The organism is Rhizobium sp. WSM1328, from assembly GCF_057653715.1.
The window spans coordinates 1847246-1962588 of record NZ_CM172788.1 but is presented as its reverse complement, the minus strand read 5'-3'; the positions used below and the strand labels follow the sequence as shown (position 1 = coordinate 1962588).

96 protein-coding genes and 3 pseudogenes (2 of these 99 running past the window's edge) are annotated in these 115343 nt (G+C 61.1%); 44 read left to right on the top strand and 55 right to left on the bottom strand.

Annotation, left to right across the window (positions count from 1 at the left end):
- Positions 1 to 589: the 3' portion of a LysR family transcriptional regulator gene (locus AC2444_RS10040; RefSeq protein WP_012757483.1), read on the top strand. Its footprint begins 320 nt before the window's first position; only the last 589 of its 909 coding nucleotides appear in the window; its start codon lies off the left edge, out of view; the stop codon is at positions 587 to 589.
- On the opposite strand, the gene AC2444_RS10035 is transcribed toward AC2444_RS10040, so the two are convergent.
- Complete coding sequence (locus AC2444_RS10035; protein ID WP_012757482.1) at positions 578 to 1525, bottom strand: alpha/beta fold hydrolase; 948 nt, start codon at positions 1523 to 1525, stop codon at positions 578 to 580. The two genes, AC2444_RS10040 and AC2444_RS10035, sit on opposite strands and share 12 nt — an antisense overlap.
- 303 nt (positions 1526 to 1828) lie before the next feature.
- Here AC2444_RS10035 and AC2444_RS10030 point away from each other — a divergent pair, with 303 nt between their 5' ends.
- The 7 genes and pseudogenes from AC2444_RS10030 to AC2444_RS10000 form a co-directional block, all read left to right on the top strand.
- Entirely contained in the window at positions 1829 to 2272 is a 444-nt protein-coding gene (locus AC2444_RS10030; RefSeq protein ID WP_012757481.1) for a VOC family protein, read from the top strand.
- Between the two features lie 70 nt (positions 2273 to 2342).
- Positions 2343 to 3649 (top strand): annotated as a pseudogene (locus tag AC2444_RS10025) (epoxide hydrolase family protein).
- 139 nt (positions 3650 to 3788) lie between these two features.
- Positions 3789 to 5939 (top strand): mechanosensitive ion channel family protein, encoded by a 2151-nt coding sequence (locus AC2444_RS10020; protein ID WP_012757480.1) that lies wholly within the window; start codon positions 3789 to 3791, stop codon positions 5937 to 5939.
- Positions 5940 to 6257: 318 nt separating this feature from the next.
- The gene (locus tag AC2444_RS10015) at positions 6258 to 11819 is read left to right on the top strand and encodes a DUF3320 domain-containing protein (RefSeq protein WP_012757479.1); all 5562 of its coding nucleotides are present in this window, start codon (positions 6258 to 6260) and stop codon (positions 11817 to 11819) included.
- Positions 11820 to 12122: 303 nt separating this feature from the next.
- On the top strand, positions 12123 to 13496 hold the full coding sequence (locus tag AC2444_RS10010) for an ISNCY family transposase (protein ID WP_487762904.1): 1374 nt from the start codon (positions 12123 to 12125) through the stop codon (positions 13494 to 13496).
- 296 nt (positions 13497 to 13792) lie between these two features.
- A complete protein-coding gene (locus tag AC2444_RS10005) occupies positions 13793 to 15166 on the top strand; it encodes an ISNCY family transposase (protein WP_012757477.1) in 1374 nt (457 codons plus the stop codon).
- 290 nt (positions 15167 to 15456) lie between these two features.
- Positions 15457 to 15525: pseudogene (locus tag AC2444_RS10000) on the top strand (integrase catalytic region); the annotation flags it as partial.
- Between the two features lie 68 nt (positions 15526 to 15593).
- Here the strand turns inward: AC2444_RS10000 and AC2444_RS09995 are convergent.
- From AC2444_RS09995 to AC2444_RS09985, 3 genes are all read right to left on the bottom strand, one after another.
- Entirely contained in the window at positions 15594 to 16619 is a 1026-nt protein-coding gene (locus AC2444_RS09995; RefSeq protein ID WP_012757476.1) for an ABC transporter permease, read from the bottom strand.
- Positions 16620 to 16660: 41 nt separating this feature from the next.
- Positions 16661 to 18202 (bottom strand): sugar ABC transporter ATP-binding protein, encoded by a 1542-nt coding sequence (locus AC2444_RS09990; RefSeq protein ID WP_012757475.1) that lies wholly within the window; start codon positions 18200 to 18202, stop codon positions 16661 to 16663.
- Between the two features lie 81 nt (positions 18203 to 18283).
- Positions 18284 to 19246 (bottom strand): sugar-binding protein, encoded by a 963-nt coding sequence (locus tag AC2444_RS09985; protein ID WP_012757474.1) that lies wholly within the window; start codon positions 19244 to 19246, stop codon positions 18284 to 18286.
- 347 nt (positions 19247 to 19593) lie between these two features.
- On the opposite strand from AC2444_RS09985, the gene AC2444_RS09980 reads away from it, so the two are divergent.
- From AC2444_RS09980 to AC2444_RS09955, 6 genes are all read left to right on the top strand, one after another.
- Positions 19594 to 20688, top strand: coding sequence for a LacI family DNA-binding transcriptional regulator (locus AC2444_RS09980; protein ID WP_041935526.1), 1095 nt, complete (start codon positions 19594 to 19596; stop codon positions 20686 to 20688).
- A 319-nt stretch (positions 20689 to 21007) separates the two neighbouring features.
- The gene (gene ilvB, locus AC2444_RS09975) at positions 21008 to 22714 is read left to right on the top strand and encodes a biosynthetic-type acetolactate synthase large subunit (RefSeq protein ID WP_012757472.1); all 1707 of its coding nucleotides are present in this window, start codon (positions 21008 to 21010) and stop codon (positions 22712 to 22714) included.
- Between the two features lie 204 nt (positions 22715 to 22918).
- Positions 22919 to 26161: an adenylate/guanylate cyclase domain-containing protein gene (locus AC2444_RS09970; protein WP_012757471.1), complete on the top strand. Its 3243-nt coding sequence runs from the start codon at positions 22919 to 22921 to the stop codon at positions 26159 to 26161.
- 74 nt (positions 26162 to 26235) lie between these two features.
- The gene (locus AC2444_RS09965) at positions 26236 to 26916 is read left to right on the top strand and encodes a peroxiredoxin-like family protein (RefSeq protein WP_012757470.1); all 681 of its coding nucleotides are present in this window, start codon (positions 26236 to 26238) and stop codon (positions 26914 to 26916) included.
- A gap of 166 nt (positions 26917 to 27082) precedes the next feature.
- Complete coding sequence (locus AC2444_RS09960; protein ID WP_026157352.1) at positions 27083 to 27424, top strand: hypothetical protein; 342 nt, start codon at positions 27083 to 27085, stop codon at positions 27422 to 27424.
- 174 nt (positions 27425 to 27598) lie between these two features.
- Positions 27599 to 28132 (top strand): YidB family protein, encoded by a 534-nt coding sequence (locus AC2444_RS09955; protein ID WP_012757468.1) that lies wholly within the window; start codon positions 27599 to 27601, stop codon positions 28130 to 28132.
- A 25-nt stretch (positions 28133 to 28157) separates the two neighbouring features.
- Here the strand turns inward: AC2444_RS09955 and AC2444_RS09950 are convergent, their stop codons facing one another.
- Complete coding sequence (locus AC2444_RS09950; RefSeq protein WP_012757467.1) at positions 28158 to 29666, bottom strand: winged helix-turn-helix domain-containing tetratricopeptide repeat protein; 1509 nt, start codon at positions 29664 to 29666, stop codon at positions 28158 to 28160.
- A 158-nt stretch (positions 29667 to 29824) separates the two neighbouring features.
- Here AC2444_RS09950 and plsY point away from each other — a divergent pair, with 158 nt between their 5' ends.
- Positions 29825 to 30484, top strand: a complete 660-nt coding sequence (plsY, locus tag AC2444_RS09945) for a glycerol-3-phosphate 1-O-acyltransferase PlsY (protein WP_012757466.1) — start codon at positions 29825 to 29827, stop codon at positions 30482 to 30484.
- A gap of 154 nt (positions 30485 to 30638) precedes the next feature.
- Here plsY and AC2444_RS09940 read toward each other — a convergent pair whose 3' ends face one another.
- Positions 30639 to 31550: an agmatinase gene (locus AC2444_RS09940; RefSeq protein ID WP_012757465.1), complete on the bottom strand. Its 912-nt coding sequence runs from the start codon at positions 31548 to 31550 to the stop codon at positions 30639 to 30641.
- 186 nt (positions 31551 to 31736) lie between these two features.
- On the opposite strand from AC2444_RS09940, the gene AC2444_RS09935 reads away from it, so the two are divergent.
- The 3 genes from AC2444_RS09935 (at position 31737) to AC2444_RS09925 (ending at position 34242) form a co-directional block, all read left to right on the top strand.
- On the top strand, positions 31737 to 32957 hold the full coding sequence (locus AC2444_RS09935; RefSeq protein WP_050786622.1) for an MFS transporter: 1221 nt from the start codon (positions 31737 to 31739) through the stop codon (positions 32955 to 32957).
- Between the two features lie 116 nt (positions 32958 to 33073).
- The gene (locus tag AC2444_RS09930; RefSeq protein WP_012757463.1) at positions 33074 to 33562 is read left to right on the top strand and encodes a MarR family winged helix-turn-helix transcriptional regulator; all 489 of its coding nucleotides are present in this window, start codon (positions 33074 to 33076) and stop codon (positions 33560 to 33562) included.
- Positions 33562 to 34242 (top strand): GNAT family N-acetyltransferase, encoded by a 681-nt coding sequence (locus AC2444_RS09925; protein WP_041935655.1) that lies wholly within the window; start codon positions 33562 to 33564, stop codon positions 34240 to 34242. The genes AC2444_RS09930 and AC2444_RS09925 overlap by 1 nt, the downstream gene beginning before the upstream one ends.
- A gap of 13 nt (positions 34243 to 34255) precedes the next feature.
- Here the strand turns inward: AC2444_RS09925 and AC2444_RS09920 are convergent, their stop codons facing one another.
- Positions 34256 to 37102 (bottom strand): M16 family metallopeptidase, encoded by a 2847-nt coding sequence (locus AC2444_RS09920; protein ID WP_012757461.1) that lies wholly within the window; start codon positions 37100 to 37102, stop codon positions 34256 to 34258.
- A gap of 477 nt (positions 37103 to 37579) precedes the next feature.
- Entirely contained in the window at positions 37580 to 37975 is a 396-nt protein-coding gene (locus AC2444_RS09915) for a hypothetical protein (RefSeq protein WP_012757459.1), read from the bottom strand.
- Positions 37976 to 38130: 155 nt separating this feature from the next.
- Between AC2444_RS09915 and AC2444_RS09910 the strand changes: the two genes are divergently transcribed.
- Both AC2444_RS09910 and AC2444_RS09905 read left to right on the top strand, forming a co-directional pair.
- A complete protein-coding gene (locus AC2444_RS09910) occupies positions 38131 to 38433 on the top strand; it encodes a hypothetical protein (RefSeq protein ID WP_128449084.1) in 303 nt (100 codons plus the stop codon).
- Positions 38434 to 38577: 144 nt separating this feature from the next.
- Positions 38578 to 38766, top strand: coding sequence for a hypothetical protein (locus AC2444_RS09905; protein WP_012757457.1), 189 nt, complete (start codon positions 38578 to 38580; stop codon positions 38764 to 38766).
- A gap of 68 nt (positions 38767 to 38834) precedes the next feature.
- Here AC2444_RS09905 and AC2444_RS09900 read toward each other — a convergent pair whose 3' ends face one another.
- Positions 38835 to 39527 carry an early set domain-containing protein gene (locus AC2444_RS09900; protein WP_012757456.1) on the bottom strand — a complete coding sequence of 231 codons (693 nt, stop codon included), beginning with the start codon at positions 39525 to 39527 and terminating at the stop codon, positions 38835 to 38837.
- Positions 39528 to 39783: 256 nt separating this feature from the next.
- On the opposite strand from AC2444_RS09900, the gene AC2444_RS09895 reads away from it, so the two are divergent.
- The 6 genes from AC2444_RS09895 (at position 39784) to AC2444_RS09870 (ending at position 45614) form a co-directional block, all read left to right on the top strand.
- Positions 39784 to 41649: a calcium-binding protein gene (locus AC2444_RS09895; RefSeq protein WP_012757455.1), complete on the top strand. Its 1866-nt coding sequence runs from the start codon at positions 39784 to 39786 to the stop codon at positions 41647 to 41649.
- Between the two features lie 131 nt (positions 41650 to 41780).
- On the top strand, positions 41781 to 42083 hold the full coding sequence (locus tag AC2444_RS09890; protein WP_012757454.1) for a hypothetical protein: 303 nt from the start codon (positions 41781 to 41783) through the stop codon (positions 42081 to 42083).
- 41 nt (positions 42084 to 42124) lie between these two features.
- Positions 42125 to 42631: a winged helix-turn-helix transcriptional regulator gene (locus AC2444_RS09885; RefSeq protein WP_012757453.1), complete on the top strand. Its 507-nt coding sequence runs from the start codon at positions 42125 to 42127 to the stop codon at positions 42629 to 42631.
- Positions 42632 to 42644: 13 nt separating this feature from the next.
- Positions 42645 to 43910, top strand: a complete 1266-nt coding sequence (gene fabF, locus AC2444_RS09880) for a beta-ketoacyl-ACP synthase II (RefSeq protein WP_012757452.1) — start codon at positions 42645 to 42647, stop codon at positions 43908 to 43910.
- Between the two features lie 80 nt (positions 43911 to 43990).
- Positions 43991 to 44419: a DUF4864 domain-containing protein gene (locus AC2444_RS09875; protein ID WP_012757451.1), complete on the top strand. Its 429-nt coding sequence runs from the start codon at positions 43991 to 43993 to the stop codon at positions 44417 to 44419.
- 109 nt (positions 44420 to 44528) lie between these two features.
- Positions 44529 to 45614 (top strand): acyltransferase family protein, encoded by a 1086-nt coding sequence (locus tag AC2444_RS09870; protein ID WP_041935524.1) that lies wholly within the window; start codon positions 44529 to 44531, stop codon positions 45612 to 45614.
- A 2-nt stretch (positions 45615 to 45616) separates the two neighbouring features.
- On the opposite strand, the gene tgt is transcribed toward AC2444_RS09870, so the two are convergent.
- The 5 genes from tgt to coaD form a co-directional block, all read right to left on the bottom strand.
- Positions 45617 to 46747 carry a tRNA guanosine(34) transglycosylase Tgt gene (tgt, locus tag AC2444_RS09865; RefSeq protein WP_017994066.1) on the bottom strand — a complete coding sequence of 377 codons (1131 nt, stop codon included), beginning with the start codon at positions 46745 to 46747 and terminating at the stop codon, positions 45617 to 45619.
- Entirely contained in the window at positions 46744 to 47829 is a 1086-nt protein-coding gene (gene queA / locus AC2444_RS09860) for a tRNA preQ1(34) S-adenosylmethionine ribosyltransferase-isomerase QueA (RefSeq protein ID WP_012757448.1), read from the bottom strand. Before queA ends, tgt begins: the two co-directional genes overlap by 4 nt.
- A 74-nt stretch (positions 47830 to 47903) precedes the next feature.
- Positions 47904 to 48413, bottom strand: coding sequence for a peptidylprolyl isomerase (locus tag AC2444_RS09855; protein WP_003559389.1), 510 nt, complete (start codon positions 48411 to 48413; stop codon positions 47904 to 47906).
- A 29-nt stretch (positions 48414 to 48442) separates the two neighbouring features.
- Positions 48443 to 49015 (bottom strand): peptidylprolyl isomerase, encoded by a 573-nt coding sequence (locus tag AC2444_RS09850; RefSeq protein WP_012757447.1) that lies wholly within the window; start codon positions 49013 to 49015, stop codon positions 48443 to 48445.
- Between the two features lie 42 nt (positions 49016 to 49057).
- On the bottom strand, positions 49058 to 49552 hold the full coding sequence (gene coaD / locus AC2444_RS09845; RefSeq protein WP_012757446.1) for a pantetheine-phosphate adenylyltransferase: 495 nt from the start codon (positions 49550 to 49552) through the stop codon (positions 49058 to 49060).
- 137 nt (positions 49553 to 49689) lie between these two features.
- On the opposite strand from coaD, the pseudogene AC2444_RS09840 reads away from it, so the two are divergent.
- From AC2444_RS09840 to AC2444_RS09830, 3 genes and pseudogenes are all read left to right on the top strand, one after another.
- Positions 49690 to 49976: pseudogene (locus AC2444_RS09840) on the top strand (hypothetical protein).
- 123 nt (positions 49977 to 50099) lie between these two features.
- Positions 50100 to 50255, top strand: a complete 156-nt coding sequence (locus tag AC2444_RS09835; RefSeq protein ID WP_003539654.1) for a hypothetical protein — start codon at positions 50100 to 50102, stop codon at positions 50253 to 50255.
- A gap of 36 nt (positions 50256 to 50291) precedes the next feature.
- Entirely contained in the window at positions 50292 to 50426 is a 135-nt protein-coding gene (locus AC2444_RS09830; protein ID WP_260298902.1) for a hypothetical protein, read from the top strand.
- Positions 50427 to 50591: 165 nt separating this feature from the next.
- On the opposite strand, the gene gyrA is transcribed toward AC2444_RS09830, so the two are convergent.
- On the bottom strand, positions 50592 to 53429 hold the full coding sequence (gyrA, locus tag AC2444_RS09825) for a DNA gyrase subunit A (protein ID WP_012757443.1): 2838 nt from the start codon (positions 53427 to 53429) through the stop codon (positions 50592 to 50594).
- Positions 53430 to 53665: 236 nt separating this feature from the next.
- Between gyrA and AC2444_RS09820 the strand changes: the two genes are divergently transcribed.
- Positions 53666 to 54313, top strand: coding sequence for a MarC family protein (locus tag AC2444_RS09820; protein WP_012757442.1), 648 nt, complete (start codon positions 53666 to 53668; stop codon positions 54311 to 54313).
- Positions 54314 to 54335: 22 nt separating this feature from the next.
- Here AC2444_RS09820 and AC2444_RS09815 read toward each other — a convergent pair whose 3' ends face one another.
- On the bottom strand, positions 54336 to 54701 hold the full coding sequence (locus tag AC2444_RS09815; protein ID WP_017994061.1) for a hypothetical protein: 366 nt from the start codon (positions 54699 to 54701) through the stop codon (positions 54336 to 54338).
- A 308-nt stretch (positions 54702 to 55009) separates the two neighbouring features.
- Positions 55010 to 55519 (bottom strand): single-stranded DNA-binding protein, encoded by a 510-nt coding sequence (locus AC2444_RS09810; RefSeq protein WP_012757440.1) that lies wholly within the window; start codon positions 55517 to 55519, stop codon positions 55010 to 55012.
- Positions 55520 to 55803: 284 nt separating this feature from the next.
- Here AC2444_RS09810 and uvrA point away from each other — a divergent pair, with 284 nt between their 5' ends.
- The 3 genes from uvrA to AC2444_RS09795 are packed head-to-tail and all read left to right on the top strand — an operon-like array spanning position 55804 to position 60014.
- Positions 55804 to 58725 (top strand): excinuclease ABC subunit UvrA, encoded by a 2922-nt coding sequence (uvrA, locus tag AC2444_RS09805; RefSeq protein ID WP_012757439.1) that lies wholly within the window; start codon positions 55804 to 55806, stop codon positions 58723 to 58725.
- A complete protein-coding gene (locus AC2444_RS09800) occupies positions 58722 to 59183 on the top strand; it encodes a GNAT family N-acetyltransferase (RefSeq protein ID WP_012757438.1) in 462 nt (153 codons plus the stop codon). Before uvrA ends, AC2444_RS09800 begins: the two co-directional genes overlap by 4 nt.
- A 24-nt stretch (positions 59184 to 59207) precedes the next feature.
- Positions 59208 to 60014, top strand: coding sequence for a DUF72 domain-containing protein (locus AC2444_RS09795; protein WP_012757437.1), 807 nt, complete (start codon positions 59208 to 59210; stop codon positions 60012 to 60014).
- Positions 60015 to 60044: 30 nt separating this feature from the next.
- Here the strand turns inward: AC2444_RS09795 and AC2444_RS09790 are convergent, their stop codons facing one another.
- Both AC2444_RS09790 and AC2444_RS09785 read right to left on the bottom strand, forming a co-directional pair.
- Positions 60045 to 61061, bottom strand: coding sequence for a DUF808 domain-containing protein (locus AC2444_RS09790; protein WP_012757436.1), 1017 nt, complete (start codon positions 61059 to 61061; stop codon positions 60045 to 60047).
- A 351-nt stretch (positions 61062 to 61412) separates the two neighbouring features.
- Positions 61413 to 62885: a bifunctional ADP-dependent NAD(P)H-hydrate dehydratase/NAD(P)H-hydrate epimerase gene (locus AC2444_RS09785; RefSeq protein WP_012757435.1), complete on the bottom strand. Its 1473-nt coding sequence runs from the start codon at positions 62883 to 62885 to the stop codon at positions 61413 to 61415.
- Positions 62886 to 63228: 343 nt separating this feature from the next.
- Here AC2444_RS09785 and AC2444_RS09780 point away from each other — a divergent pair, with 343 nt between their 5' ends.
- From AC2444_RS09780 to hspQ, 3 genes are all read left to right on the top strand, one after another.
- Positions 63229 to 63567: a P-II family nitrogen regulator gene (locus AC2444_RS09780; RefSeq protein ID WP_003579240.1), complete on the top strand. Its 339-nt coding sequence runs from the start codon at positions 63229 to 63231 to the stop codon at positions 63565 to 63567.
- 78 nt (positions 63568 to 63645) lie between these two features.
- Positions 63646 to 65055: a type I glutamate--ammonia ligase gene (glnA, locus tag AC2444_RS09775; RefSeq protein WP_012757434.1), complete on the top strand. Its 1410-nt coding sequence runs from the start codon at positions 63646 to 63648 to the stop codon at positions 65053 to 65055.
- 161 nt (positions 65056 to 65216) lie between these two features.
- A complete protein-coding gene (gene hspQ, locus AC2444_RS09770) occupies positions 65217 to 65546 on the top strand; it encodes a heat shock protein HspQ (RefSeq protein WP_003539613.1) in 330 nt (109 codons plus the stop codon).
- 114 nt (positions 65547 to 65660) lie between these two features.
- On the opposite strand, the gene AC2444_RS09765 is transcribed toward hspQ, so the two are convergent.
- A complete protein-coding gene (locus tag AC2444_RS09765; protein WP_017994059.1) occupies positions 65661 to 66323 on the bottom strand; it encodes an invasion associated locus B family protein in 663 nt (220 codons plus the stop codon).
- A 285-nt stretch (positions 66324 to 66608) separates the two neighbouring features.
- Here AC2444_RS09765 and AC2444_RS09760 point away from each other — a divergent pair, with 285 nt between their 5' ends.
- A complete protein-coding gene (locus AC2444_RS09760) occupies positions 66609 to 68414 on the top strand; it encodes an extracellular solute-binding protein (RefSeq protein WP_012757432.1) in 1806 nt (601 codons plus the stop codon).
- Positions 68415 to 68482: 68 nt separating this feature from the next.
- Positions 68483 to 69154 (top strand): DsbA family oxidoreductase, encoded by a 672-nt coding sequence (locus AC2444_RS09755; RefSeq protein WP_012757431.1) that lies wholly within the window; start codon positions 68483 to 68485, stop codon positions 69152 to 69154.
- A gap of 17 nt (positions 69155 to 69171) precedes the next feature.
- Here AC2444_RS09755 and AC2444_RS09750 read toward each other — a convergent pair whose 3' ends face one another.
- The 3 genes from AC2444_RS09750 to AC2444_RS09740 all read right to left on the bottom strand — a co-directional run bounded on the left by AC2444_RS09750 (position 69172) and on the right by AC2444_RS09740 (position 73506).
- A complete protein-coding gene (locus AC2444_RS09750; RefSeq protein ID WP_012757430.1) occupies positions 69172 to 69639 on the bottom strand; it encodes an OsmC family protein in 468 nt (155 codons plus the stop codon).
- 64 nt (positions 69640 to 69703) lie between these two features.
- On the bottom strand, positions 69704 to 73204 hold the full coding sequence (mfd, locus tag AC2444_RS09745) for a transcription-repair coupling factor (protein WP_012757429.1): 3501 nt from the start codon (positions 73202 to 73204) through the stop codon (positions 69704 to 69706).
- Positions 73201 to 73506: an FAD assembly factor SdhE gene (locus AC2444_RS09740; RefSeq protein ID WP_012757428.1), complete on the bottom strand. Its 306-nt coding sequence runs from the start codon at positions 73504 to 73506 to the stop codon at positions 73201 to 73203. Before AC2444_RS09740 ends, mfd begins: the two co-directional genes overlap by 4 nt.
- Before the next feature lie 91 nt (positions 73507 to 73597).
- Here AC2444_RS09740 and recG point away from each other — a divergent pair, with 91 nt between their 5' ends.
- On the top strand, positions 73598 to 75703 hold the full coding sequence (recG, locus tag AC2444_RS09735; RefSeq protein ID WP_012757427.1) for an ATP-dependent DNA helicase RecG: 2106 nt from the start codon (positions 73598 to 73600) through the stop codon (positions 75701 to 75703).
- An 81-nt stretch (positions 75704 to 75784) separates the two neighbouring features.
- Here recG and AC2444_RS09730 read toward each other — a convergent pair whose 3' ends face one another.
- From AC2444_RS09730 to pcsA, 14 genes are all read right to left on the bottom strand, one after another.
- Positions 75785 to 76492 carry a DUF502 domain-containing protein gene (locus tag AC2444_RS09730; RefSeq protein WP_012757426.1) on the bottom strand — a complete coding sequence of 236 codons (708 nt, stop codon included), beginning with the start codon at positions 76490 to 76492 and terminating at the stop codon, positions 75785 to 75787.
- A gap of 135 nt (positions 76493 to 76627) precedes the next feature.
- A complete protein-coding gene (gene glmS, locus AC2444_RS09725; protein WP_012757425.1) occupies positions 76628 to 78454 on the bottom strand; it encodes a glutamine--fructose-6-phosphate transaminase (isomerizing) in 1827 nt (608 codons plus the stop codon).
- A gap of 109 nt (positions 78455 to 78563) precedes the next feature.
- Entirely contained in the window at positions 78564 to 79925 is a 1362-nt protein-coding gene (gene glmU / locus AC2444_RS09720) for a bifunctional UDP-N-acetylglucosamine diphosphorylase/glucosamine-1-phosphate N-acetyltransferase GlmU (protein WP_012757424.1), read from the bottom strand.
- Positions 79926 to 80090: 165 nt separating this feature from the next.
- A complete protein-coding gene (locus AC2444_RS09715) occupies positions 80091 to 80876 on the bottom strand; it encodes a FadR/GntR family transcriptional regulator (protein WP_012757423.1) in 786 nt (261 codons plus the stop codon).
- Between the two features lie 16 nt (positions 80877 to 80892).
- Positions 80893 to 81861, bottom strand: a complete 969-nt coding sequence (yjfF, locus tag AC2444_RS09710; RefSeq protein WP_012757422.1) for a galactofuranose ABC transporter, permease protein YjfF — start codon at positions 81859 to 81861, stop codon at positions 80893 to 80895.
- Complete coding sequence (locus tag AC2444_RS09705) at positions 81858 to 82871, bottom strand: ABC transporter permease (RefSeq protein WP_012757421.1); 1014 nt, start codon at positions 82869 to 82871, stop codon at positions 81858 to 81860. Before AC2444_RS09705 ends, yjfF begins: the two co-directional genes overlap by 4 nt.
- On the bottom strand, positions 82868 to 84391 hold the full coding sequence (ytfR, locus tag AC2444_RS09700; protein ID WP_012757420.1) for a galactofuranose ABC transporter, ATP-binding protein YtfR: 1524 nt from the start codon (positions 84389 to 84391) through the stop codon (positions 82868 to 82870). Before ytfR ends, AC2444_RS09705 begins: the two co-directional genes overlap by 4 nt.
- A gap of 230 nt (positions 84392 to 84621) precedes the next feature.
- Positions 84622 to 85584: a galactofuranose ABC transporter, galactofuranose-binding protein YtfQ gene (ytfQ, locus tag AC2444_RS09695; protein WP_003559333.1), complete on the bottom strand. Its 963-nt coding sequence runs from the start codon at positions 85582 to 85584 to the stop codon at positions 84622 to 84624.
- Between the two features lie 143 nt (positions 85585 to 85727).
- Positions 85728 to 86804 (bottom strand): BMP family ABC transporter substrate-binding protein, encoded by a 1077-nt coding sequence (locus AC2444_RS09690; RefSeq protein WP_003559331.1) that lies wholly within the window; start codon positions 86802 to 86804, stop codon positions 85728 to 85730.
- 54 nt (positions 86805 to 86858) lie between these two features.
- Positions 86859 to 87779 (bottom strand): ABC transporter permease, encoded by a 921-nt coding sequence (locus AC2444_RS09685; RefSeq protein ID WP_012757419.1) that lies wholly within the window; start codon positions 87777 to 87779, stop codon positions 86859 to 86861.
- A complete protein-coding gene (locus AC2444_RS09680; RefSeq protein WP_012757418.1) occupies positions 87776 to 88861 on the bottom strand; it encodes an ABC transporter permease in 1086 nt (361 codons plus the stop codon). The genes AC2444_RS09685 and AC2444_RS09680 overlap by 4 nt, the downstream gene beginning before the upstream one ends.
- On the bottom strand, positions 88851 to 90419 hold the full coding sequence (locus AC2444_RS09675) for an ABC transporter ATP-binding protein (protein WP_012757417.1): 1569 nt from the start codon (positions 90417 to 90419) through the stop codon (positions 88851 to 88853). The genes AC2444_RS09680 and AC2444_RS09675 overlap by 11 nt, the downstream gene beginning before the upstream one ends.
- A gap of 39 nt (positions 90420 to 90458) precedes the next feature.
- Entirely contained in the window at positions 90459 to 91439 is a 981-nt protein-coding gene (locus tag AC2444_RS09670; RefSeq protein WP_012757416.1) for a quinone oxidoreductase family protein, read from the bottom strand.
- 10 nt (positions 91440 to 91449) lie between these two features.
- A complete protein-coding gene (gene pcsA, locus AC2444_RS09665; RefSeq protein WP_012757415.1) occupies positions 91450 to 92178 on the bottom strand; it encodes a phosphatidylcholine synthase in 729 nt (242 codons plus the stop codon).
- A 356-nt stretch (positions 92179 to 92534) separates the two neighbouring features.
- Here pcsA and AC2444_RS09660 point away from each other — a divergent pair, with 356 nt between their 5' ends.
- A complete protein-coding gene (locus AC2444_RS09660) occupies positions 92535 to 93347 on the top strand; it encodes a ferredoxin--NADP reductase (RefSeq protein WP_012757414.1) in 813 nt (270 codons plus the stop codon).
- 49 nt (positions 93348 to 93396) lie between these two features.
- Here the strand turns inward: AC2444_RS09660 and AC2444_RS09655 are convergent, their stop codons facing one another.
- The 13 genes from AC2444_RS09655 to AC2444_RS09595 all read right to left on the bottom strand — a co-directional run bounded on the left by AC2444_RS09655 (position 93397) and on the right by AC2444_RS09595 (position 106163).
- Entirely contained in the window at positions 93397 to 94011 is a 615-nt protein-coding gene (locus AC2444_RS09655) for a GntR family transcriptional regulator (protein WP_012757413.1), read from the bottom strand.
- Positions 94012 to 94233: 222 nt separating this feature from the next.
- Complete coding sequence (locus tag AC2444_RS09650; protein WP_012757412.1) at positions 94234 to 94593, bottom strand: VOC family protein; 360 nt, start codon at positions 94591 to 94593, stop codon at positions 94234 to 94236.
- A gap of 73 nt (positions 94594 to 94666) precedes the next feature.
- Positions 94667 to 95869 (bottom strand): ABC transporter permease, encoded by a 1203-nt coding sequence (locus AC2444_RS09645; protein ID WP_012757411.1) that lies wholly within the window; start codon positions 95867 to 95869, stop codon positions 94667 to 94669.
- Positions 95859 to 96575: an ABC transporter ATP-binding protein gene (locus tag AC2444_RS09640; RefSeq protein WP_012757410.1), complete on the bottom strand. Its 717-nt coding sequence runs from the start codon at positions 96573 to 96575 to the stop codon at positions 95859 to 95861. The genes AC2444_RS09645 and AC2444_RS09640 overlap by 11 nt, the downstream gene beginning before the upstream one ends.
- 12 nt (positions 96576 to 96587) lie before the next feature.
- Positions 96588 to 97880 carry an efflux RND transporter periplasmic adaptor subunit gene (locus tag AC2444_RS09635; protein WP_012757409.1) on the bottom strand — a complete coding sequence of 431 codons (1293 nt, stop codon included), beginning with the start codon at positions 97878 to 97880 and terminating at the stop codon, positions 96588 to 96590.
- Between the two features lie 162 nt (positions 97881 to 98042).
- Entirely contained in the window at positions 98043 to 98417 is a 375-nt protein-coding gene (locus AC2444_RS09630; RefSeq protein ID WP_012757408.1) for a GFA family protein, read from the bottom strand.
- A gap of 8 nt (positions 98418 to 98425) precedes the next feature.
- Entirely contained in the window at positions 98426 to 98635 is a 210-nt protein-coding gene (locus AC2444_RS09625) for a hypothetical protein (protein ID WP_012757407.1), read from the bottom strand.
- A gap of 32 nt (positions 98636 to 98667) precedes the next feature.
- Complete coding sequence (locus AC2444_RS09620) at positions 98668 to 98826, bottom strand: hypothetical protein (protein WP_164902751.1); 159 nt, start codon at positions 98824 to 98826, stop codon at positions 98668 to 98670.
- 284 nt (positions 98827 to 99110) lie between these two features.
- Positions 99111 to 100190, bottom strand: a complete 1080-nt coding sequence (locus AC2444_RS09615; protein ID WP_012757405.1) for an ABC transporter ATP-binding protein — start codon at positions 100188 to 100190, stop codon at positions 99111 to 99113.
- A 31-nt stretch (positions 100191 to 100221) separates the two neighbouring features.
- On the bottom strand, positions 100222 to 101271 hold the full coding sequence (locus tag AC2444_RS09610) for a carbohydrate ABC transporter permease (RefSeq protein ID WP_128449082.1): 1050 nt from the start codon (positions 101269 to 101271) through the stop codon (positions 100222 to 100224).
- Positions 101268 to 102305 (bottom strand): carbohydrate ABC transporter permease, encoded by a 1038-nt coding sequence (locus AC2444_RS09605; RefSeq protein ID WP_128449079.1) that lies wholly within the window; start codon positions 102303 to 102305, stop codon positions 101268 to 101270. Before AC2444_RS09605 ends, AC2444_RS09610 begins: the two co-directional genes overlap by 4 nt.
- Before the next feature lie 11 nt (positions 102306 to 102316).
- Positions 102317 to 103576, bottom strand: coding sequence for an ABC transporter substrate-binding protein (locus AC2444_RS09600; protein WP_012757402.1), 1260 nt, complete (start codon positions 103574 to 103576; stop codon positions 102317 to 102319).
- A gap of 64 nt (positions 103577 to 103640) precedes the next feature.
- The gene (locus AC2444_RS09595; RefSeq protein WP_012757401.1) at positions 103641 to 106163 is read right to left on the bottom strand and encodes a hypothetical protein; all 2523 of its coding nucleotides are present in this window, start codon (positions 106161 to 106163) and stop codon (positions 103641 to 103643) included.
- 244 nt (positions 106164 to 106407) lie between these two features.
- Here AC2444_RS09595 and AC2444_RS09590 point away from each other — a divergent pair, with 244 nt between their 5' ends.
- The gene (locus AC2444_RS09590; RefSeq protein ID WP_012757400.1) at positions 106408 to 107460 is read left to right on the top strand and encodes a LacI family DNA-binding transcriptional regulator; all 1053 of its coding nucleotides are present in this window, start codon (positions 106408 to 106410) and stop codon (positions 107458 to 107460) included.
- Positions 107461 to 107482: 22 nt separating this feature from the next.
- Here AC2444_RS09590 and AC2444_RS09585 read toward each other — a convergent pair whose 3' ends face one another.
- Genes AC2444_RS09585 through AC2444_RS09565 form a run of 5 tightly spaced genes read right to left on the bottom strand, consistent with a single transcriptional unit; the run spans position 107483 to position 112598 of the window.
- Complete coding sequence (locus AC2444_RS09585) at positions 107483 to 108226, bottom strand: ABC transporter ATP-binding protein (RefSeq protein WP_012757399.1); 744 nt, start codon at positions 108224 to 108226, stop codon at positions 107483 to 107485.
- Positions 108223 to 109068, bottom strand: coding sequence for an ABC transporter ATP-binding protein (locus AC2444_RS09580; RefSeq protein WP_012757398.1), 846 nt, complete (start codon positions 109066 to 109068; stop codon positions 108223 to 108225). The genes AC2444_RS09585 and AC2444_RS09580 overlap by 4 nt, the downstream gene beginning before the upstream one ends.
- Positions 109055 to 109957, bottom strand: a complete 903-nt coding sequence (locus AC2444_RS09575; RefSeq protein ID WP_003539529.1) for an ABC transporter permease — start codon at positions 109955 to 109957, stop codon at positions 109055 to 109057. The genes AC2444_RS09580 and AC2444_RS09575 overlap by 14 nt, the downstream gene beginning before the upstream one ends.
- Positions 109954 to 110982 carry an ABC transporter permease gene (locus AC2444_RS09570; protein WP_003559265.1) on the bottom strand — a complete coding sequence of 343 codons (1029 nt, stop codon included), beginning with the start codon at positions 110980 to 110982 and terminating at the stop codon, positions 109954 to 109956. Before AC2444_RS09570 ends, AC2444_RS09575 begins: the two co-directional genes overlap by 4 nt.
- 20 nt (positions 110983 to 111002) lie before the next feature.
- Positions 111003 to 112598: an ABC transporter substrate-binding protein gene (locus AC2444_RS09565; RefSeq protein WP_003559263.1), complete on the bottom strand. Its 1596-nt coding sequence runs from the start codon at positions 112596 to 112598 to the stop codon at positions 111003 to 111005.
- A 134-nt stretch (positions 112599 to 112732) separates the two neighbouring features.
- Between AC2444_RS09565 and AC2444_RS09560 the strand changes: the two genes are divergently transcribed.
- From AC2444_RS09560 to kdgD, 3 genes are all read left to right on the top strand, one after another.
- Positions 112733 to 113443 (top strand): FadR/GntR family transcriptional regulator, encoded by a 711-nt coding sequence (locus tag AC2444_RS09560; RefSeq protein ID WP_012757397.1) that lies wholly within the window; start codon positions 112733 to 112735, stop codon positions 113441 to 113443.
- 67 nt (positions 113444 to 113510) lie between these two features.
- Positions 113511 to 114485, top strand: coding sequence for a mannonate dehydratase (locus AC2444_RS09555; protein WP_012757396.1), 975 nt, complete (start codon positions 113511 to 113513; stop codon positions 114483 to 114485).
- 32 nt (positions 114486 to 114517) lie between these two features.
- Positions 114518 to 115343, top strand: partial view of a 5-dehydro-4-deoxyglucarate dehydratase gene (kdgD, locus tag AC2444_RS09550; RefSeq protein WP_041935523.1) — the 5' portion only. The gene runs 101 nt beyond the window's last position; the window shows 826 of its 927 coding nt (coding positions 1-826); its start codon is at positions 114518 to 114520; its stop codon lies beyond the right edge, outside the window.

The window sequence follows — 115343 nt, the reverse complement described above, 5'->3', positions numbered from 1 at the left end:
CCTGCCCGTTGCGCTGAGCTTTATGGACAAATATCCCGAGGTATCGCTGAACCTTCTGTCGCTCGACCGCACGGTCGATCTCGTGTCCGAGCAGGTGGATATCGCGATCCGTCTCGGCGAGCTCGCCGACAGCGCCCTCCATGCCGTCAAGATTGGTGAATTCCGCCTACTGACCTGCGCGAGCCCCGCCTATCTCCAGCGGCATGGCACACCCGAGCGTCCCGGCGATCTCATCGATCGAGACGGGATCATCTTCAACAAGCGAACATTCTTCTGGACGTTTGATGTCGACGGCACGCCGATGGAGGCGGTGCCCCGCAACCGGCTGGAGGTGAATACCGCGGCGAACTGTGTTGCGGCGGCCGTCGGCGGGGCGGGGATTGCGCGGCTATTCGACTATCAGGTTCCTGACGAGCTGGCGTCCGGCACGCTCGTTCCCATCCTCAGCGATTTCGACGGCCCACCCAAACCCATTCATATCGCCTACGCGCGCCAGGGGCTTCTCGCGTTGAAGGTACGGGCTTTCGTCGACTGGGCATTGCCACGACTGCGGAAAGTCAGCAAAAATAATCGAACATTATCTGAATGATGTACGGATTTCTTCAACCGTTTGTTTCGAAGTCTGAAGATGCGGAAAGTGGCCGATGCCTGGCAGGACGTCGAGTTGTGCACCGATCTTGCCAGCGAACTCGATGCCCATCTCGCTGCTGATATAGATGTCCTTCTCGCCCCAGATCACCTTCACGGGCGTCTTCAGCCGGGTGAGGTTGGCCTCGAGATAGTGCTGATCGCGGGTGAAATTCGCGTAGTAATGAGCGAAGGCATCCGCTGAAGTCATCCCGTCAAGGCTCCACGAACGGGTCATGTCCTGCTGGATGTCGATCGGCAGATCGAATTGTTCAGCGGGTGAGAGGCCGCGCCTGTGCACGTTCTCGAGGATCTCGTCGCTCGTCGTGTTCATGTAGGCACGGGTCGGCGAAGCGGTCGGCTCGGCTTTGAGGTTCTGCAGGTTCTCCCACATGTATTGCGGCCGATCGAACGGCGCGAAGTCTCCGACGATGATCTGCCTGGCGATCGTCGGCTCGTCGAGAGCAAGCAGCAGGACGGGCAGGGCACCGATGTCAGTCGCGTAGATCAAGAGGTTCGACCGATCGATGCCTGCCCGTTCGATATAGGCCTTCAACACCTGGGCGTACGCCCTCGGCGCATAGGAAAACCGTCCCGAAGCCGGGCGCGACGACTGCCCGTAGCCCGGCCAATCGAAGGCATGGACGTCGTAGTCGAGAGCAAGCGTTGTCGCGATGTCCTTCCACACCGTCAGTGTTTCCGGAAATCCATGCAGGAAAAGCACGGTACCTTTTGGAGAGGCGGTGCGGACAACCATCCTCCTCAGCGTCAGGATCTCATTGATCTCGATGAAGCCGACGGCGTCGCGCGCGGCTTGCGTAAAAGCGAAGGCTTCAGGCGTGTGGGAAGACGGAGTTGTCGCGACTGAGGCAGCATTTACGGTTTTGTCCCTAGACATAGGATGTCCTTTCTGAACGACGATCAGCCAAAGCCCAAAGAGCCGGCTGTCTCCACAAATAATTGGGCACGGCGTCAGCTCGCGGTAGCCGGAGAAAGCGAGAGGAACCCTCTCGACGGCGGCAGCGCTGCAACCCGCTGCCCAAGGCTGACATCTGAACGAGAGGGTGCCTCTCACTTTCCCGAGGTGCCGGCCGGCCGTCGACCCGCCCAAATATTCACCAGCCGCCGATTTGAGACAGCTCGTTGGCGTTTGCGTGCGGAAGGCAGAGCGTCGGCCGCGACAATATAAGGAAGAACTGATATGAACGACATTACCCAAAGCAGACAGCTGGCAGCCGACCCCGACAAGGTCCGCAGCCTCCCTGGCCACGCCACTGTCGGCACGAATGATCTGGATGCCGCGTCGGTATTCTACGACAGACTTCTGGCCGTGTTCGGGATCGGACGAGTCCTCGTCCAGCCTAACCGAGCCATCTACTACGGTCATCGCACGCTCGAATTCGGCATCATCAAGCCGTTCGATGGCCGCCCTGCCACCGTCGGCAACGGTGGAATGGTTGCTTTCGAAGCTCCGTCCCGTTCAAAGGTCGACGAAGCCCATGCAACGGCATTGGCAGGGGGCGGCTCGGACGAAGGGGCTCCTGGTCCGCGTGGCGAGAACGGTGCGGGTCCTTACTGCGCATATTTTCGCGATCCGGAAGGCAACAAGTTTCTGATCTTTCGTTCCGGCGCCGACGCTGCCTGACGTTTTCGGCATTGAAGCGGGGCAGGGCCATCGTTTTCCCCTCCTCGATATCACGAAAGGACACGGCATCATGGCAATGCTGAACGTTTTGAAACACCGCGACGTATCGCGCCGCTCGCTGCTGTCAGGCTTTGCCGCGGCCGGCATAACCGCTGTTCTCCTTCCGCGCGCGTCCGACGCCGCTGATGTCGTTGTCGCGTCCGAGGAGATCCGACCGTTCAAGGTTGATGTCTCCGAGGCGGCGCTTACAGACCTCAGGCGGCGTCTTGCCGCGACCCGGTGGCCCGACGGCGAAACCGTCATGGATCGCTCGCAGGGGGTGCAGCCCGACAGGCTGAAGGAACTGGTGCGCTGCTGGCAGTCGTCCTACGACTGGCGGAAGGCGGAGAGCAGATTGAACACATTTCCGCAGTTTCTCACCACTGTCGACGGACTGGACATCCATTTCATCCATGTCCGTTCCCGTCATGAAAACGCGCTGCCGCTGATCATGACCCACGGTTGGCCAGGTTCGGTCTTCGAGCTGCTTAATGTCATCGGGCCGCTCACGGATCCGACGGCGCATGGCGGCACGGCTGAGGATGCCTTCCATCTGGTGATCCCTTCGATTCCAGGATTCGGCTTCTCCGGCAAACCACCAGCAACAGGTTGGAACCCCCAGCGGATAGCGGCTGCCTGGGACGTGCTGATGAAGCGACTGAACTATGACCGCTATGTCTCGCAAGGCGGCGACTGGGGCGCGATCATCAGCGACGCCTTGGGTCGCCAGGCGCCGGATGGGCTGCTCGCAATCCACGTCAACAGGGTCGAACGCGCCACGACGTTTCCAGCGGACGCAGCGCAGGCTCTCAAAAATGACGGCCAGCTCCCGATAGCTTGTCTCAGGATGAGAAGGTCGTCTTCGACGAGGCTCGGGACTTCCTCAACAACGGCTTCGGCTACGCAGCGATCATGAGCACACGGCCGGAGACGATCGGTTACGGCATTTCGGATTCTCCAGTCGGCCTCGCCGCCTGGCTTTACGACAAGATCGCCGACTGGGTGTATACACGCGGCGATCCCGAACAGGCTCTTGGCGAGGATGCGATCCTCGACAACATCACGCTGTACTGGCTGACGAATACCGGCCCCTCCAGCGGTCGGATCTATTGGGAAAACGTCATGTCGGGCGCCAAGCTTACGGCCGTCAAAGTCCCGGTCGCCGTCACAGTGTTCCCCGGCGAGGTCTACAAGCCGCCAAGGCATTGGCTGTCGAAAGCCTATCCGACGCTCATCTACTACAATCGCGCTTCCAAGGGTGGTCACTTTGCCGCCTGGGAGGAGCCAGAACTCTTCAGTCAGGAGATCAGGGAGGCCTTCAGAAGCTTGCGGTCTTAAAGCCGTCCGGCCCTTGGTTCGCAGTCTGCGTCCGCCAGACGGGTTCGTCGATTGACGTTGGTCGTGCAACGCTTCACAAAGTCCGAAGTTTCGACCAACCCAGCAAAAGCGACGACACCGTCGCGGGGACCACGGCTATATGCGCATCAACGACGACCGTCATCCCCGCCGAGGAGTGTGCGCATTCCTGACGGTGGTATTTTCAACGCTTCTGCTGGCGAGTGCAAACCCCGCATCGGCGGCTGAGCCGACCAATTCCTCGGCGCCGATCCGGGTTATTATCGAATTGCCGAATGATGATTCCGGACGAGCGCTGGTTAATCGGATCGTTCCGGGCAATCAGGAACCGGCGCAGCCGGTAGCAGTCTCGCAAGAGGCGGCACCGACGTCGATTGCAACGTCACTACAGGATTTGCGCCAGAGGTTGCTCACACTCGTCGGTGCCGTTCCGACCCTTCCCGGGCAGATCCAGTCGGCGATCCGGGTCTTCCAAACGGATGATCGTATCGAACCGGTCGGCCTGATCTTGGCGGTCATACTCTTCGTCGCAGGCGGGTTCGTTGCGCAGCGCCTTGCCTGGTGGTCAGGGCGAGGGCTGCTCCATTTCGTGCTGAACGCGCCTGCCGACACAGTCCGGCAGCGGATCAGGCTCCACGCCGCCCGGCTTTCAATGGGTCTTCTGGCGTTGGTCGGTTACCTGATCGGAAGTCTCGGCGCGTTTATCCTCTTTCCATGGCCTGCCGTGTTTCGCGATATCGCCCTCATCCTGCTATCAGCGGCGCTCATGGTGCGCCTTGGCGTGCTCGTGGGCCGTATTGTCATCGCACCAGGCGCCCGCCTGCCGCATATGCGGCTTCTGACGTTGGTCACCTCACTTGCCTGGTTCTGGTACTACTGGCTCCTCGGAATCGTCGCTGTGCTGGCGGCTGGCTGGGCCGCTATTGAAGTGATCGGGACGATCGGGGCTTCACCCATCTTGGTCGACCTCTTTACCGCAGCATGGCTCGGTGTCGTTTCAATCGCTCTGATCGTTATGATCTGGCTGCGGCACTTTCGTTCCGACGGGCCGCCGGTGAGCCGGCTGGTCTGTGTCGGCTTCAGCGCGAGCATCATAGTATCGTGGCTGTTATGGGTGTCCGGGCTCCACGGGGCATTCTGGACGGTGGTCATCATTACGCTTCTGCCTCTTACCGTTGCGGTGGCTCGTGATATCATTCGGCGCATTATTCAATCCGGGGAGGGGCAGGCGGTCGAGGATCCGGCCATCGTCGGATGGTCTGTTGTCATCATGCAAACGCTGCGGAACGGCCTCATCGTGGTCGCCGCGCTGCTCATTGCCCGCGCGTGGAATGTCAATCTCAGTGATCTCGCCGCAGCCGAAACGGTGACCACGCGTTTGATCCGCGCAGGAATCCGCATCGTTATCGTGCTGCTGGTGACCGACGTTATCTGGAAGCTCGCAAGCACGTTGATCGACAGTCAGATGGCGGTGGCGTCGCGAAGCGTGCAGGCGGGGCATCAGGAGGGACCCGACGCACGCCGGCGTCAGCGGTTGAATACCCTCCTTCCCATTCTTCGCAATGTGCTGTTTCTGGCGATCGGCGCTGTCGGCTTCCTGATGATCCTGGATGCCGTTGGCATTCAGATCGGACCGCTGCTGGCGGGCGCCGGGGTCGTCGGCATAGCCGTCGGCTTCGGTGCCCAAACACTCGTCAAGGACATCATCTCCGGCGTCTTTTATCTGTTCGACGATGCCTTTCGCATCGGCGAATACATCCAGGCGGCGAAATATAAGGGGACGGTCGAAGGTTTCTCGCTGCGATCGATCCGCTTGCGCCATCACCGCGGCCCGGTCACCATCGTTCCCTTCGGCGAACTCGGCGCGGTGCAAAACCTCAGCCGTGACTGGGTCATCGACATCATTACGCTCACCCTGAACTATGACAGCGACCTCGAGGAGGTCCGCAAGACCATCAAGCGCATCGGCGTTGAGCTTCTGGAGGATGCCGAACTCGGGCCTAACATCATCGAGCCCTTGAAAATGCAAGGGATCGAGCAGATGGCCGATTATGGTGTGCAGATACGGCTGAAGTTTATGACCAAACCCGGCGAACAGTTCGGCGTTCGCCGAAAGGCCCTTGCCATGCTCAAGAAGACATTCGCGGAAAAAGGCATCCAGTTTGCAACGCCGACCGTTCATGTTTCCGGCGGTCCCGCCGATGCAGCGGCAACCGCCGCCGCCTCGGAGCTGCAAAGACCATCGAAAGTCATCTCGACACTTGAGGAATAGCCGCGGCGAGCCCCACGTGCTTGCTTTCCATCAAATCCCGTCAAAGCAACACATAGGTCTGGTCTCAAACTTCCGAGAGCGGCCTCCTGGCGGCTCGCCGCATCAGCGGTTCCGCCCATACTGCGCGCCGCCAGCGCCAGCAGGGAGCGTCCGGGAGTCCATTCCAATGTCGTTCGCCGCCCGAACATTGCTGCCAACCGGCGGCACCGGCCGCACGAATCGCTCTCCGGGAAGAGCCAACTGACCTAACATGACTACACGTCCTGCTAGACTGATTGATCGATTTACTGCATCTAAAGGTTAGCAGGGAGCGAGAATATGATCGACATGGCAGACGGCGCATCTGAGCAGAATGAAACGTCCATCTTTCAAAGTAATCTGTCCGTAGAAGCCAAGATCGAAAAGGCCAGAACCGAACTACTTGACCTTTCTGCGCGCAACCGCCTTTTGAACGTTCCCCGCTTTTCGAAAAGTGCGAAAACCATCGACGTTGTCGACGAGAAGTCGTCCGAAGTGTTTCGGATCCTTGTGACCGATGGAAGGACCATGACTTTCCTGGCGGGGGCGAAGGGGCGGGAATCCAAGGATGACGGCGACGGTGACGAACTGATCGAACTCGCGCTCCCGGACGATGATGAGCGCGACGGCGACGGTCGGCTTGTCCGTCATGGCGACACCAAGCTCCAGACCCGCATGACGCCAAATGCTCTCCAGAAGCGTCTGCTGGACCTTTACTTCGATGCCCGGACATTAGAGGAAGAGCAGGGGGTGAATATCCTGTTCCTCGGGCTGGGCACTCTGAAGTGGATCGATCCCAACAATGCGGAGAACGTCCGCTACGCACCGCTCATCCTCGTGCCGGTGTCGTTGGAGCGTGGCAGCGCAGCCGAGCGCTTCAAGCTTCGAGCGCGCCAGGAGGACCTCGCTTCAAACCTCTCCCTCGAGGCCTTTCTCGACCGTGTCCATCAGATCTCAATGCCGGCGTTCGAGGCGAGCGACGACTTCACATTCGAGGACTACGCCGCGAAGGTGGCGGCGTGCATCTCGATGAAGCCAAACTGGTCCGTCCAACCCGACGACATCGTGCTCGGTTTCTTCAGCTTCGCCAAATTCCTCATGTACAGAGACCTTGATCCCACGCTCTGGCCTAAGGATGCCAAGTTCACCGAGCTGCCACTCATCATCGGTTTGGTTTCCGATGGCTTCGAGGGCGGCGAACAGCTGCTTGGCGAGGACGTCAAGATCGACGAGCACATTTCGCCTTCCGAGATGACGCATATCGTCGATGCCGACAGTTCGCAGACGGCCGCGATCCACGAAGTCAGGCGAGGGAGGGACCTCGTCATTCAAGGCCCGCCGGGCACGGGAAAATCCCAGACAATCGCCAACATTATCGCGTCGGCGGTCGCCGACGGCAAGACGGTGCTGTTCGTAGCCGAAAAGATGGCGGCGCTCGAGGTCGTGAAACGACGCCTTGACCAGGCGAGCGTCGGTGAAGCCTGCCTCGAACTCCATAGTAACAAGGCGAACAAGCGCGCCGTCCTCGCAGAGCTGCAGCATACTTGGGAGCTCGGCACGCCCAAAGGGGAATCCGGCAGTGCGCTCGACCAGCGCCTCACGGACGCACGCGATTTACTTAACGCCCATCCGGCACGCATTCACCGCGTGTATCAACCCTACTCGCTTTCCCCGTTCCAAGTCATGGGACACCTTGCAAGGCTGCGTCGCGAGGGCATGGCTCCATCGGATATCGATCTGCCGGTTGCTGCGGACTGGACGCCGGAGGTGCGCGAGCGGGCGAAGGCGCTGCTGACGGAACTTGCTGAACGCATCGAGGACATCGGCCTGCCAAAGCACCATCCGTGGTACGGCGTCGGGCTTACCGGAGTTACCCCGCTCGATCTTGAACGTCTGACGACGAGATTGAAAACGGCGGCCACGGAACTGGCTGAATTGCGCAGCCAGATGGATGACGTATCGCAGACGCTCGAACTATCATCGCCTCACTCGCTGGCAAACTTTATGGACATCGCGTCGACCGCGGAAAGGGTCGCCTCGTGTCCTTCGGAGATATCTTCGGAGGCATTGGCAAACGACGCATGGGCGACCGAACTGGATCGGGTACGCGATCTTGTCGTTGGCGGCGCCGAATTCTCGACATACGCGGCCGAAGTCGCGGCCCGCATGACGCCGTCCGCATGGGAATCTGATCCGGAGCCGATTGCCACGCAATTCGTCCGTCTTTCTGCAGACTTCTCACAAAGCGGGTTTGCCACGATCGAACAGCTTGCGTCTGTGCTGCCGCGCTTCCTGGCGGGCGCGGGCGCGTTGCGTACCCTGCTCGGCGTCAATGCTTCTCCGACCTTGGCATCGATTGATCGGCTCATCGTCATCGGACAGCGCGTAGCCGAAGCCCCGGACGCGAGCCCCGACGCCTTCGTTGCCGCCATCTGGGAACGAGGCCTTGACCAGGCCTCCGATCTCGCTGAGGCCGTGGGAGACTTTCGGCGTATTCGTGCCGAGCTTGAAGGCAAGATCTCTGAGCAGGCCTGGGATATCGACCTTATGCAGGTGCGGGCAGCGGTCGCCGTCCATGGCAAGCGTCTCTTCAGGTTCATGAGCGGTGAGTGGCGCAAGGCAAAGGCGCTTCTGCGCAGCGTGATGCCCAACGAGACTTCGCCCGACGAAACTGTTCGAATCCTTGATCTTCTCCAGAAGGGCAAGAGCGCCCGCGCTGCGATCAAGGACGGCGACAGCCTCGGCAGATCTGCTTTCGGAGCGGACTGGCGCGGAGAAAAGTCGGACCCGAAGCCGCTTGAAAACCTCGTACTTTGGATGCGAAGCCTGCGCGGTGTCGGTGTCGAAGCACGGTTGATAGCCGGCCGTCTCTCCGACAGGACGTCGGTAGCGGGCCGTTGTGAGCAGGTGAGGGCGCTGCTGGACGAGTCGCGACGTCTTCTGCTCAGTCTATGGAAGGATCTTGGTGAGAAGGCGTCAGTTTTGTTTTCGGACGCTCCAGGCCCAGATGGCGTCTCGCTTACACAGACATCGCAATTCGCCCGCGAAATCGCCGATGCCCACAAGGTCTTCCTGACGCTGGTCCGCTCTGTTCCGGAAACCAACGCACACCGTCTTGCGCTATTGAAGCTGCTCGCATTGGCGCGCGGCCTGAAATCCACGCTGGAGCGGCTGGACTCCCTCGGCCGGGCTTCCTTCGGTCCGCTTTGGAAGGGGACGGAGTCGGACTGGTCGCTGCTGTCTCGCACGACTGAGTGGATTTCACACAACTCCGACATCCGCCTGCTAAGCTCGCGCGTATCCGACCGCCCCGCGGTGGCTGTGAAAGCTCGCGATGCATTGGCGAGAGGAGCGATCCTTCAACACGATCTCCAAGCTTTGCTCGGCTTCCTGAAGGCGGATGTGTCGATTGTGTTCGGCGCGCACGAAATCGGACAGACGGAGCTTGCGACGGTCGCGCAAAAGCTCGCGAAATGGGTCGAGACCGAGGAGCACCTATCCAAATGGGCCGCCTATCGCGGAAGAGCGGAAGACGCTGCGAACGCCGGCGTCGGTCTTGTTGTTGAACGCCTCGAAGATGGGCGGGTGAAGCCGGATGACGTCGTGCCATATGTGGAGATGGCGATCTACGAAGGGATCCTCAGACATCAGCATTCCGCCGACCCCGAATTATCTCGTTTCGACGGCGAGGTGCACGGGCGACTCGTGAACGAATTCGCGACATTGGACCGGAGCAGAATGGCGCTATCCCGTCTTGAGGTCGTCCGCGCTCACCACAAACGAATTCCTGCCGTCAGTGGGATCGGTCCTGTCGGAGTCCTTAGGGGAGAGATGGCGCGCCGTCGCGGTCACATGCCGATCCGCCAGCTCATGCAGCGCGCGTCCGTAGCGATACAGGCCCTTAAGCCAGTCTTCATGATGAGCCCGCTTTCCATAGCACAGTTCCTGCCGCCCGGTCTTCTGCGGTTCGATCTCCTCGTCATGGACGAAGCCAGTCAAATTCAGCCGGTAGACGCGTTGGGAGCGGTAGCCCGCGCTAAACAGGTGGTCGTGGTTGGGGACGAGCGTCAGTTGCCGCCGACCCGTTTCTTCTCGAAAATGACCTCCAGCACGTCGGATGACGACGACGCCCAGGACGGCGCTCAGGTGTCAGATATTGAAAGTATCCTGGGACTCTTTTCCGCCCGAGGCCTTCCGGAAAAGATGCTCCGATGGCACTACCGAAGCCGCCATCAGTCTCTGATCGCGGTCTCAAACAGCCAGTTCTATGATAACAAGCTCTTCATTGTACCGAGTCCTTATACGGCCGAGGCGGGCATGGGCCTCCGCTTTCAGCATGTGCCTGGCGGCGTCTTCGAGGATGGCGTCAACAAGGTAGAGGCTAAGGTCGTCGCCGAAGCGATCATACGGCATGCGCTTCAATCGCCGAGCCTGTCGCTCGGCGTCGCGGCATTCTCCATCAAGCAGCGTCGAGAGATCCAGGACCAGTTGGAACTGCTGCGACGCCTCAACCCAGAAACCGAGGAGTTCTTCCACTCGCATCCGAGCGAGCCTTTCTTCATCAAGAACCTTGAAAACGTTCAGGGCGACGAGCGCGACGTCATCCTCATTTCCGTCGCCTATGCCAAGGGGCCAAGTGGCGCGCCAATGAGCATGCGCTTCGGGCCGTTGGGAGCCGAGGGAGGCGAACGTCGTCTCAATGTTCTTATCAGCCGCGCGAAGCGGCGCTGCGAGGTATACGCTTCGATCACCGACGAGGACATCGATCTCGAACGTGGAAAAGGCAAAGGCGTCTTCGCATTCAAACTGTTTCTCCATTACGCTCGGACGGGCAGGCTTTCGATGACCCAGCGCACCGACCGTGGGATGGACAGCGTCTTTGAAGAACAGGTCATGGCTGCGCTTAAGGAGAGGGGCTATCAGGTCCATCCGCAGGTTGGAATCGCCGGGTTCTTCATAGATCTGGCGGTGGCCGACGAGCAGATACCGGGCAGATATATTCTGGGGATCGAATGCGACGGCGCCGCATACCATGACTCGCGTTCGGCTCGTGACCGAGACCGGCTTCGACAGGCGGTCCTCGAGGATCATGGCTGGAATATCTATCGCATCTGGAGTGCAGACTGGTTCCAAAGGCCCAAAGCGGAACTTGAACGCCTCGTTGCCGCCATCGAGCGGGCCAAGGCCGACGTCAGGTCGGGAACAGAGGAACACCTGTCGAGGCGAGCGGTACCGGTCGAGGTCGTCACTATCGAACGTGCGGACGTTACAGAGATTGGTCTGCAGCCGGTTATCGTCGACGAAATTTCGAGCGCAACCTTGTATCAGGAGGCCGTGCTGCGACCGAATATCGTAGGCGAACTTCACGAAGCGCCGATCGGCGTGGTGATCGCGCTGGTAAAGCAAACGGTCGGAGCAGAAGGACCAGTGCATCAGGACGAGGTCGTCACCCGCATCAGGTCGGCCTGGGGTCTTCAGCGGGCGGGAAACCGGATCGATGCCCATGTCGGCGCGGCGATCACGATCGCCCAGAATTCTCAGGAGATCGTGCGCGACGGAGAGTTTCTGCTTTGGCCGGACAAGGACATCACGCTCAGAGATCGTAGCGGCGTCACGTCTCTCAGCCTGCGTCGGATCGAAATGCTGCCGCCGATGGAAATTGACGAAGGGCTTATCACAGTCATCAGAACGAGCCTCGGGGCCACCGTAGATCAGGCGGTGAATGCGGTCGCGCGCGGGCTTGGGTTCAAGTCAACGAGTAGTCAGTTAAAGGAACTGGTGGAGTCCCGGATTGTGCTCTTGCAAGAGAAGGGTTCCTTGATCGATTTCGGAGGCATGCTGACTGTTCTCAATCAAACCTGATGTGTGTAATGCCGAATTGGACGCGCAGCCTCAGGCAAGACATCTCGACAATTGTACATCGGGAAATCTCGAATTCATACTCTACCGAAGTCGTAACTTCGCCATCGAACACATTGATATCTAAATCGTAATGCCAATCGGCGATAGCCGCATCTTCGGCGGTCTGAGAGGCTATTTCATTAGGCTGCATGTTCCATAATCTATCTTATGCGATACATGTATGTAGCCGCAAAGTTAAAGTGTCCTGTTTCTGCAAAGTTGGAATGTCACTCTCCCCTTGTTTGATGACCTGGGAGATTGCGGATGGGACTGATTGCGATGAGCGAGCGTGATCTGCAGCGGATCGAGATTCTATCGAAAGTGATCGCCGGCCGGATGACGATGGTGTCGGCGGCACATGTGCTTGATCTGAGTACGCGCCAGGTGCGTCGTCTGCTGGAGCGGATCAACACGGGTGGTGCGGCGTCGATCCGGCACAAAGCGATCGGCCGACCGTCGAACAACCGGATCAGCGACGGTGTTCGGGATTACGCCGTGACGTTGGTTCGCGAACGCTATGCAGACTTCGGACCAACCTTGGCGGCCGAGAAGCTTGCCGAGCGCGATGGGTTGCGGGTGTCGCGTGAGACGTTGCGCAGCTGGATGGTGGATGCGGGCCTGTGGCTCTCGCGCAAGCAGCGGCGGACGTTTCATCAGCCGCGCTTGCGGCGTGAAGCCTATGGCGAGTTGGTGCAGATTGACGGGTCCGAGCATCGCTGGTTCGAGGACCGCGGTGATCCATGCTCGCTGCTGGTGTTCGTCGACGATGCGACGGGCAAGCTGATGCAGTTGCGGTTCGTGCGCTCGGAAAGCGCCTTCAGCTATTTCGAGGCGCTGGCGCTTTACCTGCGCGATCACGGCGCGCCTGTGGCTTTCTACTCCGACAAGCATTCGGTGTTCCGGGTGGCGAAGAAGGAGGCCAAGGGTGGCCAGGGCATGACCCAGTTCGGGCGGGCGCTTTGTGAGCTAAACATCGAGATTCTTTGCGCAAATTCGAGCCAGGCGAAGGGTCGTGTCGAGCGGATGAACCGGACGTTGCAGGATCGACTGGTCAAGGAACTGCGGCTGGCGGGGATTTCCGGCATGGCGGCAGGCAATGCGTTTTTGCCTGGCTTCATGGAAGACTACAATGCCCGCTTTGCGATTGCCCCTGCCCGGTCGGAAGACCTGCATCGGCCACTGAATCTGGCGCCGGACCGGCTCAGCGAGATCCTGTGCAAGCGCGAGCAGCGCTATGTCGGGGCGCAGTTGACGTTCTCGTTCGAGCGCCAGCGGATCATGCTGGAAGAGAGTGATGTGACGCGTGGCCTGGTTGGCCGCTATGTCGAGACCTATGCCTATGCCGATGGCCGGCTGGACGTGCGCTGGAAAGGTCATTCCCTGCCCTACAAGACGTTCGACCAGGACCAGCGGGTGACGCATGCGGCGATCACCGAGAACAAGCGGCTCGGCGATGTCCTGGCCTATATCAAGGAGCGTCAGGAGCAACTGCCGGCGCCCAAGGTCAGGACCAACAGCGAGAAGAATGGCTACACGCCGCGGGGCCGCAAGCCGGGTCGGAAGACGGATTTCATGAACGATCCCGCCGTCATTGCCCGACGGCGACAAGCACTCTCTGACCTCGATGCGGCGGAATGACTGGCTGCTCCAACTGTCAAAGCTAAAGCCGAAGGGAGCATCTCACCCGCCCCCTCCCTTCCCTTGCAACCGGGTCCAGCCGGTCTGGTCGGGGGCTTGCCTCAGCGCAAGTGGACATGCCGAGTGTCGCATTTCTAAATAGCTGAAGACGCGCCCAAAGTGACACTTCTACTTTGCACACAAACGGACATTCCAACTTCCCCGCCACAATGTATGTAGCCGCAAAGTTAAAGTGTCCTGTTTCTGCAAAGTTGGAATGTCACTCTCCCCTTGTTTGATGACCTGGGAGATTGCGGATGGGACTGATTGCGATGAGCGAGCGTGATCTGCAGCGGATCGAGATTCTATCGAATGTGATCGCCGGCCGGATGACGATGGTGTCGGCGGCACATGTGCTTGATCTGAGTACGCGCCAGGTGCGTCGTCTGCTGGAGCGGATCAACACGGGTGGTGCGGCGTCGATCCGGCACAAGGCGATCGGCCGACCGTCGAACAACCGGATCAGCGACGGTGTTCGGGATTACGCCGTGACGTTGGTTCGCGAACGCTATGCAGACTTCGGACCAACCTTGGCGGCCGAGAAGCTTGCCGAGCGCGATGGGTTGCGGGTGTCGCGTGAGACGTTGCGCAGCTGGATGGTGGATGCGGGCCTGTGGCTCTCGCGCAAGCAGCGGCGGACGTTTCATCAGCCGCGCTTGCGGCGTGAAGCCTATGGCGAGTTGGTGCAGATTGACGGGTCCGAGCATCGCTGGTTCGAGGACCGCGGTGATCCATGCTCGCTGCTGGTGTTCGTCGACGATGCGACGGGCAAGCTGATGCAGTTGCGGTTCGTGCGCTCGGAAAGCGCCTTCAGCTATTTCGAGGCGCTGGCGCTTTACCTGCGCGATCACGGCGCGCCTGTGGCTTTCTACTCCGACAAGCATTCGGTGTTCCGGGTGGCGAAGAAGGAGGCCAAGGGTGGCCAGGGCATGACCCAGTTCGGGCGGGCGCTTTGTGAGCTAAACATCGAGATTCTTTGCGCAAATTCGAGCCAGGCGAAGGGTCGTGTCGAGCGGATGAACCGGACGTTGCAGGATCGACTGGTCAAGGAACTGCGGCTGGCGGGGATTTCCGGCATGGCGGCAGGCAATGCGTTTTTGCCTGGCTTCATGGAAGACTACAATGCCCGCTTTGCGATTGCCCCTGCCCGGTCGGAAGACCTGCATCGGCCACTGAATCTGGCGCCGGACCGGCTCAGCGAGATCCTGTGCAAGCGCGAGCAGCGCTATGTCGGGGCGCAGTTGACGTTCTCGTTCGAGCGCCAGCGGATCATGCTGGAAGAGAGTGATGTGACGCGTGGCCTGGTTGGCCGCTATGTCGAGACCTATGCCTATGCCGATGGCCGGCTGGACGTGCGCTGGAAAGGTCATTCCCTGCCCTACAAGACGTTCGACCAGGACCAGCGGGTGACGCATGCGGCGATCACCGAGAACAAGCGGCTCGGCGATGTCCTGGCCTATATCAAGGAGCGTCAGGAGCAACTGCCGGCGCCCAAGGTCAGGACCAACAGCGAGAAGAATGGCTACACGCCGCGGGGCCGCAAGCCGGGTCGGAAGACGGATTTCATGAACGATCCCGCCGTCATTGCCCGACGGCGACAAGCGCTCTCTGACCTCGATGCGGCGGAATGACTGGCTGCTCCAACTGTCAAAGCTAAAGCCGAAGGGAGCATCTCACCCGCCCCCTCCCTTCCCTTGCAACCGGGTCCAGCCGGTCTGGTCGGGGGCTTGCCTTAGCGCAAGTGGACATGCCGAGTGTCGCATTTCTAAATAGCTGAAGACGCGCCCAAAGTGACACTTCTACTTTGCACACAAACGGACATTCCAACTTCCCCGCCACAATGTATGTAGCCGGGGTGGGTTCAAGGATGAAGTGCGACTTGCAATAGATAACAACGGTTTATCCCTGCAAGGAACGAGACATGAAGCGCACCTACTCCCAGATCGATATGGATGAACGCCGCAAGATCGCTCGTTGGCGAATGGCCGGATGCTGCCCTCCTGAAACGGATTGTCTCAACGGGGCAAGATCACGACACGCATGGCCCCATCCACTGACCTAGTCCTGATTGGCAACCACTGGCAAACTGCCTTCGTTCGAAAGACGGGTTTCGGTCTGCCGGGCGGCAAAGACGAGGCGGCGCTTTGCGCGGATCGCGTGCCATTGTTGGTCGATCAGGACGCCGATGAGGATCACGCCACCCATGACAGCGAAATTCAACGACGAGGGAATACCAAGTAGGTTGACGAGATTCTGCAACTCCTGGAGCAGGACCGTCCCCAGCACGACGCCGACGATCGACCCCTCGCCGCCGCGGAGCGAAAAGCCGCCGAGTACGGCAGCGGCAATCGCGTAGAGTTCGTAGAACTGGCCATGGCTCGCCGGCGAGATCGAGCGCGTGTACATGGCGAAATAAATCGCCGAAAGCGCCGTCAGCAGCCCGCAGATGACATAGGCCGACATGATCATGCGGCCGGTACGGATACCGGAATAGCGGGCTGCCTCCTCGTTCTTCCCGATCGCGTAAAGATAACGCCCGAAGACAGAGCGATGCAGCATGATCCACATGACCACGGCAATGATGACGAGTGCGATGAAGGTGTTGGGAACGCCGTAAAACCGTCCGGCGGTCAGGAATTCGAGGTCTGGGAAATTTTGGCCGAAAGCAAAGCCCGCCGTTCCGTCGGCCGTGTAGAAGCGCGCTGCCCCACGATAAATCAGGAGGCCGCAGAGGGTGACGACGAAGGGCTGCAGGTTGAGCCGGGTGATCAGCCAGCCGTGGACGGCGCCTATGACCGCGCCGAGTGCGAGAATGAACGGCAGCGCCAGCATCCATGACATATCCTGGACCGCGATGAAATCGACGAACAGCACACCGAGAAGCGCAACGAGCGAGCCCACGGAAAGCTCGATACCGCCTGTAATGATGACAAAGGCCTGGCCGATCGACAGGATGCCGAACAGGCCGATCAAGTTGGCGGTGTTGGCCAGGTTGATCGGTAGGAGGAAGCGCGGGTTGATGATGGCGACGACGATGCCGACGACGACGATCAAAAGCAGCAGTCCGAGATCTTTTTTGATCATTCGAGATCCATCCCCCGATACTTATTTATGGGCCGCAGCCGCTATTTTACCCTTTTGCCGACAGCAAGCAAAAGGACACTTTCCTGGCTGATTTCGTCCTCTTCCAATATGCCGGCGATCTGGCCCTCGTGCATGACGGCGATGCGGTCGGAAACGCCGATCACCTCTTCCATGTCGCTGGAGATCATCAGGATGGCGACTCCGGCATCGGCAAGCGCTCGCATCAGGCCGTAGATCTCGTTCTTCGCGCCGATATCGATGCCGCGCGTCGGCTCGTCGAAGATCATCACCTTCGGGCTCATCGACAACCATTTGGCAAGCACCACCTTCTGCTGGTTGCCGCCGGACAGAGTGCCGGTTCGCGTCGAAACCGACGGCGCCTTGATACCGAGGCGAACACGCTGCTTTTCGGCCGCTCCCCTCTCCCGCTCGGCAGAAAGCATGAAGCGGTTGGAGAGCTTGGGGAGATCGGCAAGGGTTATGTTCTGGGCGATCGGGAAATCAAGAAGTATGCCGTTGCGCTTGCGATCCTCCGGTACCAGGAAAATGCCACGAGCGACGGCGTCCCGGGCAGACCTGATCGCAATTTGCCGCCCGTCCTGCAGAATGGCTCCGCCGTAGCTCCGGTCGATGCCGAAGAGTACTTTTGCAAGCTCGGTGCGGCCCGACCCAACGAGCCCTGCAAGCCCCATGATTTCTCCATACCGGATTTCCAGATCAACGGGGCGGGCGGGATAGGCCTCGGTGCGCACGCCGCTTGCCTTCAGCGCGACCGAGCCAGCCGAGCGTTGCGGTTTTGCGGTCCGGGCCGCAAGCACCCGGCCGATCATCAGCTTGACCATCTGGTCGTGGCCGATGTCTTTCTTGGCGAGCGTGCCCACAAGCGTGCCGTCGCGCAGGACTATGACCCGGTCTGCGACGCGCTCAACCTCGTGGAGGCGATGCGAGATGAAAATTACGCTGATGCCATCCGCTTTCAACGATTTGATAATGCTCAGGAGCCGCTCGGTTTCGGCCAGCGGCAGGCTGGACGTGGGTTCGTCGAAGATGACGAGCCTGGCGTTGATGGATAGCGCCTTGGCGATTTCCACCATCTGCTGCTCGGCAAGGGAAAGCGATGCCACGGGTGTGTCGGCGGAAAAATGAGCCCCTACCCGCTTCAAGAGCGGCTTCACCATGTCTCGCAGCCGATCGCGATCGACGAGCTTGAAAGGTCCGGCCTTGAGCGGTTCGCGGCCCAGGAAGATATTGGCAGCAACGTCGAGATTTTCAAAGAGATTGAGTTCTTGGTGCACGAAGGCGATGCCGGATGCGATACTCGATTCCACAGTGAGGAAGCGAAGCTCTGTGCCGTCGAGCAGGATCGTGCCTCGGTCGGGTGCGATCACGCCGCCAAGAATCTTCATCAGGGTCGATTTTCCAGCCCCGTTCTCGCCGACGAGGCCAATGACCTCGCCCGGCATGATGTCGATCGACAGGCCCTCAAGCGCAACGACGCCCGGATAGGTCTTGCCAACGCCGGAAAGCGAAAGGAACGGGGTTGCAAGCGGGTCCGGTGACGGGATGTCAGAGCTGTGGTTCATCGCCTGTCCATGGCAACTAATGCTGTGTCGGCACGACACGTCAGTCGCGGCAGCGGCAAGTGCCGCCGCCGCGAAGGAGGGTTATTTTCCAGACATAGCCTTCAGGCTGGCGGCATACTTGTCAACGTCATCCTTGCCGATGATCACCGTCGGGATGATGATCAAGCCGTTGCTGGGAACGCCTGATTTGTCGCCCTTGAGATAGGCCGCCATCAGCTTCATGCCCTGATAGGCCCACTCGAACGGCTGCTGCACGACGGTCGCTGCGATCGTGCCCTCCTTGACGCCGCCGAGCGTGATCGGATCGTCATCAAAGCCGACGACGGTGATCTGGCCGAGTTTGCCGGCGTCGCGCAGCGCCTCATAGATGCGCGGCGTATTGTAGGAGTAGAAGCCGACCATGCAGGTGACGTCCGGGCTGGCCACCAGCGCGTCTTCGACGTTCTTCTTTGCGCGCGTCTGGTCGATATCGTCACCGCGGACATCCGTCAGCTCGATCTTCGTGCCCTTCAGGCCGTCCTTCATGCCCTGGATGCGTTCCTTGGCATTGTCGGCGCCGAGCAGGCCGACGAAGCCGATGCATTTGCCGCCGTCAGGCATCGCCTTTTTGGCGATCTCGGCGGCCTGCATGCCGGCATCGATATTAGACGAGCCGATATAGGCGACGCGGTTGGTCTGCGGCGCGTCACTATCGGTCGTGAAGAGAGCAGTCTGCGAGCCGATCTTGTTCAAGCCGTCCGTCTGGGTCTTGGGATCGACCGCGGAGACCATCACCCCCTTGACGCCGGCACTGACCAAGTCTTCCATAAGCCGTTGCTGAACGGCGACCGATGCCTGCTCAGGATACTTCAGCTCCATCTGGTAGTCTGGCATCTCGCCCTGCGCCTTCTTCACGCCCGCCTCTGCGGCTTTCCAGAAGTCGGATGCGCCATTGACGACAAATGCAAGTGTCGGCTTGTCGGCAGCATGCGATACGGCAATCGGCGCCGCGCTCAGCATCAACCCGGCGAAAAACAAGGCTGCATTGCGTTTCAGCTGTTTCATAATACACCTCCCGAGGGGCCGCAGTTGCACGGGCCCGTTTCCGATTTACGGCCGGCCGGATGCGCCCCCTCCCAGGGCCGTCGCAAAGCGACGAGTGGCATAGGTTCCGATCGCTCCCTGACGGTATACAAGAATTTTAATTAGTAAATAGTATTATCAATGCAGATCGAAACATTTCATCGCCCAGTGGTCAGGGCTGCAATTTCGTACTGGAAGTTGCCAATAACCGCTGGTGTTGAAGCAATTCATGCAATTGCCAACGCTTTCAGATAGATGCTAATACTATTAGCAGAAAACGACAATCAATCACCCTGCCCCATTATCTGAAGCAGAGACAGTTTCCACGAATGCGAAAACCCAAGACCCAAAAGAGGAATAAGCCTGTGCGTGTGACGATGATGGATATCGCCGCCGCAGCTGGCTGCTCGCAGGCGGCCGTCTCCTTCGTCCTCAACGACACGCCCGGCACCCGTATCTCCCAGCAGACGCGCGATCGCGTATGGGAGGCGGCGCGCGAGCTCGGCTACATGGAGAAGACCTACGCGACGAAGGCCTCTTATTCGGGACTGGACAACGTCATCGGCTTCGCCGTCGATCAGCTCGCCACCAGCCCGGAAGCGATCGTTGCGATCGAAGGCGCGCGGCAAGCCTCCTGGAACGCCGGCAATGTCCTTTTGGTAACCCAGACGCTCAGTGATCCCGTCATGGAGCCGAAGGCAATCGAGGCGTTGACGAGCGGAGGCATATCGGCGCTCATTTATATGACGATCTATACCCGCCAGGTAGAGCTTCCCTCCTATGTCTGCGAGCTCAACATCCCGACGGTCCTGCTGAACTGTTATACGGCCGACCATGCCTTTCCCGCCGTGGTGCCGAGCGAGATCGCCGGAGGGCAGAGCTCCACCCGGCACCTGATCACGCACGGACACCACCGCATCGCGACGATCACCGGCGAAATCTGGATGCAGGCTGCGCAGGACCGGCTGACGGGATATCGCCGCGCCCTGGCGACCGCCGATATACCCTTCGATCCTGAATTGGTCATTGAAGGCGACTGGTCGGCCAGTGCCGGCTATGCCTCCACGATGAAACTGCTTGCTCTGAAAGAGCCGCCCACCGCGATCTTCTGCCAGAACGACCGCACTGCCATCGGGTGCTACGAAGCGCTCAAGGATGCAGGGCTTCGCATTCCCCAGGACATGTCGGTGGTGGGTTATGACGACGAAGAAATTTCACGACATCTCGTACCGCCGCTGACGACTTCGGTCCTTCCACATCTTGCCATGGGGCAATGGGCGATCGAACATCTCAACCCGGAAAGTATACCGGGCAAGCGCTATCCAATCGCGAAGCTCGAATGCTCGCTCGTTAAGCGTCATTCCGTCGCCGCGCCGCGGGCCGAGGCGCGGCAGATCCTCGATGGCGCCCATACCTCGTCATAGAACCTGGGTTCGCGCCGGGCCAGATAGGCTGGCGAACGGATCGCCCCTGCCCTTGCCTCGTCACTGGCTACCCTACCGATCTCAAATATTCTCAACTGCAGATACAATCTACGCAGAGACGTCGTTGACGACGTGTAGATTCGGAGGTAGCTCTATCGCCCATGAAAATCGCAATGGTTCTCGTAGTCGTGATATCGCGCATGGGCAGGACGGTCTGATCGTCCGGCAATAGCCACCCATGCGCCGAAAACAGGTCCCTGACGGGGCCTTTTTTTATGCCCCGTCGCAACTATCACCTCACTCACGACGGAACCCAGATATGACCGGCGAGACAGCCAACTCTTCTCTAAACAACCCCTCTGATCGTCGCATGAACGGCGGCGAGATCGTTCTGCAAGCGCTGCGCGACAACGGTGTCGAACACATTTTCGGCTATCCAGGCGCCGCGGTGCTGCCGATCTATGACGAAATCTTCCAACAGGAGGACATCAAACATTTCCTGGTGCGCCATGAGCAAGGCGCCGGACACGCAGCCGAGGGCTATGCCCGCTCGACGGGAAAAGTCGGCGTCATGCTGGTGACATCAGGACCAGGCGTTACAAATGCGGTCACGGCGCTGCAGGATGCCCTTATGGACTCCGTTCCCCTCGTCTGCCTCGCGGGCCAGGTGCCGACAAGTCTGATCGGCACGGACGCTTTTCAGGAATGCGATACGGTCGGCATCACCCGCCCCTGCACAAAGCACAATTTCCTGGTCCAACACATCGACGATCTGGCCAAAACGATCCATCTGGCTTTCCGGATCGCGGCGGCCGGTCGGCCCGGCCCTGTTCTCGTCGACATGCCAAAGGACGTGCTGTTTGCCAGCGGCATCTACGTCTCACCTGACAAGGTAGGTCCGCTGCCGAGCTACCAGCCGGCAATGCAAGGCGATCAGAACGCGATCCGGTCGGCTGTCGCATTGATGGCCGAAGCCCGACGCCCCATCATCTATACCGGCGGCGGCATCATCAACGCCGGACCGGAGGCATCGCGATTGTTGCGCGAGTTCGTCGACCTAACCGGCTTTCCCGTAACGTCCACCATCATGGGGCTTGGAGCCTACCCCGCTACCGGGCCGAACTGGCTGCGGGTCGCCGGACAGGACGGATCGCATGAAGCCAATATGGCAATTGCCGACTGCGACCTGATGATCGCCATCGGCGCGCGGTTTGACGACCTTGCGATCTCGCGCGTGCATGAGTTTTCGCCTCACTCGAAGAAGATCCAGATCGATATCGATGCCTCGTCGATCAACAAACGCGTTCTTGTCGACATCGGCATTCAGGGCGACGCCGCGCATGTGCTGGCGGACATGATCCATGCCTGGCGGTCGCTTTCCACCGTCCCCGACCAGAAGCGGTTGCGGGCGTGGTGGTTGCAGATCGATCATTGGCGAGCCCACCAGTCGTTTTCCTACGAGCGGCTGGACCATGCAATCATGCCGCAACATGCCCTGGAGCGTCTGCATGCGCTGACAAAGCCGCACGACCCCATCATCGCCACGGAGATCGGTCAGCAGATGTGGGTGGCGCAGTTCTTCGGCTTCGACAAACCCAATCGCTGGATTACGTCAGGTGGATTGGGGGCGATGGGCTTCGGTCTTCCTGCCGCGCTGGGCGTGCAGCTCGCAAATCCTGGGCGCCTTGTCATCGACATTGCCGGCGACGCTTCGGTGCAAACGACGATGAAAGAGCTGTCGACGGCGATACAGCATCAAGCGCCGATCAAGATCTTCATCTTGAGCGATGAGCATCCGGGCATGGCGCGAGAATGGGGTCAAGTGCCGGATGGCAGTGGTCGATCGCGCTCCTATTCGGCCTCACTGCCCGATTTCACCAAGCTCGCGGAAGCCTATGGCGCCGTCGGCCTTCGTTGCGAGAGCCCTACCGAACTCGACGCCAGGATCGAGGAGATGATCGACACGGACCGGCCGGTGCTCCTTCACTGCCGGGTCGCGAGGCTCGCCGGCACCGATCGGCAGTAGCGGCCGGTTCGAACACGCCAAAAGCAAGCCGTGCGATGCTGCAGCCCGCAGATCACCGTTCTCAAGCTACCGAAGCTGTCGCCAGATCCGCCACTTGTTTAGTACTTGCGGGCCTGGGGCAGCAGGTTCATGCTTGTCCCCTGTCTGAGGCCTGCTGGTTGCGGCTGAAATAGCCGTACATCGGGGTTTCGTGAGATGCGTCCGATGGAGTGCAGCGGCTGCGGGTTCGATATTCAGAGCGGTTTTGCTTTCTGTCCGCGATGCGGCGCAAGGCAACCGATCACCTGCGCCGCCTGCGGCAATGCTTGTCAGCCCGATTTTGCCTTCTGCCCCAGCTGTGGCGCGTCGATTTCGGGCAAAGTCCAACCCGCATCGAAGCCGAAGATCGAGGCGCTACCTCAATCAGAGGGCGATGCCGACCGGCGGCCGGTGACCGTGCTCTTTGCCGATCTCTGCGGCTTCACGACTCTGAGCGAGCAGATCGACCCTGAAGTCATGCGGGTACTGCAGAACGAATTGTTCGAAGAGATGACCCAGGCGGTCGAGGCTTATGGCGGCTTCGTCGACAAGTTCGTCGGCGATGCGCTGCTGGCGCTGTTCGGCGCGCCGGTCGCTCATGAGGACGATCCGGTCCGGGCGCTCGGGGCCGCACTCGATATGATCGGTCGGGCCACTGAGGTCGGCGAGCGCTGGCACGCCCGCGCCGGCGTGCCGCTCCGCCTGCATATCGGTATCAATAGCGGTCCCGTCGTCACCGGCGGCTTCGGCGCGGTCAGTACAAAATCCTATTCGGTGACCGGCGACACGGTGAACACCGCTCAACGCCTGCAATCCATGGCCGGCGAAAACGATATCCTCGTCGGGCCGCTGACCTATCGCCTCACCCGCCATGCCTTTGCCTTCGACAGTCTTGGCGCGCAGACCTTGCGGGGTAAAAGCGGCAACGTCCTTGTCCACCGGCTGACAGGGCTGTCGGAAGCGCCGCATACGGCGCGCGGGCTCGAAAGTCTCGGCCTTCAGGCACCGATGATCGGACGGGATACGGAAATGTCGCGGTTGCTGACATGCCTCGACCTTGCCTGCGGCGGTGCGGCGCAGCTTGTCCGGCTGATCGGCGAAGCCGGCATCGGCAAGTCTCGGCTGGTCAACGAATTCGTCGCAATCGCCGGCAATGCCGCTCGTTTCCAGGGCCTCGCCATCCGCAAAGCGACCTGCTCTCCGCTCGGCGAACAATCCTATGGCACGCTCGGCGCGGTCGTGCGTAGCGCCTACGGCATCGGCGAGCGGGACGATCTCGACAGGGCGCGGCAACTGCTGGCAACGGGGTTCCGCGCGCTCGATCTGACGCAGGAGGAGGTCGAGGGACTTTTGCCGCTCTTTCTGCATGTCCTCGGTCTCGGCGATCCCGATGGCGCTTTGCGGTACATCGAGCCGGAGCAGTTGCGGCGGCAGATCTTCTATGGCGTCCGCACCGTCTTCGAGCGGCGGCTGGCGCAAGGTCCCCTGCTGCTTGTCATCGAGGATCTGCACTGGGCGGATGCCGCCTCACTGGAAGTGCTTCGCTTCATGATGGACCGGCTGGAGCGCAGCCGGTTGATGCTGCTGGCGGTCTACCGGCCGACATCGCAGACCGACCCACTGGACTCCAATCGTGTCAGCGTCACCGTGCAGCGTCTTGCACCACTGTTTGCGGCCGACGGGCAGAAGCTGCTTGCTGCGTTTTTCGGCGAGGATCAAGGCAAGTTGCCGGTCACGATGCGCAAGCGTATCCTCGACCGCGCCGGCGGCAATCCGCTTTTCATCGAAGAAATCCTTCGGGCGCTGATCGACATGGGCACGTTGCACAATGACGGCCAGCGCTGGCATGTCGCAGCGGAAGACACGGACGTCGATATCCCGGTGAACCTGCAAGCCCTGTTGCTTGCCCGCGTCGATCGTCTGCCGCAGGACATCAGACGGCTGGCGCAAGAGGCGGCGGTGGTCGGCCCGAAGTTCGATACCGCCCTGCTCCGCACCATCGCCACCGACCCAGCCGCCATCGATGCCGCATTGGATCATCTCTGCGATGCCAATATCATCGAGGAATTGCGCGGGCCCGATGCCGGCGGATCGCCGGGATATCGCTTCAGCCAGACACTGATGCACGACGTCATCTACCATAATCTCCTGCTGCAACGGCGCATGGAGCTTCATCAACGCATCGGCCGGGCTCTGGAACGTCAATATGGCGCAGCGCCCGATCGGCCCGAGCACCTGGCGCAGCTCGGCCATCACTTCAGCCTGACCACCGAAAAGGCCAAAGGGGCCACCTATCTGATGGCGGCGGGTGATCTGGCGCGCAAGGCCTACGCCAATGACGATGCAATGCGCCTCTACCGTCAGGCCCTTGCGGCCTTCGCAAACGAGGCGGAGGTGACACCGGAACAACTGGCGCTCTTGGAGCGCCTTGCCGATCTCTGCGGCCCCGCCGGCCTGCGCGACGCCGCCTTGAACCATTATCAGCGGGCGCTTGCGATCCACCGCACCAAAGACGACCCTATTGCCGCAGCGAGGATATTGCGCAAGGTCGGCCGTTTGCATCTCGATGCAGGACGCCGCGATCAAGCGGAGACATATTTGGCCGAAGCCGAAGCGATAATCGCGACAATCGATGCGCCGGTCGAACGTGCACATGTCCTGCAGGAGCGTGGCCATCTGGCCTTCCGCATGGGGGATCAGGCCGCTGCCGCCGAGTGGGCGACGCAGGCACTTCAATGCCTGCAAACGCTGCCGATCGACGGGACGACCGAGGCCGGACGGGAGACAGCGCGAGCGATGGCGGAGGCGCTGAACACCAAGGGTGCGGCCTTTGCGCGGCTAGGACGTCGCCGCGAGGCCGTGCAGGAAGTGGAGCGCAGCCTCTCGGTCGCCGAAAAAGCCGATCTGCAAAGTGCTGCCTGTCGCGCCTATTCCAATCTCGGCGTTCTCTACACGATTGTTGATCCAGCCAACGCCATCAAGATCTGCCGGCGCGGATTGGAGCTTGCGACCCGTATCGGCGATCTCGGCTTCCAGGCGCGGCTTCTCGCCAACCTCGCAGTTGCCTGCTGCACCTTCACCGATCGCTGCGCCGCTGAGGGTGTACCGGCTGCGGAAAAGGCCGTCGAAATCGACCGGGCGCTCGATCAGCGCGACCATCTCTCCGTGCCGCTGATCGTGCTGGGCCAAATTCATCAATGCCACGGGCAGCCAAAGCTAGCTCGTAAGTATTACGAAGAAGCCCTTGAGGTTGCGAAGGAAATTGATGAACCGCAACTGCTCTTTCCGTGCTATGATGGATTGGCGACACTCAGCCTTGAGCATGACGACATGGACGAGGCGGAACGGTATTTCACGCTGGCACAGGATGTGTGCATCCGCCACAACCTCGATCCAGGCACGCTCGTCGTCCTGCCGTTTCTCGACTGACTTGTCCTCGTTGCAGTGATCGCCGGAGATCGATTAGGCAAATCGATTCAAGAAGATAAAGGGAGGAACGAAACATGCAGGAGAACCACGCCGCAAGACCATTGCAGCCGGGAGATCGCGCGCCGAACGTGGTGCTGGATGCGATCACCCGCCAGGGCAAGGTCGCCATCGACGATTTTCGCGGCCAGAAGCCGGTGCTCGTCGGGTTGTTCCGCGGATTGCATTGCCCCTTCTGTCGCCGGCAGATCGCCGCCATGGCTGAACTCACCGATGCCTTGCAGGAGAAAGGCATCGACAGCCTGACCATCGTCAACACGCCGATCGACCGCGCTCGCCTCTATTTCCGCTACCATCCGCTTCCCAATTTGCTGGCGGCCTCGGACCCGGAACGGGTATCGCACAGGGCCTTCGGCCTGCCGAATCTTCAGTTTACCGAAGATGAGAATGAGTGGCCGCGCAAAGTCAGCATGAACATGGTGATGTCGATGCGCATCGACATGCCGGGCGAGCTTCCAGCGCCTATGGACCCGATGGCGGCGTCGGAATTCCTCGACAAGGCGGACGGCTATGAAATCACCGAGGATGACAAGCAGATGATCGCCACCGGCCACGGCCAACTCGTCGGCGAATTCCTGCTCGATCGGGATGGCGTCGTGCGCTGGTGTTTCACGGAAGTCGAGGAGGATGGTCGCCATATGTTCGGCGGTCCCGCCCCTCGGGAAGTGATGTCGGCAGCGTCGAACATGGCTGTTTGAAACGAATGATCTTTAAAGCGCGCCGCATCGAATCGGATTCATGCGACGCGCCTTCGATGAGACGAACGACACGTTCGGCGTCCGCACCGAGCCCTCTTACCTCAAGGAACAAATCTCGCATGGCGATGTTGTCATTACGACAAACATAGGATCATGGGAGGAACTCATGCGGAAATCTCTTCAGTGCGTACTGGTCGGCTTGGCTGCGATAAGCGGCTTGACGATCTCGCCGACGATCGCGGCCGCGCAGGACTTGGAGTTGCGGGTCGGCCCCGGTGGCGTCGGCGTTTACGATCGGAATCGCGATCGTGACCGATATGACGGATATGATCGGCGCGGACCGCGCGGATGCGATCCGGATGATGCTCTCGACATCGCACGCAGCGAAGGACTTCGCAGGGCGCAGATCGTACGCATGTCTCCCCGCAGTATCGTTGTGCAGGGGATGACGCGCCGCGGACCGGAACGAATGACCTTCGCAAACCGGCGAGGCTGCCCGGAAATCTGACTGCGGCGTGAGCAATGAGGTGGGCGGCCGGGCCTTCGAGATTGTCGAAGGAATGCGGCCCGCGCGGCCTTGTTTTCAAACCGGCGGAACCTTTGGCCACTCTGGACATTGCTGCCCATGCAGCGCTCTGCTTGTGGGTCGCGTGCACGTTGGAGCACCATAGGAGGATTCATCATGATGAGCGGTCAATTGAAGGCGCTTCTCGCCGTCCTTGCCGTTGCCGGCTACCAAAACAGAGACAAGATCGGAGAGCTTCTGCGGGGCATCCAGAACCCTCAGCCGGGTGATGAGGGAAACCCGCAGCCCGGCGGGCTAGGCGGCCTTCTTGGCGGACTGGCCGGTTCGGGTGGTCTCGGCGGCCTTCTCGGCGGACTGACATCCGGCAGTATCGTCAGCGGCGGTCTCGGCGATCTGCTGAAGACGTTTCAGCAGAATGGTCATGGTGACACGGCGGAGTCGTGGGTAAAGCCCGGTCCGAATGCGGATATCGATGACGGCCAGCTCGCGGAAGCACTGGGCCCGGATGTTCTGAACGAGATCGCCGCCAATACCGGCCTTTCGCATCAAGAGATTCTGGGGCGACTGAAGCGCGATCTTCCCAAAGCGGTCGACGACCTGACGCCAAACGGAAAACTCCCTACCGCCGAAGAGGATTTTTTGTCTTCCGCGAGCCAATTTACGACCTCCGCGCGGCCCGGCACCATCTAATCTCGGGCCGTCTTTGAGGCCGGCGTCACTCCGGAAGTCCGGCCTTACGGTAGCCGTCGATGAAATGCTTAAGCGTCCGAGCGTCGCGGAATGGCTCGGTCTTCGCCCAGTGGCGGGTTGAAAAATGCGGGTTGGCGACGAGAAACAGTTCGGCTTCGGCGCGCGCCTCGTCGAGCCGGCCGAGTTGAGCAAGGCTTGCCGCCAGGAAACGGCGTGAGCTCGTGCGATAGGTCTCGTCGCTCCGCAGCGTGTCGACAGCGGCTGCGTATTGGCCGGCGGCATATTGCGCCTGTCCGAGCGCCAGATAGTACCAGCTTGCCGGAAACGGGTTCAGCCGGAAAGCCTTGGCGATATGCTCGAGGCCCTCCCCGACCCGCCCGGCTAAAACCGCGATGTCGGATAGTGCCGCAAAGGTGTCGGCCTCGTTCGGGTCGAGTTCGATCGCCTTGGCAAATTCGGCATCCGCCTCGGCAAAGTTGCGCTCATAGGCAAGCAGGTAAGCCAGTATCCAGCGGCAGCCAGCATCGTTGGGATCGATCGCCACCGCCTTGCGCGCCAGTTCCAGAGCAGTCCCGCGTGTGGGTTCCGTCGGTCCGCCGGAATGGACCTCTCCCATCCAGTGGTTCATGGCAAGCCAGCGGTACGCCTCGGCATAATCAGGGTCGAGGGCAATCGCGCGCGTCAGCATCAGATGCGCTTCCCGCGCCGTCTGCGGCGTATCATCCATCAGCCTGCGCGCCCGTACGCAGAGATCGTAAGCCTCTAAATTTTTGGGCCGATTGCGCGATGGCGGTGCGCGCAGCCGCCCGAGCAGCGCTTCGACGATCTTGCCGGTGACCTCGTCCTGAACGGCAAAGATATCGTCGAGGCTGCGATCGAAGCGTTCCGCCCATAGATGATCGCCACTTGCCGCATCGACCAGCTTGGCGTTGACGCGCACGTGCCCTGCTACGCGTCTTGCGCTTCCCTCCACCAGGTAGCGTACGCCGAGCTCCTCGGCGATCTCGCCTACGTCCCTCGCCTTTCCCTTGTAGGCGAAGGCCGAGTTGCGGGCGATGACGAACAGGCCCGGCATTCTGGATAAGTCGGTGATCAGGTCTTCCGTCAGCCCGTCGGCGAAGGATTCCTGCTCGGGATCGTTGCTGATATTGACAAATGGCAGCACTGCTATCGATGGTTTGTCAGGCAGCGGCAAAGCTTTTCGCTTCACGCCGCCAAGCTGGTTGATGGCGCCTATGAAGCGGTAGCCGATGCGCGGAACCGTGGAGATCCATTCACCGCCGTTCGCGGCCGGACCAAGCAGCTTGCGCAGCTGCGCAATCTGGACAGTGAGGTTGCCCTCCTCGACTGATATGCCCGGCCACGCCGCGTCCATCAACTCGGCCTTGCCCAAGATTTCGCCGGGTCGTCCGACAAGCGCTGCAAGCAGCTTGACCCCGCGGTGGCCGACGGCAACGGGATCATCGTTCCGAAGAAGCGTTCCCGCAGCCGGATCAAGCACGAATGGTCCAAAGGCAAAACGCGATCCCTGCATAAGGCGCATCCTAGAGTCATTAAAGCTTGGATGGAACTGTTCGCCCGCTTAGGCCGCGTGGCATCGAGGACGCGATCAGTGTAAATCGTATTCCAATGGCCGATTGCGGTGACGACCAAATAATGACTGCCTGAAAATAGAGCGTCGAGGTGACTCCCATGGTTTTCTGGATGGCGGGTGCAGTTGGATTGACGATCGCCTATCTCCTCGGTTCCACACCCTCGGGCTATCTGGCGGGCAAACTGATCAGGGGCATCGATATCCGGGAGCATGGCTCTAAATCCACCGGGGCAACGAATGTATTGCGAACGCTCGGCAAATGGCCTGCATTTGTGGTGCTTCTGGTCGACGTCTTGAAAGGTGTGGGAGCAGTCGTCTTTGCCCGCTGGTTTTACCCTTGGTTCTCGACAGTCTCATCGGGCACGCCACCGACAGCGCTTGACCTGCAAAGCTTAGAGCCTTGGGCTGTTTGCCTCGCAGGACTTGCCGCGTTGTTGGGGCATGGCCGTTCGGTCTGGCTCAACTTTACGGGAGGCAAGTCGGTTGCTACAGGGCTCGGCGTGTTGCTGGCGATGTCATGGCCCGTAGGTTTGGGCGCTGTGGCGGTTTTCGGCGTTACGTTGGCGGCCTTCCGGATTGTTTCCCTGAGTTCGATACTGGCAGCATTGACGGCCATCGCTCTCGTCTGCGGCTTGGAACAACCGCTGCCCTATCGTCTGCTGGTGATCGCAGGCGGCATTTACGTGATTGCCCGCCATCGCACCAACATTCGGCGGCTACTGGCCGGGACGGAGCCTCGTCTGGGCAAGGTCGCCTAGAGCGGTTCAGCTTTTAATGGAAGCGCAGGGCCGCTCTAGCTTTTTGTTTTTACGCAATTCCGGACGGAAAACCGCTTCGCACTTTTCCTGGAATTGCTTTAGAAGCGAAAACGCACCGCACCATGCACTGGTTGCTGCCAGAGGAAACAGGGTTTCAATCTTGCCGGACGATGGCGCCGACCGCATTGACCAGAAGGCGTGCGGCGGTCAGGGCCGACAGGCCGTCAATGTCGGCAGGAGGATAGAGCTCGACAAGGTCGAATCCTGCGATTCTGGCCCGCCTGCCGAGGCCCGCGATCAGGTCGATCACCTCAGTGTAGGTGAGGCCGCCGGGCGTACGCGCCACCACGCCCGGCATGATGCCGGGATCGAGGCTGTCGCAGTCGAGGGTGACGACGACCCGCGCTCCTTCCGGAATATGCCGGAGAGCTGCTTCGGTCCCCTCGGCATGAATCTCGCGGGCGGTCACGAAGCGGCTGCCGTAGGCCCGCGCCGCTTCAATGTCGGCGAGGCGTGCGCTGCCGACGCTGCGGAGGCCGACCTGGACCATGCCGGCGACATGCGGCATCTCGCTCGCCCGACGCATCGGGCTCGAATAGCCGTGGCGCTCGCCATGCACCTCGTCGCGCCAGTCGATATGGGCGTCGATCTGCAGGATCCAGACCGGCTCGTGGTCCGCAAAGCCAGCGAGGAAGGGAATGGTCACGGAACAATCGCCGCCGAGCAGGATCGGCACTGCGGGCATTGACAGGACCTCGCGCGTCCTCGCCTCGATCCGGGCTCGATTGCCGGCATTGTCATGAAGGATGGTTGGAACGTCGCCAGCGTCAACGCAGCAGACCGGATTGTGGTCAAACAGCGGACCGCCGAGATCGAAATCCCAGTGCTCGACGAGCGCGGCATCATCCTGGCTCGCAGCGCGGATGGCGCCGGCCGCCAAGACATAGCCGCTGCCGTCCTTGCCGGGATAGGTGCTGCCGTGAGCGGCTGCGAAGATCACCGCTCGGGGCAAGCGACCATCGGCGAGGCGATCGGGAAGGCCAAGAAAGGAAGGTGAGGCGGTCATTTACTGATGGTCCTGATGATGTCCGGCTGAAATTGCTGTGGTGAGGACTTTTGAGAATTCGATGCTGACCTGTTTAGTCTGTTTGGACGTTTTTGAGAACTTTTTGGGAAAGCTTAAGTACGACGCTCACCCTATCCTGCAGAATTCGTCCTCTTTCAGGTGAAAGGCCCCCGGCCCTTCAACCCTATGGAGGTTGCTGTGAACGATATTTCCTGCGTGGAGCCGGCGGACGTGTCGGATCGACACTTGCACGGCACGACATCGCCGCGAGTGGATCGGACCCCATGGGCCGCGATGGCGGGCATCATCGCGACCGTCACGGTGTTTGCCGTGGCGCAGGGGCTGACCTATCCGCTGCTCAGCTTCATCCTGGAACGGCAAGGGACGACATCAGGCCTGATCGGCTTGTCGGCGGCGATGACGCCGCTCGGTTTCATCCTATCGGCGCCCTTCATTCCTGCGCTTTCACCGCGCGTGGGTGGGGCGCGGTTGGCGATCCTGTGTTCGATCCTGGCCGCGCTCACTCTAATGACGATTGCCTGGGCGCAGGACGTCTGGGCCTGGATGCCGCTGCGCTTCCTGCTCGGCGTCTTCGCCAATCCGCTTTACGTGATCAGCGAAACCTGGCTGATCTCGATCACGCCGGCGCCACGCCGGGGCCGGATCATGGGTCTCTATTCATCGATCGTTTCGGGCGGCTTCGCCATCGGCCCGCTGTCGCTCTGGCTCACCGGCACGGAGGGTTGGCCGCCCTTCGCGATCGGCATTGCGGCCTTCCTCCTCTGCGGCCTGATCGTGCTTGCGGTCGTCCCACGCCTGCCCGACATGCCTGGTGAAGGCGAGGCAACAACGGTGGGCCGCTTCTTCGCGCTAGCACCACTGCTGTTGTTTGCCGTTTTTACCGCTGCCGCCTTCGAGCAGATCCTGCTTTCCCTCTTCGCGGTCTATGGCGCAGCACTCGGCAGCGCCGAGGAGCGCATCGCTTCGCTCATCACCTGTTTCATCGCCGGCAATGCCGTATTGCAGATTTTACTCGGGCGCTTGGCCGAACGGTTCGGCTCGACGCGGATGATGCTCTTCTGCGTCCTGGCCTGCCTCGCCAGCTGTCTGCTGCTGCCGTCGGCCTTCAATTCGTGGCTCATCTGGCCGCTGCTTTTCGTCTGGGGCGGGGTCTCGTTCGGGATCTACACCCTGTCGCTGATCCTGCTCGGCGAGCGTTTCACCGGCCAGGCCCTGATCGCCGGTAACGCCGCCTTCGCCTTGGTATGGGGCATCGGCGGCATCGTCGGATCGCCCGCGACAGGACTGGCGATGCAACTGATCGGACATCAGGGTCTGCCATTGTCCCTTGTCCTGCTCAACTGTGGGCTGGCGGTGTTGCTGATGGCCAGGAGATGGCGGGGCTGATCGAGGCACTTGCTCGTGCCGCCCTGCCCCGGCTTCGCCTGCCGGCCCTTGGCTCAGAAGAATTGCCATTTTATGTATAACATGTTATATAATTTCCCATACAAATGGAGATCGGCATGGTCGAGGATGTGGTCCGAACGCTCGGGTTTCTATGTATGGGCAGCCGGCTGCGGCGCATCGGAGAAAGGCTGCAGGCCGATACGCAGCAGGTCATCGACGAGGCCGGGCTCAGCATTCAGGCGGGCCAATATCCGTTCCTTGCGGCGATCGACCGGGCCGGACCGCTGACGATCGGCGAGCTTGCGCAGGCGGTGGGCATCACCCAGCCCGGCGCAACGCGCACCACCGGCCAGCTTCTCGAACTCGGTTACGTCGACATGCAACCGGCACCGGACGATCAGCGTCGCAGACTGGTCTCGCTGACCGCCAAGGGACAGGACCTCGTCGATCATTCGAAGAAGGTGATCTGGCCACGCATCGCCGCCGCTGTTGCCGATCTCTGCGGCGATCTCGACGGACCGATCCTCGAACAGCTGGCCGCTATCGAGGACGGGCTTGCGGTGGCACCGCTTGCGCGCCGCAGCCCTGTCAAGGAGGAAACATGATGAAACATATTCTCGACCGGCCGATCTGGAGCGCGCTGGAAACCGCACATGCCGATCTCGCAGAAGGCAATGAGAAGGCACGGCGGTACCCGCCGTCCATCGTCCCCTTTGCGGCGTCCGCCGACGATGCGCCGGAAAGCCTCGACGCCCTGGAGGAGCTGCCAGCGCCGGAGGAGAGCATGATCCTCGTCGAGGCGGGACCGATCGCCATTCCACCGGGCTTAGCCGTCGTCACAGAGGCATCGGTGGTCCAGATGGTTGCCGAGCGGCCTCATGAGCGAATTTCGGATCCTCGCATCCAGCCGCTGACGGAGTCCGATGCCGCCGACATGCTGGCGCTGGCGACACTGACCAAACCCGGGCCGTTCACCCTGCGAGCCCAGAGCCTCGGCAGCTTCTGGGGGATCAGAAGCGAGGGCCGCCTGGTGGCGATGGCCGGGCAGCGGATGCGGCAGACTGGCTTTGCCGAGCTTAGCGGGCTTTGCACCCATGCCGATTTTCAGGGGCGCGGCCTCGGCACCCTGCTCTTCCGTTTCGTCGCCGGCGAAATCGCATCCACCGGCGACACGGCCTATCTGCATGCCTATGCGGCGAATACCTCGGCCATTTCCCTCTACGAAACGCAGGGCTTCGCTGTTCGCTCGGAAATGAACATGCGCGTGGTCAGACGTCGTTCCTGAGCGTGCTCAACACCTATCGTACCACCACCGGCAGCACTTCGAATTTCCAGAATTTTTCCGGGCTCAAATAGGCCGCGGCAAACGCGCGGATATCCCCGGCGGTGACCTTGCCGTAGCCGCTGAGACTATCGCGTATCCGGTCTAAACGACGCGAATCCTCTTGGGCGTGGTGCAGGTATTCGATCCAATACTCGTTGCTCTGCTGCTGATGCTTCAATGTCTCGATGATGGGTCCCCGGGCGCGCGCGAGCTCGTCTTCGGAGACATCATGCGACCGCAGATCATTGGCGGTCTCGTCGACAAGTTCATAGAAGCGCGCAACCTTTGCCGGGTCGGTCTCGACGTAGAAATATGCGTAGCCGTAGCCGGGAACTTCCCTTGAAAGCTCAACATCGCCCTGCAGGGCATAACTTGCTCCTTCTGCAATGCGAAACTGGTCGATCAACCTGTTTTGGAAAATCTGGGTGGCAATATTGGCGGTGAAGGACCGCGGCAGATCGGAGAGCAAATCTCCGATGGAAGCCCCTACGGCGGCGGCGGCATTATCTGCCCTACCGCTATGGGTCTGCAAAACGGGCTTCTCGGTCGTCGCCGGAAAATGCACGTCGTCCCGATCGTTGCTTGACGCCGTCTCCGGGCGCGGCGGCAAAGCGCCAAAGGTTTCAGCCGTCAGGCGGATTGCGTCGTCCACTGTTACGTCGCCGACGATGGTGATGTCGATGGGGCCATTGGAAACCATGGGCCGGAACAGCGCCTCGAATTCGTCTGGCTTGGCGGCGGACAACTGCGCGCGGTCGGGGAAGGTCCAGCGCGGGTCGCCGGAATGCACGAGACCTGCGAAATCGCGGCTGAAAACGCCGCCGGGCGACGCGTTGTACTGATCGAGGCCGCTCAAATAGGCCTGCTGCACGCGCTTGAACGCCTCGGGGCGATAGGCTGGATCGGAGGTGTATGCGCTCATCAGCTGCAACTGCGTCGCAAGATCTTCAGTCCGTGTACGACCGTCGAACCTGAAGGAACTGTCGCCGACCGAGAAGTCGACGCCGACAATGTTGGCGGTCAGCGCTTTCTGTATATCCTGGTAATCCATGGCCTTTACGCCAGACAGCACGACGGCCGGAGATGCCCAGATCGCAGCGGAACGGTCGTGCGGCAGGTCCAGCCGACCGCGGCCGATATCTTCGCGTACCAGCACTTCGTTGGCACGCAGCCTGGTTGGCTTGACGGTAAGCAGAATGCCGTTGGAAAAGCGCACCATGGTCAAGCCGAGATCTTCAACCGCACGGCGTTCGACCACAGCGCCCGGTTCGCCGAAATGGGTGTAAGGCCAGGCGACATCAGTTGCACCTGATGGTGCCGAGACGGCAATGGCATTTGAAGCGTCATAGACTTGCCGAACCGTGTCGGCTCCACCCTCAGGTGATTGGTCCGCCTGTAGCACGACCTGCGGACCGTTGCCGGAGAAAGCACGCTGCAAGGCCCCATTGACCTCGTCCGCCGTGACGCCGTTCGTCATCGTCTCGAACATAGAGAGGTCTTCGGCGGGCGAGGTGAAGACTTGATCGTCATCGACGCTGCGAGCCAGCATGGAAGCAATGTCGGTCGTCATCCGCGTCGCGGCTCCGGCCGCAGCAGCTTGCAGGGCCGAGCGATATTCGCGAATTTCGCGATCGATCTCCGCCTGCGCAACGCCGAACTCCTGGATCCGGCGCTGTTCCTGGTCAATGGCCGTGAGCGCCGCCTGCCATTTGTCCGGCTCGGAGTTCGCCGCGATCAGGACGACATGGGCGGAATCGAGGAGATCCTGGGAGCCGACGTCCGCACTGATGAAAGGGGCATCCGCCTTGCTGGCGATGGCGCTCACCCGACGTTTGAGCACCAGGAAACCGAGATCCTCAATAAGCCCAGCGCGGCGCTTGGCGAAGGTGTCAGGCGCGGCGTCATAGGGACGCGTCCAGGCGATCTGTATGCTGGTCATGCCGCCGGGAACGACGATGACCTCGGCGCTTTCGCCTTTCGTCTCCAGCGCGCCAAGATCCGCTTTTGTCGGCGCCGGACCCACGGCCTTCCAGTCGCCGAAGCGCTGCCGGATTTCGACTTCCATGGCGGCGGGGTCGATATCGCCCACCACTATCAGCGTTGCCCGATCGGGTCGGTAATTGGCCCCGTAATAATCACGGACGAGGTCCACGGGCGCATTGCTGATGATGTCGGCTTTACCTATCGGCGCGCGCATGGTCGCGCGCTGGCCGGCGAGCAGCGAATTCATGATTCCGAGTGACGCGCGATACTGCGGCGTGTCGCGCAGCCGCTCCTCCGACAGGATGACACCGCGTTCGCGATCGAAGGCGCCGGCATCGAGGGTCAGCTCGCTCGCCGTTTCTAGCATCAGCATCAGGCCCGTCGAAATTGTGTCTGCATCGACCTCGGGCAGATCGAGCGCATAGACGGTCTCGTCATAGGAGGTATGGGCATTGGTGTCCGGTCCAAAGGCCAAGCCCTTGCGCTGCAAGATACGGATCATCTCCCCTTCGGCGACATGTGTCGAACCCTTGAAGGCCATGTGCTCAAGAACATGCGCCAGGCCCTGCTGGTCGTCGTTTTCGTCGAGCGAACCGGAGCCAATGCGAAAGCGGATCGCTGCCTGTCCGGGCGGCGTGACATTGCGCATGATCGCAAACCGCATACCGTTGGCGAGCGTGCCAAAATGCACGTCGGACTCGGCTTGCATGTCGCTTTGCGTTTGTGGCCAGGGCACGGACGAGGTGTCCGCATAGGCTGGTAACGCGAAGTTTGCGACAAGGGAGACCGTCGCAAAAAACCACCACGCCGTGGAGCATTCCATTTTTTTGTGAGACATTCTTGTCCAGGTGATGAGAATGAAGAGGGGTAGATGGCGTCAACCTGACTATTCCACAGGTTGCATTCCTCAGCAACTTCCATGTTTATGAATAAATAAGAAGTCGATAACTCTGCCTCGAACACGATGATTTTAGGCCCGGTCGGCCTAAAATCTGAATCCTGTTCTACATTAAATAGTTAGAGCATGATGTCGTCCGAAAACCGCTCACACTTTTCGGCATCATGCTCTGGGTGTCAGACCATTGTCATCGAACCCGCCCAAGGGGATTGCGCCTCGGAGACGTTTTCGATGGCGACATCGGCGCATGGGTCGCGTTCAGGGCAGGATGGCGGCTAGGACGCAGGCCCGTGGTGGTTGGCGTGCTGATCCCGAACATCACCAATCCGGTCTTTGCCTCGTCGCTGCCAAGCATAAGGCTGCCCACGGGAACCGGGGCAGCCTTTACCTGCATTTGGAATTGAGATTGCGTTGCAATCAGTGCCGTGGCGCGTTGGCGGGAATGGACGACACCGTTGCCGAGACAGGATCGCTTGCAGGAAAGCTGTCCTCGAGGCCTTCATCGAGTTCCTCTTCCAGCGCTTGCCTGTCACCGGTCGAACGCGCACTCGGCTCACCGATCAAGCCTTTGCTGCCTTCGTCGAAATTGCCGTTGCTCAAGGCATCGTAGCGGTTGATGCTGCCATCTGCTTCGCTGCCGGCAAAGGCGGTCAGCTGAACCATCATGACCTTGGCGTGGTCGACCGCCGTCGTATCGTCGAGTTCGCCATGGGAGTTGTCGATTTTGACAGAAATCGATTCTCCTCCCTCGCCCAGGAATTCGACGGTGAAGATGTCGCCGGCCTGTGTCACCCGAGTATCGATCAGCTGCATGGGAACCTCCTATATTCATGCACCTCAACGGCGATCCAGGTCCGGAGTTCCACGGCAACGCCATTTCGAGGCAAGGCGACAGGCCCGGGACAATGGGCCAGCTCGGAACAAAAAGCGGCCATGCGAGTTCATTGGCAGTTCAATAGGTCGCATCCATGCCGAAATCGCCGCTGTCGCCTTCCGAGAAACGCTCGTTCTCTATTATTCCCGCAGACCAGAAACTCGCTTTGATATCGAGCTATTCAGAGGCGCTGCGTAAGCTCGCCAGATCGACTGAGGCGGTCGGACGAGCCGATATGCTGCCGAAACTGATCCAGGTGGCGGACGGACTGGACGGTATGGCAACCGCGATTGCCGAGACGCAGGCTGGAACCGAGGTGATGGCGCGCACGGCGCGGCTGATCCGGGCGACCGAGGGGATGCTGGCGTCGATGTCTTCGTCATCAATCGTCCACTAAATGTCACCTTTGCGAGACTGACGGATCGAATGCGGCGGCGCCCTTTGCTCTTAAGCTTTATGGTTAATTTATTAATAATTCGGGGTTTATAAGCGGAACCAGACGACCTTTCCAAATGTTGATGCTGCGCCTGGAGGAACCCCAATGATCCTGAAAATCCTTGCCCCCAAGATCGACGCCGATTGCCATGATACCGGCACCTATCCCGATGGGATCTTTGCCGAAAACCGCATCGATCTTTCCGCTCGCCGCGAAGGGCGCCGGCGCACGCCGCATGAGCGCGACTACGGCAATGACAGGAAAGTCGAGAATCTGCCGCTCGGCTTTGTCTGACCGTTCCGGCCGTGGCACGCGTCACAGCCTGCGAAAGACCAGAACGCCTGATGCCGGCAGCACGGCATTCAACACTCCTTTCGTGGCTCTGATTCTTCCGCCGCCTTGCCCAGAACGCCTCGACGGTAGCACCACCCGCTTCGGGTCGCAGACGACCGAACAGCTTTGCAGGCCACGCTGTCGAAATCGGAAAGTCCGTCGTCGTCGCCGGTTTCAACGCTCCAGAATCCATCAACGGTCCTGCGCATCCCGATGGTTGCGAGCGCTATGGTGCCGTCATCGGCGACATAGCCAACGGCCGGATCGGCGAGCACGAGCAAGACATCCCGGGTGTTCGGCGCCCAGACCGAGAAGCGGATGCAGTCGACACCGTCGCGCCATTCAACGCGGTTCGCCCCCAGGCGGCCGATCCATGTCAGATATAGGTCTGCGGCGCTATCCCCCGCTGGAGATCGAAGGAGCGCTCGCGACGCGTCGAGGTCTCGTCGTCCAGTTCGGCGGCGATCGCCCACAGGTCTGAAATGCCGGGCCGATCGAGTTCGATTCCCCCAGCGAAAATGCGTGCCGATCTCGCCATCGGGAAAGGGCACGCGGGCGACAAAAACATCATAACCATCCTCGTCACGAGAACGCTGCATTGGGTGAGACGCCCAATCGTTCGAGGCTCGGCCTTGCTCGTCCCAACTGCCGCGGAGACGGACATTGTCGAACGCCATCGAGGGCAAGCCGCTGCGAAACCGGAACTGAACATTGACGGTCATCGGATCCTCCAGGCCATGTCGGATTTCGCCAGACTCTGCCTATGGGCCGTCCCACTCGCGCATGATCAGCCGGCCGAACGAAAAAATTCAAGCGCAGATTTCATAATAAATACAATCCGAAACGGGCCACATTCGGAACAATATATCATGGTTAACGAGGCCGCGCCGCACGACCCTCCTCGTGTAAATCGAATTGGCATCAGAAATGGGGATAAAGTCCCATCGCCGATTCCCTCGTAAACTGGGAGAAAAATCTATGGCTCAAGCCGTTAGAATAAACGATATTATTCGTTCCTTTGGAATTGATACGCATATCGACTACACAGATGGAAAATATTCCAACGTCGGAGAAGTTGTTAAAGCACTCGACTATCTTGGCCTTGATACAGTTCGCGATCACGCCCCCAACTCCGCTTCCGATCCCAACGGCCAAACGCATCTCGGCGATGCTGCCGAGGCCGGCGTGCAATTCGTCTTCAGCGCCCAACGGGAAGTCGACCCCGCCACTGTCGCCCAGCGGCTGCATTCCTTCGTGCAGGCCCATCCAGGATCGGTCGTCGGTATCGAAGGTCCGAACGAAGTCAACAACTGGCCAGTCAGCTATCACGGCCTGAGCGGCCAAGCCGCAGCGCTCGCCTATCAGAAGGACCTGTCTGCCGACGTCAACGCCGATCCCTTGCTGAAAAATATCCCCGTTCTCGGCTTTACCGGATATACCGTGGCTTCCGCCTCCGACTACACGACGATCCACACCTATGCGAAGGATGGCGACCAGCCATATTCATGGCTCTCCCGAGAATCCGGCGTGCAGCGCGCTGCCGATCCGGGCAAGCCGCTGGCGATCACCGAGACCGGCTACCACACCTCGCTGACCGCCGACACCAATGGCGGCTGGGAAGGCGTCAGTGAAGCGACGCAGGCAAAGCTCCTGCTCAATACGCTGATGGACGGCGCCGCACTCGGATCAAAACAGACGTTCATCTACGAGCTGCTGGACGCCTATTCCGATCCGCAGGGCACCAATCAGGAAAAGCATTTCGGCCTTTTTCATCTCGACTATTCGGCCAAGCCGGCTGCGACGGCGATCCACAATCTGACCGAAATCCTTGCGGATGACGGCGCCGCGAAGGCAAGCTTCAGCGCGGGGACCCTCAATTATTCGATCGACGGCCTGCCGTCCTCGGCCCGGAGCCTGCTGACGGAAAAATCGGACGGAAGCTACCAGATCATCGTCTGGAACGAGCCCGATATCTGGAGCCAGTCCTCCGACACGGTTATTCAGGCCACGACAACAGCCGTCAAAGTCAATCTCGGGGCCTCGTTTGGCTCCGTTAAGGTCTTCGACCCGGTGACAGGAACGACGGCGATCAAAAGCCTCAGCAACGTGTCGTCGCTGCCGCTCGATGTCGTCGACCATCCCTTGATCATCGAGGTAGCAGGCACCGGCGCCAGCACACCGCCGCCGGCCACCAACCATCTCTATGGCGGCACCGGTAACGACACCTTCACCGTGACCAATGCAAATCAAATCGTCGACGAAAGCCGGGGCGGTGGAACAGATACCGTCAAGGCTTCGATCTCCTTCAGCCTGGCCGATCAGAAGCATACGGTCGGAACGATCGAAAACCTCACTTTGACCGGGACGGGCAATCTCAGCGCGACGGGCAACAATACGGCCAACATTCTCACCGGCAACGACGGAAACAATTCCCTCAACGGCGGGAAAGGAAACGACCGATTGATCGGCGGGCTCGGAAACGACAAGCTGATCGGCAAGGCCGGTGCTGACGTTCTCACCGGCGGCGGCGGCAGCGATTCCTTCGTCTTCGATGTGAAGCCCGACAATACCAGCGTCGACAAGATCCGGGATTTTTCCTCCGCGGCGGGCGACAAGCTGATGCTCGATCATTCGATTTTCGCCGAGCTTAGCCTATCCGGATTTTCGGATGAGAATTTCGTTTTGGGAAGGAAAGCGCTCGAGGCTGATGACAAGCTGATCTACGATCAGGCGAGCGGCATTCTATCCTATGACGCGGATGGAAGCGCGGCGGGCGCGGCCATCCATGTTACGGATCTCGATAATTCCGCAGCACTTCACTTCAAAGACTTCCTGCTTGTCTGACCCGGTCGGCCCGTCGCCTTTCAGGCGGCAGGCCCAAAGCGTCACGGGCGGTCGCATCTCTCCCTCTTGCCGGAGCCTAAATCCCGGCCACATTCTCCGTTGACACTACTCGTGCCGCAACGGAGAAGCCTTTGCCCTGGATCGCCTATATCGCCCATTTCGTCGCCGCGGCATTTTTGACCAACGGCGTCCCACATTTCGTCAACGGCGTCAGCGGCAGGCCGTTCCGGATTCCCTTCGCGCAAGGCGCAAAGCTCGGCTCGCCGACAGCCAATGTCGTCTGGGGATGGGCGAATTTCCTCATCGCCTTCCTGCTCTTTGCCAATGTCGGGCCGCTCTATATCGGCACGCCGGGTGACACGATCTTCGTGGCAGTCGGCATGCTCGTCACAGGCATTGTGCTCGCCCGCATTTTCGAGGGCGACAACAGATAGTAACTTGCATGATGATAGTTACTGCTATAGTGACATCGGCCATGCAAAGGACAAGCTTCAGCGACTTCAAATGCCCGGCGGCACGCGCGCTCGACAGCGTTGGCGACTGGTGGAGCATGCTGATCCTGCGCGACGCCTTCCAGGGGCTTTCGCGCTTCGACGAATTCCAGAAAAGCCTCGGCGTGGCGCCGAACATCCTGACGCGGCGGCTCAAACATCTGACGGAAAAGGGCCTGTTCAAACGGCGGCTCTATCATCATCGCCCTGCCCGCTACGAATATCTGCTGACGGAAAAGGGCCGTGATTTCTTTCCTGTTCTGATGACGCTGTTTTCCTGGGGAAACCGGCACATCCCCGAAGAGGACCTCTCCTTTCTCTTGGGCGATGCCGCTTCCGGCAGAGTGCGCGAGACGATGCTGGTCGATGCGCGCACCGGCGAACAAGTGACCCCCGAAAACACCAGCCTGCTTGCAGGCCCCGCCGCCGACGACGAGGTGCACGAGCGGATCGCCCGCATGCGCGCCTGGTATCTCGGCATCGACGCATAGAAAGGAAAAGGAAATGGATCGCATCGTTGTCACCGGCATGGGACTTGTCTCGCCACTCGGCACCGGCGTCGAACCTGCATGGAAGCGTCTTCTCGACGGCGTTTCCGGGTTGAGGGTGCTGGCGGAGGATATCGTCGGCGAGCTCTCGGCCAAGGTTGGAGGCATCGTTCCCGGTATCGCGGAAGATGCTGAGGCCGGTTTTGATCCCGACCGTTACATCACGCCCAAGGACCAGAAGAAGATGGACCGCTTCATCCACTTCGCCATGGCGGCGACGGAGGAAGCAGTAAAACAGGCAGGCTGGATGCCGACCGACGAAGGCGAGCGCCAGCGCACGGCAACGATCATCGCGTCGGGGGTTGGCGGCTTTCCGGCGATCGCCGAAGCGGTGCGGATTGGCGAAACGCGCGGCGTGCGGCGGCTGTCGCCCTTCACCGTGCCCTCTTTTCTCGTCAACCTCGCCGCCGGCCAGGTCAGCATCCGTTATGGCTTCAAGGGGCCGCTCGGGGCGCCGGTGACGGCCTGCGCGGCCAGCGTCCAGGCAATCGGCGATGCGGCGCGGCTGATCCGCTCCGGTGAAGCGGATGTGGCGATCTGCGGCGGTGCCGAGGCCTGCATCGACAAGGTGAGCCTCGGCGGCTTTGCCGCTGCCCGTGCCCTTTCCACCGGCTTCAACGAGACGCCGGAGTTGGCGTCGCGCCCCTTCGACGTGGCCCGCGACGGTTTCATCATGGGCGAAGGCGCCGGCATCCTGGTCATCGAAACGCTGGAGCATGCACTTGCCCGTGGCGCCACACCGCTTGCCGAACTCGTCGGCTACGGCACGGCGGCGGACGCCTACCACATGACCTCAGGCCCCGAAGACGGCGACGGCGCCCGCCGGGCGATGGAGGCAGCACTCAGGCAAGCGAAGATCCCGGCTTCAGAGGTCAGGCATCTGAACGCGCATGCGACCTCGACACCGGTCGGGGACAGAGGCGAGATCGCGGCGATCGGCACGGTCTTCGGCCGCGACGGCGGCATTGCCGTCAGCGCGACAAAATCGGCGACCGGCCACCTGCTTGGAGCGGCCGGCGGGCTGGAAGCGATCTTCACTATCCTGGCGCTGCGCGACCAGATCGCGCCTCCGACCCGCAACCTCGATGAGGCTGATCCTGATGCCGACGGCATCGATATCGTCGGCAAGACGGCGCGGCCAGTCGTGATGGACTATGCGATCACCAACGGTTTCGGCTTCGGCGGGGTGAATGCCAGTGCCCTGTTCCGCCGCTGGTCGTAAAGTCCGCTTTCCTTGCGCTAGAAATCGCCTACACTTCTACTCTATCGGAGGTCGTTCCCCGATAGAGCCGGAGATCCCCCATGCGCGCCTTCTTCGCAGTTCTCATTCTGTGTGCCGCGTCCGCCCTCTCCCCTGTATCGGCCCGCGCCGAAGATCCGATCGACACGACGCGGACGATGATCGAGGCCCAGATCAAGGCCTTCCTCAAGGACGATGCCGAGACCGCCTATTCCTTCGCCGCTCCCGGCATCCGGGCACTATATCCCGACAAGAACCTGTTCTTCGCCATGGTGAAAAAGAGCTACGAGCCGGTCTATCACCCCGGCAATTACGCCTTCGGACGCAGCCGCTCGATCGACAACGGCGCGCTGATCTATCACGAGGTGCTGATCTCAGGCCGCGACGGCAAGGATTGGACGGCGATCTACCAGATCATCCGCCAACCGGACGGCGGCTACAGGATCAACGGCGTGCAGATCATGCCCGATGCGGACAGCAAGGGCATCTGACGCGCTGTTTCCACTCTTTGGTGGAAACTCAACCGACCGCACGGTTTCGTTGCAATAACAATTTCGAAATCCTCCTGGAGTAACAAAGTGCCAACGGAGGGTTGTTGCGGTGAACGCTGGTAAGCAATTTTTTACAGCTCTTGAGGCGTTGCGAGGAATTGCGGCTATCATGGTCATGTTCCTCCACACGGGTGGTACTCTGGGTCCGATCCCGGCGAATATCAGTTACCTTGCCGTTGACTTCTTCTTTCTGTTGAGCGGCGTCGTTCTTACAAATTCATATGAGAAGCGACTGATAACAGGGCAGATTTCGCCCGCCGGGCTTCTCCTACAGCGTATCATTCGGCTTTATCCTCTTTATCTTCTTTCGCTTCCGATTGGCCTTTTCAGCTATGCACTTAAAAACGGGTTGGACTACTCCACCCTGGCGGACCTTCTGCTGAGGGCAATCCTGTTCATTCCAAGCGCAAGCCAGGAAGGTATCTTTCCCTTCAACGGGCCTAGCTGGTCACTCTTCTTCGAGCTCTGGGCCGGAGTGCTGTTCTCCATGCTTCTGATACGACTGTCATTCAGAAGCTTGCTCGCCATCGCCCTGGCGGCGGCCGGCATCACCATCTATGGGGCATTGGTCGGAGGTAATTTCGATATTGGTCCCGAGGCGGGCGATTTCAGATTTGGCTTTTCAAGAGTGCTGTTCTCGTTCTCGCTCGGAATCTGCCTTTACAGGTTATATGAGGTCCAGAAACCGAATACAGCCAATAACGGCAACGTTATAGGCCTTTTTCTCTGTGCTTGTCTGATCTTCATAACCAACATACCAGCCCGCATATTCTTCGGTTTCCCGTATTTTGATTTTTTAATATGCCTCGTGGTCTTCCCGGCCATTGTCTGGCTTGCGATGCGCACGAGACAGACCGGCCTGGTCGAGCTGGTATTCCGTTGGCTCGGGAGGCTTTCCTATCCGATTTATATCCTGCATAGCCCCATCTTCAGTCTGCTGCAGTCACTGCGGCAAAAGGGCTTTGACCTTCCTGCTTCTCCGGCAGCCGGTATGGTCGTCGTAGTCGGAATTTTCATTGTGGCTGGCATCGCCGCTATTCACTTCGACGAGCCAGTGCGCAAAAAACTTAAAATGATGGTTGTGCCAAACCCGGCGTCCGCAGTTCCTGCGGTAAGCAACGCGGGGGCGGAATAGACTTACACTGGTTCGAGATCGCCCCTCGCCCATTCCTCCTGCGTTTCCGCCATGAAATCGGCGAATCGGCCTTCGGCGATCGCTTTGCGGATGCCCTGCATCAGTTCCTGATAATAGGCGAGGTTGTTCCAGGAGAGGAGCATGCCACCAAGCGCTTCGTTGGAGCGGACGAGATGGTGCAGGTAGGCACGCGAATAATCGCGCGAGGCCGGGCAGTTCGACTGTTCGTCGAGCGGGCGCATATCCTCGGCATGGCGGGCATTGCGGATATTGACCTTGCCGCGGCGGGTAAAAGCCAGACCGTGACGACCGGAACGGGTCGGCATGACGCAGTCAAACATGTCGATGCCGCGCGCGACCGATTTCAGGATATCGTCAGGCGTGCCGACGCCCATGAGGTAACGCGGCTTTTCCAGAGGAAGGACCGGCAGCGTCGTTTCCAGCATCTGCAGCATAACGTCCTGCGGCTCACCGACGGCAAGGCCGCCGATCGCATATCCTTTGAGGTCGAGCTGGCTCAACGCCTCGGCCGAGCGGATGCGCAGTGCCGGGATATCGCCGCCCTGGACGATGCCGAACATCGCCTTGCCGGGCTGCTCGCCGAAGGCGACCCTGCAGCGCTCGGCCCAGCGCAGCGACATTTCCATGGCCCGCTCGATCTCCTTCGGCTCGGCCGGCAGCGCCACGCATTCGTCGAGCTGCATCTGGATGTCGGAGCCGAGCAGCCCCTGGATTTCGATGGAGCGTTCCGGCGACATATGGTGCAGGCTGCCGTCGACATGCGACTTGAACGTAACGCCCTGTTCGTCGAGCTTACGCAGGCCGGACAGCGACATCACCTGGAAGCCGCCGGAATCGGTCAGGATCGGGTGCTCCCAGCGAATGAGCTTATGCAGGCCGCCAAGGCGGGCGACACGCTCGGCCGTCGGGCGCAGCATCAGGTGATAGGTATTGCCGAGGATGATGTCGGCGCCGGTCTCGCGCACCTGGTCGAGATACATCGCCTTGACCGTGCCGACGGTACCAACAGGCATGAAGGCCGGCGTGCGGATCTCGCCGCGCGGCATGGAAATCTGGCCGAGGCGGGCGCCGGCATCGGTCATCTTCAGGGTGAATTTGAAGTTGTCTGTCATTTGTCTTTCCGGAAAAGAAGGCTCGCGTCGCCGTAAGAGTAGAAGCGGTAGCCCGTCGAAATGGCGTGTTTATAAGCCGCGTGCATGGTCTCGAAGCCGGCAAAGGCCGCGACCAACATGAACAGCGTCGAGCGAGGCAGATGAAAATTGGTCATCAGCATGTCAACCGCCTTGAAGCGGTAACCGGGCGTGATGAAGATGCCGGTAGCGCCGGCCCAGGGCATGATCTCTCCGCCTTCCTCGGCCGCGCTCTCGACGAGCCGTAACGAGGTCGTGCCGACACAGACGATGCGCCCGCCTCTTTCCCGCACGGCATTCAGCCGGGCAGCGATCTCGGCGCTGACATAGCCGCTTTCGAGATGCATCTTGTGATCGTCGGTATCGTCGGCCTTGACCGGCAGGAAGGTGCCGGCACCGACATGCAGCGTGACGAAATGGCGTTCGATGCCGGCCTTGTCGAGCGCTTCGAACAGCGCAGGCGTGAAATGCAGGCCGGCGGTGGGGGCGGCAACGGCGCCCTCCTCGCGAGCATAGATCGTCTGGTAATCGGCGCGGTCGCGCTCATCCTCGGGGCGCTTGGCGGCGATATAGGGTGGCAGCGGGATATGGCCGACGGCGGCGATCGCCTCGTCGAGCGCCGGGCCCGAGAGATCAAACAGTAGCGTCACCTCGCCGGCCTCGCCCTTTTCCTCGACGGCGGCATCGAGCGAACCGAGGAAACAGCTTTCGCCGGAATGGCCGAAGGAGATGCGGTCGCCCTGTTTGATCCGCTTGCCCGGCTTGGCAAAGGCCTTCCAGCGGTTGGGGCCGGTGCGCATGTGCAGTGTGGCAGACACCTGCTGGCCGCCGGCGCCGTCGCGATGGCGGATGCCCTCGAGTTGGGCGGGAATGACCTTGGTATCGTTGAAGACCAGCGCATCGCCAGCCCGCAGGAAGGAGGTGAGATCGCCGACGCGATGATCCGACAGGTGGCTTTCCGCATTCGGATCAACGACGAGCAGGCGCGCGCTGTCGCGCGGCTCGGCAGGCCTCAACGCGATGCGTTCATCCGGCAGATCGAAATCGAAAAGGTCTACGCGCATCGGGGCACTTTCAGGCAAAGCGAAACCCGCCCCGCGCAGCTATGCGCAAAGGCGGGTTTCAGCAGAAATCACAATCAGACGTCGGCGGCAACCCGCATGGAGACGATCGAGTCCGGATCGGAAACCGGCTCGCCGCGCTTGATCTTGTCGACGTTGTCCATGCCTTCGATGACCTGGCCCCAGACGGAATACTGCTTGTTCAGCCAGGGCGCGTCGGTGAAGCAGATGAAGAACTGCGAATTGGCCGAGTTCGGGTTCTGCGAACGGGCCATCGAGCAGGTGCCGCGCGTATGCGTGGTCGCGGAGAATTCGGCCTTCAGATCCGGCTTCGAAGAGCCACCCATGCCGGCGCGGCCGGGATTGAAGGTTTCCGAGCCCTTCTTGCCGAATTCGACATCGCCCGTCTGGGCCATGAAATCCTGGATGACGCGGTGGAAGACGACGCCGTCATAGGCCTTCTCGCGAGCGAGTTCCTTGATGCGGGCGACATGTTCCGGGGCGACCTGCGGCAAAAGCTGAATGACAACCTTGCCCTTGGTGGTTTCCAGAATGACGGTGTTTTCGGGATCCTTGATCTCGGCCATTTGCCTTCTCCTCTTGTTTCTCTCGTAACTTACTTCTTGCCCAGGGTGACCTTGATCATCCGGTCTGGGCTTTTGACTTCGCCGTTCTGGCCTTCACCCTTCTTGATCTTGTCGACGTTCTCCATGCCGGAAACAACCTTGCCGACGACGGTGTACTGACCGTTCAGGAAGGAGCCTTCGGCGAACATGATGAAGAACTGCGAATTGGCGGAATTCGGATCCTGCGAGCGGGCCATGCCGACCGTGCCGCGCACGAACGGGGTCTTGGAGAATTCAGCCGGGATATCAGGCATATCCGACGAGCCGGTGCCGGCGAGGCTCGCATCGAAGCCCTTTTCCATGTTGCCGTATTTGACGTCGCCGGTCTGAGCCATGAAGCCGTCAATGACGCGGTGGAAGGCGACGTTGTCATATTCGCCCTTCTTGGCCAGTGCTTCAATCTGGGCGACATGCTTCGGCGCCACCTCAGGCATGAGCTGGATGACGACTGGGCCGTTCTTCAGCTGGATGGTGAGATAGTGATCGGCCGACTGGGCAAAAGCATCCCCCGCGAAGGAGGCGAGATACAACACGCCGGCAAATGCGAGATAAAAGAGTTTCATATGAGCTCCATTGCGGCGGGTTCCGCCTGGTCTTTGCGCTTGCTAGTTTGGGCGCTTGGATGTGAGGGCTTGCAAGACGGCGGCCGGCACGAAAGCGCTGACATCGCCGCCCATGGCGGCGATCTGGCGGACCAATGTGGCGGTAATGGGCCGCGAGGCAGTGCCCGCCGGCAAAAAGATGGTCTGAATATCGGGCGCCATCGTCCGGTTCATGCCGGCCATCTGCATTTCGTAATCGAGATCGGTGCCGTCGCGAAGACCGCGGATCAACAGCGTGGCGCCATGGGTGCGAGCGGCATCGACGACAAGATTGTCGAAGGCGACGACGGCGATGTCGCCGGTCTTGCCGGGCAGCGCCTCGGCCAGCGAACAGCGGATCAGCTCTGCTCTCTCTTCGAAGGAGAAGAGCGGCGCCTTGCCGGGATGGATGCCGATCCCGACGATCACCTTTTCTGCGACGTTGAGCGCCTGGACCAGAACATCCACATGCCCATTGGTGATCGGGTCGAAGGACCCCGGATAGAAAGCTGTCGTCATGTGGCCCGACCGTTGGTTTGACGCCTTTTGTCACGGATGACGCCTTCTCGCAAGTGATTTGCCCAGCTCCGGCCAGAGCGCCGCGCGTCTTTTCGGACACGTAAAAGGCCGTTATGCGCCGGGCGGTTAAACGACGGATGAATGGCCCGTTCAAGACCGTTTCAGATAGGATCTGTTTAACTCCGATCATCAAAGCAGCCGATGCCATTCCGGCATCCGCGCTCCCTGAAAGACCAGATCCATGCTGATCGTGCTTGTTGCACTTGCCGTCGTTTCCTCCCTCGCCGCCGAGATGGCCTATGGCTATTTCGCCGATCGATACGAGATGAGCTGGGTGCGGCCGGAGCTTGCCGAGCACGCGGCGATCGTGCGCATCCAGGTTCGGCTGCGCGAAAAACGAGCTGCGAATCTGAATGCCAGATGAACGAGACATTCAAGGTCGCTTCAGATCGGCATTGGTAAACACCCGATCAACATCCGGCGGAACCATTTACAGACGGATGCGTTCATTCAACCGATACATTAGAGCGGCGCGGAAGGATTAAAAATGCCCGGCAAGATTACGATGATTAACGTGCTCTGGATGGTAATGGTCACGGGCATGCTGACCGCAACTGTCGCTCTCTATGATCAGAAGGTTGATACGTCCAAGGTTTATGGACCCTACGCTTCGGCCCGGACGGCCGTGCTGGGCCAGTACTGAGGGGCGAGAACGCAACTCCCCAGGAAAGGAATGCCTATGTTCACGATCTTGACAATGCTCACCGCCCTTATCAGCGTCATGTTCATCGTGTCTGTGGCCTCGACGATTTCAGCGCTCCGGCGCGAAGGCGAAGAGGTGAAGGCTCTGAATGAAAAACATAGAGCATTCTGACATTCCTCGCTTACTGCCCTCTCCCACCCTTGAGCGGCACCCTTCCGTCGCCAGGGCCATTCAAAGCCGGATGCCACACAGCGTCCGGCTTTTTCTTTGGGCGTGTCCCGAACCATCTCCGATTTGAAAAGAAAAGGGCGGCTCGAAGCCGCCCCGTTCATTTGATCATTCCTCGGCAGGCCCGGCCGGATCGCCATCGGCAATCGGCGCCTCGTCGCCGCCACCTTCGTCGGCAGCACCTTCTTCAGTAGCAGGTGAGCCTTCGGCGATCTCGACAGCCTCTTCCGTCTCGTCCTCCTCCGGCTCGCTGATGCGCTCGACCGAGACGACCTTCTCGTCCTTGGCCGTCGAGAAGATGGTGACGCCCTTGGTGGCGCGGCTGGCGATGCGGATGCCGCCGACCGGCACGCGGATCAGCTGACCGCCATCGGAGACCAGCATGATCTGGTCGCCATCATCGATCGGAAAAGCCGCGACCAGCTCGCCGATCTCGGCTGTTTTCGAGGTGTCGGTAGCGCGGATGCCCTTGCCGCCGCGGCCGGAAATGCGGAAGTCGTAGGACGACGAACGCTTGCCGAAGCCCTTTTCGGAGACGGTGAGCACGAACTGTTCGCGTGCTCTCAGCTCGTCATAGCGGTCGTCGGAGAGCTGTCCCTCCTCGATGACCTCTTCACCGACCAGCGCAATATCCTCTTCATCCACGCCCGTCGCCCGGCGTTCGGTGGCGGAACGCTTGAGATAGGCAGCACGCTCCCACGGCTCGGCATCGACATGACCAACGATCGTCATGGAAATGATGCGGTCGCTATCGCCGAGATTGATGCCACGCACGCCGATCGAGTTGCGGCCGGCAAAGACCCGGACGTCGTCGACGGAGAAGCGGATGCACTGGCCGAGCGCCGTCGTGAGCAGCACGTCGTCATTTTCCGTGCAGGTCTCGACGGAGAGGATTTCGTCGCCCTCCTCCTCCAGCTTCATGGCGATCTTGCCATTGCGGTTGACCTGGACGAAATCCGACAGCTTGTTGCGGCGAACCGTGCCGCGCGTGGTCGAGAACATGACGTCGAGATTGTCCCAGCTCGTCTCGTCTTCGGGCAATGGCAGGATCGTGGTGATGCGCTCGCCGGGTGCGAGCGGCAGCATGTTGATCAGCGCCTTGCCGCGTGAGGTCGGCGTGCCGATCGGCAGGCGCCAGACCTTCTCCTTGTAGACGATACCGCGCGAGGAGAAGAACAGAACCGGCGTATGAGTGTTGACGACGAATAGCCGGCTAACGAAATCCGCGTCGCGGGTGGTCATGCCGGAGCGGCCCTTGCCGCCTCGGCGCTGGGCGCGGTAGGTGGTCAGTGGCACGCGCTTGATATAACCGAGATGCGAGACGGTGACGACCATGTCTTCACGCGCGATCAGGTCCTCGTCGTCCATTTCGAGACCGCCATCGACGATCTCGGTGCGGCGCGGCGTGCCGAACTCGTCGCGGACGGCGAGAAGTTCGTCCTTGACGATGGTCTGGATGCGGACGCGCGAGGAGAGGATATCGAGATAATCCTTGATTTCCTCGCCGATCTTGTTGAGTTCGTCGCCGATTTCGTCGCGGCCAAGCGCGGTCAGGCGGGCAAGGCGCAATTCGAGGATGGCGCGGGCCTGCTCTTCGGAGAGGTTGTAAGTCAGATCCTCGTTGATGCGATGGCGCGGATCGTCGATCAGACGGATCAGGCTTTCGACATCTTCCGCCGGCCAGCGGCGGGTCATCAGTTCTTCGCGAGCCGACTGCGGATCGGGCGCCTGGCGGATGACGCGGATGACCTCGTCGATATTGGCGACGGCGATGGCGAGACCAACCAACACATGGGCGCGATCACGCGCCTTGCGCAGCAGGAATTTCGTTCTCCGGCTAACGACTTCCTCGCGGAACGAGACGAAAGCGCGCAGCATGTCGAGCAGGGTCAGCTGTTCGGGCTTGCCACCGTTCAGCGCCACCATGTTGCAGCCGAAGGACGTCTGCAGCGGCGTATAACGATAGAGCTGGTTGAGGATAACATCGGCGTTGGCATCGCGCTTCAGCTCGACGACAACGCGATACCCCTGGCGGTCGGATTCGTCGCGCAGATCGGAAATGCCTTCGATGCGCTTGTCGCGCACCAGCTCGGCCATCTTCTCGATCATCGTCGCCTTGTTCACCTGGTAGGGAATCTCGGTGATGATGATCTGCTCGCGGTCACCGCGCATCGGCTCGATGGCGGCGACACCGCGCATGATGACGGAGCCGCGGCCGGTCTCATAAGCCGAGCGGATGCCGGCACGGCCGAGGATCTTCGCGCCCGTCGGGAAATCGGGACCGGGAATGATCTGGATCAGTTCCGGCAGCTCGATTGCCGGATCGTCGATCAGCGCGATGCAGCCGTCGATGACTTCGGAGAGATTGTGCGGCGGGATGTTGGTCGCCATGCCGACTGCGATGCCGCCGGCGCCGTTGACGAGCAGGTTCGGGAACTTGGCGGGCACCACGACCGGCTCGGAAAGCGTGCCGTCGTAGTTGTCGCGGAAATCGACGGTTTCCTTGTCGAGATCGTCGAGCAGCGAGTGGGCAGCCTTTTCGAGGCGGCATTCGGTATAACGTTCGGCCGCCGGCGGATCACCATCGACCGAACCGAAATTGCCCTGACCGTCGATCAGCGGCAGACGCAGCGACCAGGGCTGCGCCATGCGGGCGAGCGCATCATAGATCGCGGAATTGCCGTGCGGATGGAATTTACCCATCACGTCACCGGTGACGCGGGCGCATTTGACGTATTTCTTGTTCCAGTCGATGCCGAGTTCGGACATGCCGTAGAGGATGCGCCGGTGCACGGGCTTCAGGCCGTCGCGCACGTCGGGCAGCGCGCGGCTGACGATGACGCTCATGGCGTAATCGAGATACGACCGCTGCATTTCCTCCATGATGGAGATGGGCTCGATGCCTGGCGGGAGCTTCCCGCCGCCGGGGGGTGTTTGCTCAGTCAAAACAGATCACGATCTCTTCTAGAATCACTTGAAGATTTATAGCGGAAAGCCTGTTGCCGCGCCAATTTCACAGCGCGTTTTGAACAGGCTTTTGCGGCTTAAAGAGGGTAAAACATGCAAGTTGCGCGGCCGGACCGGACAAATCCGCCGCGGGCCGCCGCGGGATATTTGCCAAATCGGAATCCCCGCTTCACAATCATAAAAACCACGCACCCATATGGGGTTCCGGAGAGCCGATGGCAAGCGCCGACCAATTGATCAACGCCTTCACGACGCTGCTCGTCACCATCGATCCACCGGGGCTTGCGCCGATCTTTCTGGGCCTGACGACGGGCATGAGCCGAACCGAGCGCAAGCAGGTGGCGCTGCGCGGCTCGGTCATCGCCTTCATCATCCTTGCCGTCTTCGCGCTTTTCGGCGCGGGCGTGCTCGGGGTGCTCGGGATTTCGATCGGCGCCTTCCGCATCGCCGGCGGGCTGCTGCTGTTCTGGATCGCATTCGAGATGGTGTTCGAGAGGCGGCAGGAGCGCAAGGAGAAGGCGACCGAGGCGGCGATCACCAAGGATCATATCGAGAATATCGCCGTCTTCCCGCTCGCCTTGCCGCTGATCGCCGGCCCGGGCGCGATCTCGGCGACGATCCTGCTTGCCGGCACGCTCGCCACCTCGATCGGGAAAGCGCAGCTGATCGGCGTCATTGCCGCCAATCTGCTCCTGACCTTCGTCATGCTGCTCATCGCCGAAAGGCTGGACCGTTTTCTCGGCGTCACCGGCCGGGCGATCCTGACGCGACTCCTCGGCGTCATCCTCGCCGCGCTTGCCGCACAATTCGTCGTCGACGGGGCAAAGTCGGCGTTCAATCTCATCAGCGCGACGCCGCACTGAAAAACCTTGAGCGCCTTTCAATCTAAACTGCGAGAAGTGCGAACGCCTCATTCGGCGTTTCAGGAACCTGCTCCATAGTCAAAGCGCGCACGATAGCTCTCGTCAACTCGCGAAAAATATCTATCGACGAACCTATGTCCGAATGTGCCATTCGATCAAAGGAGAGAATTCCAAAACTAGGTAATGCAGCCTCACCAAGATCCTCTATCCCCTTGAACAGGCCCGGCATGTATTCCGCGGCAAATCCGGTAAGCACTTTGTGGTGACTTGGAGCAAGTGATAGGGACCACCTCTCTCCCTTGGTACGTTCAATCGGGACATTCACCTGCAGACCTTGCGTTTTAGTGGACTTATCCAGGGTAACTGACAGCAGACCATGTACAGTCATGCCTCCAACCGGCCGAGCTATTTCCGCAGCCACGTTCGTCCGATGAGGAGTGCCTTCTCCGCTGGCGAAAACTTTACTCTCCCACAGACGGCATCGAGTTGAATCCATCGACGGCGGTGACTCGTCCAACCAAAGTCGGAGGCGCGTACCGGAAGCTCTATTAAAGATGTGGCAGCTCATTCAGAATTCCCCAAATTCCGGCCGATGTGGTCTGAATCATCTGCCGCGAAATCAAAGAAAAAGAGCATGACGCCATCCAAGGCATCATGCTCTCTCACGTCTCTCACCAAGCCAGGAAAGGCTATCGATCAGAACGGGATATCGTCGTCGAGATCCCGCGAGAAGTTGCCGCCGCCGCCACCGCCGCGGCTCGGCGATGAAGCGGGAGCCGGGGCGCCGTAATCGTCGCCATAATCGTTGCCGCCGGCGCCACTGCCACGGCCGCCGCTCGCGCCGCCGCCTTCACCGCGGCCGTCGAGCATCGTCAGTGTCGAACCGAAACCCTGCAGCACCACTTCCGTGCTGTAGCGATCCTGGCCCTGCTGGTCCTGCCATTTGCGGGTCTGCAGCTGGCCTTCGATATAGAGCTTGGCGCCCTTTTTCACATATTGCTCGACGACCTTGCAGAGGCCCTCGTTGAAGACGACGACAGTGTGCCATTCGGTCTTCTCACGGCGCTCGCCGGAATTGCGATCGCGCCACGTCTCCGAGGTCGCGATACGAAGATTGGCGATCGGCCGGCCATCCTGAGTGCGGCGGATTTCGGGGTCCGCACCGACGTTTCCAATCAGAATTACCTTATTCACACTACCAGCCATACTTCTCACCCTGCCTGCCGCCCTGCCCGGCGGCGTTTAATCGATCGGCGCACCTTAAACCATCACGGACCGCCGATGCGCATGGGCGGCATTTAATCCACATCTTTATCCCATCAGAAAGCCGCATGCACTCATCAGGAATTTTGTTCTTTATTTGTTCTAGTTTATCCGTATGATCCTGTCAACAGAATCGAAAACCTTGAGCCCTTGCGGATATTCAGCCTCGACTCGCCCGTCGGCATCACTAAATAAGGGCTGTTATCCAGAAAACCAAAGCAGAGACGATGAGCGAACTGAAGACGATCTCCATCCGCGGCGCGCGCGAGCATAATCTGAAGAGCATCGATCTCGATCTGCCGCGTAACAAGCTGATCGTCATGACCGGGCTTTCGGGTTCCGGCAAGTCCTCGCTTGCGTTCGACACGATCTATGCCGAGGGCCAGCGGCGTTATGTCGAGAGCCTGTCGGCCTATGCCCGGCAGTTCCTCGAAATGATGCAGAAGCCCGACGTCGACCAGATCGACGGCCTGTCGCCGGCGATCTCGATCGAGCAGAAGACCACCTCGCGCAATCCGCGCTCGACGGTCGGCACCGTCACCGAGATCTACGACTACATGCGCCTGCTCTTTGCCCGCGTCGGCGTTCCCTATTCGCCAGCGACCGGCCTGCCGATCGAGAGCCAGACCGTCAGCCAGATGGTCGACCGCATTCTCGATTTCGGCGAGGGCACCCGTCTTTATATTCTTGCGCCACTCGTGCGCGGGCGCAAAGGCGAGTACAAAAAAGAGCTGGCCGAGCTGATGAAGAAGGGTTTTCAGCGCGTCAAGGTCGACGGCCAGTTCTATGAGATCGCTGAAGCGCCGGTGCTCGACAAGAAATATAAGCACGATATCGACGTGGTGGTCGACCGCATCGTCGTGCGCTCGGATGTCTCGGCGCGGCTGGCCGACAGTCTGGAGACTTGCCTGAAACTCGCCGACGGGCTGGCGGTCGCCGAATTCGCCGACAAGCCGCTGCCGCTGGAAGAGACGTCGGCCGGCGGCTCGGCCAACAAGTCGCTGAACGAGACACATGAGCGCGTGCTGTTTTCGGAAAAATTCGCTTGCCCGGTCTCCGGCTTCACCATTCCCGAGATCGAACCCAGGCTGTTCTCCTTCAACAACCCGTTCGGCGCCTGCCCGACCTGTGACGGCCTCGGCGCCCAGCAGAAGATCGATCCGGATCTGATCGTGCCCGAGCCCGAGCGGACGCTGCGCGACGGGGCGATCGCGCCCTGGGCCAAGTCGACCTCGCCCTATTACAATCAGACGCTGGAAGCGCTCGGCAAACATTACGGCTTCAAGCTCGGCACCCGCTGGAACGATCTCACCGACGAGGCCAAAGACGTCATCCTCAACGGAACCAACGACAAGATCGAATTCCACTACGCCGACGGCGCCCGCTCCTATACGACGCAGAAGAATTTCGAGGGCATCATCACCAATCTCGAGCGCCGCTGGAAGGAGACCGACTCCGCTTGGGCGCGCGAAGATATCGAACGCTTCATGTCGGCGGCCCCCTGCCCTTCCTGCAACGGCTTCCGCCTGAAGCCGGAGGCCTTGGCGGTGAAGATCGACACGCTGCATATCGGCGAAGTGACTGGTATGTCGATCCGTGTTGCCCGCGATTGGTTCGAGACGCTGCCGGCAAGCTTCAACGCCAAGCAGAACGAGATTGCCGTGCGCATCCTCAAGGAAATCCGCGACCGGCTGCGCTTCCTCAATGATGTCGGCCTGGAATATCTCAGCCTGTCGCGCAATTCCGGCACGCTGTCGGGCGGCGAAAGCCAGCGCATCCGGCTTGCCTCGCAGATCGGCTCCGGGCTGACGGGCGTGCTCTATGTGCTCGACGAGCCGTCGATCGGCTTGCATCAGCGTGACAATGCCCGGCTGCTCGACACGCTGAAGCACCTGCGCGACATCGGCAACACCGTCATTGTCGTGGAACATGACGAGGATGCGATCATGACGGCCGACGACGTGGTCGATATCGGCCCGGCGGCCGGCATTCACGGCGGTCAGGTCATTGCCCATGGTACGCCGCAGGACATCATGGACAGTCCGAACTCGCTGACCGGTAAATATCTCTCCGGCGAACTTGGCGTTCCCGTTCCCGACGAGCGCCGCAAGCCGAAGAAGGGCCGCGAGATCAAGGTGGTCGGGGCGCGCGGCAACAATCTGAAGAATGTCACGGCGTCGATCCCGCTCGGCGTGTTCACGGCGGTGACCGGCGTTTCCGGCGGCGGCAAATCCACCTTCCTGATCGAGACGCTTTATAAATCGGCGGCACGCCGCGTCATGGGCGCACGTGAAAACCCGGCCGATCACGATCGCATCGACGGCTTCGAGCATATCGACAAGGTGATCGACATCGACCAGTCGCCGATCGGCCGTACGCCGCGCTCGAACCCGGCGACCTATACCGGCGCCTTCACGCCGATCCGCGACTGGTTCGCCGGCCTGCCGGAGGCAAAGGCGCGCGGCTACCAGCCGGGCCGCTTCTCGTTCAACGTCAAAGGCGGACGCTGCGAGGCCTGCCAGGGCGACGGCGTCATCAAGATCGAGATGCACTTCCTGCCCGATGTCTACGTCACTTGCGATGTCTGCCACGGCAAGCGCTATAACAGAGAGACACTCGATGTCACCTTCAAGCAGAAGTCGATCGCCGAGGTGCTCGACATGACGGTGGAAGAAGGCGTCGATTTCTTTGCGGCGGTGCCTGCGGTGCGCGACAAGCTGCAATCGCTGAAGGATGTCGGCCTCGGTTATATCAAGGTCGGCCAGCAGGCGAATACGCTCTCGGGCGGCGAAGCGCAGCGCGTCAAGCTCGCCAAGGAACTGTCGAAACGCTCGACGGGGCGCACACTCTACATTCTCGATGAACCGACGACCGGCCTGCATTTCCACGACGTCGCCAAGCTGCTCGAAATGCTGCACGAACTGGTCAACCAGGGTAACTCGGTGGTGGTGATCGAGCACAATCTCGAAGTCATCAAGACGGCCGACTGGGTGCTCGATTTCGGCCCCGAAGGCGGCGACGGCGGCGGCGAGATCGTCGCGACCGGCACGCCGGAAGCGATCGTCAAGGAAAAGCGGTCCTATACCGGGCAATTCCTGAAGGAATTGCTGGAGCGGCGGCCAGCGAAGAAGGCGGTTGCGGCGGAATGACGATGAGGACGGCGTCGCCCGATGATCTGGAAACGATCGCGACGCTGACAGCAGCCGCCTATCGGCCCTATAGCGAGCTGTTCGGCGCTCCGCCGATGCCGGTGACGGAGGATTACGCGCCGCGGATCGAACGCGGCGAGGTCTGGCTCTGCGAGATCGACGGGCAGACGGCCGGCCTGGTGGTCGTCGAGCAACATTCCGATCACCTCATGCTGTTCAGCATCGCGGTCTCGCCGGCCTTTCAGGGCGCCGGGCATGGACTGGCAATGCTGCGCTGGCTGGAAGGCAAGGCGCGGGCATGGGCCTTGCCGGAGATCCGGCTCTACACCAATGCGCGGATGGAGCGGAACATCGCGCTCTATAGCGCCTTCGGGTTTCAGGAAACGGGTCGCCGGCCGAACCCTTATCGGCCGGGATGGACGCTCGTCGACATGACGAAAGAGATCAATGCGGCCTGAGCGGCTGCGAATGGGGAGGACGACATGACGAAATCCGGCACTATCCGCACCGGCATCGGCGGCTGGACCTTCGAGCCCTGGCGCGGGCATTTCTTTCCCGAGAGCCTGAAACAGAAGGACGAGCTGAATTATGCCAGCCGCCAGCTGAAGGTCATCGAGGTCAACGGCACCTATTACAGCACGCAGAAGCCTGCGGTCTTTGCCAAATGGGCGGCTGACGTGCCCGACGGCTTCATCTTCTCGCTGAAGGCGACACGTTTCGTCACCAATCGGCGGGTGCTTGCCGAAGCCGGTGAATCGATGGAGCGGTTCCTGTCATCGGGCATCAGCGAACTCGGCGATCATCTCGGGCCGCTGCTCTGGCAGTTCGCGCCGACGAAGAAGTTCGATGCAGAGGATTTCGAAGCCTTCCTGAACTTGCTGCCGGCAAAACAGGAGGGGCTGACACTCCGCCACGTGGTCGAGGTGCGGCACGATTCCTTCAAGGTGCCGGAGTTCGTGGCGCTGCTGGCCAAATACGGCGTGGCGCCTGTTTGCGCCGAACATTTCGAATATCCAATGATCGCCGACGTGACGGCCGATTTCGTCTATGCGCGGCTGCAGAAGGGATCAGACGATATTCCGACCTGCTATCCGGAAAAGGACCTGAAGGCCTGGGCTGACCGGCTGGAGACCTGGGCGGAGGGCAAGGTTCCTGATGACCTGCCGCTGATCGATGGAGATCGCAAGGTGAAGACCGAGCCGCGCGACGTCTTTGCCTTCATGATCCATGAGGGCAAGGTCAATGCGCCGCATGGGGCAATCGCCCTGCAGCAGGCGCTGGCGAAGTAGGCAAGGCTGGCCCGCCGATAACGGCAGGCTTCATTTTTTCTCGTTCGCCAGCGCCTCTTTCCGGCGCGGCAGGAGCGACTTGAGGTGCCGCCATAGCGGCGAAACGGCGTAGCCGGCGACCGGAATTGCAATCAAGCCGGCGACGATCCCGACGATGCCAGCTCCTGCGGCCTCGACGATCCAGCTGAGCACCGATGCCAGAACGGGAACTGCATGCGCCGTCGCCTCACCGGCATCATGGATCAGATGCGCAAGGCCGCCGATGCCATAGGCTTCGAGGCCATGAACGATGATGCCGCCGCCGACCCAGATCATGGCGGCTGTTCCGACAATGCCGAGCACTTTCAGAAAATAAGGCATGCCTGTGACGAGCCCCTTTCCGATCGAACGCAGGAATGCGCCGATCGGAGACGCCGTCCGCACACGCGCCAGCATCAGACCCAGATCATCGGCCTTGACGATAAGCGCCACACCGCCATAGACCAAGACCGTGATGCCCAGCCCAACGACGGCAAGGATGACGGCCTGCGTGAACATGCTGCCTGACGGCACTGCGGCGAGCGTAATCGCCATGATCTCGGCCGACAGAATGAAATCCGTCTTGATTGCGCCGGCAACCTTCTCGTCTTCTATGGATTTGGCATCGAGGCTCGTCGCCTCGAGCGCCGATTCATGGGCGTGGGCCGCGTGCGGCAGCACCAGCCCGTAGACTTTTTCCACACCCTCGTAGCAGAGATAAAGTCCGCCAATCATCAGCAGCGGTGTGATCGCCTGCGGTGCGACAAGGCTCAGGATCAGTGCTGCCGGAAGCAGGATCAGAAGCTTGTTCTTCAGCGAGCCGAGCGCGATCTTGCCGATGATCGGCAATTCGCGTGCTGCCGAAAATCCGGTGACATAGCGGGGTGTGACGGCCGCATCGTCAATGACGACGCCAGCCGCTTTCGCGCCTGCTTTGGCCGCCTGGCCGGCAATATCGTCGAGCGAGGCCGCAGCCACCTTGGCCAATGCCGCGATATCATCAAGAAGGGCGATCAGGCCAATACTCATTCGAGCCTCCGTCGGGAAGACAAACTTACACAGCAAAACGGAAAGCCCGTGAACGAGACGCGGAATCCTCCGCCGGGAAGATGCCACGCAAGGATCGCGGCGACAATGGCCGTTATTCAGCCGGCATCGAGTTCAACCCGCCCTCGATGCTGCTTCTGCGTCAGAGGTGCAGGAGGCCATCAGCGGGCAGATCCGGCAGATGGCTGGATCCGCGGCGTCCGCGCTCCTCAATCCTGGCCCATGCCGAGGCGCAAGCGCATCGGACCGAAAATCGGAATCGATTGTCGGAAAGCACAATGCGATTGAAAGAGCTAGAGCGTCCTTTGTGCGTCCCAAAGGACGCAAGGCGCTCTAAAGGGGCAACACCTCGGCTGCAAGCTCCTCCGCCGTCAGCCCCTTGCCGGCGCGTTGGCCTGCCTCGCCGTGCAGCCAGACGCCGGCGGCCGCGGCCTCGAAGGCCGGCAGGCCCTGGGCCAGCAATCCGCCGATGATGCCGGCAAGCACGTCGCCGGAACCGGCGGTGGCAAGCCAGACGGGAGCGTTGGTATTGATGAGCGCACGGCCGTCTGGCGCGGCGATGACGGTATCGGCGCCTTTGTAGATAATCGCGGCATTGGCGCGGCGGGCGGCGGCCACAGCCTTGTCCACCTTGCCGAGCCTATCGTCGCCGCCGATATCGGGAAAGAGCCGGGCGAATTCGCCCTCGTGCGGCGTCAGCACCAGACGCGGCTCACCCCGGAAAAGATCAAACAGCTGTTGCGGATCGTCCTTGAACGAGGAGATGCCGTCGGCATCGAGCACCAGATGGCGATCGGCAACGACCGAGACGAAGCCGCGCGCCCTGGCGCCGATACCGAAACCGGGGCCGAGGACGAAGGTCTGCAGCCGCTTGTCGGAGAGCCAGTCGCCGAGGTCGGCCTCGTCGTCGATGGCATGCAGCATGACGGCGGTGAGATGCGCAGCATTGGCGGCCATCGCCGCGCGGGGGGCTGCGATGGTCACCAAGCCGGCGCCGGCCTTCAGGCCCGAGATCGCCGACATGCGCGCGGCACCTGTCTTGTGGGCCTCGCCTGAGAAGACGACCAGATGACCGCGCTTGTATTTGTGGGTTTCCAGTTGCTCGGCCGGCAGCACGCGCTTCCAGGCATCCGGCGTGTTCTCGGCGATGACACCGCCTGCCTCAGCGCGGATGATGCGGGCGGGAATACCGATATCGAAGACCTCTAATTCACCGCAAAGCTCCCTACCCGGCATCAGCAGATGACCGGGCTTGCGGGTCATGAAGGTGATGGTGTTGCAGGCCCGGAAGGCGGCACCCAGCACCTTGCCGGTGCGACCATCGAGGCCGGAGGGCAGATCGATGGCGAGCACAGGAATATCGGCCTCGGTGACGCGGCCGATCAGCGCGCGCACATCGGCCGGCACCTCGCGGCCAAGCCCCGCCCCGAACAAGCCATCGACGACGACGTCGCCGGTTTCCGGCCGATAGAGGTCGAGTTCCTGTCCCTTGAGCGCGCAGTTCATGTGGGCACGGGCGGCATCACCTTTCAGCCTCATGGGATCGCCGAGGTGGAAGAGCGCCACCCTCGCCCCGCTTTCCTGCAGATGACGGGCTGCGACATAGGCGTCGCCGCCATTGTTGCCCGGTCCGCAGAGTGCGACGAAACGCAAAGCTCCGGGATAAAGGCGCAGAGCAGCGGCCGCGACCGCGGCACCTGCCCCCTCCATCAGACCGAAGGAGTCGATGCCGGATGCCGCAGCGGCCGCGTCGACCGCGGCCATTTCGGCAGGCGTGAGAAGAAGGTCGGACAGATGTTTGATCATCACCCTATTCAATCAAAAAACGCCTAAAAAACAACCGCCTGAAATACCAAAGAGAAGGACGCAATTTAAGCATTTGCCTATATTTTCATCTCCAGACGATGTGTATTCGCAGTTGCGAAAATACCTGACTTTTTCCGTTTCGGATGTGATTTTGATCGGAGACAATGTTTTTCCACCCGTTCCGCCACCAAAACCACATAGAATTCCCCGCAAACGCGCCTGTTTTGACAGAATCGACGTGTTTTTTCGACAAGATGGATTTCAAACTGGCACGATATCTGCATCATATCCGGCGAGCGGGAAAATTCCTGCCATAACAAGAGAAGCGGAGAGACATTTTCTCATGAAAAAGATCGAAGCGATCATTAAGCCTTTCAAGCTGGACGAAGTGAAGGAAGCCCTTCAGGAAGTTGGCCTGCAGGGTATCACGGTCACGGAAGCCAAGGGTTTCGGCCGTCAGAAGGGCCACACGGAACTCTACCGCGGAGCTGAATACGTCGTCGATTTCCTGCCGAAGGTTAAAGTCGAGGTCGTACTGGCCGACGAGAACGCGGAGGCCGTCATCGATGCGATCCGCAAGGCGGCGCAGACCGGCCGCATCGGCGACGGAAAGATCTTCGTCTCCAACATCGAAGAGGTTATCCGCATCCGCACCGGCGAGACCGGCATCGATGCCATCTGACCACTTTGCCAATCGCGCAAAGTCCGTTACCGTCATCGCCGACCTACACCGTCATCGCAAATCGGAGGAAACTCATTAATGGCGACCGCAAGCGAAATTCTGAAGCAGATCAAGGAGAACGACGTAAAGTTCGTCGATCTGCGTTTCACCGACCCGAAGGGCAAGCTACAGCATGTGACGATGGACGTCGTCTGCGTCGACGAAGACATGTTCGCTGACGGCGTGATGTTCGACGGCTCCTCGATCGGCGGCTGGAAGGCCATCAACGAGTCCGACATGGTGCTGATGCCCGACACCGAAACGGTGCATATGGACCCGTTCTTCGCCCAGTCGACCATGGTCATCGTCTGCGACATCCTCGATCCGGTCTCCGGCGAGGCCTATAACCGCGATCCGCGCGGCACCGCCAAGAAGGCCGAAGCCTATCTCAAGGCATCAGGCATCGGCGATACCATCTTCGTCGGCCCGGAAGCCGAATTCTTCGTCTTCGACGACGTCAAGTACAAGGCCGATCCTTATAACACCGGCTTCAAGCTCGATTCCACCGAATTGCCGTCGAACGACGACACCGACTACGAGACCGGCAACCTCGGCCACCGTCCGCGCGTCAAGGGCGGCTACTTCCCGGTTCCCCCCGTCGACAGCGCCCAGGACATGCGTTCTGAAATGCTGACGGTGCTCTCCGAAATGGGCGTCGTCGTCGAAAAGCATCACCACGAAGTGGCTGCTGCCCAGCACGAACTCGGCATCAAGTTCGATACGCTGGTGCGCAACGCCGACAAGATGCAGATCTACAAATACGTCGTGCACCAGGTGGCCAACGCCTATGGCAAGACAGCGACCTTCATGCCGAAGCCGATCTTCGGCGACAACGGCTCGGGCATGCATGTGCACCAGTCGATCTGGAAGGGCGGCAAGCCGACCTTTGCCGGCGACGAATATGCCGGCCTTTCCGAGAGCTGCCTGTTCTATATCGGCGGCATCATCAAGCACGCCAAGGCGATCAACGCCTTCACCAATCCGTCGACGAATTCCTACAAGCGTCTGGTCCCGGGTTATGAAGCACCGGTACTGCTGGCCTATTCGGCCCGCAACCGCTCGGCTTCCTGCCGCATTCCGTTCGGCACCAACCCGAAGGCAAAGCGCGTCGAAGTCCGCTTCCCGGATCCGACCGCCAACCCCTATCTCGCCTTTGCCGCCATGCTGATGGCCGGCCTCGACGGCATCAAGAACAAGATCCATCCGGGCAAGGCCATGGACAAGGATCTCTACGACCTGCCGCCGAAGGAACTGAAGAAGATCCCGACCGTCTGCGGCAGCTTGCGCGAAGCACTCGAAAGTCTCGACAAGGATCGCAAGTTCCTGACGGCCGGCGGCGTCTTCGACGACGACCAGATCGATGCCTTCATCGAGTTGAAGATGGCTGAGGTGATGCGTTTCGAAATGACGCCGCATCCGGTCGAATACGACATGTACTATTCGGCCTGATCGGGCCCTGAACACAGAAAGTCCCGGCCCGCCGGGGCTTTCGCCTCCCAGGTCACGAACGGCAAATGGCGAGGATATGACGTTCATGTGACGAACGGCGTGCAAAATCTTGATTTGCGCGGCGCCAATCACCAAATTTGGTGATGAAAGGAAGTCGTACCATGAAAGAAAGAGTAGCAAAGTTCAGCATCGGCGAAGTGGTTCGGCACAAGGTTTTTCCGTTTCGCGGCGTCATCTTTGACGTTGATCCGGAGTTCGCGAATACGGAGGAATGGTGGAATTCCATTCCGGCCGAGGTGCGCCCGAGCAGGGACCAGCCCTTCTATCACCTGCTTGCCGAGAATGACGAGAGCGAATATGTCGCTTACGTCTCCGAACAGAACCTGATGAACGACGAAAGCGGCACGCCGCTTCGCAACCCACAGATCTACCAGATCTTCGATCAGGCCCCGTCAGGGCAGTTCAAACCCAAGATGAGCTTCGCCCACTAACTCACTCGTGCCGATCGTTAAATCAAGGCCTCGCTTCTCCCGGCGAGGCCTTTTCATTGCGCAACAAAAAACCCGGCGCGAAGCCGGGTCTCTGTTTCAAAGAAAGCGGCAGGATTACTGCGCCTTGGCTGCCTTCTGGGCATCTTCAAGCTTCTTGCGGGCTTCTTCGGCCTTCTTCTGCATGCTGTCCTGCAGGCTGCGCTGGCTTTCAGCGAGCTTGGATTCGGAAACCGGTTCGCCGTCATAAGCGCCGGTGAAGCCTTCAAGCGAAATCTTGATCGGGTTCGGGGCGCGGCGGAAGTTGATTGAAGTGAAGATCACGTCGCTGCCCTTCTTGAGGCTGGCGATCATCGCGTCGGTCAGCGGAATTTCGGCTGTGCACTTGTCCGGCAGGCAGACGGCGTAGTCGAGCTTCTGGCCCTTGCCGCCGTCGATCTGCATGATGACGCCGGGAGGAACCAGGCGTGCCGTGGGAACCGAGACCTGCAAGAGCTTGCGGTTGATCTTGCCGGAAACCGAGATCAGGCCGACTGCTGTAACAAGCTGGCCGCCATTGGCGAGGATCAGGTTCTGGACAACACAGATGTCGTTGTCTTCCTGCTTGCTGCAGGTCTTGTACCAGCCGAGCTTCGGCGCTCCTGCGGCCTGTGCCGGGGCATCGGCCGGAGCCTGTGCCGCCGCATCCTGTGCGAAGGAGGAGACCGGAGCCGAAGCGCCGAACACCACTGCCAGAACGGACAGTGCTGCCCGCATTTTCTTTTCAGACTTGAACATCATAACGAATTCCGTCTCCTGATATCCGTTCGGAGCAGCGGTTTGCCGCCCCAACCATCGGGTCGTTCGGCACTCCACCTCTTAAAAAAATAAGGCAAATGCATGACCCCTAAACTTCGGGTTCACCTGTTACATCGCAGCGTTCAAGATATCCAGCATTTCTTTGGCAATTTGAGGTGCATTTCGTCGCGATGCCAAAGAAATCGCCGCTCAGTGTTGGAATCGATCGACCCCATGATAATCTCCGCGGTGAATCATGCCCCGTTTTCACGGATCAAGGATTGCCGAATGCTCCGGATTGTCGTCCCTCTCGTCCTCTCGCTGCTGTGCGGCACTGTCGCTGCCGAGCCGCTGCACGGCATCGCGATGCACGGCGAGCCGGCCTTGCCGGCCGACTACAAACACTTCCCTTACGTCAACCCCGACGTGAAAAAGGGCGGCAAGATCACTTACGGCGTCGTCGGCACCTTCGACAGTCTCAACCCGTTCATCCTGAAGAGCATGCGCACGACGGCGCGCGGCATGTGGGATCCGGAATATGGCAATCTCGTCTACGAATCGCTGATGCAGCGCTCCAGGGACGAACCCTTCACGCTTTACGGCCTGCTTGCCGAGACGGTCGAATGGGACGACAACAGGAGCTTCATCCAGTTCAATCTCAATCCGAAGGCGAAATGGGACGACGGCCAGCCGGTGACGCCCGAAGACGTGATGTTCACCTTCGAGCTGATGCGCGACAAAGGCCTCCCGCGCTACGCAACCCCCCTGAAGAAATTCGTCGCCAAGGTGGAAAGGGTCGGCGAGCGTAGCGTGCGCTTGACCTTCACCGACAAAGCTAACCGTGAGACGCCTTTGATCTTCGGCCTTTTCCCGGTGCTGCCCAAACATGCGGTCGATCCCGAAACCTTCGACCGCACAGCGCTGACGCCGCCGGTCGGCTCTGGCCCCTATAAGGTAAAGACGGTGAAGCCCGGCGAGAGCATCACCTATGAGCGCGACCCGAATTACTGGGGCAAGGACATTCCCGCCAAGGTCGGCACGGACAATTACGACCAGATCACCGTCCAGTATTTCCTGCAGGACACGACGCTGTTCGAGGCCTTCAAGAAAGGCGACGTCGACACCTACCCTGACGGCAATCCCGGCCATTGGGCCAATGCCTATGATTTCCCCGCCGTCACCTCGGGGGCTGCAATCAAGGATGCGTTCACGCCTAAACTGCCGAGCGGCATGCTCGGCTTCGTGTTCAACACGCGCCGGCCGATCTTTGCCGATCTCAAGGTGCGCGAGGGCCTGTCGCTGGTGTTCGATTTTGAATGGGCGAACAAGAACCTCTATTCCGGAGCCTACAAGCGTACGCAGAGCTTCTGGCAGAATTCCGAGCTGTCGAGCTTTGGCGTTCCGGCCGATGCGAGGGAACTTGCCCAGCTCGGGCCGATCAAGGACAAGATCGCGCCAGAGATTCTCGACGGCACCTACAAGCTGCCCGTCACCGACGGCTCCGGCCGCGACCGCAATGTACTGAAACAGGCCGTCGCGCTGTTGAAGCAGGGCGGCTATACGATCCAAGGCGGCAAGATGCTTGACGCCTCCGGCCGCCAGCTCGCCTTCGAGATCATGACGCAGAATGCCGACCAGGAGAAACTCGCCGTCGCCTACCAGCGTTCGCTGCAGACGATCGGCATCGCCGCCGCGATCCGTACGGTCGACGATTCGCAGTATCAGAGCCGGACGAACAGCTTCGATTACGACATGATCCTCAAGTCCTACACGTCTTCGCTCTCGCCTGGAACCGAACAGCTCGGCCGCTGGTCTTCGGCTGTGCGCACGCAGGAGGGGACGGACAGCTTTGCAGGCGCCAACGATCCCGATCTCGACACGCTGATCGACCATCTGCTCGGGGCGCGCTCCGCCGAGGATTTCACCGCGGCGGTGCGCTCCTACGACCGGCTGCTGCTTTCCGGCCATTACGTGCTGCCGCTCTATCATATGGACCAACAATGGGTGGCGCGCAGCAAGCGCATCGGCCATCCCGACACGGTGCCGCTCTACGGCTACCAGCTGCCGGTATGGTGGGACGTGAGCGCGCAATAGGAAGCAACCGAACCGCTGCCGGCCGAAATGTCGCCGTGCGGAGATGCATGAGAATAAGGAAGATTATTATGGAGCGTATCACCATCGACGTCGTCTCGGATGTCGTCTGCCCCTGGTGCTATCTCGGCAAGGCGCGCCTGGAGCTCGCCATCGCCGAAGTTCAGGACCAAATCGGCGTCGACATCAACTGGCGGCCGTACCAGCTCAATCCCGACTACCCAAAGGAAGGCGTCGACCAGAAGAAGGCGCTGGCGGAAAAGCTCGGCGGCGAGGAGCGTGTGGCCCAGGCGCACAAGATGCTCACCGATTACGGCCGCGAGGTCGGCGTCTCCTTCAATTTCGAGGCGATCAAGATCGGCCCGAACACGCTCGACGCACATCGGTTGGTCCACTGGGCGATGATCGAAGGCCGCGAGAAGCAGGACAAGGTCGTTGCCGCGCTGTTCAAGGCGAATTTCGAGGAAGGCCACAATGTCGGCGACCATGCGGTGCTGCTCGATATCGCCGAAAAATCAGGCCTAGACCGCTCGGTCATCGCCTCGCTGCTTGCCTCCGATGCCGACCGCGATCTGATCGTCGCCGAAATCAAGGCGGCCCAGGAGATGGGCGTCAACGGCGTGCCCTTCTTCATCTTCGACCAGCAATATGCCGTCAGCGGCGCACAGACGCCCGACGTGTTGGCGAACGCGCTGCGCGACATCGCCAAGGCGAAGGCCGAGGCGCGATCAGGCATGAACTAACGCTGCCGGCTCCAGGTTCAGCCCAGAACCGGAACGCAGCGCACATCGGTCTTCACCGAATTTGCAATGAAGCATTCGCCGTGAGCGCGATCGTGTAGAGCTTCCAGCTCGCTCAGCGAGGGCTGCTTTTCGCCGCTGAAGACGACATGCGGACGGAGGGTCACGACGGTCATGGCAAGGCGGCCTTCGGCATTCTTCTCCATGATGCCCTCGGCGGCATCGGTGTAGCTGTCGACGCAAAAGCGCTGTTTGGCGGCGATCGACAGGAACCAGAGCATGTGGCAGCTGGAGAGCGAGGCGACGAAAGCTTCCTCCGGATCGACGGCATCTTCGGCGGAATAGGGCAGCGGAACGACATGCGAGGAGGAAGATGCCCTCACCTCGGTGCCGCCGTCGAAGGTCCAGCGGTGGACGCGGCTGTAGCGGTTGTCGGTGAAGGTCTCGCCGCTCCGCTGCCAGGCGATCGTTGCGCCGTATTTCGCCATCCTTGTCTCCTTTTTCCACACAATTCCGGATGCAAAACCGAGGTACAGTTTTGCTGGAATTGCTCTATTTCGCAAATTCAGCCAGCTGCGTCATGATGACGGCAGCGCCCTGCAGGCGTTTTTCCGGCGTCGGCAGGTCGCGGGTCAGGAACAGGCTGTGGTCGGGGCGGATCTTCGCCATCGTGCCCTGCTTGCCGATATAACCGACGAGGTTTGCCGGGTTGGGGAATTCCTTGTTGCGGAACTGCACGACGACGCCCTTCGGGCCGGCATCGAGCTTTTCGACATTGGCGGTGCGGCAGAGCGACTTGATGTAGACGATCTTCAGCAGGTGCTGGACTTCGATCGGCATCGGGCCGAAGCGGTCGATCATCTCGGCGCCGAAGCCGTCGATCTCCTTGAGTTCGGTGATTTCGCCGAGACGGCGGTAGAGCGCCATGCGCAGGTGCAGATCAGGCACGTAGCCTTCCGGGATCATCACCGTCGTGCCGACGGAGATCTGCGGTGACCAGCCGGTATCGTGGATCTCGTCGACACCCTTGACCTCGGCGACCGCCTCTTCCAGCATCTGCTGGTAAAGCTCGAAGCCGACCTCCTTGATATGGCCGGACTGCTCCTCGCCGAGCAGATTGCCGGCGCCGCGGATATCGAGATCGTGGCTTGCCAACTGGAAGCCGGCACCGAGCGTATCCAGCGACTGCAGCACCTTGAGGCGGCGTTCGGCGGTGGCCGTCAGCACCTTATTAACAGGCAGGGTGAAGAGCGCAAAAGCGCGCACCTTCGAGCGGCCGACGCGGCCGCGCAGCTGATAGAGCTGGGCAAGGCCGAACATGTCGGCGCGGTGGACGATCAGCGTATTGGCGGTGGGTACGTCGAGGCCGGATTCGACGATGGTGGTCGACAACAGCACGTCGTAACGGCCTTCGTAGAAAGCGTTCATGATGTCTTCGAGTTCGCCGGCCGGCATCTGGCCATGGGCGACGGCGACCTTCAGCTCCGGCAAATCCGACTGCAGGAAGGCATGCACGTCCTCGAGATCGGCAAGCCTTGGGCAGACATAGAAGCTTTGGCCGCCGCGATAATGCTCGCGCATCAGCGTCTCGCGGATGACCAGGCTGTCAAAAGGCGAAATGAAGGTGCGCACCGCCATGCGGTCGACCGGCGGGGTGGTGATCAGCGACAATTCGCGCACACCGGTCATGGCGAGCTGCAGGGTGCGCGGGATCGGCGTTGCCGACAGCGTCAGCACGTGCACGTCGCTTTTCAGCTCCTTCAGCCTCTCCTTGTGCTTGACGCCGAAATGCTGTTCCTCGTCGATGACGAGCAGACCGAGATTGGCGAATTTGATGCCGGCGCCGAGCAGCGCATGGGTGCCGACGACGATATCGGTCTTGCCTTCCGCCACTTCCTTCTTGGTCAGCGCCAGTTCCTTGGCGCCGACGAGGCGCGAGGCCTGCTGGATGCGCACCGGCAGACCACGGAAACGGTCGGAGAAGGTCTTGAAATGCTGGCGGGAAAGCAGTGTCGTCGGCACGACGACGGCGACCTGGGCGCCGTTCATCGCCGCGACGAAGGCAGCGCGCAGCGCCACTTCGGTCTTGCCGAAGCCGACGTCGCCACAGACGAGGCGATCCATCGGCCGGCCGGCACCGAGATCGGAGCGCACGGCTTCGATGGCGTTTTCCTGGTCCTCGGTCTCGTCATAGGGGAAGCGGGCAGCGAATTCGTCGTAAAGGCCTTCCGGCGTCGTCAGCATCGGCGCGTGGCGCGTCAGGCGCTCGGCGGCGATGCGGATCAGCGCATCGGCCATGTCGAGCAGGCGCTTCTTGAGCTTGGCCTTGCGCATCTGCCAGGCGCCGCCACCGAGCTTGTCGAGCTGGGCTTCGGTGCCCTCGCCGCCGTAGCGCGAGAGAAGATCGATGTTTTCGACCGGCAGGAAGAGCTTGGCCTCGTCGGCATATTGCAGTTCGAGGCAGGCATGCGGCGCGCCTGCGGCCTCGATGGTCCTCAGCCCGATGAAGCGGCCGATGCCGTGTTCGGCGTGGACGACGATCGAGCCCTCGTCGAGGCCCGCGACCTCCGAAATGAAATCGGCGGCGCGCTTGCGGCGCTTGGAGCGGCGCACCATACGGTCGCCGAGGATATCCTGCTCGCCGATGACGACGAGATCGCCGGCCTCGAAGCCGGCTTCGAGGCTGAGCACGGCAGCGGCCGCCTCGCCTCTCGCCAGCGAGCCGACATCCTTCAGCGCCTCGATCGGCTTGACCTTTTCGAGGCCGTGCTCGTTCAGCACCTGCAGCAGGCGTTCCAGCGAGCCTTCGGTCCAGGCGGTGACGAGCACTTTCGCGCCGGCGGCGCGGCGGTCGGCGATATGCTTGACGACGACGTCGAAGATGTTGATGCGTTCGGCATCGCCGCCGCCTTCGGCGTTCGAGCGGGCCCAGCGCTGGCCCTGGCGGGCGTCGACATTGACGACCCGCCGCGCCTCGCCCTCATGCTCGTTGAAGGGGCTGATGCGGATCGCGCCGAGCGCATCGAGGGTTTTGACGAAAAGCTTGCTGTCGAGATAGAGCTGGCCCGGCGTCACCGGCTTGTAAGGCGTGCCCTGCGTCATCCCCTTGGACGGCTGGCCGGAGTTCAGGCGGGCGTCGTAATAATCGAAAACGAGCTTGGAGCGCTCTTCGGCTGCTTCACGCACCGTATGGTCGATGACGATCCGGAAGCCGCTCAAATAATCGAAGACGGTATCGAGCTTCTCGTAGAAGAGCGGCAGCCAGTGCTCCATGCCGGGGTAACGGCGGCCTTCGGAGACGGCAAGATAGAGCGCGTCGTCGCGTGTGGTCGCGCCGAAAGCGGAGAGGTAATTCTTGCGGAAACGGCTGATCGTATCGGGCGTCAGCGTCACCTCGCTCATCGGATTGAGATCGAGGGCACGCACCTGCCCGATCGTGCGCTGGCTGGCCGGATCGAAGGAGCGGATGCTCTCCAGCGTATCGCCGAAGAAATCGAGGCGGACCGGCTCTTCGGAACCCGGCACGAAGACATCGAGAATGCCGCCGCGCACCGCATATTCGCCGACTTCGCGAACGGTGGCGACCCGCTCGAAGCCATTGCGCTCCAGGCGGCCGGCGAGATCGTCCATGCGCAGCTGGTTGCCGGGACGGGCCGAAAAGCTCAGGCTTTCGATGACATCCTGCGGCGCCACCTTCTGCAGCATGGCATTGGCGGTGACGAGCACGATTGCCGCATGCGGCTTCTTGCGATGGGCGATGAGGCCACCGAGCGCAGCCAGCCGGCGGGCCGAGGTGTCGGCGCTCGGCGAGACGCGGTCATAGGGCAGACAGTCCCAGGCCGGCAGGGTGAGAACCGGAATGTCGGGGGCGACGAAGCTCAGCATTTGCTCCAGATCGGCCATGCGGTGGCCGTCGGACATGACATAGGCGACCGGCTCTCCCGTTCGGGCGAGCTCGGCGAGCAGCAGCGTTTCAAGACCTGCCGGCACATTGCCGATCGTCAGCGGCTCGGCAATGGCCGCAAGCTTCTTCGCATCGAAACCAGGGATCATTCCGGCGTCCTGAGGGGCTTGTCAAAATCGGGCTTATAGGCGGCAATGCGGGCAAACATCGGTGTCTGGAAACGCTCAGGCACCGGCCATGTTCCCATGATCCAGCGGACGAGATCATTGTCCTCTTCCGCCATGATCGTCTCGAACTCGTCGAGTTCGGCTTCCGACAGTCTGGCAACCTCGGCTTCGGCGAACTGGCCGAAGACCAGATCCATTTCGCGGATGCCGCGATGCCAGCAGCGGAAAAGGATCCGGCGGCGGCGCGGGTCGAGACCGGCACTGGTGAGCGTGACACCTGTCATGGCATACCTTCCTGTTGATGCGCCTCTATAGACCCTGGAAAGCGGCTTGTCAGCCTTGCCAAGGCCGCATTGTTTATCGCATTTTGGCCGCATGCGCCCCGCCATTCTCGATCCTCTGTTTTCCCCTATTTCGGGCCTTCCGGGCGTCGGCCCGAAGATCGCCGACCTGCTGGTCAAGCTGCTCGGGCGCGAGTCGCTGGAGGATTGCCGGGTCATAGACCTGCTCTTCCACGCGCCCTTCTCGCTGATCGACCGGCGCAACCAGCCAGGCATCGCCCGCGCGCCGCAGGGCGCAATCGTGACGATCACGGCGCGCGTCGACCGCCACCAGGTGCCGCCGGGCGGCAAAAGCAATATCCCCTACCGCGTCTTCCTGCATGACGAGACGGGCGAACTGACGCTGGTGTTCTTCCGCGGACAGGCGGCATGGCTGGAGAAGCAGCTGCCTGTTGACGCGGAGGTGACGGTCAGCGGCAAGATCGACTGGTTCAACGGCCGCGCCTCGATGGTGCATCCCGATTATATCGTCAGGGCCGACGAGACGGAGAGCCTGCCGCTGGTCGAGCCGATCTATCCGCTGACGGCGGGGCTCTCGCCGAAGACGCTGCGCAAGATCATCGACGCCGGCCTGCCGCGGTTTCCCGAGCTGCCGGAATGGGATGATCTGGCACTGACGCAGCGAGAGGGCCTGCCATCGATCCGCGACAGTTTCCACATGCTGCACGAGCCGCACGACCCTGGGGATATCGACCCGCAGGCCCCTGCCCGGCGGCGGCTTGCCTATGACGAATTCCTCGCCGGCCAGCTGTCGCTGAGCCTGGTGCGGCAGAGGCTGCGCAAGGTGGCGGGCCAGCCGGTCACTGCGACCGGCGCCATCAGCAGCAAGATCCTGAAGGCGTTGCCCTTCTCGCTGACATCAAGCCAGAACGAGGCGATCGCCGAGGTTTTGAAGGATATGGCCGGCAACGAGCGCATGCTGCGGCTGCTGCAGGGCGATGTCGGTTCCGGCAAGACGCTGGTGGCGCTGATGGCGATGGCGGCGGTGATCGAGAGCGGCGGCCAGGCCGTGCTGATGGCGCCGACGGAAATCCTGGCGCGGCAGCACCACGCAACGATATCGAAATTCGCCGCCTCTGCCGGGCTCGGCATCGAGGTGCTGACCGGGCGCACCAAGGGACGCGAACGGGAAGAAATCCTGGAGCGAATCGCCTCGGGTGCCGCCCAGATCGTCATCGGCACGCATGCGCTGTTTCAGGACAGCGTCGCCTACGCCAATCTGATGCTTGCCGTCGTCGACGAGCAGCACCGTTTCGGCGTGCATCAGCGGCTGCGGCTGACCGCCAAGGGCCTCTCGCCGCATATGCTGGTCATGACGGCGACGCCGATCCCGCGCACGCTGGTGCTCGCCGCCTTCGGCGATATGGACGTCTCCAAGCTCACCGAAAAACCGGCCGGCCGCAAGCCGATCCAGACGATCACCGTGCCGATGGAACGGACCGGCGAAATCGTCGGCCGGCTGCAAAGCGCGATCACTGAGGGCAAGAAGGCCTACTGGATCTGCCCGCTGGTGGAGGAGTCCGAGGAGCTCGACCTGATGTCGGCCGAAGAGCGGCATGCGACGCTGGTCTCAGCACTTGGTCCGGGCATCGGCCTCATCCACGGTCGCATGAGCGGGCCGGAGAAGGACGCGGCGATGATGGCGTTCAAGAACGGCGAGACCCGGCTGCTCGTCGCCACCACCGTCGTCGAGGTCGGTGTCGACGTGCCGGATGCGACGATCATGGTGATCGAACATGCCGAACGCTTCGGCCTGGCGCAATTGCATCAGCTGCGCGGCCGCGTCGGGCGCGGAGACGAGGCCTCGACATGCATCCTGCTCTACAAGGGACCACTCGGCGAGACCGGCCATGCCAGGCTTTCGATCATGCGGGAGACGGAGGACGGTTTTCGCATTGCCGAGGAGGATCTGAAGCTGCGCGGCGAAGGCGAATTGCTCGGCACACGGCAATCCGGCACGCCGGGATTCCGCATCGCCAGCCTCGAAGCACATGCCGACCTGCTGGAGATCGCCCGCAAGGATGCCGCTTACCTCATCGAGCGGGATCCGGAGCTGACCACCGAAAGGGGAGCGGCGATCCGCACCCTGCTCTATCTCTTCCGCCGCGACGAGGCGATCCGTTTTCTTAGAGCTGGATAAAGCGCGCTGCGGCGCGCTTTAAGTCATTGTTCTATGCATGTCGTTACCCCAAAACCGCTGAACACTCTTGGGCGACATGCATCATTCAGCCTTGGAAACCGCGACCGGCTTCGGCCGCGGCAAATGCTTCTGCTTCGGATCAGCCGGCTTGTGTTCTGGCGCCACGAGCCCGCCTGAAATCAGGAACTTGGCGGCGTCTTCCGGCGACATATCGAGCATGACGATCTTCTCGCGCGGTACGAAGATGAGGAAGCCGGCTGTCGGCACCGGCGTCGGCGGCAGGAAGACGGCGACCATGTCCTGGCCCATGGCATTGAACTTCGAAGCGATTTCGCCCTTGGCGTCGGTGGCGATGAAGATCAGTGCCCAGAGGCCGGGACCCGGATATTCGATGAGGCCGACCTTCTTGAAGGAGTTCGCTTGTTCCTTCAGCACGGTTTCGAAAATCTGTTTCACGCTTCTGTAGATCGTGCGCACCAGCGGCATGCGCTGAACGATCGATTCGCCGAAACGGACGATGCTCTGGCCGATGAGGTTCTTGCCGAGAAAGCCGACGACGGTGATCAGCACGATGGCGATCAGCAGACCGAAGCCGGGAATGGCGAAATTGAGATAGCTTTCCGGATTCCAGCGCGCCGGAATATAGGGCCGGACCCAGCTGTCCGACCAGTGGATGAAAGTCCAGGTCAGCCAGATGGTGATCGCGATCGGCGCGCAGATGATCAGCCCTGCGAGAAAATTATTCCTCAGCCGCGTCGCGACCGGCATTCTGGGGGTGTTGTCGGTCATCGTTTCCTGATGATCTCCATCTCAGTCGTGGACAGGCCGGTACGCCGGCCCTTCCCCCTTGTCCGCAGACCAAAATTGCCAGAATTCGGGGCGTCGCACAATATGTTTCGGCGCGACGGTCGCGGCGTTACAGGCTTATTCCACGGTCACGGATTTCGCCAGGTTGCGCGGCTGGTCGACATCGGTGCCCATGAAAACGGCGGTGTGATAGGCGAGCAGCTGAATCGGTAGCGAGAAGATCATCGGCGCGATGATTTCATCGACCACAGGCAGGGTGATCGTCGCCATGGTCGGCAGTTTCGAGGCCGCCGCGCCTGCCTCGTCGGTGATGAAAACGATGCGGCCGCCGCGGGCTGCGACCTCCTGCATGTTTGAGACGGTCTTTTCGAAGAAACGGTCGTATGGGGCGATGACGATAACAGGCATGTTCTCGTCGATCAGCGCGATCGGTCCGTGCTTCAATTCGCCGGCGGCGTAACCTTCGGCGTGGATATAGGAAATTTCCTTGAGCTTCAGCGCGCCTTCCATGGCGAGCGGGAAGCTGGTGCCGCGGCCGAGATAGAGCACGTCCTTGCACTTCGACAGCTCGCGCGACAGGCTTTCCATCTGCGGCTGGATAAGGTTCAGCACCCGGCTCATGATGCGCGGCATTTCGGCGAGATGGCGCACCAGCGCCCTCTCCTCGTCAGCACTCACCGTGCCGCGCGCTTTGCCGGCGCCAATCGCCAGCGCTGCCAGCACGGCAAGCTGGCAGGTGAAAGCCTTGGTCGAGGCGACGCCGATTTCGGGGCCGGCCATGATCGGGAAGACGGCGTCGGATTCGCGCGCGATCGTCGATTCGCGAACATTGACGACGGCGCCGATCTTCAACCCGTTGTCGCGGCAATAACGCAAGCATGCCAGCGTATCGGCGGTCTCGCCGGACTGGGAGATGAAGAGTGCTGCCTGCGACGGCGACAGCGGCATTTCGCGGTAGCGGAATTCCGAGGCAACGTCGATCTCGACCGGCAGGCGGGCATAACGCTCGAACCAGTATTTGCCGACGAGGCCGGCGAGATAGGCGGTGCCGCAGGCCGAGATCGCAAGTCCGGTCGCCGCCTTGAAGTCGATCGCGGCGGCATTGGCGCCGATGGTGTTCTCGGCGAAATCGACATAGTGGCTGAGCGCGTGAGAGATCACCTCCGGCTGCTCGTAGATTTCCTTTTCCATGAAATGGCGGTGGTTGCCCTTGTCGACGACATAGGCGGTCGCCTGCGAGATCTGGCGGGCGCGTTTGACCGGCTTGCCGGCGAAATCGAGCACCGCGACGCCGTCGCGGGTGAGGACGGCGAAATCGCCGTCGACGAGATAGGTGATCTCGTTAGTGAAGGGCGAAAGCGCGATCGCGTCCGAGCCGAGGAACATCTCGCCGCGGCCGTAGCCGACGGCAAGCGGCGGTCCGGAACGGGCGGCCATGATCGTGCCGGGATCGGCTTTGAGCATGATGGCCAGCGCATAGGCGCCGGTTACCCGGTTCAGCATCTTCAGCATGGCGGCGCGCGGCTCCAGGCCCTCGCGCAGGTATTTCGCCATCAGATGGGCAACGACTTCGGTGTCGGTCTGGGTTTCGAAGACCGACCCCTCCTCGGTCAGTTCGTCGCGAAGCTCGGAAAAATTCTCGATGATGCCGTTATGGACGACGGCGACGCCTTCGACGAAATGCGGATGGGCATTGGTCTCGTTCGGAACGCCGTGGGTCGCCCAGCGTGTGTGGGCGATGCCGACGGTGCCGGGCAGCGGTTCGCTGTCGAGGCGCTTTTCCAGATTGAACAGCTTGCCCTCGGCGCGGCGGCGATCCATCACGCCGTCATGAATGGTGGCGACGCCGGCGGAATCGTAACCGCGATATTCGAGACGCTTCAGCGCATCGACCAGGCGCCCGGCAACAGGCGCAGTTCCGACGATCCCCACAATGCCGCACATATAGTATCCCCATAAAGGCTTCGATGACGAGGCCAGTCCTAACAATTCCTGCTTATTTCTCAATCACCTCGGCGGTCACTTTCAATTTCCGCCGGTTACGCAAGGCCGGTCAGGCTTTCGCCTTCTTCGCCGCCTTGATGGCGAGCGCACGCTCACGCAGCAGCGTCGCGCGGCCGGGCTTGATCTCCTGCCGGGCGCGGCCGAGCGCCAGCGCGTCGGCCGGCACATTGACGGTAATGACGCTGCCGGAGGCGATATAGGCGCCGTCGCCGATCGTCACCGGCGCGACCAGCGAGGAATTGGAACCGATGAAGGCGTTTTCGCCGATCACCGTCTCGCTCTTGTTGACGCCGTCATAGTTGCAGGTGATCGTGCCGGCGCCGATATTGCTGCCGGCGCCGATGACGGCATCACCGATATAGGTGAGGTGGTTGACCTTGGCGCCCTCGCCGAGCCGGCCGTTCTTGACCTCGCAGAAATTGCCGACCTTCGAACCGGTACCGAGATCCGCACCTGGCCGCAGCCGCGCAAAGGGTCCGACGGTCGCGCCCTGGCTGACATGCGCGCCTTCGATATGCGAGAAGGCATGGATGACGGCGCCGCTGTCGATAACAGCACCAGGGCCGAAGACGACGTTCGGCTCGATCAGCGCATCCTGGCCGATGACGGTATCATAGGCGAGAAAGACCGTTTCCGGTGCGATCATGGTGACGCCTGAAAGCATCATCTGGTGGCGGCGGCGCTCCTGCCAGAAACGCTCGATGACGGCGAGTTCGGCACGGGTGTTACAGCCGGTCATCTCGATCTCAGGAGCATCGACCGCAGTGACGCGTCCGCCGAGCGCACGGGCGATCTCGACGAGATCGGTCAGATAGAATTCACCCTTGGCATTGGCATTGCCGATGCGCGAGAGAAGATCGAGCGCCTTTCTGCCGTTGATCGCCATCAGCCCGCTATTGCACCAGGTGACGGTGCGCTCGGCATCGGTCGCATCCTTTTCCTCGCGGATGGCGATGAGTTCGCCGTCCTTGACGAGCAGGCGGCCGTAGCCGGTCGGGCGGTCGGTGTGGAAGCCGATGACGACGACATCGCTGCCATCGGCGAGGCCCTGGCGGGCCGCCTTCAGCGGTCCCTCGGTCTGCAGCGGCACATCGCCATAGGTGACGAGGATATCGTCATAACCCTTGGCGATCGCTTCGCGCGCCGCCAGCACCGCGTGCCCGGTGCCGAGGCGCTCCTTCTGCAGATAGGATTCGATGTCGACACCGGCGATGCTTGCCGCCTTTGCCACGTCCTCGGCATCACGGCCGACCACAAGGGCGACGGACGAAATGCCGGCAGAGGCGACCGCCTCGACCACATGGGCGATCATCGGGCGACCGGCGACCGGATGCAGCACCTTCGATTTCGAGGATTTCATCCGCGTGCTGTCACCGGCGGCAAGGATGACGGCAAGACAAGTGCGTTCCATGATTTGCTCCGCGAATCCGCGCCGTGAGGCGGCTTTATCGCCTCATACTGCATAATTCCCTAAATCGGTATCGATTTAAGGATAAAATTATCCAGCAGCTCAAAGTGCTGCAGCGTCCTTTACGGCTCTCGAAAAGACGCGCGGCGCTGTCGATAGGCAAAGCCTTCACAAAGGTAAAATTGCGGCCGAAATCGATCCTATGACGGCCTCGGAACCGCGGGCCGCAAAGGCTTCGTGCACATGAATACGGCCGTCCAGGATGACGTCCTCCATCGCGCGGCGCGCGGCGGCATTATCGCCGGATACGATCGCATCGACGATGCGCATATGGGTGTCGGCGATATTGGCGAAGCCGTTTTCGGTTGGCGGCGTGCTCATCCGGAACATGCCGACGAGAGCCGCTTCGATGAGGCTGCCCAGTGTCCGCATGAAGGGATTGTGCGAGGCTTCGGCGATCGCCAGATGAAAATGAAGGTCGGCGAGTGCCAGGCTGTCGGCCGTATGACCCGCCGCTGCCATCTCGAGCGCCAGCTCGCGCAGCGTCTCGATCTCCTCGGCATTCGCCCGTTCAGCGACGAGACCGGCGGCGAAGGGTTCGAAGGCGAGACGAATATCGTAGAGCTGCAGCAGGAATTCTTCCGTCACGCCGTTGTCGAAGTGCCAGGCGATAATCTCGCTGTCGAACATGTTCCAGAGATTCTTCTCGGTCACACGCGTGCCGACCCGGGCCTTGGCGACGACCATGCCTTTGGCGGCAAGCGTCTTCATCGTCTCGCGCAACACGGTGCGGGACACTTTGAAACGCTGCGCCAGTTCCGTATCGCCAGGCAGGATCGAGCCAACGGGATAGGTGCCGGCGACGATCGCCTTGCCGAGCTCGTCGACGACCTGAGCGTGGCTCGTCCGGGTTCTGCGCCCCGTCTTGCGTGTCTCGTCCAATTTGTAGCGCAAGCGATCCGTCTCCCCCTCAGGCGTACCTCTTGTTCAGACTGGAAATGAACAGGATGGCTTTCTGCATCAGGATGAATGCAAACAGCAGAAGACCAATCAGAATCTTGGTCCACCAGCTCGACAGCGTACCATCGAAGGTGATGTAGGTCTGAATGAGCCCCTGGATCAGTATCCCGATCAAGGTTCCCGCCACGAATCCCGCTCCTCCGGTCAGCAGCGTCCCCCCAATGACCACCGCCGCGATGGCATCGAGTTCGACGCCGACTGCTGCAAGAGAATATCCGGCAGAGGTGTACAGCGAAAAAACGATCCCGGATAGGCCCGCCAGAAAGCCCGACAGCGCATAGATCTGGATTGTCGTGCGGCCGACCGGCACGCCCATCAGCCGCGCCGTCTGCGGACCGCCGCCGAGTGCATAGACATTGGTGCCGAAGCGGGTGCGCTGGGCGATGAAGATGCCGACGGCAAAGACCAGAAGCATGATGCCGCCGATCAGCGTCAGCCGCCCGCCGCCGGGCAGACGATAGTAGAGGCTCGTCAGCGTCGAATAATATTCATGATCGATCGGGATGCTGTCGATCGAGAGCACGAAGGCCATGCCGCGTGCCAGGAACATGCCGGCAAGCGTGACGATGAAGGCCGGCATTTCGAGATAATGGATGATCGCGCCCATGATACCACCAAAGACAGTGGTGATGACGAGCACGATCGCGAAAGCGAGCAGCGGATGGATCGAGGTGTTCTGCAGGATCACCGCGAGGAAGACGCCGGTAAAGGCGATGACCGAGCCGATCGACAGATCGATGCCGCCCGAAATGATGACGAAAGTCATGCCAACGGCGGCAATGCCGAGAAAGGCGTTGTCGGTCAAAAGATTGCCGATGACGCGCGTCGACAGAATGTTCGGATATTGCAGCGCGCAGCCGGCATAGGCGAGCACGAAGATGACGATGGTCGCAAGCAGCGGCAGGTATTTGGAGTTCATTTCGGCTGCTCCCTACCGCCCTGCCGGCGGCTGGCGAAGATGGCGAGCGATTGGACCGCCGGCGACTGGATGACGAGGATGACGATAATGATGACGGCCTTGATGATCAGGTTGAATTCAGGTGGAAAGCCGGCGGACAGGATGCCGGTATTCACCGCCTGGATGATCATCGCGCCGATCAGCGACCCGAGAATGCTGAAGCGGCCGCCGAGCAGCGAATTGCCGCCGACGACAACGGCGAGGATGGCGTCGAGTTCCAACCATAGGCCGGCATTGTTGGCATCGGCGCCCTTGATGTCGGCTGCGACTATGATGCCCGCGATCGAGGCGCAGAGCCCGCTCAGCATATAGACCGCCATCAGCAGCACCGGCGTTTGAATGCCGGAGAGCGTGCTGGCGCGGCGATTGATGCCGACGGCCTCGATCAGCATGCCGAGCGCCGTGCGGCGGACGAGCAGGATCACGAGCAGGCCGACGAGAAGCCAGATGACGACAGGCATCGGCAGGAGCAGCAGCGAACCGCTGCCGAAGAAGGTGAGCCCGTCATTGTTGAAGGTCAGGATGGCGCCTTCGGTGATCAGCTGGGCGATGCCGCGGCCGGCGACCATCAGCACTAGCGTCGCGATGATCGGCTGGATATTGAGGACCGCCACCAGGAAACCGTTCCAGACGCCGCAGGCAAGCCCGATCGCAAGCGTCAGGATAATGGTGTAGGCAACTGAATTTCCGGAGACAATCGACGATGCGGCGACGGCGCCGCAGATGGCGATGACTGCACCGACGGACAGGTCGATGCCCTTGGTGGCGATGACCAGCGTCATGCCGATCGCCAGCAGCGCCACCGGCGCGCCGCGGTTCAGCACATCGATCAGGCTGCCATAGAGGCGGTCATTCTGAACCACGACATTAAAAAACTGCGGCGACGTTATGAAATTCAACAGAAGAATGACAACGAGCGCAATCAATTGCGGCGCCAAGCGATATGCCAGCGCTTTCAGCGAGGACCTCATGCATCCTCCATCTTGTGTTCGGCGGCGGCGATGGCTTCGACGATGCCGGCAGCGGTGATACGCTCGCCTGTCAGTTCGGCGATATGCTGTCTGTCGCGAAGTACGATGACACGTGAACTATAGGCGACAAGCTCTTCAAGTTCCGAGGAAATCACGATGAGCGACATGCCACCGGCGCAGAGCTCTTCGATGAGCCGGATGATCTCGGCATGGGCACCGACATCAATGCCGCGGGTCGGCTCGTCGAGGATCAGAAACTTCGGATTGGTCGCCAGCCAGCGGGCGAGGATCGCCTTTTGCTGATTGCCGCCTGACAGTAGCCGGATCGGCTTCTCGCGATCGGTGGTGCGGATATCGAGCGCCTTGATGTAGCGGTCGGCAAGCGTGTTCTGTTCGGCGCGCGACAGCGGCCGCGTCCAGCCGCGGCGGGCCTGGAGCGCAAGTGCGATGTTCTCCCTGATCGACAGGTCGCCGATGATGCCATCGGTCTTGCGGTCCTCGGGGCAGAAGCCGAAACCCTTTGCGATCGCGGCGCGCGGGCTCGAAATCGTCACCGGCTGGCCGTCGATCGTGGCGCTGCCGCTGTCGGCATGCTCGATGCCGAAAAGCAGTTCGGCAGTTTCGGTGCGGCCGGAACCGAGCAGCCCGGCGACGCCGACCACCTCTCCGGCGCGCACTTCAAGATCGAATGGTTTGACCTTGCCGCGTTTGCCGTAGCCTGCAAAATGATATCGGACGTCGCCGGCCGCAAGGCTGCGTTCCCTGACGGTCTCTTCTACATGCGCCAGTTCGCGGCCGAGCATCATGGCGATCAGGCCCTGGCGCGGCAGATCGGCGGCGTCGCGGGTACCGACGAGCTTGCCGTTGCGCAGCACGGTGATACGGTCGCTGATCGCATAGACCTGCTCGAGAAAATGGGTGATGAAGACAATGCCCAGGCCGCGCTTCTTCAGGTCTTCGATGATGCGGAAGAGCAGCGCCACCTCCTGATTGTCGAGACTTGCGGTGGGCTCGTCGAGGATCAGCACCTTGCCGGAGAGATCGACGGCACGGGCGATGGCTACCACCTGCTGGACAGCGACGGAAAAACGGCCAAGCTCGGCGGTGACGTCGATATCGACGCCGTAGCCGGCGAGCAGGTCGCGCGCCTTGCGGTTCATCGAACGCACGTCGGTCATGCCGAAGCGCCTTGGCTGGCGTCCGAGAAAGAGGTTTTCGGCGACGCTCAGATTGGAAAGGAGATTGACCTCCTGATAGACCGTGCCGATACCGAGCTTCTGGGCGGCGAGCGTATTGGCCGGATTGATTTCCTGGCCTTCCAGCATCAGGCTGCCCTCGTCACGATGATAGGCGCCGGTGATGCACTTGATCAGCGTCGACTTGCCGGCGCCGTTCTCGCCCAGCAATGCGTGCACCTCGCCTCTGCGGAGCGTGAAATCGACCTTATCCAGCGCCACTGCGCCGGGAAAGAATTTCGATATTCCGGAGGCCGCGAGAACGTTCTCGAAATCGTGAATCATAAGGGTCTGTTTTCCTGATATTGACGGCAAAAGCCGCGCCGCGGCCGGACATGACGTCCCAAGGCGGCAAAGGCAGTTCCGCACCGGTCCATGACGGGCCGGTGCGGTTCTACAGCGCCGCCTGGTCTCTTCGAGAGGCATAGAGGACGCTGTAGCGCTTTGAATTGCTGCATGATTTATCCCGAAATCGAATTCCGATTTAAGGAATTATGCAGCAGTGTCACATCAGATCAGTAGCCCTGACCCTTTTTCTCTTCATAGACCTTCATCGGCTCGTCGGCAGGCGTGTAGAGCTTGGACTCGGTCTGGATCCACTTGGCCGGAGCCTTCTTGTCCTTCAGATAGGCTTCCAGCGCATCGAAGGCCGGACCTGCCATATTCGGCGTCAGCTCGACCGTGGCGTTGGCCTCGCCTTCGGACATCGCCTTGAAGATATCCGGTACGGCGTCGATGGAGACGACGAGGATATCCTTGCCAGGCTTCAGACCGGCTTCCTTGATCGCCTGGATGGCGCCGACGGCCATGTCGTCGTTATGGGCGTAGAGAGCGCAGATATCCTTGCCGCCATTCTCGGCCTTCAGGAAGCTTTCCATGACTTCCTTGCCCTTGGTGCGGGTGAAATCACCGGTCTGGCTGCGAACGATCTTGAGGTTGTCGTGGCCGGCAAGGGCCTCTTCGAAGCCCTTCTTGCGGGCGATGGCCGGCGACGAACCGGTGGTGCCCTGAAGTTCAACCACATTGCACTTCTTGTCGCCGACGGTCTTGACCAGGAAGTCGCCTGCGACCTTGCCTTCATGGACCAGGTCTGACGTAACAGCCGTCAGATAGAGATCGTCCGGAGCCTTGATGGTACGGTCGAGAAGGATGACCGGAATCTTGGCTTCCTTGGCTTCCTTGAGAACGTCGTCCCAGCCGGTTTCAACGACCGGAGCAATGAGAATGGCATCGACGCCCTGAGCAATGAAGGAGCGCAAAGCCTTGATCTGGTTTTCCTGCTTCTGCTGCGCATCGGCAAACTTCAGATCGATGCCGCGCTTCTTGGCCTGCTCCTTGGTCACTGTCGTTTCAGCCGCACGCCAGCCCGATTCCGAGCCGATCTGCGAGAAGCCGACGGTGAGGCCGGCGGCCGAAGCCGAACCGAACATGCAGGCAGCCAGAATCGTGGCACTCAAAAGTGCAGTCTTCAATTTCATGATTTCCTCCCAATGCCGCATCTCGCGGCGCAGGGTCAAAAAATCATATAGTATTACTTTTGTAAATCGGAATCTTGGGATGCGTTGCAGCAAAAAAGAGCGCCTACAAGGGCGCTCTTCGCATCTGCGAGATGGCTACGGGACTATTTACCCGGCAGCTTATCGTCGACGCCTTCGACATAGAAGTTCATGCCGAGCAGCGTGCCGTCATCGGCCTTCTCGCCAGCCTTCAGCCAGGGCGTTCCGTCCTGCTTGTTGATCGGGCCGGTGAAGGGATGCAGTTCGCCTGACTTGATCTTGGCTTCGGTTTCCTCGGCCATCTTCTTCACGTCGTCGGGCATGTTGGTATAGGGCGCCATCTTCAGGATGCCGTCCTTCAGGCCGTCCCAGCTCTGCTCGGACTTCCAGGTGCCGTCCAGAAGAGCGTGAACGCGCTTGGAGTAGTAGGTCCCCCAAGTGTCAACGATTGCCGTCAGCTGAGCCTTCGGGCCTGCTGCGATCATGTCGGAGGCCTGGCCGAAGGCGTGGATGCCGCGTTCTTCGGCGACCTGCATCGGCGCAGTCGTGTCGGTGTGCTGCGTCAAGACGTCGACGCCCTGGTCGACCATCGCCTTGGCGGCATCGGCTTCCTTGCCGGGGTCGAACCAGGTGTTGACCCAGATGACCTTCAGCTTGAAGCTCGGATCGACCGACTTGGCGCCCTGTTCGAACGAGTTGATGCCCATCACGACTTCGGGAATCGGGAAGGAGGCGATGTAGGCCGCGCCGTGATTCTTCGAGGTCTTGGCGGCGATCTGGCCGAGGATGTAGCGGCCTTCATAGAAGCGCGAATTGTAGGTCGCAAGGTTCGGGCCGGCCTTGTAGCCGGTGCCATGCTCGAACTTCACGTCCGGGAACTTGGCGGCGACCTTGACGGTCGCGTCCATGAAGCCGAAGGACGTCGTGAAGATCAGCTTGCAGCCGGAACGGGCAAGGCGCTCGATGGCGCGCTCGGCATCCGGGCCTTCCGGCACGTTTTCGAGATAAGGCGTGTCGATCTTGTCGCCGAACTCGGCCTGGATCTGCTGGCGGCCGAGGTCGTGGGCCTGTGAATAGCCGCCGTCGGTATGCGAACCGACATAGACGAAGCAGACCTTCGTCTTGTCCGCGGCTTGCGCGGCGGAAGAGATGCCGATCACGGCGGCAGCCGAGGCGGCAAGTGTGAATGCTAACTTCTTCATGGGGACCCCTGTTGGTTTGAAGTTATTGCGTAAACCCGTCTTTGTATTGTTGCTTTATCGCTCCGGCACGAAGGCTTTTCCGAGCGACGCGGGCGTGTTGATCAACGTCGTGCGCCGATTATGGGAAATGATGATGAGAACCACAATAGTCGCGGCATAGGGCAGCATCGAGAGAAACTGCGAGGGAATGCCGAGACCGAAGGCCTGCGCGTGAAGCTGCAGGATGGTGACCGCGCCGAAGAGATAACCGCCGGCAAAGACCCGCCACGGCCGCCAAGAGGCAAAGACCACCAGCGCCAGCGTGATCCAGCCGCGGCCGGCCGACATGTTCTCGGCCCATTGTGGCGTGTAGACGAGCGAAAGCTGCGCGCCGGCAAGACCGGCGCAGGCACCGCCGAACATCACCGCCAGATACCGCGTACGGATGACGTGAATACCGAGTGCGTGGGCCGAACCGTGATTGTCGCCGATCGCCCTGAGCTTCAGCCCGATCCGGCTGCGGAACAGGAACCAGCTGACGCCGACGACGAGCGCGATCGACAGGTAGAAGATTAGGTCCTGGCTGAAGAGAGCGTGGCCAACGACCGGAATATCCGACAGGGCGGGAATGACGATCTCTCCTAGCCGAATGCCGGGCACGCTGACATAGGCTTCGCCAAGCATGCCTGAGGCGCCGAGGCCGAGAAGGGTGAGCGCCAGTCCAGTTGCCACCTGGTTCGCCACCAGCGTTAGTGTCAGGAAGGCAAACAACAGAGAGAAAAGCGCGCCTGCCGCAATGCCGCAGACAATGCCGACATAGGGCGAACCCGACATCTGCGCGCCGGCAAAGGCGGCGACTGCACCCATGATCATCATGCCTTCGACGCCGAGATTGAGAACGCCGGAGCGCTCGGTCACCAGTTCGCCGAGTGCGGCGATGACGAGCGGCGTCGAGGCGGTGATGACAGTCAGAAGAATGGCTTCGAAGATGCTCATGCCGCCCTGCCCCTTAACCGCGACCAGACAATGCGGATTTTGTAATAGATCAGCGTATCGCAGGAGAGCACGAAGAAGAGCAGTAAGCCCTGGAAGACGCGGGTGACCTTGTCGGAAACGCCGAGCGAAAGCTGGGCTGCCTCGCCGCCGAGATAGGTCAGCGCCAGCACCAGGCCGGATGCAATGATGCCGAGTGGATTGAGGCGGCCAAGGAAGGCGACGATGATGGCGGTGAAGCCGTAGCCCGGCGAAATCGCCGGCTGCAGGTGGCCGATCGAGCCGGAAACCTCGCTGATGCCAGCAAGGCCGGCAAGAGCGCCCGAGAAGAGAAAGCTGAACCAGATCATCTTCTTCGACGAGAAACCGGCAAAACGCCCTGCCCGTTCCGATTGGCCGAGCACGACGATCTCGAAGCCTTTCAGCGTATAACGCAGCATGAACCAGGCACCGACCGCCGCAATGATGGCGAAGATGAAGGCCCAATGGGCGCGGCCCGACTCTTCCCAGATCGCCGGCAGCACCGCCTCCGGCGCGAAATCGCGCGAGACTGGAAAGTTGAAGCCCTTCGGATCCCGCCAGGCGCCGCGAATCAGCCAGTCAAGGAAGAGCTGGGCGATATAGACCAGCATCAGTGACGTCAGGATCTCATTGGTGTTGAAATGCGCCTTCAGCAGCGCCGGAATGGCGGCGAAAAGCGCACCACCGAACGCACCAAGGATCAGCATCAGCGGCAGCACGAGCGGCGAATGCCAGTCGTAAAAGACGATCGGCAGATAGGAGCCGGTGATGGCGCCGATGGTGAACTGGCCTTCCGCGCCGATATTCCAGTTGTTCGAGCGATAACAGACGGCCAGGCCGACGGCGATCAGGATAAGCGGGGCGGCCTTGATCGCCAGCTCGTGCAACGACCAGACCTCGAGCAGCGGCTCGACGAAGAAGGCGTCGAGTGCCTCGACCGGGTCCTTGCCGAGCATGGCAAACATGATGGCGCCGAATACCAGCGTCAGGACAAGGGCAAGCAGTGGCGAGACGACGGCGAAGAGCTTCGAGACGTCGGGCCGTTTTTCAAGTTCAATGCGCATGGGGCGCCTCCGGGGGAGAGCTGCTCTCGTGCAGTCCGCCCATCAGCAGTCCGATCCTTTCCCGCGTCAGTTCGCCGGCCGGGAACGGGCGGGAAAGACGGCCTTCGCAGATGACGGCAATATCGGTCGCCACTTCGAAGATCTCGTCGAGATCCTGGCTGATAACGACGACGGCCGAACCAGCTCTTGCGAGATCGACGAGCGCCTGACGGATGCGGCTTGCAGCCCCGGCATCGACGCCCCAGGTCGGCTGGTTGACGACGAGGACTGCCGGCTGACGGTCGAGCTCGCGTCCGACGATAAACTTCTGCAGGTTGCCGCCTGACAGGGAGCCGGCCGCCGGATCATCACTGCTCTTGCGGACATCCATCGCCTCGGAAATGCGCCTTGCGGCGGATTTCACCGCAGCGTGGCGAATGATACCGAGCAGGCCCAGAAACGCCTTGCGGTCCGACTGGCTGCGGGCAAGGACGAGATTATCCGACAGTTTCATGGCAGAGACGGCGGCATGGCCATGGCGCTCCTCCGGCACGAAGCCGGCGCCGAGAAGACGCCGGGCGGTAATGCCCTGGTTACCGACCGGCCTCTTGCGGATGACGATCGCCTCGGCCGAAACAACGGGATATTCGCCGGACAATGCGTCGAAGAGCTCGCTTTGGCCGTTGCCCGCGACACCTGCTATGGCGAGGATTTCGCCGGAGCGGACCGCCATCGACACGTCGCGCAGCGGCATAGCGAAGGGGGTGCGCGCGGCGACGGAAAGGTTGGCAACGGCAAGCTGGATCTCGCCCTTGTCGCTGCGCTCCGGATGCGTCACGGTCGCCACTTCGCTGCCGACCATCATGCGGGCGAGCGAGGCCGGCGTTTCGTGTTTGGGATCGCATGCGCCGGTCACGCGGCCATGGCGCAGGACTGTGGCGCGATCGCAGATGCGCTGCACTTCCTCCAGGCGGTGGCTGATATAAAGAACCGAACGCCCCTCGGCGCGCAGTTTGAACAGCGTCTCGAACAGTCTGTCGGCTTCCTGCGGCGTCAGCACCGAGGTCGGTTCGTCGAGGATGATGAGCTTCGGGTTCTGCAGCAGCGCACGGACGATCTCGATACGCTGGCGCTCGCCGACCGAGAGATCGGCGACATGGGCATGCGGATCGAGCGGCAGGCCGTAGGCGATGGACAGCGCCCTCGCCTCCTCGGCGATTTTGTCGATCGGGATGGCGTCATCGAGCGACAGCGCGATGTTTTCGGCAACCGTCAGCGCCTCGAACAGCGAAAAATGCTGGAAGACCATGCCGATGCCGAGCTTGCGGGCTTCACCGGGCGACGCGATCGCGACCGGCTGGCCCTGCCAGAGGATATGCCCGCCCGTCGGCTCGAGAACGCCGAACAGCATCTTCACCAGGGTGGATTTGCCTGCACCATTTTCGCCGAGAAGCGCATGAATTTCGCCCGGCGCGATATCGAGATCGATTTCATTGCAGGCTGCAAAGCCACCGAAGAACTTCGTCAGCTTCTGGACCGATAATAACGCGCCGGAATCCGGCACATTCAATGGCGACACGTTCCCCTCATTTCTTCTGCCAACCGGTCCGTTCGGATCTCATGGAATCAGCAGCGTCGTTCCTGTTGTTTTTCTTGTCTCCAGATCCGCATGAGCCCGCCCAACCTCACGCAGCGGATAGGTTTGATTGATATTGATACGCACTTTGTTGCTTTGCACAATATCAAATAGCGCTTTCGCACTGTCGATCAGTTCCTGACGCGTGGCGATATAGGTGAAGAGCGTCGGCCGCGTCGCAAAGAGCGAGCCCCTTTGCGCCAGAGCCGCAAGGGTGAAATTCTCGATCGGTCCGGAGGATTGGCCGAAGGAGGCAAAAAGGCCCCGCGGCTTCAGGCAGTCAAGCGACTGTGGAAAAGTATCGCGGCCGATCGAATCGTAGACGACATCCACGCCCTTGCCGCCGGTGATGTCGCGGACACGGTCGACGAAGCTGTCGCTCTTGTAGTTGATCACATGATCGTAGCCATGGGCGAGCGCCAGCTCGATCTTGTCTTCAGAGCCCGCCGTGCCGATGACGGTGGCGCCCAGCGCCTTAGCCCATTGGCCGGCGATCAGGCCGACGCCGCCGGCAGCGGCGTGGAACAGCAGGACGGTCTGCGGGCCGACCTTGAAGGTGCGGTTCAAGAGATATTCGGCGGTCATGCCCTTCAGCATCATCGCCGCTGCGGTTTCGAGCTCGATTCCCTCGGGAACATGCACCAGATGGCGCGTCTCGACATTGCGCTCGGCGCTATAGGCACCATCGGCACTGGCATAGGCGACACGGTCGCCGACCTTGAAATCCTCGACGCCGGGACCGACCGATGTCACGGTGCCGGCGCCCTCCTTGCCGGTGACGAAGGGCAGATGCGGCGCCTTGTAGGTGCCGTTGCGGAAATAGACGTCGATGAAATTAAGCCCAACCGCCGCCTGCCTGATCTGCACTTCGCCCGTCGAGGGTGAGGGAAGATCGATCTCGACATAGTCGAAAACCTCCGGCCCACCCGTTCTCGAAAATGAAACAGCCTGCGTTTTGGTCATCTTGCCTGTCCTATGCTTCGCGTCCCAGGGCGGGGAAGAATTGCAGCACCGCGCCGATGACGTAAAGATAGGCTCCAGTCACGATAAAGAGAATGAGCGCCCATTCGGGCGTGTCGAAATGCATCAGCAGCGAAAAAATGCCGAGCGCCGACCACAGGAAAAAGACGCCGAGGTTGAGCGGGCGCAGCCTTTTGACCCGGACCGGGTGGAGGAAATTGATCGGCAGGAAGGTCAGCACCACCGAGACGATGACGACGGTGAGCGCCGTCGTGGCGCTGGCATCGATGACGAACAGCGTGAAGACGATCATATTCCAGACGACGGGAAAGCCGGAGAAGAAATATTCGTCCGTCTTCATGCCCATATCGGCATAGTAAATGGCGCTCGAGACGACGATCATGCCGGCGGCGACGAAGGACCAGGGCTCGCCGATCATGCCGCTCTGATAAAGCGCGAAGGCCGGCAGAAGCACATAGGTGACGTAATCGATGATATTGTCGAGCGTATCGCCCGACCAGTTCGGCAGCACTTCCTTGACGCGCACCTTGCGGGCGATCGGCCCGTCTATGCCGTCGACCAGAAGGGCAAGTCCCAGCCACCAGAACATGTCGATGAAGCGGTGCTCGGCGGCAGCGACGACGCCAAGAAAGGCAAGGAAGGAGCCGGATGCCGTCAGGATATGGACGGAAAAGGCGCGCATCTCCGCATAAGGAACGCGCTTGTAGTTGAAAATCTTCATATTCCCCCGACCGCCCTATCGCGCTCGCCCCGGCAAGCATCTTTTTTTCGCCACCATCGCCGAACCTGTTACTGAATCGGGTTCGACGCCGTAGGTCTTTGTTGTCGCACCGTTTTTGCCGAAAACCGGCATCCGTTTCCGGCGTGCTGCTCTAATATGCATCCTTTGCCGGGCTTCGCCAGCGGGAAATACGACATTCCCCGCCTGCTCCCTGCTCCCCATTGAATCCTGACAATGACATGCATATTTCCCTTTAGAAGCGTCGTGTGGAATGGAATGCCTTTAATTCCGGCCCGATTTGTAATATCTCGCTCGCATCCGACAGTTCATCCGACGAAACGGGATCCTCTACCGCAATGAACGCGCCTGCAAAGACCGAAGACTTCGCCTCGTCCATCCCCGCCGGCGTCTACGCCGAGACGGTGCTCGATGTCACGCACTATACCGACCGGCTCTTCCGCTTCACGATGACCCGGCCGCAGGGCTTCCGTTTCCGTTCCGGCGAATTCGCGATGATCGGCCTGATGGTCGAGGGCAAACCGGTCTTCCGCGCCTATTCGATCGCCAGCCCCGCCTGGGCCGAAGAGCTTGAATTCTTCTCGATCAAGGTGCCGGACGGTCCGCTCACCTCACATCTGCAGGAGATCAAGCCGGGCGACCAGGTGCTGATGCGCAAGAAGCCAACGGGCACGCTGGTGCTCGATGCGCTGACGCCAGGCCGTCGTCTCTACATGTTCTCGACAGGAACGGGCATTGCGCCTTTCGCCAGCCTGATCCGCGATCCCGAGACCTATGAAAAGTTCGAGGAAGTCATCCTCACCCATACGACACGCGACGTCGCCGAGCTGAAATACGGCTTCGACCTCGTGCACGAGATCCAGAATGACGAGCTGCTGAAGGAAGTCGTCGGCGACAAGCTGCGCCACTATCCGACAGTCACGCGCGAGGATTTCGAATATCGCGGCCGCATCACCGACCTGATCTCCTCCGGCAAGCTGTTCACCGATCTCGGCGTGCCGCCGCTCGACCCGGTGATCGACCGCGGCATGATCTGCGGTTCCTCGGCCATGCTGAAGGATACCAAGGAACTGCTCGAGAAGGCCGGCCTCGATGAAGGCGCCAACAGCAAGCCCGCCGAATTCGTCATCGAGCGCGCTTTCGTCGGCTAAAACATTTCTGACAATCAGACCTGTAGCGGCTCCGGAAACGGAGCCGCTTCTATGTGTGGCTGAGGTAATCGATCAGCACCGCCATGGTGGCGCGCGCTTCATCCGGCCTGCCCTGATGGATGGCGCGGATGACGGCGACGTGCAGCGCGATGGCGCGGTCCATGCGCTCCGGGCTTGCCTTGGAGTACCAGAGGCGACGTGAATGCGTCTGCACCGGGCCGAGTGCTGCCGTGATGAAGCCGTTCGGGCAGGCATCCTCGAGGATTTCGTCGAAGGCCTTGTCGGCGGCGAAGAAGCCGTCGAGATCGCCGTTAACGGCGCATTCCTCCATCGCGCGGGCGCAGTCGAGGAGACGCGCGCGCTGTTCGTCGCTCGCATGTTCGGCGACAAGGCTTGCCGCGATCGGCTCCAGCTCACGACGCACCTGCATGACATTGCCATGATCCTCCGGCGCGATCTCGGCGACCTGCAGCCCGACGCGCGGCTTCACCAGGATCAGTCCCTGCCAGGCGAGCTTCTGGATTGCCTCGCGCACCGGCGTACGCCCGTGGCCCGCCATATCGATCAGCTGTTTTTCGGTGACAAGCGCGCCGGGCTTCAGCGCCAGCGTCACGATCAGATGCTCCAGCGCGAGATAGGCAAGATGGCTCTGAGAAGTCTGCAATACGGAGCTCCGTCGCCAAGTCTGATATATCACATACTGACACGGTCAAAAACCGAAGACAAGTCGGCATTGAAATATCAGAATAGAGACAGATAGATAACATAGGCGAGGCGTGAAACTCGGCGAGGCATTGACGTCTGCGCCGTGAAGGCTCGTGCCACCCGCCCGGCCTACTGAGGTACACCGGCTCGCCTAGTCATCAGGCCGGCACTACCCCCTCGGTCACCCCTTGCGAAACGCCCGGCTGGAAACCGAGATCGAATTTTGACACGGGTCTTTGGCATTGGCGAACAGATAACCGTCGGCTTTATGGATGGCGCCGAACTCCAGGCCGTTCTCCGCGCATCGACTGCAAAAGGCCTCGACGTCCTCCACGTCGAAGACCAGCTTGACGGTGGATTGACCGCTCCGCTGGCCCTTGGCGGCCTGGTGCAGCATGATATTCGCACCGCCGTCCTGAGCGACCAGTTCAACGATCCTGTCGCCCGGCAGGCTGGTCGCCTTGAAACCGAAGTGCTTCTCATAAAACCGCGCCGTTTCCTCGACATTCCCAGCGTAAATCACCAGTCTGTTGAGCGGCATGATGCTGACCTCCGATAGTGCTTGTGTTCGATTGATAGGAGTAGCGAGACATCATGCGTTTTGCCACGGCGCATTATTCGTGCCGCAGCGCCTCGATCGGGTTCAACTGCGCGGCCCTTCTCGCCGGAAAATAGCCGAAGATCATGCCGATCGCCGCGGAGAACAGGAAGGCGACGGCGACCATCAGGGGGCTGAAGACGAAGGGTACTTTCAGCAGCGTCACAGCGCCGAAGCCGAGGCTGAGCCCCAGCACGATGCCGGTGATGCCGCCGAACAGCGACAGTGCCACCGCCTCGACCAGGAACTGGGTGAGCACCTGGTTTTCGAGCGCGCCGATCGCCAGGCGGATGCCGATCTCGCGGGTGCGCTCGGTGACGGAGACCAGCATGATGTTCATGATGCCGATGCCGCCGACGAGCAGGCTGATCGCCGCGACGGCGCCGAGCAGGCCGGTCAGCAGCGTCGTCGTGCCGGTCATCGCCTCGGCGATCTGAGTCATGTCGTTGACGTTGAAATCGTCCTGGCGGCCGGGCACGATCTTGCGGCGCTCGCGCAGGAGATTTTCGACATCGGACTGTACTTTGGCTGTGGAGACACCGTCGCGCGCCGAGATGATGATCTGCGGCACGTTGCTGCTGCCGCTGATGCGCCGCTGAAACACCTTGACCGGCATGATGACGACATCGTCCTGGTCGTTGCCCATGCCGGACTGGCCGCGCTTGGCCAGCACCCCGATGACCGGGCATGAGACCTTGCCGACGCGGATCTGCTGGCCGGTAGGGTCAGCGCTGCCGAAGAGCTGTGAGCGCACCGTCTCGCCGATGATGCAGCGCGCCTGGCCGCGTTCCTCGGCGGGAAGAAAATTGCGACCGAGCGCCAGATTCCAGTCCTGTGCGATGAAATAGTCGTTGGTGGTGCCCGACACGCTGGTCGAATGGTTCTGGCCGCCGAAAATCACGGTCGCTGTCGACTGGTTGAGCGGCGCCACCGCCCTGAGACCGCCGATCTGGTCGCGGATGGCCGCGACGTCCTTGACGCTAAAGCGCTTGGCCTCGGAGCTTGCCCGACCGGGGCCGAACTGGCCGGGACGGACGAACAGCATGTTGGTGCCGAGCCGCGACAGCTCGGTCGAGACCTGTGCGGTCGTGCCGTTGCCGATCGTCACCAGCGCGATGACAGCGGCAACGCCGATGACGACGCCGAGCACGGTCAGGAACGAGCGCAGCATGTTGCGGCTGATGGCCCGCAGCGCCAGTTTCAGCGTCTCAAAGAACATGATCCGCCCTCCTCCGATGCTCGACTTCCGTCTCCAGCTTGCCGTCGACGAAACGCAGCAGCCGTTGCGCATAGGCGGCAATATCGGGTTCGTGGGTGACCATGACGATGGTGATGCCCTGCTCGCGGTTCAGCCGCGTCATCAGATCCATGATCTCGACGCTGGTCTTCGTGTCGAGATTGCCGGTGGGCTCATCGGCGAGCAGCAGCGCTGGCTCGGTGACGATGGCGCGGGCTATGGCGACGCGCTGCTGCTGGCCGCCTGACAGTTCCTGTGTCTTGTGATGTTCGCGCCCGGTGAGGCCGACGAGTGCTAAGGCCTCGCGGGCCCGTTCGCGCCGCTCGCGCACCGCCATGCCGCGATAGATCAGCGGCAGTTCGACATTTTCGACGGCCGAGGTGCGCGACAGCAGGTTGAAGCCCTGGAAGACGAAGCCGAGCATGTGCCGGCGCAGCAGCGTCAACTGGCTGCGGTCGAAGCCGCTGGTCGGAATACCCTCGAAGATGTAGTCGCCGGCGCTCGGCACGTCGAGGCAGCCGAGAATGTTCATCGCCGTCGACTTGCCGGAGCCAGACGGGCCCATGATCGCGACGAATTCATGGGCGTTGATCGCAAGGTCAACATGGTCGAGCGCGCGGATCGCCGCCTCGCCCTCTCCGTAAATTTTCGAGATCTGTCTGAATTCGATGAGCGGCGGGCTTGCCATCCGTCTCTCCGCCTAGTTCGCACGCGTCGTGGCGTCGGTCACCAGTGCGTCGTTTTCCTTGATGTCGCCGGAGACGACCTGGGTGAACTGGCCGTCAGATGAGCCGACCTGGATGACAACAGGCGCCGGGCGACCGTTGCGCAGCAGCCAGACACGGCGCTCAGCGCCCTTCAGCGCCGGACCGGCATTGTTGTTGCGCTGGCGCGGCGGGCCGAAGATGCCGAAAATACCGCGGCCGCGCCTTTCCGCCTGCGCCGGAGCGTAGCGCAGCGCCGCATTCGGCACCATCAGCGTGTCCTTGACGGCCTCGACGGTGACATCGGCCGTCGCCGTCATGCCGGGGCGCAGCAGCAAATCGGCATTGTCGACCGATAGGACCGCCTTATAGGTCACGACATTGTTGACCACTTCGGAGGCGAAGCGGATCTGCTCGATCTCGGCGGGAAAGCTGCGATCGGGATAGGCGTCGACGGTGAACTTCGCCTTTTGGCCGACGGCGATCTGACCGACATCGGCCTCGTCGACATCAACCTGCAGCTCCATCTTCTTCAGGTCGCCGGCGATGGTGAAAAGGATCGGCGCCGAGAGCGAGGCTGCGACCGTGGCGCCAGGATTGACGGAGCGGGTGAGGATGACGCCGTCGATCGGCGATATGATCTTCGCCTTGGCGAGATTGACTTCGGCAAGCTGCAGGTCGGCCTCCGAGGCCAGAACCTCGGCCTCATTGATCTGTTTGGCGGCGACGGCGGAATCATATTTGTAGCTGGCGTCGTCGAGGCTCTGCTGGGTGGAGACGTTGCTCTTGACCAGGCTCTTCAGCCGCTCGAGCGAGGTGCCTGCCGATTGCATATCGGCATTGGCTTTGATGACGTTCGCCTTGGCCGAATTGAGCTTGGCGCGCGAGCTCTTCACATCGGCCTCGAGCTTGTTGGTATCGAGGAGAGCGAGCACTTCGCCCGATTTGACCGTGCTGTTGTAATCGACGTTGACGTCGCGAACTGTGCCTGACAGTTCGCTCGATATATCCACCTGCTCGGTCGGCTGCACGGAACCGGTGGCGGTGACGAGCACCGTCAGGTCGCCGCGTTTTGCCGGCTGGGTGGCATAGCTCACTTCGCTTTGCCCACGGCCCATATAGACATAAGCGGAGACGGCTGCAGCAGCGATGAGAATCAGCAGGATGAGCAGGCGTCCGCGCCAGCGGCTGCGCTTGCCCTGCCGGCCCGATGCAGCAAGGACCGCGGCGAGATCAGACGCTGCGCCTGTCTTTGCTCCGGTTTCGCTGCCGCTTACGATTTTGTTCATGTCGTCCTCAATCCGTCAGTGGCCGCTTGTGGCCTCTGCGGCGAAGTAATCACAACGCAGATGAACCGGCGATTAGCGTTGCCGCCGAACTGGCACGGAATTGCGGATGGGTGAAATGAAATATTGGTAAGGAAAGTCAAGTTTTCGATGAGCAAGCGTCCGTCAGTTCGGATCCTCGGCAAATTGGCCCGCGCCGGGCAAAGGATGCAGCCACGGTTCACGCCGCTTGATCCAGACCTCATAACCAGGCGCAAAGTCGGTTGGCGGACTGTCGAGCGAGCCCAGACGGATTTCCGCCTCGTCTTCCCTGAGGCAGAAAAGCCTGCCGCCGCAGACGGGGCAGAAGCTGCGGCCGGCGAAGGTGGCGATCTCGCCGCTGTGGGAAAAAGCCTGGCGCGGCCAGACCGCGAAGAACACGAAGGCGGAGCCGCTCGATTTGCGGCAATCGGCGCAGTGGCAGAGGCCGGTGCGAAGCGGCTGGCCTTCCACCCTGTAGGCCACCGCCCCGCAAAGGCAACTTCCGGTTCGGATACCCATGGCGCCCGTCAGCCGTCGAGATTGGTCGGCAGGCCCGGCGGGCGCCGCTTTGCTGCCATCAATAGGTCGAGTTCGGTGGCCGACGGGCCGAACTTGTCGTAGAGGCGCTTTGCCTCCTTGTCGTCGAGCCGATATTTCCTGGCAAATTCGCCGATGCTGTAAGGGCGGCCACGCAACACTCTCCGCGCCGGGGTCGCCGTATTCGGTGCGTCGGTCATGGTTTTCTCCTTTTCGTCAGATACTCTCTAAGTTAGAGCGACCCGTCGATTTGGAAAGAGCCGGCGAGCCGCATCGAGGCTTCCGGCGCGGGTGGATGCAATTGTTTTTCTGGAACCTTTTCGCCAACATGCGCACTTTTTGATCGATGTTGCGGGCCGCGCCAAGCGGACGCGGCGGTGCTGGAGAACATCGGGATTTTTCCGCTTTCTCACTCTGGCCAACGAAATGGCAGTCGAGCTCCCTACCCGCCCGGTCCACGTCCTCGTAGCGCTTTTTCCGAGCGAAGATCACGAAATATTAAAATGCGGAACGCTTGCGCGGGAGCGCGGTTCTCCTCTCGAGGTCGACGTGGCCTCGTTCAAACCAAGGAGAACCGAATGGCAAACCAAGGTGGATCCAATGAACAGCACGTCAAGGCTGGGCAGCAGAGTCCCAAGAATGACTCCAATGCCCGCACACTTTTGCGCGTCATGCTTAGGACAAGCGCCTGCCGTCCTCGCCGAAGAGGTGCAGCACATCGGGGTCGAGATGCAGCGGCAGGCTGTCACCCGATTTCATCCGCTGCTGGCCGGCAAAAACCGCAATCAGCTTCTTCCCGCCTGCGTCGGCGTGGACGACAGTCTCCGAGCCCAATTCCTCGACAAGGGTAACGCTTGTATCCAGTCTGCCCGCTGAGCCCGCTTCGGCGAGGGTGATATGCTGCGGCCGAATGCCGATGCTGACCCTTTCGCCCGCCGGGGGGGCCTCCTTGGCAATGACGGAAAGGCGATGGCCGCCGACGGTTTCGACTTCAGCGAAACCGCCCTCGTGACCGACAATCGCACCTTCGAGGAAATTCATGTGCGGCGCGCCGATGAAGCCGGCGACGAAGCGGTTGGCCGGCTTGTTGTAGAGTTCCAGCGGTGTTCCCACCTGCTCGATCCTGCCGCCTCTCAGCACGACGATGCGGTCGGCCAGTGTCATTGCCTCGACCTGATCGTGGGTGACGTAGATCATCGTCGCCTTCAGGCGGGCGTGAAGGGCCGCCAGTTCGGCCCGCATGCTGACCCTGAGTTCGGCGTCGAGATTGGATAGCGGCTCGTCGAGCAGAAAGGCATCCGGCCGCCGCACGATGGCGCGGCCGATGGCGACGCGCTGGCGCTGGCCGCCGGAGAGTTGGCCCGGACGGCGTTGCAGGAAAGGCTCGATCTCCAGCATGCGCGCGGCGTCGGTAATGCGCGCTTCGATCTCGGCTTTCGCCACCTTGGTGTTCTCGAGACCAAAGGCGAGGTTCTCCCTGACACTCATATGCGGATAGAGCGCATAGGACTGGAAGACCATGGCCAGGCCGCGATCGGCAGCGCTGATAGCGGTAACATCCTTGCCGTCGATGGCGATGCTGCCGTCAGTCGGCTTATCGAGGCCGGCAATCAGGCGCAAGAGCGTCGATTTCCCGCAACCGGAAGGGCCGACGAAAGCGACGAACTCGCCGTCATTGACATGAAGCGAGACATCGCGAATGACCTCGACGGCGCCGAAATTCTTGACGATGTTCCTGAGCTCGAGCCCGCTCATGCACTCTCCTGTTTTCTTCTTTTAAGGTGGCCTATTTGAGCCCCGAGCCGGCAATGCCCGTGGTGATGAAGCGCTGCAGGAAGACGAAGATCAGCACGACCGGGATCATCGAGACGACGGTCATGGCGAGGATGTAGTGCCATTGCACATTGAGCTCGCCGGCATAGACGTTGAGGCCGACCTGCAGCGTATAGAGTTCCTTGCGCGACAGCACGATCAGCGGCCAGAGGAAGTCGTTCCAACGCCAGACGACGGAGAAGATCGCCAGCACGGCGAGAGCCGGCGCCGACAGCGGCAGGATGATGCGCCAGTAGATCTGCCATTCGCTGGCCTTGTCCATGCGGGCGGCGTCGAGCAATTCGTCAGGGATCGTCAGCATGTATTGCCTGAGCAGGAAGACGCCCGTCGGGGTGGCGACCGTCGGCAGGATGACGCCCCAGAGGCTGTCGAAGAGGTTCAGCGTGCCGATGACGGAATAGAGCGGCACGACGATGACCGAAAGCGGCACCATCAGCGTCGCCAGGATCATCAGCATGACGGCGGTGCGGCCGGGGAATTGGTATTTCGACAGCGCGAAGGCGGCCATGGAATTGACGAGCAGCGTAATCGCCGTCGCTACGACGGTGACGAAGACGGAGTTGCGCAGGAACAGGAAGAAATCGAAGCGCTGGAACGGTTCGGTGTAGTTGCCGCCGGCGAATTCGACCTGACGCACCGGTGTGCGGTCCTTGATATTCGGCTTGACGATTTCGCCCGGCTGTTTCGGATCGACCATCTGGCCGATGATGCCGATGCGGCGGACTTCGGCGAGCACACGCACGCTGCCATCCGGCATCGCGACATTATAGAGCGGCAACGGCTTGTCGTATCCCGGCACCACGGCCTGTTCGGTGACGTAGGGCAGGAAGGACGGCGGGAACTCGGCAAGGGCCGCCGGCGTCTTGAAGGAAGAGAAGACCAGCCAAACGGCGGGCCCGAACATCAGGAAGACGCCTGAGATCAGCCAGATCCAGGTGACGACATCCGTCCAGTGCCAGCCTCGTCCGCGGCGGCGGAGCAGAAAGGCAGAGACAGCGCTCATTGGCGTGCTCCCTTCTTCTCGTTGCGGCTGCTGACGCCGAGCTGGACCAGCGTCAGGATGACGAGCACGATGCCCATCAGGATCGAGGCAGCGGAAGCCAGCCCCGGATTGCGCAGCGAACTCGCAAAGCCGGTCTCGTAGATATATTGGGTGATGTACATGGTGCTGGTGCCCGGCCCGCCGCCGGTCAAAACGAAAACCTCGTCGAAGATCTGCACGGCGCGGATCAGCGCCAAGACCAGGACGACGATGAGGTTCGGCATCAGAAGCGGCAAGGTGATGCGCCGGAAGATGCGGGTCGGGCGGGCGCTGTCCATCGCCGCCGCCTCGTAGAGATCCCGGGGGATCGCCTGCAGGCCGGCGAGCAGGATCAGCGCATAAAAGCCCATATGCGCCCAGACCGAGACGAAGACGGCGAAGAAAAAGGCCCAGAAGCGATCGCTGAGCCAGGAAAATGGTTCGAAGCCGAAGGGGCTCAGCGCATAATTCAACAGGCCTTCACGCTGCAGGATCCATTTCCAGATCAGGCCGACGACGACGGGCGACAGCAGCACCGGGAAGAAGAAGACGGCGCGCCAGAAGCCGCGATTGGAAAGCTCACGGTTGAGGATCAGCGCCGTTGCGAGCGCTGCGATCAGCATCACTGTGACCTGGAAGACGACGAAGACGGCGGTGTTGCGCACCGCCGCCCAGAAAGTATCGGCGGCGCAGGTCGAGGGATCGAGATAGCTGCCGCAATCGAAGAGGATGCGGTACTGGTCGGCGCCGACATAGGTCCTGTTCTGCAGGAAGATGGCGCTGCCGCTCGTCGTCGAATAGATGAAGTTGATGACCAGCGGCAGCAGCACGAAGACGGTGAAGATCAGCATGTTGGGCGCCAGGAAGACGCCCGCCATGCCGTTCAGCCCGGTCAACTTCTGCCAGCCGCGCATGGGAATATCGACGAGCCCCATGGCAAGCCGGACAGGCGCCAAGAGCGCCTGCCGCAGGCCGGTTTTGACAGGTGGTTCAGAAGAAACCGTCTTCGCCGTCATCTGTTCTTCCGTCAGTTGCCGGCGACCTTGGCCTTGATGTCCTCGTCGATGCGGGCATAGGCGTCGTCGAGCTTCATTTCGCCGGCGATCACCTGGCTGATGCGGGCGACGATGGCGCTGTAATATGCATCCGACCACTTCCAGCCCGGCAGCTTCATGGCGGGTGCCGCCGTCTGGCCGGCCGCTTCGACGAAGGCCTTCAGCGCCGCCTGCACATGCGGATTGTCGGTCTTGAAGTCCATCTGGCCGGCGGCGACGCCCTTATGCGCCGGAATGAACAGGCTGCGTTCGGCAAACTCCTTCTGCACGTCGGCACCTGCCAGGTAATCCATCACCTTGGCGACGTCCTTCGGGTTCTTGGTGTATTTGACGGCCACCAGACCGGCGCCGCCCTGCATGCCGGAGCATGCGACAGAACCGCAGGGACTGCCCGCCATCACCCAGTCGAAATTGTCGCCAATCTTCTGGGCGAAGCCCGAAACCTGCCAACTGCCCGAATAAAGATAGGCAAGGCCGCCATTGATGAAGTCCTCGGCGGCGGAGCGGTAAGTGGTGCCGGCAGCACTCACCCAGACATCCTTGTTGATGGTGCCGTCCTCGTTCCACTTGACGAAGCGGCTGAGGAAGTCCTTGGCGCCCTGATCGATCGGCGCCGGCTTGCCGTCGGCGGCGATGTAGTTGGCGCCGTAAGAGATGTTCGGGCCGGAGACGCGGTGGCCGGAGCGGTCGATCGCCATGGCGAAGACCTTCTGGCTGTCGGCAACCTTCTTGGCCGCCGCCGCCCAATCGTCCCAGGTGGCTTTCGGGCCGGGAATTTCGACCCCGGCCTGCTCGAACAGCGTCTTGTTGACGAAGCCGCCGGTCAAGGTCAGCTGCGTCATGAAGCCGGTGATGGCGTTCGAGCCGTCGGGACGCATCCAGTCGGCCTGGGCGCCGAAATTGTCCTCCCAGTATTTCGCGTCGGTGAGGTAGGGCCGAAGATCGAGCCAGTGCTGGGCCGGCGCCTTCAGATTGGTGACGCGGGCGATATCCGGCCCCTGCCCGGCTTCGAGCTGAACCGGCAGCTGTTCCTTGACGACGTCGTAGGAGACTTCGTCGAGGATGACGTTGACGTCAGGATTGGCCTTGGAGAAGCGCGAGAGCAGGTCCTTGATCACCTCGCCTTCGCCGCCGTCGGAATACCACATGATGCGCACGTCGCCGGCATGGGCGGCAACGGAACTCAAGAGAATTGCAGCAAAAGCCGCGCCGATCGATTTCATTCTGGTCATTTTTTCCTCCTCTGATCGATCAATTCCTGCGTCCGGCCGGTCCTCCACCTGCCAGACACGTCGTCTACGAGGCCGCGCGCCGAGGCTGCCTGCCCGGTATCTTCAGATGTACCGCGTCTCCCCGCACCGACCAGTCCGTCGGGCGAAGAATACGGCCTTCGGCGCGCACGGTGCCGTCTTCTTCGAAGACGACCCGGCCATAATCCGGATCGATAACGATCAATGCGCCCTCTTCGTCGCGGCGGGCCGAAAGCGTGGCGAAACGCGCCTGCATGCCGTCAAGGCTACCCTCGCGCCCGACATCGGAGAGACGGACGATCCAGCGGCCCTTGCGGCCGGCCAGCCGCAGCTCGATATCCGTTGTCGGCCCTTGCTTCACCGGCTCCAGCGCGCCGTTGCCGATCAGCATCACAATACCGTTGCCGGAACGGGCGAGCGCCAGATTGCCGTCGACCACCGTGTCGTCGAAGGCCTCGAGCGGGAACCAGGCATGGGTGAAATCCGGCTGGCCCTCATGGATGTCGAAATCGAGGATCGCCAGATCGCGATACTGATGCACGCGCGGCAGCGTTCCGCAGCCGCCCCAGAAGCTCGGCCGGCCATACCCGAACTGGATGGTTTCGCCGGGATGATTGATCCAGATCTGCGCTTCCGGCCGGTCGCCCAAGCGCAGATGCAGCACCGTCTCCTGGTAGCCCCAGGCGCCGGGACGATAATGGGCGATGGTACCGAGCGCGGCGTCACGGGTCTTATAGTGGTAGAGGGCGGCGAAACGGTTCTCGCCCTGTGAAAAGGTCCATTCCTGCGCGTCGTCGGACTGGTGCGCCGCAATCGCCGCAAGCGCTTCTGGAAAACACAGGCCGTGGTCGCGGATGCAGACGGCAAGCTGCGGCAAAGCGTGGACACGCCGGCCGTACCAGCCTCGGCCCCAGAGCAGCCGGGCAATGGCAGAGAGTTCGACCGAGCGGCCGGGGCGCAGCGTATGTTCGTAGGAGCGGCCCTGGCTGCCGGTCAGCATGCCGTGATGGGCCGAGCGGGCGACGATCTCCATCAGGCGGACGATGCTGGCACTCGCCCGGTTGCGGATCGTCTCATCCGGCGCGCAGGCGGCCAGCGCCGTCAGCCCCTTGAGATCGATCGGGAAATAGGGAACGGAATTCCACTCGGCCATTTCCCAGCGCTCGAAATGATCGAGCCAGGCGCGGACGCGCTCTTCGCCGACCTGCATCTGCTCCGCGCCGGTGCGGCCGGAACGGACGAAGACAGCATCGGGGAAAAGCCTGCCGCCGAGATAGGCGGCGGTATGGAAGAGAAGCGCGTGGTTTTCCGAAAAATACCATTGAACGTCGTTGCCGGGCTCATCCATCCAGTAGCGGTAATTGAGGACGGCGTGTTCGATCCTGTCGCGCAGCTCGGGTGACAGTAGATCACTCCAGCGTGTATAGGCAAAGAGCAGCGGCACCAGCACGAAATCGGCGCAGTCGTGGCAATCCTCGATGACCGGCAGCATCGCCGAGATCATCGCCTCGGTTTCCTCGCCGCCCTGCCCCAGCGCAAGACGCGCGAAAGCGCAGACCGTGTCGGGCTCGGAATGGGCAGCGACCTCGGCCAGCGCCTCGGCGACGCGGTCCTCCAGCATGGCGGGGGCATCCCCCTGGCGCTGGGGATGACAGATCTCGACGCCGAGCGTGCGACCGAGCGAAAGCTCGCCTGTTTTGAAGGTGATGCGGAAATGGCGGAAATCGGCGGGCATATCCGCCGAAGTTCCGAGTTCCAGCTTGGTCGCTCCCGCTTCCAGCTCGAAATCATAGTCGAAGCGCTCGATCGACATGAAGTCGCCTTCGATCTCGACATGGCAGCTCAGCGCCACCGGCAGCGGCACGGGGAAGAGGATCGTCACATCTTCGCCGAGATAGGCAGTGCGGTCGAAGCGCATGCCTTCGAGGATGACCTCCAGCGCATCCGCATCGCCGGCGGCGGTGGGAACGGGCACGGCGGTTTCAACTTCCGGTCCTTCGACATAATCCAGTTGGAAATAGAAACGGGCGTCGCGCTCGGCGAGATCGTCGAAATAGACGCGGATCTCGTTGAGGCCAGCGGCCAGCTCGACCTCGAACAGCTGCTCGGCTTCGAGATTGCGCTGGTAAGGCGCCATGAAGCCCTGCTCGCGGCCATTGACGAAGAGGATCGCGCCACCGCAGGTCGACAGGCGGAGCGTCGCGGCCCCAGCAGACTGGATATCGAGGAAGGTGCGCGCCCAGCAGCCGATGCGTGTCGGGCGGAACCAGAAGCCGGAGAGATCGACACGCGGGGAAGCAAAGGGAAGCCACCACCGGACAGCCTCGAATTCGGCAGCCGGTTGCGGCCGCCGGCCGGAGAAGGATTTTTTGAATTCGGTGCGGCAGGGATATTCATGCGGAATGAAGTTCTTCGTCTTGGTGACGAAGAAGAAGGGATCCATGCTGCCGTCCATCGGACGGTCGGCGACGTCATAGCGCTCCTGCCACAGGTCGGCGAGCTGCCAGTAGACGATCGGGCTATCCTTCACCGTTGCACGGCGGAGATGAGATTGCTGCTCGGCGGTCATGCTTCAGCCCGCCCTAGAACAGCTAGAGCATGATGTCGTCCGAAAACCGCTCACACTTTTCGGCATCATGCTCGATCCTTGAGACGCCGGGTAAAACGCCGACGCATCGACTGGCCGTCTAGCCACATTTCAAAGCCTCCCTGCTCTGCCGCTGCCGCGGACTCCTCAGCAACAATTGTGCATAGGCATTCCATTTGCGCAATCTGAAAGATTTTTGCATAATAGTTGGGAGCGAGGAGACGACATGGCGGCGGAAGAGAAAAAAGGCAGGCGCACGCGCCTCGACGACATTGCCGCCCGATGCGGCGTCTCGATCAGCACGGTGTCGCGTGCGCTGGCCGGCGAAAAGGGCGTCAGGCCGGAGATCCGCAAGCTGGTGCTGGAAACGGCGAGTGCGGTCAGCTACGCGCTGCCGGCCAGCGTTGCCGGCAAGAAGGTCATGCTCGTCGCCTCCGGCGCGGCGATGATCGACTATGTCCGCAACCAGTTCACGCTCTATGTGCTCGAAGGATTGAATGCGCGTGCAACCGCCCTCGGCATCGAACTGGCGATGCGCCCCATCGCCGACAAGGGGGATGAAGCCCGCGTCGTCGCCGAGATGCGTGACGATCCGAGCTTCGGCGGCATGCTGATCATGACCGTTGATGAAGAGGAGATGCTGGCAGCGGCCGCCGATCTTGGAAAACCTGTCGTGCTGGTCAACAGCGACGATCCCTATATGCGGCTTTCGAGTGTGACACCCTGCAACCGTTCAGCCGCCTTCATCGCTGCCGAGCGGCTGATCAAGGCCGGGCATGAACGCATCCTGTTCATGCTGAGGCCGGGGCGGCGGACCATCGAGCGGCGCCTTGAGGGCTGGCGCGATGCCCTGCAGCATCATGGGCTGACGGCCGATGCCGATCTGGTGCTCGAAGTCGATGACTGGCTGCCGGAACTCGGCGCCGAGGCCGTCACCCGTCTTGTCCGCGAGAAAGGCCTCACCTTCACCGCCATCCTGACGGCGGGCGACAGCCTTGCCAATGGTGCGGTGCGCGGATTGCAGGCGATGGGTTATGCCGTACCGCAGGACATCTCGGTGATGGGCATAGACGACCTGCCGCAGTCGGCCTTTCTCAATCCACCGCTCTCGACGGTGCATATTCCGATGCGCGAACTCGGCGCCACCGCGCTCGATCTTTTGCGCGACATGATGCTCGGCCTTGCGGCCCCACGGCGGCGGGTCGAGCTTGCCTGCCATCTTGTCGAAAGGGGCAGCGTTGCGGCTGTCCGCATCCCTGCCGCAACGGCGGGCCGCTGAACCCACACCGCGATCGAGGATATCAAGCCTCGATAAAACTCGCCTCAAACAGTTCTCGCGCATAGGCATCATGCGTGGTGCCGGCCTGCAGATCCGCTTTGGTGAGCTCGTCCACAAAGCAACCGTTCTTCATGATCAGCACCCGGTCGCACATATGGGCGATGACTGCGAGGTCGTGGCTGACAAGCAGATAGGTCAGGCCCTTTTCCTCGCGCTGATCGGCCAGCAGGTTCAGGATTTCGGCCTGGACCGAGACGTCGAGCGCCGATGTCGGCTCGTCGAGCAACAGGATGGGCGGCGACAGGATCAGGGCCCGGGCGATTGCCACCCTCTGCCTCTGGCCGCCGGAAAGTTCGTGCGGAAAACGGTTTGCGAAGCTCGCCGGCAAACCGACCTGGATCAAAGCCCTTTCGACCTTCGACCAGATATCGGAATGGCCCATCGCGCGCAGCGGTTCCGCCAGGGCGGTGCCGATACGATGGCGCGGATGCAGGGATCCGTAAGGGTCCTGAAACACCATCTGGGCAAATTTCAGCTCCTCGCGGGAGCGCTTCTTGCCGATCGGTTTGCCGCCAAGCTCGATGTGACCGGTCCAACCGGCCTCCATGCCGGCCAGGCAACGCAGCACCGTCGATTTGCCGCATCCGGATTCACCGACAATGCCAAGGGTCTCCCCCTGGTTGACCTGAAAACTGATGCCCCTGACGACATGGTTGCTAGTCTTGCCAGAGGCAAAGACGACATCGAGGTCACGCACATTGATCATTGCGCCGTCTCCAGATCGAGTTTCGTCCTGTCGAGAACTGCAAGCCGGCGAACCGGATTCCTGGGGTCGGGCAGCGCAGCGATCAGCCCGCGGGTATAGGGATGGCGCGCCTCCTCGAGACAGGTCAGCGTTTCCACGATCCGGCCGGCATACATGACGATGATGCGCTCGCAAAAAGCTGCCACCATGCGAATGTCGTGGCTGATCAACAGCAGTCCGGAATTATTCTCGCGCACCAGTTCATCAAGCAGCAGCAGCACGTCCTTGCGGACGCTGACATCAAGCGCCGAGGTCGGCTCGTCGGCGATGACAAGCTTCGGCCGCGCCAGCAGCATCATGGCGATCATCACGCGCTGGCCCATGCCGCCCGATATCTGGTGCGGATAAAGCGCCATGACCCGCTCCGGATCGCTGATGCGCACGCGCTCCAGCATGGCGCGGGCAGCCTCATGCGCCTGTTTCTTATGAAGACCGAGGTGAAGGCGGGCGGCTTCGGCGATCTGCTTACCGATCGAAAGCACCGGATTCAGCGAATAGCGCGGATCCTGCATGATCAGCGCGATGTCCTTGCCGCGCAGCGCGCCCATCTGACGCTCACTCTTTGAAAGCAACGGATCGCCGCTAAGATCCATGCGTTCGGCCGAGACCACCGCGGCCGGCGGCAAAAGGCGCATGATCGCGCGACCTGTCGTCGATTTGCCGGAACCGGATTCGCCGACAATCCCGACGCGTTCGCGCCCGACGTCGAAACTGACATTGGAGACGGCGGGTACGGCGCCTCGGCCGAAACGGACGGTCAATCCTTCGACGGAAAGAACGGGCTGCAGATCACGATCTTGCATGGCGGGGATCCAAAAGGTCGCGCAGAGCATCTCCGGCGATGTTGAAGGCAAGGCTGGTGAGGAGGATGGCGATACCCGGCATCACGGCGACCCACCAATAATCGAGCATGAACTTGCGGCCGCTGGAGATCATCGCGCCCCATTCCGGCGCCGGCGGCTGGGCGCCAAGCCCGAGGAAGCCAAGCGAAGCTGCCGTCAGAATGATGCCCGCCATGTTGAGCGTCAGCCGAACGATGACGGAGGGAACGCACATCGGCGCGATATAGAGAAGAAGAATGCGCATCGGCGAGGCGCCATAAAGGCGGGCGGCGACCACATAGTCGGCGTTTCTGACGACAAGGGCCTCGGCGCGCGCGAGTCTCGCAATCGGCGGCCATGCGGTCAACGAGATCGCGATGATTGCCGTGGTCAAGCCGGCGCCGAGTGCCGCAGCAAAAGCCAAAGCCAGGATCAGCGACGGGAAAGACAGAACGATATCGGTGGCGCGCATCAGCAGCGCATCGGTGCGCCCTCCGAAGAAACCGGCGACGACGCCGATCAACAGGCCGATCGGGCCGACGATCAAGGAGATCGACAGCACGGTCTGGATGGTGATGCGCGTGCCGAAGATGAGGCGGCTCAAGATGTCCCGGCCGAATTCGTCCGTGCCTGCCAGGTGCGCGAGGCTCGGCGGCTGCAAGGCATCGCCAAGCGACTGTATAACCGGATCGTAGGGCGCCAGGAGCGGCGCGAAGATCGCGATCAAACAAAGCAGACCAAGGATGACGAAACCGGCAAGACCAAGCGGCTCGTGGGCCAATTTGCGGCCGGCGCGCGCAAACGACGCCGCGATACGGGTCGACACACTTGGAGGGCGGATCTCTATTTCGCTGCGGATGACATCGCTCATCGGGCCGCCTCCCGCATGCGCGGATCAAAGACGGCGTAAGCGACGTCGGCCAGGAAGTTCAACAACATGAAAATGAATCCCACAATGATGGTGCCGGCGACGATGGCGTTCATGTCGCCGATCATCAGCGCGTTGGTCATGTACTGGCCAATGCCCGGCCAGGAGAAAACGATCTCGGTCACGACAGCGCCTTCGAGCAGACCGCCATAGGAAATGGCCAGGATGGTGATCAGCTGCACCGCAATGTTCGGCAGGACGTGGTGCCAGATCGTGCCGAGCGGGCTCACACCCTTGGCTCGGGCCGCGATGACATAATCCTGGCTCAACTGCTCCAGGGTGAAGCTGCGTGTCATGCGGGTGATGTAGGCCATCGCCGCGTAGGCGAGAATGACAGCCGGAAGAATGATATGGCCGAGTGCATTCCAGAAGATTTCCGTCTCGCCCTGCAGCAGGCTGTCGATCAACAACAGCCCGGTGCGCGGCGTGACGAGACCCTCGTAAAACACATCGATCCTGCCCGGCCCGCCGACCCAGTTGAGGCCGGCATAGAAGATGACGAGCCCGACGATGCCGAACCAGAAAACCGGGATCGAATGACCGACGAGCGCGACCACGCGGGCCGTCTTGTCGATGAAGCTATCTCGAAACAGTGCTGCGACCAACCCGAGCGGGACACCGACGAAGGTCGAAATGATCACCGCCAGCGTCGCCAGTTCGAATGTCGCAGGAAAGGCTTGAGCGAGATCCGAAGAGACGGGATTGCCGGTGAGGACGGCGGTGCCGAAATCACCGTGGGCCAGCCCGTTCAGATAGAGGAAAAACTGCTGGTAGATCGGCAGATCGAGCCCGAGACGCGCCCGCATCGCCGCATAGGCGGCGGGATCCGCGAGCTCGCCGACAATCGCGCCGACCGGATCGGTGGGCAGGATACGGCCGATCACGAAGGTCACACATAAGAGGATGAACAGGCTGACCAGCAAATGCGCCAGGCGTCGGCCAAATTCGGCTACGGAGAGTTCCTTCATGATCGGCTGTCCTGGAAGTATTACTGGGTTTCGACCTTGGTGACGTTCTCGAGACGCGTCAGCTGAGACGGATGCCCCACATATCCCTCGACCTTGCTATTGAGGACGATCGGCTCAAAGCGCTCGAAGAGCGGAAGCACCGCCGGCTTCTGTTCGACGAACATCTTCTGCATCTGAACATAGAGTTCGCCACGCTTCTTGGCGTCCGGCTCCATCGATGCTTTCGCCGTCAGCGCCGTGAGTTCCGGAATATCCCAGGCCGAGCGCCAGACGAAATTGCCGGCATTGTTGGCTTCCTTCGAATTGTCGGGATTGGAGGAAAACTGCTCCATCGAGCCGAGCACGTTCGGCATATAGGCGCTGGTCTGCGGGATCAGCAGATCGAAATCCCTGGCGCGATGGGCGGCGATGATTTCCGAGCCGTTGCCCTGCTGGATGTCGATCTTGATGCCAACTTGAGCAAGCGATGCCTGGATGGCGGTGGCAAGATCGATGCGCGGCGTTTGCGCGATGGTCTTCAGCGTCAGCGAAAAGCCGTCCTTGAAGCCTGCCTCGCTCAGCAGCTGTTTCGACTTTTCGACGTCGAGATGCCAATCGGGGTTCGGGATGGCATATTCGAAATTCTCCGGAACGGGAACGTTTCTCGCCCGGCCGTAAGGGCCCATGATCGTCTTTTCGATGCCCTTGTAGTCGATGCCATAGGCGATGGCTTCGCGAACCTTCGGATTGGCGAGGTATTTGTTGCCGGCATTCATCGACAGCACGTAGAAACCGCCCGTCGGAATACGCTGGATGGCAAAGCCTTTCTTGGTCTGGAACGTCGCGAGATCCGATGCGGTCAAGGCGCTGGCAATATCGATATCGCCGCGTTCAAGCATCAGCCGCTCGACCTGGCTTTCAGGCACATGCCGGACGATGACGCGACGCATCTTCGGCGTGCCTGCCATATAGTCCTTGTTGGCGTCGAGGATCACCAGTTCGTTCGGAGACCAGCGATTGAGGGTAAACGGACCGGAGCCGGCAGAATGCGTTCGCATCCACGCGTTTCCGTAGTCGTTATCGACGGCGTGGCTCTCGACTTCGACGCTGTCGACCACGCTGGTCGTCGTCGTTGTCAGCCGATAGAGCAGAAGCTCTGCCGTCACCTGGTCGGAGAGATCGATCCGCACCGTCTGATCGTCGACGGCCTTGACGAGCTTTTCGACATTGTCCTTGTCGTAGCCGACGCGCTTGAGGTTAGCGGCGGCGGCCTGGTCCATTTTCAGGAGCCGCGCCAGTGAATAGACGACATCCTTCGAGGTGACCGGGTTACCGGAGGCGAAATTGGCCTTGCGCAGCGTAAAGGTGATGCCCTTGTCGTCAATCTTCCAGCTTTCCGCCAGTTGCGGAAGGATCTTGCCATCAGCCGTGCTGGCAACCAGCCGATCGTACAGATTCGACATGATTTCGACCGCCTTGCCTTCGGTCGCCTGCTGCGGATCGAGCGACAAAACCTGCGCCAGCGAAGTGCCAATCACCAGCTGGTCCTGCGGCGTGGCGGCCTGCAGCTGCGCTGCCGATATCGTCAGGGCGCCGATGACGGCACCGACGAACAAGCTCTTAGAAAAATGCTTCATTGTCACTCCTCCCTGGATTACTATAGGAAACATATTATGTCGTCCGTATGTCGTATTATGATTTAACGAAGTCCGATAAGATTGACAAGTCCCGGGCGACAGAGACTTGATGCGAAGGGATTGGGGGAGCCGAAATGACGACACTCAGCCGGGGCCGGCAAAGACTGGCGCAACAGGTTATCGATCAGCTGCGGGCGCAAATCGAAACGGGGAAGCTGCGCGTCGGCGACCAGCTGCCGACCGAGCCGCAGCTCGAAGCGACATTCGGCGTCAGCCGCACTGTGGTGCGCGAGGCGATAGCCGATCTGAGGTCGGCTGGCTTCGTCAAGCCGATCCAGGGCAAAGGCGTCTTCGTCGCGGATCCGAAGACGCATTCGATGCTTTCCTTAACACCAGTGGAAATCAAGAGCATTCCGGAAACCCTGGAATTGCTGGAGTTTCGCATGGCCGCCGAGGGTGAAGCGGCGGCGATCGCCGCCTATCGCCGCACCGCCGAGCAGGAAGCGGCGATCCGCGAAGCCAACCGCAGGATGGCGAACCTGATCGAGACGGGACAGCAGACGGTGGAGGCGGATTATGCCTTCCACATGGCAATCGCCGCCGCCACGAACAACCGATTCTATGTTGCCGTCTTGCGCCAATTCGGCCCAAAAGCCATTCCCCGCGGCCAATTTCCGACGCTTCCCGAGGCCAATGACCGCGACTATCTTCAGAAGGTCTATGCCGAACATGTCGAGATCCTGTCAGCGATCGCCGACCAGGATCCGGAGCGGGCGAGACAGGCAATGCGGGCGCATATGCTGGCCAGCCAACGCCGTTATCGAATGCTCGCGGAGCAGCAATAGGGCTCGACACTCTTCGAAATTCATATTATGTCATATGACATTGGATAATTTTGAAAGAGACTCAAATATGTATCTGGGAACACAGGTCGCCGCGCGGGACGACGACGATTATCGTATCTTCGCGCAACTGGGCGTGAAGCATATCAATGCCGACCCACCGGGGAAGCCGAGCAGCTGGACGCTCTCCGATCTCGAGCGCCATCGCGACAAGGTCGAAAGCTTCGGCCTGATCCTCGACATGATCCAGTTGCCGCTGCCCTCGCAGCCGATCGAGAAGGCTTCCTATCCTGATATTCTGCTTGCCGGCCCCGATCGCGACAGACAGATCGACGCCGTCTGCAAGCTGATCGAGAATACCGCCGCCGCCGGCATTCCTGCGGTGAAGTACAATCTCAACCTGATCGGCATTCCCCGTACGCCGGATGAGCCGGGGCGCGGCGGATCTCTGAATGCGAGCTTCCGCTGGGACAAGACGGATCAGCAGGCCGAGCCCGGCCTTGCCGGTGTGCTTTCCGAAGACGAAAACTGGGAACGGATCGACTATTTCCTGGAACGCGTCGTTCCTGTCGCTGCAAGCAACCGCGTCCGGCTCGCCTGCCATCCGCACGATCCCTATACGCCGCCGGGCTATCGCGGCGTCACGCGGGTGCTCGGCACGGTGGAAGGCCTAAAGAAATTCGTGCTAATGCGCGAAAACCCCTATCACGGCCTCAATTTCTGCCAGGGTTCGATCGGCGAGATGCTGGAAAATCCCGGCAAGGAAATCGACGATGTCATCCGCTGGTTCGGCCAGCGCGGTAAGATCTTCAATGTTCACTTCCGCAATATTCGCGGCGGCAAGCTGTCCTTCATGGAGACCTTCCCTGAAGAAGGCGACATGGACATGGTCCGCTCCGCCAGGATCTACAAGGAGGTGGGCTTCAAATACATGCTGATGCCCGACCATGTGCCGACCGTCAGCGGCAAGGATCCAACCGCCACCGCATTTGCCTTCTGCTACGGCTATATCGCCGCACTTCTGCAAGTGCTCGACAGCGAGTGACCCGGTTTTCAACACGTAAGAAATAGGACTTCATGATGAACCCGATTGAATTGAAGAAGGCCGTCGGTAGTGGTCTCCTGTCGTTTCCGGTTACGCACTTCGACGATCAACTGAAATTTGACGAAGCGAAGTACAGCCGCCATGTCGAGTGGCTTGCAGGTTATGACGCCGCTGCACTGTTTGCCGCCGGCGGCACCGGTGAATTCTTCTCGCTTAATCCGGCCGAGATTCCGCAGGTGATCCGGGCCGCCAAGGCGTCGGCCGGCAAGACGCCGATCATTTCGGGAACCGGCTACGGCACGTCGCTCGCAATCGAGATCGCAGTCGCGGCCGAGAAGGCCGGCGCCGACGGACTGCTGCTGCTGCCGCCCTATCTGATGTTTGCCGAACAGGCGGGTCTCATCGCCCACGTCAAGGCGGTCTGCCAATCGGTCGGCATCGGCGTCATCGTCTATAACCGCGACAACGCCGTCCTGACCGCCGACAGCATCGCGCGCCTGGCGGAGGAATGCCCGAACCTGATCGGCTTCAAGGACGGCGTCGGCGATGTCGACAAGGTGATCGAGATTACCACCCTGCTTGGCGATCGTCTCGTCTATGTCGGCGGCATGCCGACCCACGAGGTTTATGCCCAGGCCTATTTTGCCGCAGGCGTGACGACCTATTCATCGGCCGTGTTCAACTTCGTACCAGCGCTTGCCCAGCGCTTTTACGGCGCCTTGCGCACCGGCGATCAGGCGACCGTCGATGAGATCTTGAAGGGCTTCTTCTTCCCCTTCGTCGCCTTGCGCAATCGCAAGAAGGGATATGCCGTCTCGATCATCAAAGCCGGCCTTCGCGTCCTCGGGCAGAACCCAG

Coding starts and splice junctions, on each gene's coding strand:
- AC2444_RS10035 (WP_012757482.1), bottom strand. CDS start 1,525: ATGTCTAGGGACAAAACCGTAAATGCTGCCTCAGTCGCGACAACTCCG.
- AC2444_RS10030 (WP_012757481.1), top strand. CDS start 1,829: ATGAACGACATTACCCAAAGCAGACAGCTGGCAGCCGACCCCGACAAG.
- AC2444_RS10020 (WP_012757480.1), top strand. CDS start 3,789: ATGCGCATCAACGACGACCGTCATCCCCGCCGAGGAGTGTGCGCATTC.
- AC2444_RS10015 (WP_012757479.1), top strand. CDS start 6,258: ATGATCGACATGGCAGACGGCGCATCTGAGCAGAATGAAACGTCCATC.
- AC2444_RS10010 (WP_487762904.1), top strand. CDS start 12,123: ATGGGACTGATTGCGATGAGCGAGCGTGATCTGCAGCGGATCGAGATT.
- AC2444_RS10005 (WP_012757477.1), top strand. CDS start 13,793: ATGGGACTGATTGCGATGAGCGAGCGTGATCTGCAGCGGATCGAGATT.
- AC2444_RS09995 (WP_012757476.1), bottom strand. CDS start 16,619: ATGATCAAAAAAGATCTCGGACTGCTGCTTTTGATCGTCGTCGTCGGC.
- AC2444_RS09990 (WP_012757475.1), bottom strand. CDS start 18,202: ATGAACCACAGCTCTGACATCCCGTCACCGGACCCGCTTGCAACCCCG.
- AC2444_RS09985 (WP_012757474.1), bottom strand. CDS start 19,246: ATGAAACAGCTGAAACGCAATGCAGCCTTGTTTTTCGCCGGGTTGATG.
- AC2444_RS09980 (WP_041935526.1), top strand. CDS start 19,594: ATGCGAAAACCCAAGACCCAAAAGAGGAATAAGCCTGTGCGTGTGACG.
- ilvB (WP_012757472.1), top strand. CDS start 21,008: ATGACCGGCGAGACAGCCAACTCTTCTCTAAACAACCCCTCTGATCGT.
- AC2444_RS09970 (WP_012757471.1), top strand. CDS start 22,919: ATGGAGTGCAGCGGCTGCGGGTTCGATATTCAGAGCGGTTTTGCTTTC.
- AC2444_RS09965 (WP_012757470.1), top strand. CDS start 26,236: ATGCAGGAGAACCACGCCGCAAGACCATTGCAGCCGGGAGATCGCGCG.
- AC2444_RS09960 (WP_026157352.1), top strand. CDS start 27,083: ATGCGGAAATCTCTTCAGTGCGTACTGGTCGGCTTGGCTGCGATAAGC.
- AC2444_RS09955 (WP_012757468.1), top strand. CDS start 27,599: ATGATGAGCGGTCAATTGAAGGCGCTTCTCGCCGTCCTTGCCGTTGCC.
- AC2444_RS09950 (WP_012757467.1), bottom strand. CDS start 29,666: ATGCAGGGATCGCGTTTTGCCTTTGGACCATTCGTGCTTGATCCGGCT.
- plsY (WP_012757466.1), top strand. CDS start 29,825: ATGGTTTTCTGGATGGCGGGTGCAGTTGGATTGACGATCGCCTATCTC.
- AC2444_RS09940 (WP_012757465.1), bottom strand. CDS start 31,550: ATGACCGCCTCACCTTCCTTTCTTGGCCTTCCCGATCGCCTCGCCGAT.
- AC2444_RS09935 (WP_050786622.1), top strand. CDS start 31,737: ATGGAGGTTGCTGTGAACGATATTTCCTGCGTGGAGCCGGCGGACGTG.
- AC2444_RS09930 (WP_012757463.1), top strand. CDS start 33,074: ATGGTCGAGGATGTGGTCCGAACGCTCGGGTTTCTATGTATGGGCAGC.
- AC2444_RS09925 (WP_041935655.1), top strand. CDS start 33,562: ATGAAACATATTCTCGACCGGCCGATCTGGAGCGCGCTGGAAACCGCA.
- AC2444_RS09920 (WP_012757461.1), bottom strand. CDS start 37,102: ATGTCTCACAAAAAAATGGAATGCTCCACGGCGTGGTGGTTTTTTGCG.
- AC2444_RS09915 (WP_012757459.1), bottom strand. CDS start 37,975: ATGCAGCTGATCGATACTCGGGTGACACAGGCCGGCGACATCTTCACC.
- AC2444_RS09910 (WP_128449084.1), top strand. CDS start 38,131: ATGCCGAAATCGCCGCTGTCGCCTTCCGAGAAACGCTCGTTCTCTATT.
- AC2444_RS09905 (WP_012757457.1), top strand. CDS start 38,578: ATGATCCTGAAAATCCTTGCCCCCAAGATCGACGCCGATTGCCATGAT.
- AC2444_RS09900 (WP_012757456.1), bottom strand. CDS start 39,527: ATGACCGTCAATGTTCAGTTCCGGTTTCGCAGCGGCTTGCCCTCGATG.
- AC2444_RS09895 (WP_012757455.1), top strand. CDS start 39,784: ATGGCTCAAGCCGTTAGAATAAACGATATTATTCGTTCCTTTGGAATT.
- AC2444_RS09885 (WP_012757453.1), top strand. CDS start 42,125: ATGCAAAGGACAAGCTTCAGCGACTTCAAATGCCCGGCGGCACGCGCG.
- fabF (WP_012757452.1), top strand. CDS start 42,645: ATGGATCGCATCGTTGTCACCGGCATGGGACTTGTCTCGCCACTCGGC.
- AC2444_RS09875 (WP_012757451.1), top strand. CDS start 43,991: ATGCGCGCCTTCTTCGCAGTTCTCATTCTGTGTGCCGCGTCCGCCCTC.
- tgt (WP_017994066.1), bottom strand. CDS start 46,747: ATGACAGACAACTTCAAATTCACCCTGAAGATGACCGATGCCGGCGCC.
- queA (WP_012757448.1), bottom strand. CDS start 47,829: ATGCGCGTAGACCTTTTCGATTTCGATCTGCCGGATGAACGCATCGCG.
- AC2444_RS09855 (WP_003559389.1), bottom strand. CDS start 48,413: ATGGCCGAGATCAAGGATCCCGAAAACACCGTCATTCTGGAAACCACC.
- AC2444_RS09850 (WP_012757447.1), bottom strand. CDS start 49,015: ATGAAACTCTTTTATCTCGCATTTGCCGGCGTGTTGTATCTCGCCTCC.
- coaD (WP_012757446.1), bottom strand. CDS start 49,552: ATGACGACAGCTTTCTATCCGGGGTCCTTCGACCCGATCACCAATGGG.
- AC2444_RS09835 (WP_003539654.1), top strand. CDS start 50,100: ATGCCCGGCAAGATTACGATGATTAACGTGCTCTGGATGGTAATGGTC.
- AC2444_RS09830 (WP_260298902.1), top strand. CDS start 50,292: ATGTTCACGATCTTGACAATGCTCACCGCCCTTATCAGCGTCATGTTC.
- AC2444_RS09820 (WP_012757442.1), top strand. CDS start 53,666: ATGGCAAGCGCCGACCAATTGATCAACGCCTTCACGACGCTGCTCGTC.
- AC2444_RS09815 (WP_017994061.1), bottom strand. CDS start 54,701: ATGACTGTACATGGTCTGCTGTCAGTTACCCTGGATAAGTCCACTAAA.
- AC2444_RS09810 (WP_012757440.1), bottom strand. CDS start 55,519: ATGGCTGGTAGTGTGAATAAGGTAATTCTGATTGGAAACGTCGGTGCG.
- uvrA (WP_012757439.1), top strand. CDS start 55,804: ATGAGCGAACTGAAGACGATCTCCATCCGCGGCGCGCGCGAGCATAAT.
- AC2444_RS09800 (WP_012757438.1), top strand. CDS start 58,722: ATGACGATGAGGACGGCGTCGCCCGATGATCTGGAAACGATCGCGACG.
- AC2444_RS09795 (WP_012757437.1), top strand. CDS start 59,208: ATGACGAAATCCGGCACTATCCGCACCGGCATCGGCGGCTGGACCTTC.
- AC2444_RS09790 (WP_012757436.1), bottom strand. CDS start 61,061: ATGAGTATTGGCCTGATCGCCCTTCTTGATGATATCGCGGCATTGGCC.
- AC2444_RS09785 (WP_012757435.1), bottom strand. CDS start 62,885: ATGATCAAACATCTGTCCGACCTTCTTCTCACGCCTGCCGAAATGGCC.
- AC2444_RS09780 (WP_003579240.1), top strand. CDS start 63,229: ATGAAAAAGATCGAAGCGATCATTAAGCCTTTCAAGCTGGACGAAGTG.
- glnA (WP_012757434.1), top strand. CDS start 63,646: ATGGCGACCGCAAGCGAAATTCTGAAGCAGATCAAGGAGAACGACGTA.
- hspQ (WP_003539613.1), top strand. CDS start 65,217: ATGAAAGAAAGAGTAGCAAAGTTCAGCATCGGCGAAGTGGTTCGGCAC.
- AC2444_RS09765 (WP_017994059.1), bottom strand. CDS start 66,323: ATGATGTTCAAGTCTGAAAAGAAAATGCGGGCAGCACTGTCCGTTCTG.
- AC2444_RS09760 (WP_012757432.1), top strand. CDS start 66,609: ATGCTCCGGATTGTCGTCCCTCTCGTCCTCTCGCTGCTGTGCGGCACT.
- AC2444_RS09755 (WP_012757431.1), top strand. CDS start 68,483: ATGGAGCGTATCACCATCGACGTCGTCTCGGATGTCGTCTGCCCCTGG.
- AC2444_RS09750 (WP_012757430.1), bottom strand. CDS start 69,639: ATGGCGAAATACGGCGCAACGATCGCCTGGCAGCGGAGCGGCGAGACC.
- mfd (WP_012757429.1), bottom strand. CDS start 73,204: ATGATCCCTGGTTTCGATGCGAAGAAGCTTGCGGCCATTGCCGAGCCG.
- AC2444_RS09740 (WP_012757428.1), bottom strand. CDS start 73,506: ATGACAGGTGTCACGCTCACCAGTGCCGGTCTCGACCCGCGCCGCCGC.
- recG (WP_012757427.1), top strand. CDS start 73,598: ATGCGCCCCGCCATTCTCGATCCTCTGTTTTCCCCTATTTCGGGCCTT.
- AC2444_RS09730 (WP_012757426.1), bottom strand. CDS start 76,492: ATGACCGACAACACCCCCAGAATGCCGGTCGCGACGCGGCTGAGGAAT.
- glmS (WP_012757425.1), bottom strand. CDS start 78,454: ATGTGCGGCATTGTGGGGATCGTCGGAACTGCGCCTGTTGCCGGGCGC.
- glmU (WP_012757424.1), bottom strand. CDS start 79,925: ATGGAACGCACTTGTCTTGCCGTCATCCTTGCCGCCGGTGACAGCACG.
- yjfF (WP_012757422.1), bottom strand. CDS start 81,861: ATGAACTCCAAATACCTGCCGCTGCTTGCGACCATCGTCATCTTCGTG.
- AC2444_RS09705 (WP_012757421.1), bottom strand. CDS start 82,871: ATGAGGTCCTCGCTGAAAGCGCTGGCATATCGCTTGGCGCCGCAATTG.
- ytfR (WP_012757420.1), bottom strand. CDS start 84,391: ATGATTCACGATTTCGAGAACGTTCTCGCGGCCTCCGGAATATCGAAA.
- ytfQ (WP_003559333.1), bottom strand. CDS start 85,584: ATGAAATTGAAGACTGCACTTTTGAGTGCCACGATTCTGGCTGCCTGC.
- AC2444_RS09690 (WP_003559331.1), bottom strand. CDS start 86,804: ATGAAGAAGTTAGCATTCACACTTGCCGCCTCGGCTGCCGCCGTGATC.
- AC2444_RS09685 (WP_012757419.1), bottom strand. CDS start 87,779: ATGAGCATCTTCGAAGCCATTCTTCTGACTGTCATCACCGCCTCGACG.
- AC2444_RS09680 (WP_012757418.1), bottom strand. CDS start 88,861: ATGCGCATTGAACTTGAAAAACGGCCCGACGTCTCGAAGCTCTTCGCC.
- AC2444_RS09670 (WP_012757416.1), bottom strand. CDS start 91,439: ATGACCAAAACGCAGGCTGTTTCATTTTCGAGAACGGGTGGGCCGGAG.
- pcsA (WP_012757415.1), bottom strand. CDS start 92,178: ATGAAGATTTTCAACTACAAGCGCGTTCCTTATGCGGAGATGCGCGCC.
- AC2444_RS09660 (WP_012757414.1), top strand. CDS start 92,535: ATGAACGCGCCTGCAAAGACCGAAGACTTCGCCTCGTCCATCCCCGCC.
- AC2444_RS09650 (WP_012757412.1), bottom strand. CDS start 94,593: ATGCCGCTCAACAGACTGGTGATTTACGCTGGGAATGTCGAGGAAACG.
- AC2444_RS09645 (WP_012757411.1), bottom strand. CDS start 95,869: ATGTTCTTTGAGACGCTGAAACTGGCGCTGCGGGCCATCAGCCGCAAC.
- AC2444_RS09640 (WP_012757410.1), bottom strand. CDS start 96,575: ATGGCAAGCCCGCCGCTCATCGAATTCAGACAGATCTCGAAAATTTAC.
- AC2444_RS09635 (WP_012757409.1), bottom strand. CDS start 97,880: ATGAACAAAATCGTAAGCGGCAGCGAAACCGGAGCAAAGACAGGCGCA.
- AC2444_RS09630 (WP_012757408.1), bottom strand. CDS start 98,417: ATGGGTATCCGAACCGGAAGTTGCCTTTGCGGGGCGGTGGCCTACAGG.
- AC2444_RS09625 (WP_012757407.1), bottom strand. CDS start 98,635: ATGACCGACGCACCGAATACGGCGACCCCGGCGCGGAGAGTGTTGCGT.
- AC2444_RS09620 (WP_164902751.1), bottom strand. CDS start 98,826: ATGTTCTCCAGCACCGCCGCGTCCGCTTGGCGCGGCCCGCAACATCGA.
- AC2444_RS09615 (WP_012757405.1), bottom strand. CDS start 100,190: ATGAGCGGGCTCGAGCTCAGGAACATCGTCAAGAATTTCGGCGCCGTC.
- AC2444_RS09610 (WP_128449082.1), bottom strand. CDS start 101,271: ATGAGCGCTGTCTCTGCCTTTCTGCTCCGCCGCCGCGGACGAGGCTGG.
- AC2444_RS09605 (WP_128449079.1), bottom strand. CDS start 102,305: ATGACGGCGAAGACGGTTTCTTCTGAACCACCTGTCAAAACCGGCCTG.
- AC2444_RS09600 (WP_012757402.1), bottom strand. CDS start 103,576: ATGACCAGAATGAAATCGATCGGCGCGGCTTTTGCTGCAATTCTCTTG.
- AC2444_RS09595 (WP_012757401.1), bottom strand. CDS start 106,163: ATGACCGCCGAGCAGCAATCTCATCTCCGCCGTGCAACGGTGAAGGAT.
- AC2444_RS09590 (WP_012757400.1), top strand. CDS start 106,408: ATGGCGGCGGAAGAGAAAAAAGGCAGGCGCACGCGCCTCGACGACATT.
- AC2444_RS09585 (WP_012757399.1), bottom strand. CDS start 108,226: ATGATCAATGTGCGTGACCTCGATGTCGTCTTTGCCTCTGGCAAGACT.
- AC2444_RS09580 (WP_012757398.1), bottom strand. CDS start 109,068: ATGCAAGATCGTGATCTGCAGCCCGTTCTTTCCGTCGAAGGATTGACC.
- AC2444_RS09575 (WP_003539529.1), bottom strand. CDS start 109,957: ATGAGCGATGTCATCCGCAGCGAAATAGAGATCCGCCCTCCAAGTGTG.
- AC2444_RS09570 (WP_003559265.1), bottom strand. CDS start 110,982: ATGAAGGAACTCTCCGTAGCCGAATTTGGCCGACGCCTGGCGCATTTG.
- AC2444_RS09565 (WP_003559263.1), bottom strand. CDS start 112,598: ATGAAGCATTTTTCTAAGAGCTTGTTCGTCGGTGCCGTCATCGGCGCC.
- AC2444_RS09560 (WP_012757397.1), top strand. CDS start 112,733: ATGACGACACTCAGCCGGGGCCGGCAAAGACTGGCGCAACAGGTTATC.
- AC2444_RS09555 (WP_012757396.1), top strand. CDS start 113,511: ATGTATCTGGGAACACAGGTCGCCGCGCGGGACGACGACGATTATCGT.